This is a genomic window from Pseudogracilibacillus sp. SE30717A (assembly GCF_037071985.1).
GTDB lineage: Bacteria > Bacillota > Bacilli > Bacillales > Amphibacillaceae > Pseudogracilibacillus.
In genome coordinates, this window is sequence record NZ_JAXHDF010000007.1 from 173,015 (window position 1) to 255,009 (window position 81,995).

At 35.0% G+C, this 81,995-nt stretch carries 73 protein-coding genes and 1 pseudogene (1 of these 74 cut by a window edge); 16 read left to right on the plus strand and 58 right to left on the minus strand.

Going from position 1 to position 81,995, the window contains the following annotated elements:
• The 10 genes from SPD48_RS12795 to SPD48_RS12840 all read right to left on the minus strand — a co-directional run.
• A protein-coding gene (locus SPD48_RS12795; protein ID WP_336258515.1) for an N-acyl-D-amino-acid deacylase family protein crosses the window boundary here: on the minus strand, window positions 1–1,459 show its 5' portion. 113 nt of this gene lie to the left of the window's left edge; only the first 1,459 of its 1,572 coding nucleotides appear in the window; the start codon lies at window positions 1,457–1,459; its stop codon lies beyond the left edge, outside the window.
• A 33-nt stretch (window positions 1,460–1,492) separates the two neighbouring features.
• The gene (locus SPD48_RS12800) at window positions 1,493–2,593 is read right to left on the minus strand and encodes an alanine racemase (protein WP_336258516.1); all 1,101 of its coding nucleotides are present in this window, start codon (window positions 2,591–2,593) and stop codon (window positions 1,493–1,495) included.
• 119 nt (window positions 2,594–2,712) lie between these two features.
• Window positions 2,713–3,984 carry a TRAP transporter large permease gene (locus tag SPD48_RS12805; RefSeq protein ID WP_336258517.1) on the minus strand — a complete coding sequence of 424 codons (1,272 nt, stop codon included), beginning with the start codon at window positions 3,982–3,984 and terminating at the stop codon, window positions 2,713–2,715.
• A 14-nt stretch (window positions 3,985–3,998) separates the two neighbouring features.
• Window positions 3,999–4,493: a TRAP transporter small permease gene (locus tag SPD48_RS12810; protein ID WP_336258518.1), complete on the minus strand. Its 495-nt coding sequence runs from the start codon at window positions 4,491–4,493 to the stop codon at window positions 3,999–4,001.
• Window positions 4,494–4,552: 59 nt separating this feature from the next.
• A complete protein-coding gene (locus SPD48_RS12815; protein ID WP_336258519.1) occupies window positions 4,553–5,596 on the minus strand; it encodes a DctP family TRAP transporter solute-binding subunit in 1,044 nt (347 codons plus the stop codon).
• A 178-nt stretch (window positions 5,597–5,774) separates the two neighbouring features.
• Complete coding sequence (locus tag SPD48_RS12820; RefSeq protein ID WP_336258520.1) at window positions 5,775–6,980, minus strand: hydroxyacid-oxoacid transhydrogenase; 1,206 nt, start codon at window positions 6,978–6,980, stop codon at window positions 5,775–5,777.
• A gap of 16 nt (window positions 6,981–6,996) precedes the next feature.
• Window positions 6,997–8,415 (minus strand): aldehyde dehydrogenase family protein, encoded by a 1,419-nt coding sequence (locus tag SPD48_RS12825; RefSeq protein WP_336258521.1) that lies wholly within the window; start codon window positions 8,413–8,415, stop codon window positions 6,997–6,999.
• A 22-nt stretch (window positions 8,416–8,437) separates the two neighbouring features.
• Complete coding sequence (allD, locus tag SPD48_RS12830) at window positions 8,438–9,487, minus strand: ureidoglycolate dehydrogenase (protein WP_336258522.1); 1,050 nt, start codon at window positions 9,485–9,487, stop codon at window positions 8,438–8,440.
• Between the two features lie 25 nt (window positions 9,488–9,512).
• A complete protein-coding gene (locus tag SPD48_RS12835; RefSeq protein WP_336258523.1) occupies window positions 9,513–10,193 on the minus strand; it encodes a GntR family transcriptional regulator in 681 nt (226 codons plus the stop codon).
• 355 nt (window positions 10,194–10,548) lie between these two features.
• Window positions 10,549–10,746 carry a hypothetical protein gene (locus SPD48_RS12840; protein WP_336258524.1) on the minus strand — a complete coding sequence of 66 codons (198 nt, stop codon included), beginning with the start codon at window positions 10,744–10,746 and terminating at the stop codon, window positions 10,549–10,551.
• Window positions 10,747–10,766: 20 nt separating this feature from the next.
• Between SPD48_RS12840 and SPD48_RS19970 the strand changes: the two genes are divergently transcribed.
• Entirely contained in the window at window positions 10,767–10,880 is a 114-nt protein-coding gene (locus SPD48_RS19970; RefSeq protein WP_442962155.1) for a helix-turn-helix domain-containing protein, read from the plus strand.
• Window positions 10,881–11,564: 684 nt separating this feature from the next.
• Here the strand turns inward: SPD48_RS19970 and SPD48_RS12845 are convergent.
• Window positions 11,565–12,071: a sigma-70 family RNA polymerase sigma factor gene (locus SPD48_RS12845; protein ID WP_336258525.1), complete on the minus strand. Its 507-nt coding sequence runs from the start codon at window positions 12,069–12,071 to the stop codon at window positions 11,565–11,567.
• A gap of 400 nt (window positions 12,072–12,471) precedes the next feature.
• Here SPD48_RS12845 and SPD48_RS12850 point away from each other — a divergent pair, with 400 nt between their 5' ends.
• Window positions 12,472–12,744 (plus strand): helix-turn-helix domain-containing protein, encoded by a 273-nt coding sequence (locus SPD48_RS12850; RefSeq protein ID WP_336258526.1) that lies wholly within the window; start codon window positions 12,472–12,474, stop codon window positions 12,742–12,744.
• Between the two features lie 94 nt (window positions 12,745–12,838).
• Window positions 12,839–13,330 (plus strand): competence protein ComK, encoded by a 492-nt coding sequence (locus SPD48_RS12855; protein ID WP_336258527.1) that lies wholly within the window; start codon window positions 12,839–12,841, stop codon window positions 13,328–13,330.
• A gap of 443 nt (window positions 13,331–13,773) precedes the next feature.
• On the opposite strand, the gene SPD48_RS12860 is transcribed toward SPD48_RS12855, so the two are convergent.
• From SPD48_RS12860 to SPD48_RS12870, 3 genes are all read right to left on the minus strand, one after another.
• Complete coding sequence (locus tag SPD48_RS12860) at window positions 13,774–14,223, minus strand: GNAT family N-acetyltransferase (RefSeq protein WP_336258528.1); 450 nt, start codon at window positions 14,221–14,223, stop codon at window positions 13,774–13,776.
• Between the two features lie 283 nt (window positions 14,224–14,506).
• A complete protein-coding gene (locus SPD48_RS12865) occupies window positions 14,507–15,367 on the minus strand; it encodes a hypothetical protein (protein WP_336258529.1) in 861 nt (286 codons plus the stop codon).
• Window positions 15,354–16,283, minus strand: coding sequence for a WD40/YVTN/BNR-like repeat-containing protein (locus SPD48_RS12870; RefSeq protein ID WP_336258530.1), 930 nt, complete (start codon window positions 16,281–16,283; stop codon window positions 15,354–15,356). The genes SPD48_RS12865 and SPD48_RS12870 overlap by 14 nt, the downstream gene beginning before the upstream one ends.
• Before the next feature lie 526 nt (window positions 16,284–16,809).
• Here SPD48_RS12870 and SPD48_RS12875 point away from each other — a divergent pair.
• Window positions 16,810–17,970: an ROK family transcriptional regulator gene (locus SPD48_RS12875; protein ID WP_336258531.1), complete on the plus strand. Its 1,161-nt coding sequence runs from the start codon at window positions 16,810–16,812 to the stop codon at window positions 17,968–17,970.
• Between the two features lie 53 nt (window positions 17,971–18,023).
• On the opposite strand, the gene SPD48_RS12880 is transcribed toward SPD48_RS12875, so the two are convergent.
• The 4 genes from SPD48_RS12880 to SPD48_RS12895 are packed head-to-tail and all read right to left on the minus strand — an operon-like array spanning window position 18,024 to window position 22,742.
• Complete coding sequence (locus SPD48_RS12880; RefSeq protein ID WP_336258532.1) at window positions 18,024–19,070, minus strand: aldose epimerase family protein; 1,047 nt, start codon at window positions 19,068–19,070, stop codon at window positions 18,024–18,026.
• 17 nt (window positions 19,071–19,087) lie between these two features.
• Window positions 19,088–20,566 carry a UDP-glucose--hexose-1-phosphate uridylyltransferase gene (gene galT / locus SPD48_RS12885; RefSeq protein WP_336258533.1) on the minus strand — a complete coding sequence of 493 codons (1,479 nt, stop codon included), beginning with the start codon at window positions 20,564–20,566 and terminating at the stop codon, window positions 19,088–19,090.
• Window positions 20,563–21,564, minus strand: a complete 1,002-nt coding sequence (gene galE, locus SPD48_RS12890; RefSeq protein ID WP_336258534.1) for a UDP-glucose 4-epimerase GalE — start codon at window positions 21,562–21,564, stop codon at window positions 20,563–20,565. Before galE ends, galT begins: the two co-directional genes overlap by 4 nt.
• Window positions 21,561–22,742 carry a galactokinase gene (locus tag SPD48_RS12895; RefSeq protein WP_336258535.1) on the minus strand — a complete coding sequence of 394 codons (1,182 nt, stop codon included), beginning with the start codon at window positions 22,740–22,742 and terminating at the stop codon, window positions 21,561–21,563. The genes galE and SPD48_RS12895 overlap by 4 nt, the downstream gene beginning before the upstream one ends.
• A gap of 550 nt (window positions 22,743–23,292) precedes the next feature.
• Here SPD48_RS12895 and SPD48_RS12900 point away from each other — a divergent pair.
• From SPD48_RS12900 to SPD48_RS12920, 5 genes are all read left to right on the plus strand, one after another.
• Window positions 23,293–24,606, plus strand: coding sequence for an ABC transporter substrate-binding protein (locus tag SPD48_RS12900; protein ID WP_336258536.1), 1,314 nt, complete (start codon window positions 23,293–23,295; stop codon window positions 24,604–24,606).
• A gap of 72 nt (window positions 24,607–24,678) precedes the next feature.
• Window positions 24,679–25,569, plus strand: a complete 891-nt coding sequence (locus tag SPD48_RS12905) for a carbohydrate ABC transporter permease (protein ID WP_336258537.1) — start codon at window positions 24,679–24,681, stop codon at window positions 25,567–25,569.
• Entirely contained in the window at window positions 25,570–26,397 is an 828-nt protein-coding gene (locus SPD48_RS12910; RefSeq protein WP_336258538.1) for a carbohydrate ABC transporter permease, read from the plus strand.
• Window positions 26,398–26,450: 53 nt separating this feature from the next.
• On the plus strand, window positions 26,451–27,881 hold the full coding sequence (locus SPD48_RS12915; RefSeq protein WP_336258539.1) for a M81 family metallopeptidase: 1,431 nt from the start codon (window positions 26,451–26,453) through the stop codon (window positions 27,879–27,881).
• 30 nt (window positions 27,882–27,911) lie between these two features.
• Window positions 27,912–28,709, plus strand: a complete 798-nt coding sequence (locus SPD48_RS12920; RefSeq protein ID WP_336258540.1) for a carbohydrate-binding family 9-like protein — start codon at window positions 27,912–27,914, stop codon at window positions 28,707–28,709.
• A gap of 61 nt (window positions 28,710–28,770) precedes the next feature.
• Here the strand turns inward: SPD48_RS12920 and SPD48_RS12925 are convergent, their stop codons facing one another.
• The 17 genes and pseudogenes from SPD48_RS12925 to SPD48_RS13005 all read right to left on the minus strand — a co-directional run bounded on the left by SPD48_RS12925 (window position 28,771) and on the right by SPD48_RS13005 (window position 48,514).
• Window positions 28,771–30,498 carry a phospho-sugar mutase gene (locus SPD48_RS12925; protein ID WP_336258541.1) on the minus strand — a complete coding sequence of 576 codons (1,728 nt, stop codon included), beginning with the start codon at window positions 30,496–30,498 and terminating at the stop codon, window positions 28,771–28,773.
• A 71-nt stretch (window positions 30,499–30,569) separates the two neighbouring features.
• Window positions 30,570–31,439: pseudogene (locus SPD48_RS12930) on the minus strand (nucleotide sugar dehydrogenase); the annotation flags it as partial.
• A gap of 17 nt (window positions 31,440–31,456) precedes the next feature.
• A complete protein-coding gene (locus tag SPD48_RS12935) occupies window positions 31,457–32,614 on the minus strand; it encodes a DegT/DnrJ/EryC1/StrS family aminotransferase (RefSeq protein WP_442962154.1) in 1,158 nt (385 codons plus the stop codon).
• Between the two features lie 21 nt (window positions 32,615–32,635).
• The gene (locus tag SPD48_RS12940) at window positions 32,636–33,616 is read right to left on the minus strand and encodes an ATP-grasp domain-containing protein (RefSeq protein WP_336258543.1); all 981 of its coding nucleotides are present in this window, start codon (window positions 33,614–33,616) and stop codon (window positions 32,636–32,638) included.
• A gap of 4 nt (window positions 33,617–33,620) precedes the next feature.
• The gene (locus SPD48_RS12945; RefSeq protein WP_336258544.1) at window positions 33,621–34,574 is read right to left on the minus strand and encodes a 1-aminocyclopropane-1-carboxylate deaminase/D-cysteine desulfhydrase; all 954 of its coding nucleotides are present in this window, start codon (window positions 34,572–34,574) and stop codon (window positions 33,621–33,623) included.
• A 109-nt stretch (window positions 34,575–34,683) separates the two neighbouring features.
• Window positions 34,684–35,214, minus strand: coding sequence for a GNAT family N-acetyltransferase (locus SPD48_RS12950; protein ID WP_336258545.1), 531 nt, complete (start codon window positions 35,212–35,214; stop codon window positions 34,684–34,686).
• 318 nt (window positions 35,215–35,532) lie between these two features.
• Window positions 35,533–36,936, minus strand: a complete 1,404-nt coding sequence (locus SPD48_RS12955) for a Coenzyme F420 hydrogenase/dehydrogenase, beta subunit C-terminal domain (RefSeq protein WP_336258546.1) — start codon at window positions 36,934–36,936, stop codon at window positions 35,533–35,535.
• Window positions 36,937–36,984: 48 nt separating this feature from the next.
• On the minus strand, window positions 36,985–38,499 hold the full coding sequence (locus tag SPD48_RS12960; RefSeq protein ID WP_336258547.1) for an oligosaccharide flippase family protein: 1,515 nt from the start codon (window positions 38,497–38,499) through the stop codon (window positions 36,985–36,987).
• A 29-nt stretch (window positions 38,500–38,528) separates the two neighbouring features.
• Window positions 38,529–39,659 carry a polysaccharide pyruvyl transferase family protein gene (locus SPD48_RS12965; RefSeq protein ID WP_336258548.1) on the minus strand — a complete coding sequence of 377 codons (1,131 nt, stop codon included), beginning with the start codon at window positions 39,657–39,659 and terminating at the stop codon, window positions 38,529–38,531.
• 25 nt (window positions 39,660–39,684) lie between these two features.
• A complete protein-coding gene (locus tag SPD48_RS12970; RefSeq protein WP_336258549.1) occupies window positions 39,685–41,022 on the minus strand; it encodes an O-antigen ligase family protein in 1,338 nt (445 codons plus the stop codon).
• Between the two features lie 23 nt (window positions 41,023–41,045).
• The gene (locus tag SPD48_RS12975; protein WP_336258550.1) at window positions 41,046–42,044 is read right to left on the minus strand and encodes a stealth family protein; all 999 of its coding nucleotides are present in this window, start codon (window positions 42,042–42,044) and stop codon (window positions 41,046–41,048) included.
• A 7-nt stretch (window positions 42,045–42,051) separates the two neighbouring features.
• On the minus strand, window positions 42,052–43,359 hold the full coding sequence (locus SPD48_RS12980; RefSeq protein WP_336258551.1) for a hypothetical protein: 1,308 nt from the start codon (window positions 43,357–43,359) through the stop codon (window positions 42,052–42,054).
• A gap of 92 nt (window positions 43,360–43,451) precedes the next feature.
• On the minus strand, window positions 43,452–44,090 hold the full coding sequence (locus SPD48_RS12985) for a sugar transferase (RefSeq protein WP_336258552.1): 639 nt from the start codon (window positions 44,088–44,090) through the stop codon (window positions 43,452–43,454).
• A 49-nt stretch (window positions 44,091–44,139) separates the two neighbouring features.
• Window positions 44,140–45,972 carry a polysaccharide biosynthesis protein gene (locus tag SPD48_RS12990; RefSeq protein WP_336258553.1) on the minus strand — a complete coding sequence of 611 codons (1,833 nt, stop codon included), beginning with the start codon at window positions 45,970–45,972 and terminating at the stop codon, window positions 44,140–44,142.
• A 115-nt stretch (window positions 45,973–46,087) separates the two neighbouring features.
• Window positions 46,088–46,858 carry a tyrosine-protein phosphatase gene (locus tag SPD48_RS12995; RefSeq protein WP_336258554.1) on the minus strand — a complete coding sequence of 257 codons (771 nt, stop codon included), beginning with the start codon at window positions 46,856–46,858 and terminating at the stop codon, window positions 46,088–46,090.
• A gap of 212 nt (window positions 46,859–47,070) precedes the next feature.
• Window positions 47,071–47,766 (minus strand): CpsD/CapB family tyrosine-protein kinase, encoded by a 696-nt coding sequence (locus SPD48_RS13000; protein WP_336258555.1) that lies wholly within the window; start codon window positions 47,764–47,766, stop codon window positions 47,071–47,073.
• Entirely contained in the window at window positions 47,735–48,514 is a 780-nt protein-coding gene (locus tag SPD48_RS13005) for a YveK family protein (RefSeq protein WP_336258556.1), read from the minus strand. Before SPD48_RS13005 ends, SPD48_RS13000 begins: the two co-directional genes overlap by 32 nt.
• Window positions 48,515–49,024: 510 nt before the next feature.
• Between SPD48_RS13005 and SPD48_RS13010 the strand changes: the two genes are divergently transcribed.
• Window positions 49,025–50,281: a C40 family peptidase gene (locus SPD48_RS13010; protein WP_336258557.1), complete on the plus strand. Its 1,257-nt coding sequence runs from the start codon at window positions 49,025–49,027 to the stop codon at window positions 50,279–50,281.
• Between the two features lie 113 nt (window positions 50,282–50,394).
• On the opposite strand, the gene apgM is transcribed toward SPD48_RS13010, so the two are convergent.
• Both apgM and SPD48_RS13020 read right to left on the minus strand, forming a co-directional pair.
• Entirely contained in the window at window positions 50,395–51,636 is a 1,242-nt protein-coding gene (gene apgM, locus SPD48_RS13015) for a 2,3-bisphosphoglycerate-independent phosphoglycerate mutase (protein ID WP_336258558.1), read from the minus strand.
• A 23-nt stretch (window positions 51,637–51,659) separates the two neighbouring features.
• Window positions 51,660–53,156 (minus strand): SLC13 family permease, encoded by a 1,497-nt coding sequence (locus tag SPD48_RS13020; RefSeq protein ID WP_336258559.1) that lies wholly within the window; start codon window positions 53,154–53,156, stop codon window positions 51,660–51,662.
• Between the two features lie 132 nt (window positions 53,157–53,288).
• Between SPD48_RS13020 and SPD48_RS13025 the strand changes: the two genes are divergently transcribed.
• The 3 genes from SPD48_RS13025 (at window position 53,289) to SPD48_RS13035 (ending at window position 56,288) form a co-directional block, all read left to right on the plus strand.
• Window positions 53,289–54,185, plus strand: coding sequence for a LysR family transcriptional regulator (locus tag SPD48_RS13025; RefSeq protein WP_336258560.1), 897 nt, complete (start codon window positions 53,289–53,291; stop codon window positions 54,183–54,185).
• A 509-nt stretch (window positions 54,186–54,694) separates the two neighbouring features.
• The gene (locus tag SPD48_RS13030; RefSeq protein WP_336258561.1) at window positions 54,695–55,237 is read left to right on the plus strand and encodes a sigma-70 family RNA polymerase sigma factor; all 543 of its coding nucleotides are present in this window, start codon (window positions 54,695–54,697) and stop codon (window positions 55,235–55,237) included.
• On the plus strand, window positions 55,221–56,288 hold the full coding sequence (locus SPD48_RS13035) for a DUF4179 domain-containing protein (RefSeq protein WP_336258562.1): 1,068 nt from the start codon (window positions 55,221–55,223) through the stop codon (window positions 56,286–56,288). Before SPD48_RS13030 ends, SPD48_RS13035 begins: the two co-directional genes overlap by 17 nt.
• Window positions 56,289–56,435: 147 nt before the next feature.
• Here the strand turns inward: SPD48_RS13035 and SPD48_RS13040 are convergent, their stop codons facing one another.
• The 4 genes from SPD48_RS13040 to SPD48_RS13055 form a co-directional block, all read right to left on the minus strand.
• Window positions 56,436–57,023, minus strand: coding sequence for a CalY family protein (locus tag SPD48_RS13040; RefSeq protein ID WP_336258563.1), 588 nt, complete (start codon window positions 57,021–57,023; stop codon window positions 56,436–56,438).
• A 35-nt stretch (window positions 57,024–57,058) separates the two neighbouring features.
• Window positions 57,059–57,505 (minus strand): FIMAH domain-containing protein, encoded by a 447-nt coding sequence (locus SPD48_RS13045; protein WP_336258564.1) that lies wholly within the window; start codon window positions 57,503–57,505, stop codon window positions 57,059–57,061.
• Between the two features lie 293 nt (window positions 57,506–57,798).
• On the minus strand, window positions 57,799–58,359 hold the full coding sequence (gene sipW / locus SPD48_RS13050) for a signal peptidase I SipW (protein ID WP_336258565.1): 561 nt from the start codon (window positions 58,357–58,359) through the stop codon (window positions 57,799–57,801).
• 94 nt (window positions 58,360–58,453) lie between these two features.
• Window positions 58,454–58,933, minus strand: coding sequence for a hypothetical protein (locus tag SPD48_RS13055; RefSeq protein WP_336258566.1), 480 nt, complete (start codon window positions 58,931–58,933; stop codon window positions 58,454–58,456).
• A 344-nt stretch (window positions 58,934–59,277) separates the two neighbouring features.
• Here SPD48_RS13055 and SPD48_RS13060 point away from each other — a divergent pair, with 344 nt between their 5' ends.
• A complete protein-coding gene (locus SPD48_RS13060) occupies window positions 59,278–60,099 on the plus strand; it encodes a polysaccharide deacetylase family protein (protein ID WP_336258567.1) in 822 nt (273 codons plus the stop codon).
• 362 nt (window positions 60,100–60,461) lie between these two features.
• Here the strand turns inward: SPD48_RS13060 and SPD48_RS13065 are convergent, their stop codons facing one another.
• The 16 genes from SPD48_RS13065 to SPD48_RS13140 all read right to left on the minus strand — a co-directional run bounded on the left by SPD48_RS13065 (window position 60,462) and on the right by SPD48_RS13140 (window position 77,570).
• Entirely contained in the window at window positions 60,462–61,250 is a 789-nt protein-coding gene (locus SPD48_RS13065; RefSeq protein WP_336258568.1) for a creatininase family protein, read from the minus strand.
• 326 nt (window positions 61,251–61,576) lie between these two features.
• Window positions 61,577–62,815, minus strand: coding sequence for an N-acetylglucosaminidase (locus tag SPD48_RS13070; RefSeq protein WP_336258569.1), 1,239 nt, complete (start codon window positions 62,813–62,815; stop codon window positions 61,577–61,579).
• 277 nt (window positions 62,816–63,092) lie between these two features.
• A complete protein-coding gene (locus SPD48_RS13075) occupies window positions 63,093–64,832 on the minus strand; it encodes a thiamine pyrophosphate-binding protein (protein ID WP_336258570.1) in 1,740 nt (579 codons plus the stop codon).
• Window positions 64,833–64,947: 115 nt separating this feature from the next.
• Window positions 64,948–66,153: an L-2-hydroxyglutarate oxidase gene (gene lhgO, locus SPD48_RS13080; protein ID WP_336258571.1), complete on the minus strand. Its 1,206-nt coding sequence runs from the start codon at window positions 66,151–66,153 to the stop codon at window positions 64,948–64,950.
• 87 nt (window positions 66,154–66,240) lie between these two features.
• On the minus strand, window positions 66,241–67,656 hold the full coding sequence (locus SPD48_RS13085; RefSeq protein WP_336258589.1) for an NAD-dependent succinate-semialdehyde dehydrogenase: 1,416 nt from the start codon (window positions 67,654–67,656) through the stop codon (window positions 66,241–66,243).
• 64 nt (window positions 67,657–67,720) lie between these two features.
• Window positions 67,721–68,491 (minus strand): acetoin reductase, encoded by a 771-nt coding sequence (locus SPD48_RS13090; protein ID WP_336258572.1) that lies wholly within the window; start codon window positions 68,489–68,491, stop codon window positions 67,721–67,723.
• Window positions 68,492–68,513: 22 nt separating this feature from the next.
• On the minus strand, window positions 68,514–69,515 hold the full coding sequence (locus SPD48_RS13095; protein ID WP_336258573.1) for a zinc-dependent alcohol dehydrogenase: 1,002 nt from the start codon (window positions 69,513–69,515) through the stop codon (window positions 68,514–68,516).
• Window positions 69,516–69,528: 13 nt separating this feature from the next.
• Window positions 69,529–70,233, minus strand: coding sequence for an ABC transporter ATP-binding protein (locus SPD48_RS13100; RefSeq protein ID WP_336258574.1), 705 nt, complete (start codon window positions 70,231–70,233; stop codon window positions 69,529–69,531).
• The gene (locus SPD48_RS13105) at window positions 70,226–70,948 is read right to left on the minus strand and encodes an ABC transporter ATP-binding protein (RefSeq protein WP_336258575.1); all 723 of its coding nucleotides are present in this window, start codon (window positions 70,946–70,948) and stop codon (window positions 70,226–70,228) included. Before SPD48_RS13105 ends, SPD48_RS13100 begins: the two co-directional genes overlap by 8 nt.
• Before the next feature lie 18 nt (window positions 70,949–70,966).
• Window positions 70,967–71,962, minus strand: a complete 996-nt coding sequence (locus SPD48_RS13110; protein WP_336258576.1) for a branched-chain amino acid ABC transporter permease — start codon at window positions 71,960–71,962, stop codon at window positions 70,967–70,969.
• On the minus strand, window positions 71,959–72,843 hold the full coding sequence (locus SPD48_RS13115) for a branched-chain amino acid ABC transporter permease (RefSeq protein ID WP_336258577.1): 885 nt from the start codon (window positions 72,841–72,843) through the stop codon (window positions 71,959–71,961). The genes SPD48_RS13110 and SPD48_RS13115 overlap by 4 nt, the downstream gene beginning before the upstream one ends.
• 77 nt (window positions 72,844–72,920) lie before the next feature.
• On the minus strand, window positions 72,921–74,153 hold the full coding sequence (locus tag SPD48_RS13120; protein WP_336258578.1) for an ABC transporter substrate-binding protein: 1,233 nt from the start codon (window positions 74,151–74,153) through the stop codon (window positions 72,921–72,923).
• 27 nt (window positions 74,154–74,180) lie between these two features.
• The gene (locus SPD48_RS13125; RefSeq protein ID WP_336258579.1) at window positions 74,181–74,942 is read right to left on the minus strand and encodes an SDR family NAD(P)-dependent oxidoreductase; all 762 of its coding nucleotides are present in this window, start codon (window positions 74,940–74,942) and stop codon (window positions 74,181–74,183) included.
• Window positions 74,939–76,099, minus strand: a complete 1,161-nt coding sequence (locus tag SPD48_RS13130) for an iron-containing alcohol dehydrogenase (RefSeq protein ID WP_336258580.1) — start codon at window positions 76,097–76,099, stop codon at window positions 74,939–74,941. Before SPD48_RS13130 ends, SPD48_RS13125 begins: the two co-directional genes overlap by 4 nt.
• 11 nt (window positions 76,100–76,110) lie before the next feature.
• Window positions 76,111–76,854 (minus strand): oxygen-insensitive NADPH nitroreductase, encoded by a 744-nt coding sequence (gene nfsA / locus SPD48_RS13135; protein WP_336258590.1) that lies wholly within the window; start codon window positions 76,852–76,854, stop codon window positions 76,111–76,113.
• Window positions 76,855–76,886: 32 nt separating this feature from the next.
• Window positions 76,887–77,570 carry a GntR family transcriptional regulator gene (locus tag SPD48_RS13140; protein WP_336258581.1) on the minus strand — a complete coding sequence of 228 codons (684 nt, stop codon included), beginning with the start codon at window positions 77,568–77,570 and terminating at the stop codon, window positions 76,887–76,889.
• Window positions 77,571–78,287: 717 nt separating this feature from the next.
• On the opposite strand from SPD48_RS13140, the gene SPD48_RS13145 reads away from it, so the two are divergent.
• On the plus strand, window positions 78,288–79,355 hold the full coding sequence (locus SPD48_RS13145; protein WP_336258582.1) for a YeeE/YedE family protein: 1,068 nt from the start codon (window positions 78,288–78,290) through the stop codon (window positions 79,353–79,355).
• 118 nt (window positions 79,356–79,473) lie between these two features.
• Window positions 79,474–79,698, plus strand: a complete 225-nt coding sequence (locus SPD48_RS13150) for a sulfurtransferase TusA family protein (protein ID WP_336258583.1) — start codon at window positions 79,474–79,476, stop codon at window positions 79,696–79,698.
• A 1,024-nt stretch (window positions 79,699–80,722) separates the two neighbouring features.
• On the opposite strand, the gene SPD48_RS13155 is transcribed toward SPD48_RS13150, so the two are convergent.
• A complete protein-coding gene (locus SPD48_RS13155; RefSeq protein ID WP_336258584.1) occupies window positions 80,723–81,517 on the minus strand; it encodes a nuclease-related domain-containing protein in 795 nt (264 codons plus the stop codon).
• Between the last annotated feature and the right edge of the window lie 478 nt (window positions 81,518–81,995).

Consider the following 81,995-nt stretch of genomic DNA (forward strand, 5'->3'; position numbering starts at 1 on the left):
CAAAAGTAGCTTTGTCAATCACTGTGTCGGGATCAAAAACAACAATATCAGCACAATAATTTTCCTTTAAAAATCCTCTATCATTTAATCTAAGCAACTGAGCAGGATTACTAGTCATACTCTGTATAGCCTTTGATAAACTGATAACACTTTGTTCACGTACGTAGCGACCTAAAATACGTGGAAAAGTTCCATAAAGCCTTGGGTGGGGTTTTCCACCGAAAATTCCATCCGAACCTACAATATGCATTTCACTTTTCATAGGTTTTACTATATCTTCCTCTAACCCCCAATGAAGTGTCATTGTTACATTTCCCTCTTCTTGAATAAGCAGATCCAATGCAGCTTCTTCCGGGGTAGTATTCCACATTTGAGCAATTTCTGCTACACTTTTACCTTCTACTTCTCTATTATTCTCTGTGCTTGCTATAACGAGTCCATCCCAGCCACAATTCAAAACATGATTTTCATAATCCTCGTTTTTATCAAAGTCCTCTTTGATTTTTTCACGCAGCTCTGAGTTTTTTAAACGTTCAAGCATTTTTTCCGGCCCACCTGCATGTGTCCATGGTGGCAAAATAGAATGAAAAACAGTTGATCCCGCCGTATAAGGGTACTGATCCAATGTGACTTCGATGCCTTCTTTACGAGCCTTTTCCATTTTTTCTAAGGCTTCATGATATTTTTTTCGATTCTTAATCCCCATGACTTTAAAATGCGAAACATGCAACCTTACACCTGATTGCCTAGCAACATCTATAACTTCATCTAATGCCTCGAGGATTTTTGTGCTTTCATTTCGAACATGAACTACAAAACAACCATTGTATTTAGCTGCACCTTTACATATTTCAATAAGCTCCTCTTTATTTGAATACAAGTTTGGCGGATAAATAAGACCAGATGAAACACCATAAGCTCCTTCTCTCATCCCTTCCTCAACCAACTTACGCATTTCTTGCATCTCGGCTTTTGTACTTTCACGACCCTCAAATCCCATAACAAGTGTTCTAACAGCCCCATGAGGTACTAAATAGGTTACATTTCCCAACAAGCTCTGATTTTGTAGGAAATCTAAATATTCATCGATTGTGTTCCAATCCCATGAATCTATCTTCCCATCTAGCCCTTCCAACTGTTTTTTCCATAAAGGTTTTGTCTCTTCTGATACCGGTGCAACGGATATTCCATCTTGTCCAAACAATTCGGTAGTTACTCCTTGTAATACTTTGATTTTATGGATTTCTGGTTTTGTACATAGAAGGTCTGAATGTACATGTGTATCTATAAATCCCGGGACAACTGCCATACCTTCCGCATTAATTTCTGTATGTGCCGATTCATTATGAAGTTTTGCTATTTTTTTAATTTTTCCATCTTTAATACCAATATCTAGTTTTGTCCAAGGATTTCCGCTCCCATCGAATAATTTACCGTCTCTAATTATAATGTCATACATCTGAAAGACCTCCATAATCAAATTATTAGTGTATTATTTATTTTTCCCTCTCGCATCAATGGTGACTGTTTTTTCGAAAACTCCCCCTCTAAAGCCATATACCTCATCCGTTAAATTAATTACCGGACAAATATGATTGGGGATAATTTCGACAATATCACCAACGCGTAGATCACACTTTCCCTGTATTTCTACGATTGCGTGTTCTTCGGATAAGCGTTTGATAACTAAATTCTCTTGATTTTTAATTCTTCCAAAACCACCTTCAATATTAGGATCATGTGCCAATGTTTTACTGCCCGCATCAATGATCAAACGGTCTTTACTCGGACGAGACACAACAGTTGAATAAATAGTAACAGCACAATCATCTTCTGTCGCACCACCTGTTGCCATCACATTTCTATCATTAAACACATACATGCCTGCTCTTACTTCAGTGACATAAGGAATTTCACCAGTAAATCTAGCAATAGCAGTCGCTCCAACACTAATTTCAGGAATATGCAAATTTTCCTTTTCCAATAACATCTTCGTTTTATATAATTCCGTAGCATCATCGATAGCAATTCGCTTTAATTTTTCCACATCACTTTCGGCATAAGCGTGACCTGGATGACTTGTTAGTCCTTTTATATTTATAAAAGGCAAAGCCGCTATCTCTAAAATTTCGTTTATACTTTCTTGAGGTGACCTTCCCATTCGCTCATTTCCTGTATCAATATCTATATAAATATCGATTGTTTTACTGTTTGCTTTTCCTACCTCACTCAAACCTTTTGCAACTATAATATCATCCAATGCCACTGTTAAATCGGCATGTTTAAGGAGTTTACCAAATCTCTTCAATTTTTTTTCACCAATTATGGGGTAGGCAATCAAAATATCCCTGATGCCGGAATTTACCATGACTTCTGCTTCTCCCAGAGTAGCCGTTGTTATCCCAGTTGCTCCGGCTTTTATTTGCAAATCGGCGATATATGTACTTTTATGTGTCTTTACATGTGGACGTAGCTTAATATTCGATTTCTCAGCTAAATTATTTAACCATTCAATATTCTGTTCCAAAATATCAAAATCAAGAACAACAACCGGGGTATCATTTAAAATCTCTTCATTTTTAAAATGTACCATAACTTCCACTTCCCCTCACATAAAAACGGTTTTACCTAGCTAAAATTCATGCGCTTGCAAAATAATGATCGTTTCCTATCCACAATTTTAATTTTTCACCATGATATTCCACTCTTCTATTACTGGCGATGCGGGATAAGATAAAGTGATAGATCTTGCCATACAATTACTACTGCCAAAACAAATAGCATAATAAAAATAAATGGGATTACAGACTTGATTACCCTTTCTAGCGGTTCTTTGGCAATTCCACTAGTTACAAATAAATTTAAGCCGACCGGCGGAGTGATCATCGCTAATTCTAGGTTCACGACTAGAACTACTGCAAAGTAATATAGATTTATTCCCATTAAGTTTAAAATCGGTAACAAAATTGGAACGGTTATTAAAATAATGGATACTCCTTCCAAAAAAGCCCCCAATATAAACAAAAATAAATTCACTGTAAGCATAAATGTCCAGAAATTTGCATCGGAGTCAGAAATCCACATCGCTACATCTTGTGGCACCTGATTTATTGTTAAAAACATACCGAATATGGAAGCAGCCACAACAATCATATATACCATAGAAGTTGTTTGCACTGTTTCTCTTAAAATGGAACGTATATCTTTCCATTTAATTTCCCTGTAAACAAAAACGGAAATAAGTAAAGCATACAAACTCGCTATAACCGATGATTCTGTTGGAGTTGCAATTCCTCCATAAATCAAATAAAAAATGAGTACTGGTAGAAGCAAACCCCAAATTGCTTTATACCCTTCTTTGAACCTCTCATTCCATGGGGTAGATGGCAGTTTTCCATAGCCTTTTCTACGAGCGTAAACAACAGCAGTGACAATTAGAGTAAATCCAAAAAACAGACCTGGTAATACCCCGGCTATAAATAAGTCACCTACAGACGTATTCGTAACGGTTCCAAAAATAATGAACGAAATACTTGGTGGAATAAGAATTCCCAATGTACCTGCAGTTGCCACCAAACCCATCGCATAATTTTTATCATATCCAGATTCAACTAAAGCTGGGATCATAATTGCACCAATGGCCGCAACTGTCGCAACACTTGAACCAGAGATTGCTGCAAAAATCATACAAGCGACAATGGTTACTACTGCAATACCTCCCGTAAGATGCCCAATCCAAGCTTTTAAAAAATTTAATAAATACCTTGAAATACCACCTTTTATCATAATTACCCCTGTCAATACAAAGCCAGGGATGGCTATTAAAGATGAATTATTCATTCCTGAAAATACCGATTCAATTACTGTAACTAAATTAAAACCTTGTAAAGCTAATACAATTAGAGATGACATGGCCAAAGAAAATGCTATTGGCACACGTAATAAAAGAAATAAAATGAAAATTCCCATTAGTAACCAGACCATTGTTTAATCACCCCTTATATCAAAGTTTCTTGTTCCTTTTTACCGTCTTCTTTATAGTTGTATATTTTTATTAGGGTACGTAATGAAAGAATGACTCCCGAAAGAGGTAAAATAGAATAGGCTAGCCAAAGCGGGAAATTACTAGAAGATCTTTGTCCAGTCATCCATTTTTGCTCAACGATTTGGAAACCATAGATTACTAAAAAAATAAAAAATGAAAGTGCAACAATATTGGCAAATAAATTAATCCATTTTTGCTTATTTTCAGTAAAAAGTTGATAGAAAATTTCAACTCGTATATGAGTGTTGTCGCGTAAGGCAACTGAGGCTCCAATTAATACTCCCCAAATTATAAAGTAACGAGCAATTTCATCTTGCCAAGTCGTGGGGATTTCCAATATATACCGAAATACTACTTGTAAAATCAGAATGCCCAGTCCACTTATAATTAATAATCCTGATAACCAATCCTCGATAGCTTCAATAATGTTAACTATTTTTTTCATCATAAGTTCCCCTCCAATCAACTCCCCTCCTCAACACGTGAAGAGGGAATAGATTGTTTGTTTTATTGACTTTCGAGCGCTTTATTTATTAGATCTTCTCCAATAACTTCACTGTATTTTTCATAAAGTGGTTGCATTGCATCCCTAAAGGCTGCTAGCTCATCATCAGAAAGTTCATAAATTTCCATATCACCATCATTTTTAATGGTATCTAAAGCTTCTTGTTCTACTTCTTTTGCTTTTGCAGCTACCCCTTCATTAACTTCCTCTAAAATTGCTTCTAGCTCATTTCGGACATCTTCAGGTAGTTCGTTCTCCCAGAAATTTTTATTCGTTAGAATTGGATAGGTTGTAGGTGCATGATTTGTTATAGTCATATAATCTTGTACTTCGAAAATCTTGGCTGTTGCAATTTCTAAAAATGAATTTTCTTGTCCATCAATCATCCCTTGCTGTAAAGACATGTAAAGATCACTGAACGGAATAACTGTTGCACCCGCCCCTAATTGGGTGTATTGGTCTTCTAATAATCCACCTGCCATAACTCTAAGCTTTAATCCTTTCATGTCTTCAGGTTTGGTAATAGGATGTTTAGAATTTGTTATTTGCTTAAAGGACCCTGCCCAAGTTCCCAAGATTTTTAAATCAAAATTTTCAATTTTTCCTCTAAGGTTCTGACCGTCCTCACCATTATCAAAATTATAAAAACTCTCAATCGTGTTAAATAGGAATGGAACATCATATAATTGATAGGCAGGATCAAATCCTACCAATTTAGAACTAGCGCTAATTACCACATGGACGTTACCTGCTTGTAATGCTTCTGTGCCCTCTTCAACATCGAACAATGTGGAGTTTGGATATACTTCAACTTCTACCTTATCTCCTAAACGTTCCTCAACAAGCTCTTTAAAAAGATCAGCACCAACACCTTTTATATGATCTTCAGTCACATCATGTACTACCTTCAATAAAATCTTTCCGTCTTTACTACTAGATTCAGCTTGATCAGGCGTGCTGCTGGTTGTTTTATCATTTGAACACCCCATAATTAGTAACAATATTCCGATAACTGTTAAAATAGTGAAAATTTTAAACCTATTCATATTACAAACTCCCCCTCATTTTTTAGATCACTTGGTTAACAGGAAACAATTAATATTATATATTTTGGTTCAATATCATCCCCCCTTATAAAGGGCTAAGCAAATTATTTATTATATTAAAGAGCTTAGAATATACCGCATAAAGTCGTGAATTGCTTTACTGTATTTCTTAATTTATTTAAAGCGCTTTTGCCAATAGACTTTTAAAATCCTCAAGTTTTGGATCCCTAGGATTATTGCGAATAAGTCGGTCAATCTCTAACCCTTTTTGAGCTATTACAGAAATATCGCTTTCCTTAATTCCAATAGATGACAGCCGGGTAGGTAATCCAATATCATCAATAAGTTCTAATACAGATTTATGTGCAGCATTCGCTGCCTCTTTTGTTGTCAAATTGTTCACATTTACACCAAATGCACTTGCGATTTTAACCATTTTTTCGATTTCAACAGATGTATTGTACTGCATAACATAAGGTAACAATAATCCAGTAACTTCACCATGAGGGGAAGATGTTAATGCCCCAATAGGATATGCTAAAGCGTGTGCAGCTGCTGTACCTGCGTTCGAAAAAGCTAACCCGGCTAAAAGACTCCCGAGTAACATATTGGAGCGAGCATCTAAGTTATTCCCCTGTTGAACTGCAAGTCTTAAATTATTAGCGATTAATTCAATAGCTTGAAAAGCAAAAGTATCCCCCAATGGAAAAGATCCTTGAAATACAATTTTTTCACCAGCTTCAATATACTTAAAAGATTTTGCTGTATAAGCTTCTATAGCATGAGCTAGTGCGTCTATACCTGAACAAGCTGTAATATAAGGAGGCAGGCCAAGTGTCAATTCTGGATCTATTAACGCCACAGTAGCTCTCAATTGATTATCCGAAATACCAACCTTTAAATCATTATTCTCATCTGTAATTACTGCTACAGAAGTCACTTCAGACCCTGTACCGGCAGTTGTCGGGATAGCAATTAACGGAGAAATTGGACCTGGTACTTTATTTTCCCCCCCGTAATAATCTAGCGGATGGCCACCATGAGCAATTAATAAAGAAATTATTTTGGCGGTATCTATACTACTTCCTCCGCCTAGAGCTATCACTGCATCAGTGTCCATTTGTCCCTTGACATATTCATAACCTTGTAAAATAGATTTAGTAGAAGGCTCTGGTTCAACTTCATCATAAATTACTAATTTATAGCCCCTATCTAATAACATTTGTTCAACTTGTCCTGCAATACCAGCCTTTTTAATCCCTTCATCAGTAACTAACAATACATTTTTTGCATCGAGATCTTGCAAAATAGAATCAAGTTTATTTAAGGATCCATTCCCAAATACAATTCTTTGTGGAGTAATAAATTCCCATGTGCTTCTCATGTTTTCGACATCCTTTTTATAAATTAATTACAACTAACTTTTCATCGGTCATTTCTTTTAATGCAAAGTGTGGTCCTTCTTTACCAATCCCACTATCTTTTACACCACCATAAGGCATTACATCAGCTCTAAATGTAGATACGTCATTTATTATGACTCCACCAAAATGTAGTTTTTGAGTCGCTTGCATAGCCAAATTTATGTCAGAAGTAAATATTCCGACCTGTAAACCCATATTCGAATTATTTGCTAGATTAAAGGCTTCTTCAATATCATCAAAAGGAATAATGCTAATAACGGGTGCAAAAATTTCTTCACATACTACTTTCATGTCTTCTTTTACATCTACTAGAATAGTAGGTTCTAGAATTGCTTCGTCTCTTCTTCCACCAGTAATAATCTTAGCACCATTTTTTTCAGCATCTCGAATCCAAGTTTCAGCGCGTTCCGCTTCAGATATTGAAATCATTGGGCCAATATCAGTAGTCTCAGATTCTGGATTCCCTACTTTTAATGATTCCGTCACTTGTACAGCCTTTTCTAAAAATGTATCATATACCTCTTGGTGAACATATATTCTTTGTACAGCTATACATGCTTGACCAGCATTTGAAAAACCTCGAGTTATACAGAGTTCTACCGCTTTATCTAGATCTGGTGCATCTTTATATATAATGTTAGGTGAATTATTTCCAAGTTCTAAAGCAACCTTACGAATACCAGTTTTACTCTTAATTTGTCTACCAATCTGTGGACTACCTGTAAAGGTAAAGAGAGATATTCTTTCATCTTCCAATAAATATTCCCCTGTCTCACTTCCTTTTCCATTAACTAAGTTCAACCAGCCTGCGGGTAATCCTGCTTCCGTTAATATTTCTGTTAATTTACAAGCAATGATCGGCGTTTGTTGTGTTGGTTTCAATACAACTGCATTCCCAGCCGCAAGTGCAGGACCCAGCTTATGTGCCGTTAAATTCAATGGAAAATTAAATGGAGTTATTGCAACCACTACACCTACTGGTACACGGACTGTAAACGCCATTTTATTTTCATTTCCTGGTTGTCCCAAAGGTATTCCTGTACCAGCAATTCGTTTAGCCTCTTCGGCTGAAGCTATAAATGTTTGAACCGCACGATCTACTTCTGCATCAGCATCTTTTTTTACTTTACCGACTTCAGCAATTAATATATTTGATAACTCACTCTTTCGTTCTTTTATAATTTCGGCAGTCCGCATCAAGATATTGTAGCGCTCTGTTGTAGATAATTTTTTTGTATAAAAGGTCGTTGAAGCGCTTTCAATTGCTTGAGAAACTATTCGCCTTGATGCTCTACCAACTCGTCCAAGTTCGGCACCCGTATATTTATCGAAAACAGTTATTGTTGCTTCACTTTTAATCCATTCTCCATTAATAAAGTGACCATACTCTTCCATTTAAAATTCCTCCACTTTCTTTTTAATTGCCAAAAGGGTCTTGTTTACTGTACTTATTAGTGTGAATAATATCAGAGATTAAATAGTCATATACTCCATCATCAATTTCAATACCATCTACCATACTTATTTCCTCTTTTTGCGAACTTCTTTGACCAGGATAAAACACTTGTTCAAAACCGGGCGCGGGTTTGATACTATTTAAATCGTTCATCGTTTGAGTAATTCGATCTTTAAAATCTTCTAAATCCGTAAAGAATGAGGGGTTGATAACAATATGTAATTGACCTAAGTTTCTTCCCTCAGATAGATTACCATACAAGGCAGAAACACGATTTCCAAATGGTAATCCTAATAGAATTCCTGATAAAATATCTACCATCATTGCTAGCCCGTATCCTTTCGAACCTGATACAGATAATAAACCGCTTACATTAAAGGGGTCTGTTGTTGGTCTACCATCTTTATCAACTGCCCAAGTTCCAGGTATTGCCTCATTTTTAGCACGTGCCTCCAATATCTTCCCCCAAGCTTTTTCCGTTGTGGCCATATCGAAGATAATCATTTTCCCATCTTTACCTGGGGCTGCAAATGCGATTGGATTGGTGCCATAATAAGGTTCTGCACCTCCATAAGGTACTGCCATTGGATCTGCTTGACAAACTGATATAGCTAATAAATCTTCTTTCGCTGCTTGCTGAACATAGTAAGAAAGTGCACCACTATGTGATATTCCTTTTACCCCTATAACAGCAACACCTGTTTCCTTAGCAGTTTCACAAGCTATTTCCATAGATCTCTTTGCAGCTACATGTCCTGAACCATTGTTTCCATAAAACACACCTGTACTTTCGGATGATTTTTCATATAAAAACTCTGGATTGACATTTATTCCACCTTTAGCAATTCTCTCTGCATAATATTCAACTCTTATAGCTCCATGAGAGTGTATTCCTCTTGCATCCGCAAAAACTAAAACTTCGGCAACATCACTAGCATGTTCTGCACTAAGCCCCGCATTATTTAGTTTTACTTTTATTAATTGTTTTAATTTCTCATTAGTCACTTTCAACGTAAACACTCTCCAATTCCATTTCTTAAGAAAACGAGTAAATATTATCTCTTTTTTTCTCTAATAAGCGATTTTTTGCATCTTTAATATGATTCTTTACAGCCATCTCGGCACGATATATATCCCGAGTTTTAATGGCTTCTACTATTTCCATATGTTCTTCCGTAGCCTCTGTTTGATCAACACCACCTCGTACACGATAAAATCTTGCTATATGAAAATGACTATACATACCTTCATATGCTTCGAGCAAAAAAGTATTATTTGCTTCTTTTAATAATGCTGAATGAAATTGTTGATCCAAATGTACAAATTTTAATACCTCTTTATATGATTTACTTACGTCTAACCCCGTCATTTCTTTAGTTATCTCAATAAGTTCCTCGGTAATATGGGTTAATTTATTACGGATTATATTAACCACTGCATGTTTTTCTATCAAAATCCGCGCTTCTAAAAGTTGAAGCATCTCGTTATCGTCTAAAATTTCACTTACTCGATATCCTTTGTTCGGCTCAAAAATTACTAACTTCGTTGAATGAAGCCTAGACAACGCTTCCCTCAAAGGAATGGAGCTAATGTTCATTTCCTTTGACAAATTGCTAATATTAATCTTTTGTCCAGGTGTTAATCTCCAATCGAAAATCATTTCCTTAAGTAGATCATATACAGTGTCTGCCACCATCCCACGACCTTGCTCCTCCATATTCACCCTCCTTCAAATAATATATAAAAAATTTTAAATAATATATTATTTCTGTAAATAATATCAATGAGTATAGTGGTTGTCAATAGATTTTTGCTAAAAAATCAATAAAAAGGTGGTTTTTAATTATTTTTTATATAATTATTAGCATTCACCGTTATAAATCGTATATTATTTTGTCATTTTAAATATATTAATTTATCAAAAAATATATAATAGCACTATTTAGTTCCAAATCAAGACCCTATAAATATTATCACTAATAAAAAACTACAAGCTGTTGAATATACAGCTTGTAGAGATTTAACAATTTTTTTCAATCATTTTACTATCTTAATATTTTTATCAATTATTACTACCATTCCGCTATTGATCCATCTTCATGACGCAATACTAGATTTATCCACGAATGGCCTTCTTTCGCTTTTTCCTTAACAAACTCTTCATCAATTTCTATTCCAAGACCTGGCTTCTCAGGAATTTCAAGATAACCTTCTTCATATAGAAAATCCGCATCCCCATCAAGTCGGTAGGAACGTTTACTGGAGGGCAACCAGGCGCGGAGAACGGTACATTAACCATCATGGTGGGAGAGTTAATGTTTCTCAATCATATATTAGTAGATTTGAAAACGGTCGGGCAATGCCGGATATTAACATGCTAGAAAAAAAATTCTACAAGCTTTAGAATCCAATTTATTTACTCTTTTTTCCAAAGTTTTCCGGAATATGTCTGAAGACTTGCTTTAACCTTTTGATACTTTAAAAAATCTAAAGCCTGAAGCAAGAATTAAACTAAATGAGTTCCATAAACTGTTGAAAGATTAGAAAATATTATATAAAATTATAGTAATTCTCGTATTAAAACTCCCTCTGCAATATATGTAGTTTTATGCAGAAGGAGTTTAAACATTATTATAGATTTAGATTAATTTTGATTAAAAGGGGAAAATTCAACTGACTAAAAATGATTTCGATCGAATCAGATGTCCAAGATGTCAAAGGTATTTTTTGAATAGGGATCAAGTGTTTCTCGATGAAACAAATACTATTCTCCATCAACGTTGTTATACGTTAGAAACGTTGCCAATTAAGGATAGAGGAACCTATAGGGAGATCATCGAAAAGTATGATTTTTTTAATGATTTAGTTTGATATCAACATCCAATTGTACTAGCAAATTTCAAATTAGCTTTAATTGCACATAAGGAGAGTTGTACGATATCAATTCCTAGCCCTTACAATTCCTTTAACAAGCCATCTATTACAAAATGACAATTCCCTCTATGATAAAATTTAATTGCCATAGAGGGGTATTACCCTTGCCTTTTTATCCTAGCACATTCTTACATCATCTCCTCCAACCGTCGTCTCAGCTTATTCTCACTGCTTGCCCCCATCCCTTTACAGCGTCAGCTGTCACACTCTCCAGTTCCATAATCTCCTTTATTGTCAACTCTGCGATAATAAAATACTTAACCCACTTCCACTGATTGTTACTTAACTTACTGCGAATTTCTTCCCAAAACGCATGATCTTCTAATACGATTCCACTTACTTTTACTAGTGGCATACCAGAACCCTTATGTCTATTTCCATCAGATAATTGAATGGATTTTTCTTTTTTTAAATCTTCTAAAACCTCCTGTTCACGAGATTTTTTCCGAACCAAATCAATTAACCTAAACCGAATACGGTAATTCAAGAACGTTCCGATCTTCCCTTTCTCTTCATCAAATTCCTTATACGCCTGCCAAAGTGCGACGATACCCTCCGTATAAAATTCCTCATACCATTCTCCAGTAATTCCTAATCGATGTATTTGATAATGAACTCGTCGCTCATTTGCTTTAAAAAAAGCGTCAAAATCTTGTTTCATTCCTAATCCCCCGATAATGTATTACCGCTCGAGCCAGTAACATCATCATAAGAGGGTCTTGATAGTCTTGCACATTCACTATCTACACATAACTCGTTGCAACCTACCTGTTACTCTAGAGAAAAGATATGTTTTTAGTATAGAAACTTATTGGACTTCAAAGAGTATGGGAAATAAAGGCCTTTTTATTAAATATACCAACAACCTATTAAATGCTTCTATTTTTAAAAATCATTTTATTCCACTTTGAATAATTCTAATTACCCATTTCAAGACGGTATCTTTTGTAAAAATAGTTAAATATAACTATAAAATTGCATAAAATTACATAGAAGGGACCTCAAGGTTATTTTATATTAATTTAAATATTGCAATAATTAAGTTAAAAGGTGGGGTATACATGGATGAACGAAAAGAAGAATTTTTGAATGCAATGCTTGGTAATATTATTGGCAAACAAATTCGGAAAAGCAGAATTAAGTGGGACTTGACCCAAGAACAAGCAGCAGAACTTATTGGCTGTTCTACTGAACACTTAGGCAGAATGGAAAGGGGTGAGCAAGTACCAAAAGGTCTAATGTTGTCACTAATCCAACTTAAGCTACAAGTAAGTGCAGAAGATTACTTAAGAGAACTAAATGACGTTCTTATCAAGTATGAACAAAACAATTAATCTACGAAAGTCCCTTCATAACAAAACAAGATAGCGATCTCTCGCTATCTTGCCTCCAGATACGTATACCTTACCAAAATAGGAGGAAGAGTAAATGATTTTAAAAAAGTATCGTATCAATGAAAACACCATTGCATTGTTACCTGCTCAAGAAATCGACTTTGACACCATCGTTATCGAAAAAGAACGTAAAATAAAGGTTCGTAAAACTGCGCTCGAACTTATAAAGAAAGCTTGCTTTGATGACTGGACTACATACAACGGCAGGCGCAAAGCAGCTATTTATCATACAAACTTCAAGCGAAAAGTGCCAATTCTAGTCAACATGAAAACGGAAAGCTATTTCTTTCCTACACATTCACCCACAAGCATCTACAATAAATGGTTTGCGTACCAACATATCGCTAAAATTAAAGAATGTACCCAACATCCAACCAAGACAATTATCACTTTTTCTAACGGTATCGAACTTTGTGTTAACATTTCTCATCATATTTTAGATAAACAAATGCAGCGAACCTTTGAGTGCATATATAGGATGAGAAGGGGGCGGAATGAGGAAGAAAAATTAAGGAAAATATTCTAATTTACATAAACACAGATAAAAAATGCCATTAACGAAATTTGATCGTTAATGGCATTTTTACTACTATGATGCTGTTATTCCAACTCTCTCCATTCTCTTGCAACACATGTTCACTCAGCGCCTCTCACTACTTACTATACAGAAAAATTTAGTTCCACTTTCTCCATTAAAAGTTAAACTTTAATAGTTTTTCATTTTCAGATAATGTTACTCTCGTTTCATCATCAGCCAAGAGGGTTCGGGTATAGCGAAATTGTTAACTCCTTAAATTCCTTTCGCTATCACTCCAGTCAGACATTTACTGTTGACAATTGCCACGTTTTTTCTTCTGCAGCAAGTTTCACTTTTGGTCGAAGAAAAAATAAAAAGATTGGTGATCGCCACCCTTTAATAATCTAATTCCCGACCCCAAAGATAAACGCCATCCCTCTTCACTTCGGTAATCATTCAGTGACTTTTTTTACTAGGTACGCCGAGTCTTGCAAAACTGAAAATCCATTTTTTTGATAAAAATGATAAGCTGGGACAGTCTTTTCAGTAGCTAATGTTATATGCTTAATCTCTTTAGTCTTCAATATATTATTTGCTAGAGTAAGAAAAGTACTGCCTGCTCCTTGATTTTGCTTTTTTCTTGAAATAAAAAATTCCTTGATGAAATATTCCCGCCCTTCCCACCAGTTAAAAATATAACCTAATGAGCAACCAATGAGCTCACCTTTTTCATCATAGAGAGCTAATGAGAGCGAGTTATTATTTTCAGTCAAATCTTTCATATATAAATTTAACTGTTTTTCATTATTCCATTTATCAAACCAAGGTTCATTCGAAAATACATCTAGAAATAGTTTCTTCATTTCCTCGAAATCACATTTTTTTAAGATACTTACCTCCATCTAGTTAAACCTCCTTCATCATGATCCATAAAAAGTTAAAAATTTCGTGTCCTGAACTACGTTGAAATTTATTGATAGAAACAATCGCTTGTTTTTCTTGTATAACTACTATTTCAAAGGGTATCTACGGCAAAACTCCTTTACCCTTTAAACCTTATTCTTCATTCCCAATCCGTTCCAAGACACATGAGCGACCTTCAATAGAACTCAAACCTTTTAATACTATTTTATCTTCACTAATCTTTTTAATTCTCATAGCTATATGATAAATTATCAAAAAATGTTATTGGAGTGATTTATAATTTAATGTATCTACTTCTTTATTCTCAATACCAACCTTATATAAAATAATGCTCCCGGCCGGTGAATTTCCCGTCTCTACTGAACGCAATTTAAAATCCTTACCTAATGCAATTACCCAATCAGCTTCCTGCTCTTTTTCTAAAACGATAGCAAGCGTTCCAAACTGATGGATTTGATCCCAGTCATAGACGGTAGTGTTGCCGTTTTCTATTACTTGAATTTCGTCTGGGCTACTGACGACACTTACATCCTCATTTTCCCAAACCCCTTGAATTTCTGCACCGACATAATAGTAAGCAACACCCTCATTTCGATCTCCGTAAGTTCCGATAAATGCCTGCTTCTTGTCTCCGGTTGTCTCATACGTAAAAACTGCCACATCATTAGTAAGCCACCGAACATCATAATCACCGGTAATCGGAGATGGCAATCTCTCTTTGGGACGGGAAACAATTCGGTAATAAGACCTATAATACAATGCCTCGTCCAGTTGTTGATCCTCTTTAATCGAAAAAACATGGGTTAAATTCGGCGAGATGCTGACAATATTTTTAATTTCTTTATTGCTTTCAGTTAACAAGAAAACGTTCAAAATGATAAACAGACTAACAAGACTTGCTCCAATAATATGGAAGTTTCGTTTGAACGAAAATAACATAATAATTGCGACATATAAACAGACTACTATTAAAATATTTAGGATATAAAATAAACGGTTATCCACATACTCCATCTGCAATCGATCTTGAAGAAGCAAATAACCCATTTGAACAAAGAAAAGACCAATTGCAAATAAAAACAGCAGCCATTTTAGAATAAGGAGTATTTTATCCCTGTTCATCAGGTTGCACCTCCCTAAAAAACTCCCATGTTAATCCGTTATCTTCTGACCTAAACTCACCTTTCACTTTTCCGCCTTCATAATCACCATTAGGACCTTGATTAAGAAGAACAGTTAAATAGTCTTCGTGTTTTTCTGGATCTTCCGCTTGGACAAAAACCCGCACATATTCCGGAGGCATGTTAAACTGTGCTTGCTTCCAGCTTTTTCCTCCATCTTGCGTCACAAACACATCTGGTATTTCAGGATTAATCGTTCCATACGATAAAAACCCTGTCTGTTCATCGATAAAACTTCCAAAGGCGATTAGCCGAGTTGTCGGAGGTTCAGCGGTTGCCTCCCACGTCGCCCCACCGTCATGCGTCAGATAAACAATCGAAAATTCCTGTGACATTGTCCGGCCGCCTGACAGTACGACATATCCGAACGATTCATTTAAGAAATCGACCTTTCTGAAACGCACCCCTGACAAAGCCTCTGCAATGACCCCATCTTGCCACGTCTCCCCTCGATCATACGAATACTTTAACAACACTTTTTCAACATATTCTTGATTCGTTTCTTCACCGTAAATAAAAGCAGCAATATTTTCAGTTAATATATAACTGTCTTCAATCAATTCTGTCCCGTTCCCATGATATTCACCATGAAACAATAATTCCTTGTCAATCGGAACGTTGATCCAGTCAGCGCCGCCATTATAAGTGATGTTCAACTCATCATTTTGTAACGTATAACTAATCGCTTCATCAGTTAGTGGCTCGAATGATTCAGGTTCCTGTTCAGCAGGTTCAACCGTCTCAATTGGATTAGTTGGTTTTGGATAATAAATAGGATTCTGATTTTCATATAGATAGATGCCAATACTTAACGCTAAGATCATTAAAGTGGCAAGAAATACAGCAATGCGTTTCATAGAATAACTCCTTTTACTTCTCTCAATCTACTATTTAATAAAATTACCTATAAATGTAAATATGACAATTATAGGCTATCATACTTACTTTTTTAATCCTTGTCAATAAGGGGGTCCGTTCCTATTAATTCATGTGGGACAGAATAAAACATGCTATTAATGGTAATATGTAGTGTAATTCATTTCAAGATACTATATATAGTTTATACAATGTTTATTAAATAAAGATTATAAAACTATCATTGTTCAAAATAAAATATAAAAGGAGCAGAAAAAGCAATTGTCGGTTCCCTCTTTGAAATAACACTAATAGAAACATCTCTATCCTTAATGACGTTTAATAAATTCTTGTTTATATGTTACCTAACGAAAATATACAAGTAATGTTTTTTTGTTCTTTTTTGGATTATAATTACAGTTGAATCGCTATCTGAGCTGAGGCCTTTATCTCATAAATTAATTTAATTAATTAAGTTAATTGTTCTATGCTATAATAACAAAAGAATATTGTATTGGAGGCGGAGAGATGCAGCAGCGGGGTACATTTCAAATGATGAAATCAGTAAATAAATCATTAATTTTAAATAAAATCCGAACGAATCAACCAATTTCAAGAGCACAAATAGCAAAGGAAACAAAATTAACACCCCCAACGGTAAGTAATATTGTTAAAGAATTACTTGAGCAGGAAATCATTAAGGAAAGCGATCTTGGTGTATCAAAGGGTGGCAGAAAACCAACCATGTTACAAGTTAATAGTAATCGCTTTTATGTGATCGGCGTAGATGTTGGTCCTAACACAATTGACTGTTTAATAACTGATCTGTCTGGAAAAGTTTTAGAACGATCGTCCAGTAAATTAAACGGCGAATTAACGAATGAAAAATTTCTCACAAAATTAAAGGATATTATCCACCATATTATTCAATCCATTTCCGAACAAGAAAAAATTATTGGTATTGGGATAGCTATGCACGGTGTTGTTGATGTGGAAAACGGAATTTCTTTATTTGCGCCAAATTTAAAGCTAAGTAATATACCAATTAAAGAAGAATTGGAAAAAGAGTTTGACCTTGTAGTTAAAGTTGAAAACGATGCTAGGGCGATGGCTTTAGGAGAATCTTGGTTTGGACAACATGACAATCCCTTAAGCATGCTAGTGGTGAACATTGGAAGCGGTGTCGGAGCTGGGGTAGTAGTTAATGGGAAATTATACCACGGCGCCAATGACTTGGCAGGAGAAGTTGGTCACATGACCATTGATATCAATGGAGATATTTGTGATTGTGGGAATAAAGGATGTTTACAGACATTTGCTACAGGTTCAGCAATAGTTAAAAAAGCGAATCAAGTGTCAAATGAACCAATCCAGTCTGGAGAAGAAGTTTATAATTTAGCTAAAAGTGGGAAGCAAGATTATATTACTATACTAGAAGAGACCGGAAGAATAATCGGCATTGGTTTAACGAACTTAATACATATTATAAATCCAGAACTCATTGTTTTAGGTGGGGGAGTAACCAAATCAGAAAAGTTTTTGCTTAACCCGATAAAAGAAGAAATACGAAACCGTGGATTAACAGACAATGCTATGAAGACAAAAGTAGTCATTTCATCACACGGTGAAGATGCAACTCTTTTAGGTGCAATATCCTTAGTATTGATAGAACTATTTGAGCCAATTTAATTAATAAAATGCCCGAAATCAGAAAAAACATTTCTAATTTCGGGCATTTTAAATTATTTTTTCTTCTCTACCATATCAAATGAAAATATCGTTTGTTTTTTATATGTTTCATTTGGTAATAAAGTAATGGAAGGTAAATCATTTAACCATAATGATGCTGAAGGGGCTTGTGTCTCAAAACATACACCTAAATATTTCTTCGATTTTACTTCATTCAATCTGATACCTTCTTGCATCCCATTAGCTGTATACATTACCATTCCTGGTTGATTCGTTTTTATTTTCATTATTCTTCCACTATCATTATTGGCTACTATTACTTGATTTGCAGTTTGTTGATCAAATAAAAAATAATGGTCATACCCACATCCTACCAACTGGTTTTGTTCATTATGTGATACAAACCCCTCTTGTAATAATTTACCTCTTCTAAAATCGAATTCTGTTTCACTAACATCCTCTACTATATCAAAGGGAATTAAGTCTTTATCTAATTTGAGGATCCTGCTACTATCAATTGTAACTTCATGATCCGAAACCGTATTTTTTAAATCCCCACTTAGATTAAAATAAGAATGATTTGTAAGTGTTAAGACGGTCTCCTTGTCTGTTGTAGCCTCATAATCAATCAAAAATTCATTATTTATTGTTAATCGATATGTAACCTTTACGTTCACATTTCCTGGATAACCACTTTCTCCATCCGGACTCGTATACGTAAATGTTACACCAATTCCGTCTTCCTCTTGAAAAGTGTTAAAATCCCATAAAACATTATGGAACCCTTTTTTACCGCCATGTAAATGATGGCAACTTTCATTTTGATCTAATTTATATTCCGTGTTCTGAATTTGGATGGTAGCATTCTTAATTCTTCCAGCAACTCGTCCAATAATCGCCCCTAAATACAATGGGTTTGTTTCATAATGAGTATAGTCCTGGTAGCATAATACAATGTTCTCTTTGGTGCCATATTTATCGGGAACTAAAATTTTTGTAATGATACCACCAAAATTTAAAAAGCTAATGCTCATAAAATGATTCGATAAGGTAAATTCATACCAATCATCATTTATTTTCTCTTTTTTCAAATCTATCAATGTTCATCTTCTCACTTTTATATAGTACGAATAAATCGCTCAAAGGCTCTGATTCCTTTTTCATCTTGCTTAAATACTCCAGCATCTTCTAAGATTCTTATAAACTTGTACCCTAATTCTTCCTGGATCAGTTGAGTAACATCCATGTGTGCAACGTAATTATCCTTCAACTGTTCTGCCCATTTTTGATGATAAGCCGGTACTTCGCACGGTTTATTTAACACATATTTTTTAATTTCCTCTAATTCTTCTTTTAATCTAGCAGGCAATACTGCAAGCCCCATTACTTCAATTAAACCAATATTTTCTTTTTTAATATGTTGGACATCTTCATGAGGATGAAATACCCCAGAAGGAAATGCCTCTGTAGTCCGATTATTTCGTAATACAAGATCCATTTCAAATTCACTATCTCGCATTCTAGCAATCGGCGTTATTGTGTTATGAGGTATATCATTTGTAAAAGCAATAATCCCTGATTCTTCATCTGAATAATTTTGCCATGCGGTTAAAATCGCCTCACTCGCTTCCACAAGCTCATTTTTGTTTTTACCTTTTATTCGAATAACGGAAAGTGGCCACTTTAATATAGCCCCTTCAATACCTTCAAATTGTTCTAATCCAAACGTCAAAATGGTTTCCGCTTTCTCCATTGCAAATGAATGATGGCCAGCTTGGTAATGATCATGACTTAAAATTGATCCACCTACAATTGGTAAATCTGCATTAGACCCTATGAAATAATGAGGAAACTTTTCAACAAATAATAACAAGCGCTCAAAAGTGTCCCGATTAATTTTCATATCCCGATGCTCTTCACATAGTAGTATGCTATGTTCGTTGTAATAAATATAAGGCGAATATTGTAAATACCAATTTTCACCCAATAGTGGTACTTTAATTATCCGATGGTTCGCTCGTGCTGGATATCCTGTTCTTCCTTCATAACCTTCGTTTTCAATACAGAGCAAACACTTGGGATATTCAATTTGTAGACGCTTCATTTCACGTTCTCTTTTTATCTGTTCGGGATCTTTTTCGGGTTTTGACAGGTTAATAGTAATTTCAATGTCTCCATAACTGGTACTCGTCATAAAATGGATATTTTTCTTAATCTGTTCCATTTGTATATAGTTACTATTTTTACTTAGTTCATAAAAATAATTTGTTGCCTCCTTAGGTGAAATCTTATACTTTTGATAAAATTTACTATTAACTGTAGAAGGCAAATCAATAAAACAATTCATTATATTAGCCTTCAATACCTCCTTTTCATCAAAAACATTCTCTATAATATTATTTTCAATCGCATAATTAATTATCTTATCTAATTGATGAGGGATAGAATCGTTAGAAATATTACATATATCTGACGGCCATGTGTCCAATTTTAGTTGAGCTAAAATTTGGTTGCGGGTATACATTCGATCTGTTTCTTCTATGAGCTCTTGTTCAATCGCCTTTTCTACTAAACTAGCAATATGATTAAAGATCAATTAATACCTCTCCTTTTATAACCATTTGGGTTTTCATTATGCCAATTCCAAGCATCCTCTATCATTCTTTCTATAGAAGACCTGGTTGGATTCCAACCTAATACCTTTTTCGCTTTACTGGAATCGGCGATCAGAATACTTGGATCTCCTTTACGACGTTCCCCGATCTGCTCTTTAATTTCGTTACCTGTTACTAATCTTGCGGTAGAGATAATTTCTTTGACTGAAAATCCCGCATTACTCCCTAAGTTAAACACATTACTAACTCCATTATTCTGTAAATAATTTAAAGCTAATAAATGTGCGTCAATCAAATCTTCCACATGTATGTAATCCCGGATACAGGTACCATCTTCCGTATCATAATTATCACCAAATATCGTTATATATGGACGTTGGCCTAATGCCGTCTGTAAAACAATTGGTATTAGATGGGTTTCCGGTTCATGATCTTCTCCAATTTCTCCGGTGCCCCTTGCTCCAGCTACATTAAAGTATCGTAATGAAACATAGTTTATCCCATGAGCGATATTCATCCATTTCATCAATTTTTCCATCGTTAGTTTAGTTTCTCCATACGTGTTAGTAGGTGCAGGAATCAGCTCTTCAGTTATCGGTATCTGGCTTGGTTCCCCATATACAGCTGCTGTCGAAGAAAAAACAATTTGCTTCACATGATATTCTTTCATGACTTGCAGTAAAACTTGCGTTCCATAAACATTATTATCAAAATACTTTAACGGATTTTCCATCGATTCCCCGACAAGAGAATTGGCCGCAAAATGGATAACAGCATCAATTTTTTCTTGCATGAAAACATCGCGTAAAAAATCAATCTTTCGAATATCACCTTTATAAAACGTTGCTTCCGGGTGAACTGCCTCTATATGACCTGTTTCAAGATGGTCAATAATTACAACTTTCTTTCCTTCTTCGATTAATTGATACACAGCATGAGAACCTATGTACCCCGCACCTCCAACAACTAATATACTCATCCAATTTCCACTCCTTTCAATTCTCTAGCCCCATCGCCTATTGCTGCTTCGTAGAATGATGCTTCATATCCAACTTTCTCTAAATAAATCTTATTTACATTTTCTTTAAATTGTTCTGTTTGCGCTTTCTTTACAATCGCAATCGCACAGCCACCAAAGCCCGCTCCTGTCATGCGTGCACCTATTACACCTTTCTGACTTTGAGCTGCTTCCACAATGGTGTCAAGCTCAATTCCAGTTACTTCATAATAATGTTTAAGGGAGTAATGGGAATCATTCATTAACTTTCCAAATGCGTTTAAATCGCCGGCTTTCAATCGTTGAAAAGCTTTCTTTGTTCGAGCTTGCTCATACACTACATGATGGGCTCGAAGACGATTGGTTTCACACTTGATTAAATGTTTCGTTTCTTCAAATAGGTTAGGTGCAACCATGCATAAGTTATTAATCTCCAATTGTTCCTGGAGATCTATTAATGCATTCTCACATTGTTGTCTGCGTTCATTATATTTAGATTCTGATAAGGCTCGCTGCTTGTTTGTATGAATGATCATAATGACATGTTCATTTAAAATAATAGGAGCATACTCATGTTCTAAATTTTTACAATCTAATAATATAGCATGATCCTTTTTTCCAAACCCGACAGCAAACTGATCCATAATGCCGCTGTTTACACCTATATACTCATTTTCTACTACTTGCCCCAACTTAACCAATGTTTCTAAATCAATAGATAAATCAAGTGATTCTTTTAATAAAGCTCCCGTTACCATTTCAATCGATGCTGAAGAAGAAAGGCCAGCCGAATTAGGTATATTACCGTGATATAAAATATCTAGCCCCGTATCGATCATAAAACCTTGATCTTTTAGTATAGAAATCATACCTTTTGGAAAGTTTGCCCACGTATGTGCTGAATCGTACTTTACATCATTTAAGTCAACCTCAATTATTCCATCCTCTTTAAAGTTATTTGAGAAGAAACGAACTATTGAATCATTTCGCTTTTTAACTAAAGCATATGTTCCATAAGATATTGCAGCAGGAAGAACGAGGCCTCCATTGTAATCAATGTGTTCTCCAATTAGATTAATTCTTCCAGGAGCAAAAAAAACTCGAGGTTTACTTTCAGTAGAATATAAATTCATAAATTCTTGTTGTAGTCTTTCAATCATTATATGTATTACCTCCTACACTTAATTAATTAATTTAATTAAGTTAATGCAATCATATCTTAAAAAAATATAAAATTCAAGTTGGTTTTTTATCTTTTCACCAAATTATTAGCTCAATTCTGTATTTCAATAAATTTAGAAAACAGCTTGACTCATTTTATTAATGAGCATATAATCAAGTTAATTAATTTAATTAATAATCAAATTTTATAAAATTTAAGTAAGATTGCTAGTTTTACAAGTTTTACATATAACTTATTAGGTGGTGAGGATCAGCAAAATAGTAATTTTACAGTTATTCTTTTTAGAAAACTTGGCTTATCGTTATAGAAAACACACCGAATGGCGTAAGACAGAGGTGATGTTGCACTTATGCTCTTGAGTGCAAGCCTTACGGCGAAAGTCTTAGTTGCACTTATGCAGTAAGAAAGGATTTTCTTACTCTGCTAAAAATGTGATTCACAAGATTCTCATTGTACCTTCAATTATTTATTTAGCAATCTGAAAGCGTTTTATAATTTTACTAAAACAAAAAGGGTGATTATGTAAAATGAAAAAATCATTATTCCTCAAAATGATGGCTTTTGCTCTAGCTTGTCTATTACTTGTTGCTTGTTCCTCCAAGGATAGTAGTAAAACAACTGATGATTCCGAGAGTGCGGGTGATGGGACATCCGGCGAAATTACCGTTGCTTCCTGGGCTGCAGCAGCAGATGCGTTAGAAGAAGCGGCAGAAAATTATATGGAAGAAAACCCAGATGCAAAAATAACGATCCAACGTGTTGGACATGGGTATGAGAACATCATTCCTCCATTAACTGCAGGAATGGGAGCACCTGATATCGTTCACGTTGAGCAACGGGATTTCCAAACATTTTTAAGACAATTCGATGGTCAATTTATGGACTTAACAGACCAAATTGGTGAGAGAAAAGATGAATTTGCTGCAATTGCATGGGAAGCAGTTGAAAAAGACGATAAAGTTTTGGGTGTTCCATGGGATTTAGGTCCAGCAGCTGTATGGTACCGTGCAGATTACTATGAAGAAGCTGGAATTAATCCGGATGACATTGAAACATGGGATGATTTTATCGAAGCAGGAAAACAGCTACAAGAAAAAGTGGATGGAGTAAAAATGGTTACTTTTGACACAAGTGGTTCCGATGCCAACCCTAGTACTTGGATGATCCTTATGAATCAATTATCCGGACAATATAATGATGAAGAAGGAAACATTAATTTTGCAAATGAACCTAATATTAAGGCTATGGAAATGGTTAAAAAGTTCAAGGATGAAGGCATTGTGTATGATTCCGGGGACTGGAGTGCACTTGTTCGAACAATTACAAACGGAGATGCCGCTTCAGTTATTTTACCAGTTTGGTTAGCTGGAACAATCAGCGGACAAGCGAGTGACCAAGCAGGACAATGGAATGTGATGAAGTTACCTGCATTTGAAGAAGGTGGCCCACATCAAGCAAACTTAGGTGGCGGTGTCCTTGCGGTAACTGAAAACTCAGAAAGTAAAGACTTGGCAGTATCATTTATTGAATACGCATTATTAACAAATGAAGGTCAAGATGTCCAAATGAAATATGGCTTGTTCCCTTCTTGGCAGCCATACTACGAAAGTGAAGGGTTTTCAAAAGAAGACGAATTCTTCGGCTTTAAATTATCCGATTTCTTCGCTTCCGTTTCAACAGATATTCCAAAATTAGACTTTGGTCCTTATTATATGGATTTCCACAGCGAACTCCTTGATGCTTACGGTAATGTAATGAATGATGTCATGGATGCCGAAGAAGCATTAAAAAATGCCGAAGAAAGAAGTTCATCTTCTACTGGCTTGGATATAGCTGATTAATAACATTTTTATACAGGTCTCCCCAGGATAAATACCTGGGGAACAATTTTTCTATTAAAGAGGTGATCACCGGTGGAAGAAGCTAAACAACCTAGATTTAAGTTAAATAAACTTAAGCTCAGTCCCTATATATTTATTCTTCCTTTCTTTCTATTATTTGGCGTTTTTATGTTATATCCTATTATTTATTCGTTAGTTCTTAGCTTTAATAGTTGGACAGCTGGAGAAATGACTTTTGTAGGTTTGGACAATTACAAACAACTATTTACTGATTCTTTATTTTGGAAGTCATTAAAGAATACTGGAATCTATTTAATTATCCAAGTACCTTTTATGCTTCTGTTATCAACAGTTGTAGCAGTCATCATTAATTCTAACAAAGTTAAATTCAATTATTTGTTTCGTGTTGCGTTTTTTCTACCAGCATTAATTGACTTAGTTACATATTCCATTGTTTTCTCTTTATTATTTAATGAGAGCAACGGATTGATTAATCACCTGCTAGGATTCATTGGAATTGATGCAATCCCTTGGAAAACAGATGGATTTTGGGCAAAAATAATGATTATCAGTGTAATTACGTGGCGCTGGATGGGTTATAACTGTGTAATTATTCTGTCGGGGTTACAAAATATTTCGGAAGATATTTACGAGTCAGCTGATTTAGACGGTGCTGGAATAGTAAAAAAGTTCTTCCATATTACATTGCCAATGTTAAAACCAATCTTACTATTCTGTATGATTTTATCGACAATCGGCACATTACAATTATTCGCTGAACCTTTAATCCTCACTGGTGGAGGTCCAAGTAACGAAACAACTTCAGTTATGTTGTATTTATATGAAAAAGCCTTCGGATCATTTAATTTTGGCTTAGCTTCAGCTGGAGCATATATTGTTACAACTATCATTGCAGTTATTTCATTCTTACAAATTAAATTCACGGGTGGAGGGGAAATTTAAATGTCAAAAGGAATGAAAATTGAGTTTACCAAAATACTGATGTACATATTCCTGGGTTTGATATTTATTGCTTCAATTTACCCTATCTATTGGATGTTGTCTGCATCCACGTTAGATAACACGAATATTTTTAAAAAGCTAACACCAGGAACAAACCTTTTCGAAAACTTTCGAATATTACAAGAAGCAATGCCGATTTGGCGAATCCTATTTAATAGTGTATTCGTATCAGGGGTTGTTACTATTAGCACTGTTTTCTTTGGTGCTCTTGCAGGTTATGCATTTGCAAAGTTTAATTTCAAAGGACGTGAACCATTATTCTTTGTTGTTTTATTAACGATGATGTTACCTATCCAGATTACATTGGTACCATTATTTATTATCATGACGAACATAGGTTGGACTGACTCTTACCTAGCTTTAATTGTTCCATTTATGGTCACTCCTTTCAGTGTATTTCTAATGCGACAGCAAATGTTAAGTTTTCCAACTGAATTAATTGAGTCGGCTAGAATTGATGGCTCTTCTGAGATTAATACGTTTATCAAAATTGTTTTACCGACGATGAAATCTGCATGTGCTGCTGTTGCAATAATAACTTTCATGCAGCAATGGGGAAACTTCATTTACCACCTAGTCGTTATTAATTCTTCGGAAATGTATACCGTCCCTTTAATGCTTTCTATGATGGTACAACCAGGACATGTTATCCATTATGGAGCTGTCATGTTAGGTGCAATCATCGGTTTAATTCCAATGATCATTTTATTTTTATTCTTCCAGAAGCATTTTGTCTCTGGCGCACTTAGTGGATCAGTTAAAGGATAATTATATTAATAATTATTCCACGCACATTTATAATTTTAGTTTGAGGTGAAAATATGAAAGTAATTATAGGTGGACTATATCATGAATCAAATACATTTAACCCATTCCCTACACATGCAGATGACTTCGTACTAGCCGAAGGTGATGATGTATTTGAACGAGTGTGTAGTACAAACGTTTTTAAAGAAGCAGGAGTAACAGTTGTCCCAACAATATATGCTACTGCTTTATCTTCCGGGGTAGTGACGGAAAAAGCATATCGTTTTTTTGCGGATAAAATGCTTGATGTCATTAAAAATGAGGCAGATATTGACGGTATCTGGCTTCATCTCCATGGATCCATGACTGTTGAAAATGTGGGTTCTGGTGAATTACAACTTTTAAAAGAAATGAGAGAAATAGTAGGTTTTGACATTCCTATCTCATTAACATTAGATATTCATGGCAATAATTCAATAGAGTTAAATAAATATGCAAATATTATTCGTGCGTATCGTACCGTTCCTCATACAGATCAATGTGAAACGGAAGTTATTACTGCTGAACTTTTGGTAGATGTTATTCAAACAAAGCAAAATGTATCCCCTGCTTATGTTCAATTACCAATGATTATTAGTGGAGAACAAGCATTAGGAGATCAAGAACCATTGAAGTCTATTTTCAACAAGCTATATGAAATTGAACAAATAGATGGAATTGCTTCCGCTTCCTTCTTTATTGGATTTTCATGGGCAGATACAATTGACTCTGCCGCATCTGTTATTGTTGTTCCACAAACAGAAAAAGATGCTCCAATTGCTGAAGAACAAGCGAATAGTTTAGCAGAATATATTTATTCAAAAAGAAATGACTTCCAGTTTGACGCAATTGCATTACCACCAGCAGATGCGATTGAAAAAGCAATCTCACACCAAACAAGTCCTGTCTTTATTTCGGATTCAGGAGATAACACAACAGGTGGAGGCGTAGGAATTTATACTGGGCTTTTACGCTCTTTCTTAAATCTAAAAGATTTAAACAATAAAAAAGTTTGCATTTCGGCCATATTTGACCCGGATGCGTACGATACATGTAAAGAATACAATATCGGTGATAAAGTATCCATCGATGTAGGTACTAATTTTGATGAACATAGTAAAAGTGTAAAAGTTGAGGGAACTTTAAAAGCAAAAGGAGATTTACTAGGATACTTGGGTGGTACTTCCGATCGTGTTGGCAAAACTTGCACTATATCCGTTGGTGATATAGATGTTGTGATCGCAAACAAGGGGCACTCTTTTATTACGTTAAATCACTTTAAGTCAGCTGGATTAGATATTAATGACTATGATGTTATAGTTGTTAAACAAGGTTATTTATTCCCTGAACTTAGCAAGATCTCTAAATTAGATTTATTAGCTTTAACTCCAGGAGCAACCTATCAATTGTTGGAAAAGCTTGATTTTAAATCAATTCAGCGACCAATGTTCCCGCTAGATAAATAATGTTTACTTTATAGATTAGGAGAATGAATTGTGACTTATACTGCATACCGTACAAAAGAAAAAATTGTAGTTGATGGAAAATTAAACGAAAAGGCATGGGCTTTAGCCCCTAAATCCCCTCGCTTTGTTGATATTATCAACGGAGGGCCCGCATTATACGATACGAAAGTAGCTGTATTATGGGATGATGAGTATTTATACTTTGGATATTGGGTAGAAGAACCGTATGTATCAGCTACTTTCAAAAAACGAGATGAATTATTATTCAACGAAAACAATGTCGAGCTATTTATTGATGGTGGCGACACGTATTATGAATTTGAAATTAATGCATTAAACACTATATATGAAATATTCTTCATTTGGAAAGATGCCTACAAACAAGGTGGAAAATTTGATGTACCAGAATTTAATGTACATGAAAGAGATGCATATACATTTGGCGGAAACCACGACCGTATTTCTAAACATTTCTGGGATGGTACTCATCCAAGAGGATTAAGATGGGCATTTAGAGACTGGGACTTCCCAGGTTTAAAAACGGCAGTCCATGTAGATGGAAAAGTAAACGATAATACACATATTGATAAAGGATGGACAGTCGAATTAGCATTCCCTTGGGAAGGTATGAAGTGGTTAGCAAATGGACGTTCCTTACCTCCGCAAGAAGGAGACGAATGGAAATTCCAATTTGCACGATACGAAAAATTAATTTCATTAGAGAAAAATGTTGGATGGGCTTGGGATCCAACTGGTTCCGATGATAACCATAAGCCGGAAAAATTTACACCCGTGACATTCTCAAAAAAATTCATTGAAGATCTTTAATACTTACTTTAAAAAGCCAGAATTGGAATTAACATTCTTCCAATTCTGGTTCTTTATTAAATTAAGATTTTATTTTTATCATCACTGCATCTTTCAACTCTTTCAACACATGTTCACTTTTTTCTATCGTCTCTTCCTTTACTCCAAAATAAAACTTAATCTTCGGCTCTGTCCCTGAAGGTCTGATACAGAACCATGCTCCGTTTTCCAGCTTATATTTCAGCACATTGGATTTTGGTAATTCAATCGTTTCTTGCGCATTTCCTTCTACAACTGTTCTCTCACTGCTTAAATAGTCTTCTCTCACAAGCACTTTCCTACCTGCAATTATGGCTGGCGGATTTTTGCGAAAGTCCTTGAGAATGGAAGCTATTCTCTCAACACCTTCTATACCTTCTAATGTGAGCGATTCTAATCCTTCTTGATAATAGCCGTATTCTTCAAAAATTTCTTCTAACGCATCAAGTAAACTTTTATTTTGCGTCTTATAGTAAGCTGCAGTTTCTGCAATTAGTAAGCATGCTTGTACGGCATCTTTATCACGAACGAAGTCACCAATCAAATAACCGTAACTCTCTTCATACCCTAATAAAAATTTTCTGTCTCCTGTTTCTTCAAATTCTTTTATCTTTTCACTAATGTATTTAAATCCTGTCAAAACATCAATGGTTTCGAGTCCATGTGTCTCTGCAATGTCTCGTCCCAGTTCAGACGTTACGATTGTTTTTAGAACCGCACTATTTTTAGGAAGCTCATTTTTTCCTTGTTTTTGTGTTATTAGATAATGAAGTAAAAGTGCACCGATTTGGTTTCCAGTTAATAATTCGTACCCTGTTTCACTTCTAACAGCAATTCCCATTCTGTCTGTGTCCGGATCTGTTGCAAGCAAAAGATCTGCATCATGTTTCTTACCGTAGTCAATTGCTAGAGTAAAAGCTGCAGGTTCTTCTGGGTTTGGAAAAGCGACCGTAGGAAAATTCGGATCTGGAAATTCCTGTTCTTCTACTATATGTACATGTTTAAAACCGATCGCTTGGAGTCCTTCTCTAACTGGTCGATTCCCTGTTCCGTGAAGAGGTGTATAAACGATTGAAAAATCATCAGCTACTTGGTGGATTACGTCTGGCTGAACAACTAAATTCTTTATTTGATGTAAATACGCTTGATCCACTGTTTGTCCAATAAAAGTTAATAATCCTGCTTCTTTCAAGGCTTCTTCGTCTGCTACTTGTACATCTAATTCGTTCTCCACTTCATTCACTTTCGCGACGATCACATCTGCATCAGCTGAAGCAAATTGTGCCCCGTCTGAACCATATACTTTAAAACCATTATATTCCGGCGGATTATGACTTGCAGTAATTACGATTCCACTATATGCATGTAAATACCTAACAGCAAAAGAAAGCTCAGGGGTGGTACGTAAGCTTTCAAAAATATAAACTTGAATACCATGATGTCCTAATGTTTTGGCAGCTTCTAGTGCAAACTCATACGATTTATGTCGTGAATCATATGCGATAACGACCCCACGCTTCTTCGCTTCCTCACCATTTAAATCAATATAACTTGCCAAACCTTCTGACGCTTTACGTATCGTATATGTATTCATCCGGTTTGTACCCGGTCCGATAATTCCACGCATTCCACCAGTACCGAAATCTAAATGTTTGTAAAAACAATCTTCTAATTGAGCCGTGTCTGCTACAAGTTCCTGTAACTGAAGCTTAAGTTCCTCTTCTAGTCCAGTAAAATTACTCCATCTTTTGTACTCCTTTTCCCAATTCACAATAAAACCCTCCTAAACTTCATATAGATATATGAAAAAGACCTGTATTTAAACAGGCCTTCCTAACAATCTTAATCTCTACTAAACAAATCTCTCGTATACACTTTCTCTTTTATGTCTTTTAGTTCATCTGATAAACGATTAGCTACAATTACGTCTGCAACGTCCTTAAATTCATTAAAGTCTTTTATAACTTTTAATCCATCGAATTCATCGTCTTCAAGGACCGGCTCATAAACAACTACTTCAACACCATTTTCCTTCACACGATCAATGACACCTTGAATTGCAGACTGTCTAAAGTTATCAGATCCTGTTTTCATCGTTAAACGATAAATTCCAACTACTCGTGGTTTTCTCTCTAAAATCATATCAGCTATATGTGACTTTCTAGTATCATTCGCATCGACAATTGCTGTAATAATATTGTTAGGCACTTCTTTAAAATTTGCTAATAATTGCTTTGTGTCTTTTGGTAAACAATATCCACCATAACCGAATGAAGGGTTATTATAATGGTCCCCTATACGAGGGTCAAATCCAATTCCTTCTACAATTTGTTTCGTATCCAATCCTTTTACCTCTGCATACGTATCTAACTCGTTAAAGAAAGAAACTCGCATTGCAAGATATGTATTAGCAAATAATTTAATTGCTTCCGCTTCTGTGGAGTCTGTAAACAACATAGGAATGTCTTCTTTAATTGCTCCTTGTGCTAATAAATTGGCGAACATTCTAGCACGTTCCGACTGTTCACCCACAATAATTCGAGATGGATGCAAGTTATCATAAAGTGCTTGTCCTTCACGCAAAAATTCAGGTGAGAAAATAATGTTACTTGTATTAAATCTCTCACTAATTGCTTTCGTATACCCCACCGGAATAGTAGATTTTATGACCATCGTAGCTTTGGGGTTGATTGAAAGAACATTCCCCAATATTACATTGGAGTGGAAATCTATTTACTATTACTATTTAATAAATTCTCAATAATAGATATGACTCTTTGTTGCTGATCTTCTTCCATGTTCGACCCACTTGGTAAACATATTCCATACTCAAACAAATAATCAGAAACACCATTTTTTTCTTCATGCGAATAATATTTTACATTTTCAAACAACGGCTGTAAATGCATTGGCTTCCATACAGGGCGTGCCTCTATATCTTCCTCTGCTAATCGTTCAATTATATCATTTCGTGTGATACCTGTTATATTAGGATTAATTGTCAAAGCTGTAAGCCAACGATTAGATTTAGTTCCTTCCAACTCTGGTTGAAATGTAATACCTTCAATTTTACCGAATGCTTCGTAATAACGCTCAAAAATTGCCCTACGTTGCTCTACTCGTTCATCCAAAACTTCTAACTGCCCTCGTCCAATCCCGGCAACAATATTACTCATTCGATAGTTATATCCGATCTCACTATGCTGATAGTGTACAGCTGGATCACGGGCTTGAGTAGCTAAAAACCTAGCTCTTTGAAGTGCTTCTTTATCATTTGAAACGAGAGCTCCTCCACCAGACGTTGTGATTATTTTATTCCCATTAAATGAATATATTCCATAATCGCCAATCGTACCACTTTTACGGCCTTTATATTCACTACCTAATGACTCAGCAGCATCTTCAATTACAGGCACATTATATGACGAGCAAATTGACATAATCTCATCCATTTTCGCACTTTGTCCATAAAGATGAACAACTATTACGGCTTTTGGTAATTTTCCATTCTCTTTAGCTTCCCATAGCGCCCTCTTCAATGCTTCAGGAGACATGTTCCAAGTATCTGTTTCTGAATCTATTAAAACTGGTGTAGCGCCTTGATATAAAACAGGATTTACACTTGCAACAAATGTTAAAGTCGAGCAAAATACAACGTCTCCAGCATTAACATTTAACAATTTCAGCGCCAAATGAATAGCTGCTGTTCCAGATATGACAACAGCAGCATTACTAATAGAGTTATATTCTGCTAATTCCTCTTCAAATCCATCTACATTGTTTCCTAATGGAGCTATCCAGTTTAAATCAAAAGCTTCTTGTATATATTTCTGTTCTCTCCCACTCATATGAGGAGAAGAAAGAAAAATTCTATCTTTACTTTGCATTGCTGTCAACTCCCTCGATCTTTAGAATTCTAGAGGTTTCTTAATTATTTTTACGTCATCATACTTCATCATTATGTAACCAGAGTTATATTTAAAACCATCATAAGGTGAATTTTCAATTTCGTTTAAATTATTCACAATATACTCCATAAAATTACATCCCATTTCACAAGCATGTGGGTATCCACCACCAAATCTAGGATTAATTTCGGAGATATAATATCCTCCATCGTATTCAAAACAGTCTATATCTATAGGTCCCGTAAAATTAGTCTTTGAAATTAAATCTTTTACAAGACTTTCAATCTCTATATTTTTTACTGAAACTGACTTATCCGTTTCTCCGGCTCTCATATTAATCTTTTCTTTAATAAAAAGATCAACTAAATCTCCACTTAACATATCGATATATACGTCTATCCCAAATTCTTTATCCTTAAAAAAGGGTTGAACAATTAAATCATCTTCACGATTAAAAATGTTCAGTAACTCCACCTCATCATTCACAATATTTAATCCGATACTTGCACTACCTTTACCAGGTTTTATAACGAGTGGATAGTTCAATTTTCCTTCATTTAATAAAGAAAGCACTAAGTTTATATCACTATAAGTAGGAACACCCGGTATTCCTAGTTCACATAAGTAGTCATATGTTTGCTGTTTATCAAAGCTAAACTTTACCATTTCTAGAGGAGATAAAATTAATACAATTCCTTGTTCTTCAAATTTACTTCTATTTTCAGCAAGTAATTCTAATTCAGGATCGATTAATGAAACAATTCCTTTTATGTTATGTTTTTTACATAAATTTAGCAATATTGAAATGTAGTTATTTTCATTTATACGTGGTACTATTTCAAATTTATCTGCAAAATATAATGCAGGTGCATTAATATCACAATCTGTAGCAATAACATTTCCTTTAATCTTGCTTAAAGATTGTTTAAAATATTGTATAACTTTAACCCTTCTTCCAGCACTCGTTACTAATAAGTTCATCTAATTACTCCTCTTCAAACTTGTCTGCATAATTAAATAGTAAGGGCGTCCCACCTGTATGAATAAATAAAATATCTTTATTCATTATTTCATGCTTTTTAATATATTCAAGCATGCCATAAAATGCTTTCCCTGTATATACTGGATCTAGTAATATACCTGATTTTTTAGCAACTTTTTTTATAATTTCTACAATTTCGGGATAAATATGAGCATAGCCTTTTCCAACATAGGAATCTTCGAAAATAATCTCATTTAATTTTGGTGGTATCGTTATACCATTTTCATCAAAATAATCTATTAAACTCTCATAAATTACTTCTTTTCCTCTTTTATTATTTCTTGCAACACTGATTCCAACTATATTTGTTGAAAAATCATTAATCAATTTACCGGCAATTAAACCTGCCTGTGTAGTACCTGTTCCTGAAGCATGGAAGATGTACTCAAAATTTGTCTGTATATCTTTTTGTTGCTCTAATATTTCATCAAAAGTTTTTTTATAAGCATGGGTTCCAAGATTTCCATGCCCTCCACCTTGAATAAAATAAGGGTTATATCCTTTTTCTCCCAAATTCTTAAGAGTATGTTCTATCGTTTCTGAAACTTTTTCTACATCTGTCCAAATTATCTCGACATCAAATAATTTATATAAAAAATAATTACCATCAAAAGTTGGATTGGCTGTTTTAGATAGTATTAATAAAGTTTTTAACCCTAATTTACTAGCAGCAGCAGCCGTTAATCTACAATGATTAGATTGAGGGGCACCATAAGTAACAATACAATTCGCTTTTTTTTCTATTGCATCAGCAAGAAAATATTCAAGTTTTCTTGCTTTATTACCACCTAATGCAAGATCTGTACAATCATCTCGCTTAATATAAATATGATTAGAATAAAATTTATTAAAAAAATGTATAGGAGTTGGTGTTTCCGTGAAGCTTAATTTATCCATATCTACACCTTCTTGAATAATTTTATAATACCTATAATAATAAATAGTTTCACATCTTATCAAATATCTTTTAAGTAATATAAAATTATTATTTTTAAACTTATCTTTATTATTTTTCGTTTAGAAATTCACTTTTTAATATACTCATGATATATCTATTTCGCAATTCACCGTGCGATAAAATATCTTCACGTAATAATCCCTCAACTTGGAATCCTACTTTTTTATTTAGATTCAACATTGGAGCATTTTTCTCCCAAACATAAGAATATACTTTATTTAGACTTAATTCATTGAATGCATAGTTTAAAATAAGCTTTCTAATGTCATAACCGTAACCTTTTCCATGAAATTTTTCTTCGCCTATCCCCATATACGATTCAGCCTTTGAATTTTTATAATCTATATTTAATAGTCCACCAAAACCAATAGGCTCATGTGTTTCCTTTACACATACAAAAAAATCTTTTCTGTTTGGATTTCCTGATGCATTATTCAACCATTTTTTTGTCCCTATCTCCGAAATTGGGTACTCGAAATTCAGGGTGCTCCGGATATTTGAGTTATTTATCCATCTTACTTTATAGGGAACATCCTTTTCCTCCATTAAACGTAAATAAACATTCTCACCTAAAATCACTTTACATTCTTTCCTTTCTTTTCTTAAATAACACCTTAAGTATTCAATATCATTTTTTGCAAACTAAGTATATAACCAATTTTAATCTCTTGTAAGTAATCTTTTTCTAAAAAGAAGACCTATATATGATAAATACAATGTATTTTGAGGTAGTATGTCTTTTTTTATATTTGGATCTCAAGGAAGAAGGTATGTTATCGATATTTTAGATATATTAGTCTTATTAGAAATAAAATAATTAATATCTTTACCATATTAACTGCGTACCCCGCAACATTAATACTTGTGAGTTATTAAATATATTTATAAATAAATTGATTAGATCACTTTCTTTATTTCTCTTTTTATTTTGTTTACAATTCTTTTTATTAATGGGGGATTTATAGTTTTATTATAAGCCTCTACATTTGGATTCATATAATCAATAAATGAATCAAAATGTTGATTCTCTTCTGCAATCTTAAAGGCATTAAAACTCTCTTGAGAAAGTTGCATTCTCTTCTTATAAACTTGCTTTCTATTTGAATCAATTTTATCTGATGCCCTTACTCTTTTATTTGGTCGCCATTCATTATTCTCGTCTTTTAAGTGTAATCTGTATGAAAGTCCATCTCTTCTATGTCGGAATCCTCCTGCTTGTGATTTATATACTCTTTCCGCGGTTAGTTCATCAAGGTATACTTTACCAGCACTAATACCCTCTTCCAGTATTTGCAATATATCAGGATTTCGAACTGTAATAACATTTGTACCGTCACTATCATTTGCGTATTCGGGCAACCATGCGTCTCCAACAGTAACATCGGCAGTTTCCGCCAATACATCATCACAAAATTCACAAGCATTATATTTAAATAATCCTTGTCCCCAATTTGTAGTATATAACTCCTTTCGAGGTGCACTTAATTTTACTTTTTCTCCATTTATTGTTCCCTCTACTTCTACACCATAATCATTTGCTGCTTTATCTTCTAACTTAACTCTAAAATCAATCCAAGATAAATTATCAGGCTCTATTCCTAATTGCCAACCCATTGATTTTGCAAACATATCACTTTTCAAATGTCCACAGACTAAACCAATGCAATACTTAATTCTTTCCTTAATAACTTTATCATTTTCAGCCAAAAGTCGTACCGATTTGATAAAACATGGAATACCTATTATAGCGTATCTTCCTTTTTTCTCTTTAACAAATTTCATTACCTTTGATAATTCAATAGGATAATATTTTGACTTTGCACCCGAAGATAATTCATCTAAAGTAGAAGATACTTGGTATTCGAATAATAAATTACTGTTATCATTTTTTTCTTTTACATGGATAATTCCATCTACTAAATCTAACTTCAATAATTGTGAAGCAATCCAGCTACCCATACCACCAGAGGAGCCTTTGTCCCTGTATTTTCCTTCTTTTACATATCCCGCAAAATTTTTTAAATAATAACCAGTATTTTCATTAAATGTTGGATGATGTGTTTTGAATAATTCTTTTCCTAACTCAGTTTCATTTTTACTCTCATTAGAAAATGGACAAACAGAATTAACATCTGGTTCAGTTCGACAATCTAATTCATATTTAATAACAGGCCGAAACTTACCATTTTTATCTAACCTCATTTCAAATGGTGAATCATCTACACTGGCGCAAGCTCCGCATCCTATACAGTAATCATTTTCTATGACAGTATCCATTAAATATTTGATATTCTTATTCATTATATACACATCCATTCATTCACGTTAAAAGGTTTCAAAATCCAATTATTATGTAAGTTTTCCCTTTATCTTTTTAAACATCGATAAGGTTAACTCTTTTTCGTAAGAATTAAATCCAAATTTAAATATCAGAAAACTATGCACTACTATATATAAACAAATCTTAATAGCAATAAATAGTAAAGTTTCTTGTGGTATCAAAATATTTAACAAAAACCCAATAACTAAAGAAATCGTAATTGGTACAGTTATATTTACTATGTTTTTCCAAAAAGCAATCATATTGATACCAAGCTTTTTTTGATAATAAATATTCATTAATATTACATTCCCAAAAAATAACGTTGCGCCAGTGATATAGGCAACACCAATTCCACCATAATTTCTTGCAATTGGGATTGAAAGAATTACATTAAGAACTGCAATGATTATTAACATAACAGATCTAAATCCTTGTAAATTTTTTGCATACAAGATTGAAATTCCAATATTTTGTATTAGAGGGATTGTTAATGGCAGCATAATAATTAATACAATATTATATGCATCACTGTAATTTGCCCCAGCCCATATATTAATAAATGGTTGGCCAAATAATATAAATCCACTCAATATCAGGGTCAGTATAATATACTGCAATCTTCCATATCTGATCATCATTTCTGTTAATTCATTACTGCTTGCTTTTCTCGCTACCATCATAGATGCTTTCGGTAAAAACAAGCCACTAATTGAAGTTGAGAACTGAATATATAGTTTAACAAACTGCATAGCAATCGCATAAATTGCAACTGAAACTGTCCCTTTAACTGCGCCCAATATAATTTGATCTGTTTGCCAATATATCTGATCAACTATTACTGCTAAAAACACAAAAAAAGAATACGCTAATATTTCTTTTAATAAGGTAGTATCAAGCTTTCCAAAACTAAACGTTATACTTATTTTTTTAAAACAATAAAAAGCATTAAATAGCAAACACCCTAAATTTACTACGGTTGTAATGATCACCATCGATATTGCTCCATAGCCAATATAAATGATTGGTAGGATTAATAATGGAGCCATAACTATTCTTACGATAGAAACAACTTTATCAATTACAAAACGTTCATATGCGCGTATAATTGAACTAAATATGGACAATGGAAAAGACAATGCAAAGTTTATTATAAGGATTATTATCATTATTTTTGCACTTTGTAATTGTGTTCCCGATAATTTATCACCAAATAAAGCATCAACACTTTGGTAAACAGCAATTCCAACAACAACGGTTAATAAACCTATAAAAGTATATAGGATTAAAAATAGTCCATTTAACTTAGATTCTTTATTTTCATCCCCTACTACTCTGTTTCTTGCTGTATATCTGACCATCGCATTCCCAAGTCCCATATCCATAACACTAAAATATGCTGCTAACGATCCAATTAGAGAATAAAGTCCAAATTCCGATTGCCCCAATATTCTTATCATAATGGGTGTATACACTAAAGCAACTGCAATTGAAATAAAAATAGACAGATATGATAATAATGCTCCTGCTTTGAGTTGACTCAAATTACTCAACTTCTTTCAATGATTAAATCCTACTTTAAATTTAATGCGTCTTCCAAGTACTCAAATGCCTTCTGACGTTGTAATTTCAATATGGGATGTACATGTGAAAAATCCATCTTAAGTAAGTCACTATTAATATTGATTTTATCAACATGTCTTGTTTCAAACTTGAAAGTCGATAATAATGTGTCAATTCTAGAGTTCATAGATGGGAATTTCCCTTCCCTATCAAATACTACAAAAGGCGTCTCTAATAATATTGAAAATACAGCTCCATGAAATGAATCTGTAATAAAAATACTTGATGAATTTATATAATCTATAAATTCACTTGGTCCAGATAAATATGGTAATTTATCGTTCGGTTGTGCTAAATTAATAATTTTCAAATGATTGTTTTTGGCTATTTTATTAATTATTTTTCTTTTGGCTCTTGAAATTCTACCTAAAAAATAGGTTAATAAATAACCTGTTTTTGGTTTATTAGAAGGTACATTTGCAATTGATAGCCACTTTTCTTTTGATAACATAAGAGTCGGATCAATTAATACAGGGGCATCTCTCCCAGTTAACTCTTTAATGATTTTTGCTCCTGCTTCTTCCCTAACAGACAATCTATGCATTTCAGATATCCATTTTTTATATCTATCTATATAATCTTCGGGAATTTGATCCGTACCAAAGCTTGGTGAGTAAGCTATTCTTTTCTCTTTAGGTGCAAATGTTAGAAAGTAAGCCGGGTCACCCTTTCGAAAAAAAGGATTCCAAACTTGATCACTTCCTGTTATAAAGTATTCATATTCATCCAAAAGACCCTTATTTATATTGTTCTCATCTAATTTAAACGTTGTTTCATGTATATGTTTTCTCGAGAAATTTCTAAAGATCCGTTCCCTCTTATTATTTAGTTTCTTTTTATATAAAATTCCTGTAACTTTATTATGCAATCTCTCATAGTTATCTTTCGGAGAAGATTTTAATATATTTTTAGCCTTTATTAACAAAGGAATATCTTTAGGGTTATTCTTTTTAATGTCAACCCAAATGGTTTCTACATCAAATCCATAAGATTTAACGACTTCTTGTAATGCATAGTTTTGTAATCTATTACCATAATTAACATAACCGTTTAAAGTAATTATTCCAATTTTCTTTTGCATATTCACACCTCGGATTTATAAAAAACTATACTTTTGCAGAGTTACTTATTTTATCGATGATAACACTATTCACTATTGATAAACTAAAGAAATACATAAACAAATAAACAATATTATAAAATGGATTTTCTGTTAAACAATAAAGTATAAAAAATGTTTGGTAATAAAAGGAAAAGGTTAAAGCGATTTTCCACTTGTTACTATAAATACTACTAGATAAGATTAATTTTAAAATTCTAAAAGTATTTATATAGGTATAAACCATTGCCAGCATTACAATTAAAAACCCAACTAACCCAGTTTCAGCCAACAGTTGTAAATATACATTATGAACTGTTAAATCTCTTGAAAGAAGCTGGCCAGAAGTGACAACTATAAACTGTTCCCATCCTATTCCAAATATAGGATTATCCTTAAAGATATCCCATGCTCTTTCATACAAAATTGTTCTTCCACTTGTAATATCTTGACCTGCTAAAATGTTGTTAATTGTAACTATCATCCTTCTAAATATGTCTATAAAGTCCATATAACTAGTCACAATATACAATATTAAGGAACTAAATATGAGGCCAAAAATTACTTTTACAAACCTGGTAGATTTATTTTTTGAAGTTGCAAAGTAGTAAGTCAATATAAATGAAAAGATTCCCCATAACATTATTGAGCGCTTTCCTGTCATAATTAATCCTATAATCAATATTAATATAAGGAAGGTGTCAAAAAGCATACTCTTTTTTTCTCTAAATCTGTTAGCTAAAATTATCCCAATCCCCATTATCATTGGACCTGCCGCCATTGCAGGTTGTCCAAAACCTAGACCAGGATAATAACCAAGTATAACTAATTCTAAAGTTCTCTCTTTTACTGAAAGTGGCACGAAAGAAAATGTTAAAGAATGAAATAAATCAGTGAAAAAATAATGGAAAAAAGTACCAAAAGCATAAATAATAGATGAAACTTTTATTAACTTAAATGAAACATCAAATCTATCAATATCTGCCTTTGCAAACAACAAAAAGAATAATCCTGATATGTACATAAAGTATTGAACATCAACATCTATAGTAGCAGTAAATATGATATATAATAATATAGTTACGATTGCTATGCTCCAAAATAAGTCTATTTTGGTATAGTTTATCGTAAACATCCCATTTTTTTTCGGTTTAAATACTAGTAAAATAATAGCTATAGCAATTATTCCAATTTGCAAAACACTTTCTTCAATGATAAATCCATACCAACGCTGAGTAAATATATAGAAGACATATATAAATAATGCAATACTAGATATATAAATCCCTTTATTATTTGATCTTGTTTTTTTATTTAACTCTATTTTATTTTTAGTTTTTTGCATAATTTCGAGCCCCATATACATCTTTATATTTCAAATTTTGATTTTTTTGGTAAGATATCCTTAAAAGCATCGATTATTGCTTGTTTTTCTTGTTCAAAATTTCTAACAGGATCCTTGTCATTATCATTGATACAAACCATATGATATTTTTGTTCACAAATAGCTTCTACTATATCAGCATTATCGTTAGTGATATCGTATGTTCGACCAATACTTGAACGTCTTGGTGAAAAGCGTCCCTCTACAAGTTGTTTATATCTAAATAACCACTGATTAACATCCCGACCATTCCGAAATTTGTTCTGACAAGTATTATCTAAAATCTGATATTCATCTTCCCATAATTCATCAAACGTTTCCTTAAGGTAGGAATTTGGTAAATGTGGATTTAAAAAACCTGCAAAATGACTAAACGGTAACATCAATAATGTACTAATAATATGCTTTCTATAAGAAAAGTTAAACCATTTTGAGAAGTTTTCTTTTAAAACTTTATTTTTATTATAGGCTGTATTTATTATTTCCATATTATTAGATACTATTGCTCCAGTAGACATTCGAAAATTATTAATCAATGGTCTAATAACTGCAATATCACATGGAAGATTATTAATGAAAAAATCACTTGCTTTCATCTCTTTTGTTATAAATGTATCATCATTAAAATACACAAACTTCTCCGACAAATCTTTAATTCTATGAAAATTCAATTCTATAACATGAGAACTAAAAGTTGGTAGGTATTTTGCCGGGATATAATCTTGATGATAGACAATATTCAGCTTAGGATGATTTATATTTAACCATTTTGGAAGGTGACCCCATGTAATAAAATGAATTTTATTTACCCAAGGAGTAAATTTTTCTATCCCACGGAACCAATAATGTAAGTTATCCCAATCCCGATATCGGATTTCCCTTCTGTCCGACGGGCCTTTTTCAGTATACTTTTCTTTTTCTTTTATCCATTCGGGATCACTACCATCTACCCATGTTAATATAAAATCTATTTTATCTGTCATAAAAATGTCACTCTCTCGTAAGCCACTTTGTTTTTCCCGCGATTGTTTGTCGCAATTCATTTACTCGTTTAATTTCTAATTCAGCTAATCTCTTATCAATTTTAAGTAACCTATGTTTTATTTCTCTTATATCATTTTCAGTTATTTCAACATCAGACTTTAAATAAATAGTATATTTTAAATCTTTAGTGTATCTAATTTGATAAGCAGTAACTTTCTTTGAAAATTTGATGGCATGTGTAATACCTTCTGAATGTATTGGTGTATTTTCATCTAGCATTAAAAAGTCGTTATCTCTGCCTTTTACCGCTTCAAACCTATATACGCTTTCTAAATTCTTTTCAGTTCCTGTAATAATATCTCCGATTTCATACCTTATCAAAGGGAATGCTCTAGGATACAACGATGTAACTAATATTCTACCACTTTGGGAGGGGTTGCCCTCGTTATCGACACATTCAATTAAATTATTTCTCCAAAGCACTTTATATCCTCCGTCTGGATGAGTATGAGCTAAATATTTAGTTTCCATTGTGGCATATTGAAGACCAACTGGACAACCAAAGATTTCACTAATAAAATTCTTATCTTCGTTTTTATCAAAGCCCTCAGCTGCCCCCATAACAACCTTTAAATTCAATTTATGGAATTCAGTTTTTCGGTCTGCATTTACTTTGGCAAGCATATATAAAGCTTTACTATAACCTACAATGTATTTAGGTTTAAAATTAATAATTTGTTCACCAGCATCTCTTAATTTTTCGTTGGATAGATCATATGCTGAAAAGCGCTTATACCCTATTAAAGGAAGACCAATTTTAAATTTAAGCATATTTTTATACTTTGTGAGCCCGGAGCCTAATGTGTGTGAATGTCCCCAAATTCTAAACATGCGATCAGACCTTTTAATATTATAAAAATCTCTTACATACCATACCGCTGGTTCACATTCTTGCGTTTCCGTTTTCCAACTAGGATACTGCAATGGATTCCCAGTTGAGCCTCCAGTAGTCCCCCATGAATCAGGTTTCTTTGATCTATCTATTAATTCTTTTATATGCTGATTAGCAAAAGAACGATCGATGGTAGGTAACTTTTTAAATTCTTCAAAGTTTGTAATAATTTTAGGTACTTTCCTTTTATTAACCAAGTCATTATAATATGGTACATGCGTTTGAATAGTCTCCCAAATTTGGTTGAACACATTGATTTGATAGTTTGTTATCTTTCCGACTTCCATATTATTATAAAACTCTTGTTCTTTTCTAACTTTTGGTCTAATATTTTTTTCTCTTAAATAAGGCAATAAAGACATCTAGACACTCCCTGTACATACAAGCCTTAATAGTCAAATAATATTCAAATAAAATGAATTATTATAATTCTAATTCTTATATTAAGTAACATTTAATTATTACTGACCTTTTTCTTTACTTTTCTCTCCACATCACTCTTACTTTTATTTCCATGAATTCCATCTCTTTTAAAAACCTTAACAACAGTCAACAATATTATTGTAAAATCTAATAAAATATTTTGTTTTTTTATATATTCCAAATCCAGTTTTATTCTTTCATCCCAAGATAATGAATTTCTACCTTTTACCTGAGCAAAGCCAGTAATACCCGGACGAACTATGAATCTTTTTTTCTGAACTTTAGTATATTCATGATACTCTCTAGGGTGATAAGGAACCGGTGGGCGCGGTCCTACTAGGCTCATATCCCCTTTAAGAACGTTTAATATTTGAGGTAGCTCATCTAAACTAGTTTTTCTTAAAATGGAACCAACCTTGGTTATTCTATTATCTCCTTCAAAGGTAATTAATCCAGAGCCAACCTTTTCAGCGTTATCTATCATAGTTCTATATTTAAAAATATTAAATTCTTTGCCATTTTTACCTAACCTTTTTTGTTTAAAAATTATTGGTCCCTTACTATCTATTTTAATTGCAATTGCTATAAATACACTGATAACTAACAATGGGAACAGTAATATTAATACAAAAATAATATCAATAACTCTTTTTAAAAATTTGTCGTACATTAATATTGCCCCTTTTTAAAGCCAGATACTTTATTTACAAATATACTTCTTACGAGCCCTCAGCTGTTACTAATTCTTGATCCATATACACTACATTCATTAATGCATCCTTTAGTTCTTCTTGTTTAAATGTGTTAAAGTTCATAATTAAATCTTCAATTAGAACTGGATCTACTTCCACCGTTCGTCCAATATAAATTTTCTCATATACTTGTCCTGGTAAAATTTCATCTTCACCAAGTAATTCTTCATACATTTTTTCTCCAGGTCGAATACCTGTATATTCAATACCAATCTCTTCTTCTGAATAACCAGATAAACGAATTAAGTTCTTAGCAAGATCAACAATTTTTACAGGTTCACCCATGTCAAGAACAAAGATTTCTCCACCCTTCGCTAACGTTCCAGCTTGAATAACCAAACGTGATGCTTCAGGGATTGTCATAAAGTATCTAGTCATCTCTGGATCTGTTACTGTAACTGGACCACCTTCATTGATTTGCTTTTTAAATAACGGGATAACACTGCCACGGCTTCCAAGCACATTTCCAAATCTCACCGCAACAAACTTCGTTTTGCTCTTCGAATGCATTCCTTGAACGACCATTTCTGCAACTCGTTTAGTTGCTCCCATCACATTTGTCGGGTTTACAGCTTTATCTGTTGACACTAACACAAATGTTTCAACGTGATAAGCATCAGCCGCTTCGGCTACATTTTTCGTACCGATCACATTGTTCTTCACCGCTTCATGTGGATTATATTCCATTAACGGAACATGTTTATGAGCTGCAGCATGAAAGATTTTTTTCGGGCGGTACTTATCTACAATCTCAAACATGCGAACACGATCTTTTACATCCCCAATAATCGGGATGATTTCAACATCTGTTTGTCCATGTTTTTTCTTTAGTTCCATATCAATTGAGTAAATGCTGTATTCCCCGTGGCCGATAAGAAGTAGTCTCGCAGGTGAAAAGCGCATTAACTGTCTACAAATTTCGGATCCTATTGATCCACCTGCGCCTGTAACCATTATCGTATGACCTGTTACTTTATCTTGTATTGAATCAATATCAAGTTCAACCGGCTCACGACCAAGTAAATCCTCTACTTCAACATTTTTTAAATTACTGACAGATACTCGTCCGGTCATTAAATCTTCTAGTTTCGGAATCATCTGTACTTTGGCAGACGTTTTACCACAATAATCAATAATATTTTTTAACTCTCCATTTTTCAAGGAAGGAATAGCAATGACAATATGATCTATCGCTTGATTTGTAACTATAACAGGAATATCCTTCACCATCCCGACAACAGAAAGGTTGTAGACTTGCATCCGTTGTTTCGCTAAATCGTCATCTACGAAAGCGACTGGCCATAATTCCGAATCATTATGTTCATTATTTAATTGCCTTGCGATCATCGCTCCGGCATCTCCTGCACCGACGATTAGTGTACGTTTTTTCGTATCAGACTTTTTTATGTATCGACCCCGTATGACACGCCAGAAAAAACGTGATCCTCCGATTAAGATAATATGTAGCATCCATGTCACTAACAATGCCCGGCGATACATCGTAAAATCATTTATTAATAATTGGACAATTGCTGCCGATATTATAGTAAAAGTGACTGCTTTTACTATTGCGACCAGCTCACCAACACTCGCATAGGCCCACATTTTATTGTATAAATTATAAATGAGTGCATAAATATGGTGAAATAGGAGCAGCGCAATCGCTGTTACAATGACGACCATATTATCAAAAGGTTGTGCAGTATAAGGATAAGCGATCCAAAACGCAATAAAAATTGCGATACTTACAATCACTGAATCTAGTAATATAAGCAGCGCAAGTCGACTTTTATATGTCACAATCTAACCTTCTTTCCTTCCGAATATATATCTAAAGTACTTCCTAATCTATCTGTATATATTTTACCAAATTAGGTATACATAATTCTGTAATTCTATATTTTGTAATCAAATCTTAAAATAACCCAAACAATTTCCGGCGTTTTGTCTGAATTTGAGTCGGTTCCACTCTATTCACGTTCATATTTTCAACGAGTAGATGCCCATTTTCTACAAACATATAGTACGTTTCGACACCATATTGTTTTTTTACAAATTCAAACGCTTCTTGCATGCAAAATCCTCTTGTCGTTGTATTATGTGCATCCGATGCAATGAAGTGAGCTAAATTCGCTTCTATTAACTGATGCGTAAATTCTTCAATTTGTTTACCAAATTTACCAACAACACTTGCTGCTGTAACTTGAGTTAATGCCCCATTTCGTACTAACTCATACATTCTCCGATGATTTTGCAGCAATTCCCTGTTTCGTTCTGGATGAACAATAACTGGCTTAATGCCTGCCAATTGTATATCATACAATAGCTGTTCCGTATAATGTGGAACTGAATCAGAAGGAAACTCAATTAACAGGTATTTTGAGTCATTTACTGGAAGAATCTCTCCACGTTCAAGATCTTCCATTACTTCTCCGTAAATTCGTACTTCTTGTCCAGCGATCACTTCGAGTGGTACGCCGTTCGCTTGAAATAAATCGTTTAACACGGAAACATGTGTAAGGATATCGTCTTTATAATTATCATACGTTCTATTTTTATGATGCGGACTTGCGACAATTTTCGTAACCCCTTGTTCGATTGCAGCTTTTGCCATGTCCAAACTGTCTTGTTCCGTTTTTGCTCCATCATCAATCCCTGGAAGGATATGACTATGTATATCAATCAATTAAGCTCCCCCTTTCTTTTTCCTCAAAACTTTTTCATGTATAGGTATATAGTAAGTGTTTTACCTAAATCATCCAATGAATTCTAATGAAATTGTAACAGAATTCGAGTCATTATTCTAGCCGTTGCATATTAATGGAAATATATTAAGTTATTTTACATTTTATTCCTTCATATATAAAAAAAAGAAAACCTTCCATCTAGCTAGGAAGGTTACGACCCATAATAGTAATAATAATTTGAATTACTTTTTGACCGATCGTTTAAGATAGCACCTAGTAATCTTGCTTTTGAATCTTTCATCAATTCTGCGGTTCTTTCTGCTTCTTCATACTCCGTTGTTCCACTTCGGTAAACTAGTAAAGATCCGTCAACAATATTCGCTAATATCTTCGCATCTGTAACAGCAAGAGCTGGTGGCGTATCGAAAATAACGAAATCGTATAATTGCTTGGTAAGTTTCAAAATCTCTTCCATCCGTTTTGATGCTAATAGTTCGGAAGGATTCGGTGGAATTGGTCCACAGGATAAGATATCTAAATTATCAACATCTGATCTCTCTACCGCTTCTTCAAGTGTGCTATCTCCAATTAACACATTACTTAAGCCTCGTAAATTATCGAGCCGGAATGTATAGTGTACCGTCGGTTTACGTAAGTCCGCATCGATTAATAATGTTCGTTTACCTTGCTGGGCGTACACAACAGCTAAATTCGCTGCCGTAATCGACTTTCCAGCTGCAGGACCTGCCGACGTAATTAATATCGCTTGTAACGGTTTGTCCACAGATGAAAATTGTAAGTTCGTTCGGATCGTCCTGTATTGTTCTGAGATCGGGGATCTCGGATTCAAATTCGTAATCAAATGACGTATTTTACTAGTTGGTGCCGGTTTTTTTCGGTTGAACATGATTGAATCCTCCTCCCTTAACTCGTTGTTGACTAATCGATGACGGGTCACGACGTAAATCTTCTATATCAATCGTAGAGATAATCCCTAATAATGGAAGTCCAATTTTTTCCTCAACATCTTGTTCGGTTCTTACTTTCGTATCTAAGTACTCTAGTAAGAAAGCAACTCCAACCCCAGCCATCACACCTAAGACAATTCCAATTGCAATATTAAGCATCGGTCTTGGTTCCACTGGTGAAGGGTCAACTTTCGTTTCCGCTTCAGATAAAATATTGACATTATCGACATTCATAATTTCAGGGATTTTATCCTGAAATACAGTTACTGTTGTATTTGCAATTTCTGTTGCCATTTCTGGATCTGGATCCCTCACCGTGACCGTTACGACTTGTGAATTTTGCTCACTTGACACGCTAATATTATTTTTAAGTTCTTCTGATGAATACGTTAAGTTCAATTCCTCAATAACATCATTTAAAATTGCGGCACTCGTAATAATAACATTATATGTGTTAATTAATTCAACGTTTGTCCGAATGGCGTTCTGGTCAATTTGCATATTACTAGATTGTTCTTGCTGACTCTGGTTCACAATAAACTGTGTAGTAGATTGATAGATTGGTGTTAACACAAAAAAACTGACAATCGCTGCAATAAGTGCTGCCCCGATTGTAAACGATAAAATAAGGAGAAGGCGTTTTTTTACAACCTCGAAAATCTCCTGTAAGGATATGGTTTCTTCCATTATTGTACCTCCACATTCTTTTACATATGTTTTACATGTTTTCGATAACAATTCCAATTAATTACACAATACTCACATATAGTACCAAATATCGATAAAAAATAAAAGCATTTCTTTTTTAGTATATCACAGAAAAATTAGGAATGACGGAATCTTTTTAAACATATTTTTCGACAATCTTACCGTTCGCTAGGTCGTTCGCTTTATTTTTTTATTTTAAAAAAGGTTTAGCTAGGTAAATAAGTGGGTATTACCTTTTATAATCATGATATTTTTTCCATATTTTAATAGCCTTACTGAATATAAAGTGCTATAATAAAAGCACTATGTTTTAATGTACTTTTACATAAAAAGACATAATATAACTCAATTATTGGATTTTCCATGCTGTTTGTTAGGGTTTTCATCCTAGGATATAGGGTCTAATTGGGCTATAAGCTATGAAAACCTATTCTTACGTAAATCTTTTATCCACTTTACATAATAAAAAAAGGAAAGGGGACTATTTAATTGGGTAAAAAGAAGGTGTTTATGTCTGTTACAGCATCGGCAGTAATCGCTTCTACTTTTATGGCAGCAGAAACTGCAGATGCAGCGTCACATAAGGTTAAGTCGGGCGATACATTATGGAGTATCTCTCAAAAATATGGGACGAGTGTCGGTCAGCTGAAGTCATGGAATAATTTAAATAACGAAATTATTTTTCCAAATCAAGTACTTGAGGTAGGTGGAAATACTGCTCCTCCGAAGGGCAACTCATCATCAAAGAATAATAGTTCCACTTCTAAAACTGCAAGTACATATACAGTAAAAAGCGGGGACTCATTAAGCCGAATTGCTGCTGCACACGGTATTTCCTTAAAAAATCTGATGGATTGGAACAATTTAACGACAACATTGATTTATCCAGGAGATAAATTAGCAGTCAGTAAAGGAGCTACTCCGTCAAACGGTTCATCAACGTCAAAACCTCCTACAAATAGCAACTCAGGGTCATCAGGAGGAAGTACATACACAGTTAAGAGTGGAGACACATTAAGTGGAATTGCTGCTTCTTACGGCGTTTCGGTGAAAAACTTAAAGGATTGGAACAAGTTAAATTCCGATCTTATTTACCCGGGTAATAAACTTGTAGTAAATAAAAATGGTGCTCCTTCTCAAGACTCAAAACCGAATCAGGGTGGAGGAAACAACTCTACACCAAGCAATTCTTCTAGTACATACACAGTAAAAAGTGGGGACACGCTTAGTAAGATCGCTTCCGTTCATGGTGTATCACTCTCTAATTTAATGGCTTGGAATAATTTAACGACCCATTTGATTTATGTGGGAGACAAGCTAGTGATTAACGGCAATGCTACCCCACCTAAGAATAATAATGGATCTTCTAGTGGTTCACCGGTTGCTGGTGATTTAATTGCTACAGCAAAATCCGTCATGGGTGCACCTTATGTGTGGGCTGGTAATACACCAAGTGGCTTCGATTGCAGCGGGTTCATTTACTGGGCGTTTAACAACTCAGGAACGAGTAATATTGGACGTCTTTCTACGGAAGGGTATTACAACCGTTCTTATATCGTTAACACTCCTCAAGTCGGGGATCTCGTATTTTTTGAAGGAACATATAAATCAGGAATCTCTCATATGGGAATCTATGTAGGTAATAATTCGTTTATCCATGCAGGCTCATCAACAGGTGTTACCATTACTAGTTTAAGTAACTCTTATTGGAGCAAACATTTCCATAGTTATAAGAGATTTTATTAATTATATCTATCTATGAATGGAACCCTAGCAAATATATTGCTAGGGTTCCATTTTTATTTGGACGTATTGCTAGCCCTTCTTAAACTTGAAGGCCTATCATACTCCCGCATGTATTAATTTCCTTGCTTTATCGAATAACCCATCAAGTCATGTAATGTTGCAATGAATTGTTGACCATTCATTCTTCCTAGTCCGCCTTGTGCACAGTCAATTTCACTGTATGTAGTGACTTGATCTCTCCTGATGTTCGGTCCATAAATAACCACTGGTACAGGTTCACCACTATGTTCACCAAATTCGCATGGGGTCGAGTGGTCTGCACCTAATGCAAGATATACATCATTTGGAAGATTGTCTGCTATTCGTTCTACCAGTTGGTCAAATAACTCGATAGCTTCTGCCTTTTCAAATGGTTCATTATCATGTCCTTTTATATCAGGTGCTTTCAGATGGACATAAACGATATCACTTACCTTGATTAGTTCTAAGGCTTTATCAGCTTTTAATGCAATATTTGTATCCATATTACCTGTCATGCTATCATCCGTAAATAGTTGATAACCGGCGAGATTTGCAACACCAAGTACTGTTCTTTCTCCAGCAATACAACTGCCTGTAAAGCCTGCTTTAAGCCCTGGCGGAGCTAATTCGATATTCTTTCCTGCTCCACGTGTGAGTGTAAAGTTAGCAGGTAATTTACCTTCTCGGATACGCTCTTCGTTTATCGGATGATTGCTTAATATTTCATGTGCTTTCTCTAAAAAGACATTTAATGCCTTTGCTGTTTTCTTTGCTTCTAAACTATCATCTAGTGGTTCGGCTAGAGCATAAGGTTTACCATCATTTGGTGCATGCGGGTCTGTGTCACTTACTTGATCACTTAACCCCTCCCCTCGCAAGATGAGGACAGCTCGGTGTTCTGTTGCTGTTTGAAAAAGAGCCTGAACACCATTCCCTAGATTTATACCGTTAAGTGCTTCACTTAATTCTTGAGCACCTTCGCGAATTCTTCCTGCACGACGATCGACAATAAACCCGTTTTCATCAACCGTTGCAAAGTTACAGCGAATAACAATATCACTATCTTTTACATTCATCCCAATACCACGCGCTTCAATTGGGCCTCTTCCTGGGTAATTTTCAGGCTTGTAACCGAAAAGAATCAGATGACCCATATCCGTCCCAACAGGAATACCGGGGCTGATTAAATCCATCATCCCTGTAATTCCTTGCTCTGCTAAACGATCCAATGTTGGTGTTTTGGCATATTCTAGTGGTGTTTTGTTATCAAGTATGTCAGAGGGACGGTCACCCAAGCCATCCGCAATTGCCATAATTACTTTTCGTTTTAGCATGATCTCATCTTCCTTCCTTGTTTTTATGGTGTGTAACCTAATAATCTAAACCAGGTAAATACAGCGATTGTAATAACACTAGCCCCAATAAAACAAGTGATAATTCCATATTTCAATTGATCAAGTACACTGAAGTACCCTGTTGAAAAATAGATAGCATTTACTTTTGAATGTGGTGGCAGTGTGATTGTATATGTAATCGTAAACGATGCTGCAAGTGCAAGAGTAACGGGATTCATTCCCAGAGTTTTAGCAAGTGCAATAACAGCCGGAACAATAATCATTACTTTTACCGTTTTACTTGTAAAAATCATATGACTGTACATTGTCAGGAAAATAACGATCGCGTATACCCAGAAATGATTCATATGTTCTAAGCCTAAAGAATCGATTAAATTACCGATAACCCATTCCGCTGAACCATTTTTTTCGACAGCCAATCCTGCAGCATAAGCTCCAGCAGCAAATAACATAAGATCCCATTTAATATTTGCTTCTTTCCATTCCAACAATCCAACTCTTGGTAATAGGCAAAGTAATGCAGCAATGACAGCTACCATGTATACACTGATTTCAAAGCCGAACATGGCCATATGCCATTTTTCTGTAAACCATAATACAACTGCCAATAAGAAGATAATTCCTGCTTTCTTTTCGTCCAGAGTCATAGGGCCGAGTTCATTTCGCTCTTTTTTCAATTGATTCATTACAGCCTCAAATTTATCGGTTTCGCTTTTAAATGAAAATAGTCTCAAGCCAACAAAGAAAGTAATCAGCATAGTCAACATAGCCAAGGGCATGGATGCGACAAGCCAGTCCATGTAACCAATATTACCACCAGCAATATCATTTATAAGACCAACGGCAATCACGTTTCCAGCGGTTGCTGTCATTATTCCTGATGTTGCCAGTGCATCTGATTGAACACCTTGAAGCATCATAATTCGTCCAAGATTGCTTTTACCAGGTACTGCTCGATAAACTTCAAGTAAAATCATACAAATTGGTACAAGTAAAGTAGCTCTTGCTGTTGTAGACGGAATAAGGAATGCAATAGCAAAGTTAATCACTACGAGTACAAACAATGTTTTCTTCGGAGTTTTTCCAAAAGATGTGATCATCCATAATGCGAATCGTCTAGCTAAATTCGATTTAATCATGGCAGAAGTTAACACAAATGCTGCTACCATTAACCAAATAACTTGGAATCCTAGTGTTCCCATCGCATCTTTTTCCGGAAATGTGTTGGTAAATGTCAGTAACATAATCACAATAATAGATGTTAAATAAATCGGAATTGTGTTTGCTACCCACATAATTAATGCAAATAGGAATATACCGAGTGCCTTTTTCCCTTCTAAGCTAAGCCCTTCTGGTGTTGGTAGTAGAAAAATAACGACCAAAGCAATGATAGCAATCGGTATTCCCCATTTGTGTAAAAACGCTTCAACACCACTTTTCTTTTTTGTGATTTCTTTTGGATCAGGTGTATTATTATTTTTTGTTGAATTACTACTCAAATATTTCCCCTCCTTAGGAAATGATGATTGTATTTTCATTATAATCAGATAGATATCCATAAAACAATTTGATTATTTTATCAAAATGATAACAAAGTGTTATAATAAGGTTTGTTAGGAGGAGAATGTGCAGTGAATATTTCGAAGTTAGAGACATTTTTGGTCTTAGCTGAATGTTTAAGTTTTTCCGATGCAGCTGAAAAGTTATTCTGTTCTCAGCCTTCTGTCAGTATGCAAATTCAGCGTTTGGAAGAGGAATTAAAAACAAAACTTTTTGACCGTCTCGGTAAAAAAGTTTATCTGACGAAACAGGGTGAAGATTTTAAACCTTATGCGGAAAGAATAGTGAATCTTACAAAGGCTGCAAAAGAGCACCTTCAACAGACGGATGATCTGATGCATGGAACTTTATCATTTGGCGCTAGCCATTTTGTAGGGGTTTATTTACTTCCTATTATTTTAAAACAGTTTCATGAACGATTCCCAAATGTAAAGATAGATATGGCTGTAAAATCTTCCAAGGAGTTAATTCACCAGCTGGGAGTGAATGAATTGGAATTGCTTATTCTATCCGATCAAATAGTATTTGATCGTAATATTTATTCATCAAATACATTTTATAAGGATGAATTAATATTGGTTGTCCCACCTGAACATTCTCTTGCCACGAAGAAAGCTGTGCAATTTTCAGATTTACAGAATGAGTTATTTTTATTGAAACCTGATAAATCCGCTACACGTATTTTTTTAGATAGTAAATTGGGAGCACTTAACTTTTCAATTTCAGATTATATGGAAATTAGCAGTCTAGAAGGGATTAAACAGGGTGTTATCCATGGACTTGGCATCTCATTTATTTCCAAATTTGCGATCAAAGAAGAAATAAAAAATGGATTATTAGTGGAAGTTCCACTAGAGGAAATACGATTGGAACGGGGCGTTAATTATATTCATCATAAAACAAAACACCTTTCGCCTGCCATAAGTGAATTTATTTCATTGCTTAAAAATGCTTCAGAAAGTATCTAGATATTATCAAACAATGACAAATTATTAGAAATTGTATAAAAGGTGATCTATGCGGGTCTGCTGGTTCAGGAGTTTTTTAACATGTTGTGCAGAGTTGATCGTGACCCGCTTATTGCATGGATCTAATTGTAAGTTATCCAAGCTGTGGGAAAATAATGAAGAAAGCGTACTTAAATTAAACTCTTAAGAAATATTAATCAAATGTAAAAAGCTTTATCTTACTTTTTAATCCCCCTACACAATACCCTTCTTTGTCCCCCCCTTTTCTCCGCAGGATTTTTTCTTCTCAGATTTCTCTAAAATGATGCTTCACCTGGCTCCTACATCTACTAGGCAACTAGGCAAATATTAACTACACTTATGTAAAGAAACAAGCGTTATATTTTAGAAATGATACACATTAAAAATAATGTGTTTTTGATAATCTTTTTTTTAAAAAGATAAAGGAAGTTGAAACTTTTCGTGTGGTGAGATTGCTCTAATTAGTGAAGGGAGGGAAGGATGTTACGATGAAACATGATCTAAAAATCGTTAAAAAGGCAATAAAGGGAGACGCAGAAGCGTTTGAGGAATTGCTTGTCAAAGAAGAGAAAATGCTCTATTTTAAGGCCCTTTCCTATGTCGGTAACAAGGAAGATGCGTTAGATGTCATTCAGGAAACAGCATGCAAAGCATTCCTTGCGATTAGGCAATTGCGACAGCCGGAATATTTTTCAACTTGGTTATTTAGAATTTTGATTCGGGAATGTTACAGACAGTTAAAACAACGGGATCAAATGATTCCGTATGAAGAAAATGAATTATTAAGGAAATTAGATCACAAGCAGGATGAAGAATTAGAGTGTTTTCATTTAAATGAAGCTTTATCACGGCTTAATTCTTCTTATCAAACATCGATCATCTTATTTTACTATCATGACCTGTCCATTAATGATATTTCTGAGGTTATGGAAAAACCTGTTGGTACAGTGAAAACATATTTACGGAGAGCACGGAAAAAATTAAAATTTGAGCTAGAAAGGAGTTATACATTAAATGAAAAAACCACATGATCAATTAGATGGTTTTCCTAAGGAAGAAGTACGGTCGGCAATTCGGACGGGAATTATGCAAGCGGAAGAACATATGGATATGCCTCGATCTGGAAGAAGCAAGGGAAGAAGAAAAATAATGTATGCGTTCGGAAGTGTGGCAGCCGCTTTTGCAATTTTAGTCGGTTCCTCTTATTTTTCCCCTGCTTTAGCGAGCAGCTTATCACAAATACCAATTATCGGTTCCGTTTTCGGAAATTCAGATCTACTTATTTTAAAAGAGGCACAAAAAAATGGATTGACGACTGCAATCGGAGAGACACAGACGGTAGACGGAATATCCGTTACGCTCGATGAAATATTATATGACCAAAACAATATTACGATCGGACTTTATATTGAATCGGAAGAGGCGCTCGATGAGCACTATTTTGGAGCAGGAATGGATTTTACGATTGATGGAAAACATCCTATGATGGCATCTGGAAGCTATGGAGAAGATATTCTTTCTACGACAATTCGAACTGCGATTCAAGAAATAAATGTCACTAAGGAATTGCCGGACGCTTTTGAACTTGGATTAATTTTATATGGAGAAAACGGCGAAACATGGTATTTCTCCACACCTATCGAAAAAATAAGTGATATTCGTACGATTCCTATAAACCATTCCCAAACGGTAGATGGATTAGAACTGACTGTCACGGAGTTAAAGATCAGTCAAACAGGTGCAAGTCTTTCCATGGAAGTTTCGGATGAGGAAACAGACTTTGATCTAAGTCGAGGTTTATATATGGAGTTTTTAATGGTCGATCAGAACGGAAATGAAATTGAAGGTCTGTCAGGCGGAGTAACAGGTGAATTAGTAAAAGACAAGATCATGTATACGAGTAACAAGCATTTCGATCCGATTGATGAACATGTTACGGAATTAACAATCACACCTCATTTAGAGTTCCCATTAAGTGGTGGAGGGGTAGAAAGTGCAAATGGTAAAGAGAAAGTATTAGAGTTAAAGCTAGATTCTCTCAAGCCAGTTGAATTTAAGTCGTTTAAAGTGGAAATTCCGTAATTTTTCGAACGGCACTTAAAATAGAAGAGGATTAGAGAATTGAGTCTCTAATCCTTTTTTTCTGTGCGTTTTTGCGGGCAGAATGGGCTAATTTGATATGACCTAACTAGCTCGTCTTCGCTTTTGGTGTTGTTTTAATGGTAGCAGTTATTTTGGCTCCCCATCCTTTTGATACGCAGTAAATGTCCATTCAAGTTCAAGTGCATCTCCTTGGAATTGATTCTGATCTTTGCCATTTTCGATGAAGACGAACTTTACGATAAAGTCGTGCGTTTCCCCTGCAGGCAACCCTTCATCCCCTAATTCCGGATAAAAAATATTTTTGTTAATCGCTTCTGGGGACATATTTTTTAATTCAGCTAATGTCGTTTTAAAAATTACTTCATCAAAATTATTTACATTGTATAAAAATTCTACGAGGATATGATCACCAAAGTCTTCCGTATTATTTCCGTTTGCGTCAATCACTTTGTAATCCGTTTCTAGCACAACTTTTTGAATGTCTAATGTACCATTATTTTGGAGTTCAAAATCACGGATCATCGAATCTCCTGGTTTTATGTTTTTAATATTAATTAATTGTGGTTTATCTATCCCCAGTTCGAGTGTACCTGCCGCAAATGTATTATTGCTTGTCACACTATCACTGAAAAAGGCGAAAGTTCCGCCGACAATTAACATGATGCCTAATGCTGCAGACATGATTCCCATTGTAACTTGCTTTTTAATATTCATTCATATCCCCCTCATATTATTTACTTACGTGCATGTTACTTTTCACCCAACAATTCGCTTATAGACACTCCGTCATCCGTCTGGGACCAGAGATTACTGATAAGTACTGTTGACTTACGTATAAAAATGGCCATTGATCGTTCAATTGTTCCGATATTTTGATGTTGGGCGACAAGTGTATCAAATCTACGCAGCTGTTCTAACGCCTTATCGTTATTACCTTGATCGACATAGTATTCAACTGCAGTAAGATGAACGAGTAAACTGCGTGTCGTAGCAGCATTCGTAATTGCCCCATGTTCTGCAGCAGTTTCTACCATTCCTCTTAATCTTTCAATATCATTTTTCCGATCATCGGAAGATAGCATTGGTTTAACAGAATTCATTTGATCGCTGCTATTTTCTACATGAGAAAATCCGCTGAGCACTCCCATTGCTAGAATAACTGTTAGTAGAAGAAACAAGCGTTGAGACATTTTCATTTATTCGCTCCTCCTTATCATTTTTTAAAAGAAGTTTTCTTTTTCACCTCCTGCGGACGTAATGAATGCATTTTATAAAAAAGATGGATCAATTTCTCGTTACCCCTTCATAATTGAGGCACGGGTTTTTTGAAATTGATGCATGCGTGTGACTACATAGGATCGGATGGATGCTTGCGCGTACTGCATAAGGTTGGCACGGGCGGAAAGCGATGGATGTCGCATTCAGCCTAGCGATGGACCTGCATACATTTATCCTAGCTACTTGCAACGCCCGAATCTCATTAAAATTATTAATCTGACGGAACTTCATTTTTAATTCGAGCAATATGCTGGGCAACTCCCCACATAATATAAAAACTTCGAATAACGAAAAACAAACCTGGAACAATTAATAAAATGGCTGCTCCTTTCGGGGAAGTGGCAAAGTTCAACACATATCCCACGTACGGAACAGTAAAACCAGTATGTTTTCCAATCACATCTTGTGACAGAACAGGATGTATATCAGCGCGGTCATTCGCATCTCCTTTAGTTACATATTGCTCTCCTCCGTTTTCCACTTCTATTATTCGGTGTGTCACTGGGATTTGTTCTTCCGTCCAAAACGTGATGATATCATTTTGTTGAAATTCTGTCGGATCGTCACTAGTTTTTACAAAAATGATAGATCCAACTGGTATACCCGGCTCCATCGAACCAGAAAGAACTGTTTTAATTTGATAACCAAAAACGTCTGCCTCATTACCTGTTATTTTTGAGAAAACAACTAGAAATGATGTAAATAATAATAGGATAAATAACATCGCTGTTATGAGATTACTAGCCATTTTTAATAGTTTTTTACCTATCAATTTGATCACTCTCCGAGAATAGTAAAATAATTATGTTATTAAGCTTTCGATTCGGACGATTGAAATTCTGAACTATTTTTATCCGATTCTGTTGTTATTTTGAGTTTTCTAATAATTTGTCATCTGGGCTAGCACTGTTGGGATCGTCTTTTTGCTTGGACGTTTGTGGATCAGTGTTGGGATCATCTTCTTGCTTGGTTTGTGGTTGAGTGTCAGGATTGTCTACTTGCTTAATTTGTGGGTCAGTTTTCGAATTGTCCTTTTGTTCAGTGTCTAGGTCATCTTTAGACGATTCATCATTTTGTTGCTTATCGTTATGTTCTTCCTCTGATTGCTTGTCTTTTACATTATCTGCTTCGTTTGAAGTCCCCTCCGTCTTTTCCTGTACCGACTGCGACTTCTCTTCTTCCTTAAAAGTTTCCAAGGCAGATAATGAATCCTTATATGTAACGGTAGCAGTAAATACTGCATTTGTTGGAGAACTCAATTGAATGGTGATCAATAGTAGCAAATAGATTATTGTAGTTATTTTTACTAGCGTTTGAATAAAAACTTTTCCTGACGATTTGCGCACTCTTTGCTCACCTACTCTTGATAGATTTAATTCTAATAAGGCTTTTGGCTTGGAAGCTCGAATATATGCCGCTAATAAACTATCAAATTATTACTAGAGTTGTTGTTGAAGTTTGTCGGAATAATCACAGTTTCTTAAAGTTGATTGGAAAGAACTAGAGTGGGGTATAAGTGAGATAGGCAAAAGGAGTTGGATTGAATGAATTAGCGGGTATTATGAAGGGGGAATCGAGGCCTACATTGGAGCAGGTAACTTCGACATAAATTTTTTATATTAAAGTCTTTCATTCTAAGACTACGTTATAATAGAATTATCTTTCTAGCGCGAGGAAATGAGGTATATGAATGAAACGATTGTTACTAATCAGTAGTCTTCTGATTGTTGTAGGTTGCAGTGAGCAAGTTTCTCATGAACCTGCCGATGTTCAGGAGATTAAAACACAGCTTCAGCTAAAAGAAACACCAGAGCGTGACATTACGATCGCTGATTTTGAACGGGAACCGTCTGAGTGGGGAGAAAATGTGACAGGTGTAAAAACAAAATTTCGAACGGATAAACAGGAAATTGCCTTAACATTTGATGCATGTGGCGGACCTCATGGCAGTGGCTATGATGAAGAACTCATCTCTTTTTTACGAGCGGAGCATGTGTCTGCAACGCTTTTCGTCAATGAACGGTGGATTTTAGAAAATGAAGAATTATTTTTAGAGTTGGCGGCTGACCCACTCTTTGACATCGAAAACCACGGTACTGAGCATGCTCCATTATCGGTTGCTGGAGGAGAAGCATGGGGCATCACAGCAACAGCTTCTGCCGAAGAAGCTTATCGTGAAATTATGCAAAATCATCTACGAGTGAAGGAATTAACTGGACATGAAATGACAATGTTTCGCTCCGGTACGGCATACTATGATGAGGTCGCAGTCGAACTCGCGAATGCACTCGGTTATGAAGTTGTCAATTTCAATATTTTAGGAGATGCAGGAGCTACTTTTTCAAGCGAAAAAGTGAGGGAGGCATTACTCTCGAGCGGAGCAGGCTCCATCGCACTTTTACATATGAACCAGCCAACAAGCGGAACAGCAGATGGCGTACGGGAAGCGGTCCCTTTGTTGCAGGAGCAAGGTTATGAATTTATTTTACTTAGGGATAGAGAGTTAGAGTGAGGGAGATTGTTGTTCGGCAAGGAACGCGCGAAACTTTATTTAGTTTTTATTATAACTCTAATATCCTTCCATATTTTATTAACTAAAAATAGTTAAGCACACTTACCTGCTTAACTATTTTTCATTTCGATATTTGTTATTTCAATTCTAAACAATGTTTTTCCAAATCTACTTATATTAGATTCATATAAAATTTGAAAAATATTTGATGCATCACTTAGTGAAATTCCCCAATCTCATCAATTACAATTCCTGTAATTCCTTTATTAGTTTAATTTTCACATTAACACAGTCAGCTTTTTTTCTAGTTCCATAAGCAGCTTTAAAAGGCTGAATTCAGTTTTACCTGGGTAGCTATTATTCTAGTTATTTTTTTCATTGACATCCTCGTCTACCCACTCCAATTTAATTAATTCGGTAAATTGTTCGATTATATTTTCTAAAATTTTTTCGCCTGTCTCCACGGAAGCTAATGTTGGCGCTCCAATTTGACCAGATTCAGACCAGTTTTTAAAAGGTTGGTAAATACCGATTTTATTTTTAGCAAACATATCTACACTAAAAAACTCATTTTCCGGTATCATAACATCTTCCATCAAGTCTTCTTGAACATCCTGGGGAGAGAACACCATCTTGAGCGATGTTTCGAGTTCACATGCGTGGCCCATTCCTCCCATTTCTGATTTTCTAATAGCATTGATCTGACTAGATATTAAATGCCAATAAGTTACTAAAATAGGTGATATATTATGATTTATCCCTACTTCATCAACAACTGTTTTTAATAAAGACATATTTCCACCATGACTATTTAAGATAATAATCTTACTTATACCATGTTGAATAATACTTTCAATAATGTCATAAACAACATTGAACAGTGTTTTTTGCTTCAGTGTTATAGTACCTGAAAAATCCATATGATGCGGTGAAAACCCCGCCCATACAGGTGGCAGTATTAGAGTTTTAACAGGAGAATTCTTGGCAATTCTTTGTGCAATATTAAACCCTAGATCTGTATCTGTATTAAGTGGTAAATGTGTACCATGTTGTTCGGTTGCTCCTACCGTAATAATGACGAGAGGATCTTCTTCACTAATAATGTTTTTAATTTCGTTTGTTGTATAGTCACTCCAAAATATCTTTTCCACATCTCTCACCTCTACTTTTAATTTTAAAGGAAAATAATTTTCTTATCCATCCAAACTATTTATACAATCATTTTCTGAGAAAGCTAAAATTATTTTGAATCTGTAACTATAACTAATGAAAAACCCTAATTACATATTTTCTAGCCAATATTGTAAATATAGTTAGAATTAAACTGACAATTGTTGATGCAGCTGCTAGTTGACCCTATACATTCTTCTCGATCCAAAGTAAGGGGTTAAATGGAAGGCAATTCCAATCAGCAAAGAACACTTGGAATCAACAAAAAAAGGAAGTATTTTTTAACTTCCCTTTTTAATGCAATATATTATTTAGTTTGATCTTTAAAGGTTGGTATGTCGTAATGATATTCCGGATCGGGAAGCTGGTCATAGATTTCTTTCATTCTCTTCGTTTGCTTTTCGGCCCATCCAATATCTGTTGCATACTGCTTCCAATGGTACCCTTTCCCCATTTTCGGATTCCATTTCATTTTGTATAATGTATTTTGCTCAAATTCATTATAAATATAGTCTTCCCCGATCCAGCCAGCTCCCTCTTTGATTGCTTTTTCTGGTGTAAACCATTTGTTCTCGTAAGCGGTTTTTGCACCACATTCTAGTGGACATGTGTCTGCTGCACCAATTCCAAACATATTGTACGCTGTTTTTATTTTGGTGAGTTTTTCCCGATTATCTTCCGTGACGAGGGTCGGTTTTTTCTTTTTGTTCAGTCCTACCTCAATTCCATTAGCAAGTTCAGATGCCCCAAGCCCTGTTTCAAGAAATGCGTGTGCAATGAGATACGCTTCGTTTATACCGTATTTTTTACCGCCATCGACAAAAGCTTGACCGCGGCCTTCAAGGATTCCCTTCCCTTCAAGAATAGCATTGATTTCCTCAGCGGATACACCGATTGTTTGGTCAAGACGAATATGCTGGAATGAATTTTCATCCTCATCTGGATCAAGCATTAGTTTCACATCTTCTGGCTTCGGTTTGCGCCAACTTTTGTAGTAAACTTGTATCCAACTGTCATCAAGTTGGGCAACCGTGAACGCTTCACCTTCTTTTATATCCGCAAATGAATGATACTGTTTACCCGGTCCTGAATATATTTTCGTTTTCGCTGTCGTTTTTACTTGGAACACTTGAACAAGACTAGAATGGATATAATACGTCTGTGTGTCATACGCGATTTTGTACCAGAGTGGATTTTCTTCATAAGGTTCGCCTTCTACAATACCAACTATATTGACCGTTACTGACTGAGGAAAATGGTATGCGATTGGCGCTTTCGGCGAGGGTTCCGTTCGAATATTTGCTATCGTTGCAGTGATTTTATTCGGTCCAATTATTTTTAAATTTTTAGTATTTAAATATGCCGGCTCGTCCTTATACATATCTGTAATCGGATTTGTTGCCACATTCATTTGAATGTCGACAGCTTCATCTAATGTGATCGAATAATCGGTAAAAACTGTCTCCGCCTTCTTTGCTAATGCCTGCGCTGGTGTTAGCACCAGAAGGTAAAACATTATTGCTAAAATTATATAAAATTTCCTCACGCTGTCATCCCCTGCTATGAAACTACTTCTAAAATTATCATACTGGAATTCTAGCTGAATGAAAAGGGATAAAAAATAATGAAGGTGATGGTTTTGAGAAGTTTGCAGAATTAATATGTGTGCAACTAAGTAAATGCTTTTTATTTTAAAAATTATTCACGCTTATGTAGTGAAATCCATTTCTGTAATTAATTCATTTATCGAATTACAACTTAATAATAAAAGGAAGCATTGATAATATAAGAATAGAGTGAGTAATATATACCCACTCTATTCTTCATCCTTCTAATGATGTAGCCAAATCAAACATGACTTTTTTATAGGATTCTTCGTCTGTAGTTTTAATATCTATTACAACAGGTTTTTCACTTTTTAACGCTTTTTTAATAGTAGGTATCAATTCTTTAGGATCGTTTATTGTATAACCTAAACAGCCCATTGATTTTCCAATATCGGCAAAATTTATATTATGAAACTCGGAAGCAACTTTTTGTTCCCCTTGTGCATTTTTTACCCAACCTAAAGAGGAATTGTTAAACACAATTGTAACAATTGGTTGTCCTAATTCTACTGCTGTGATTAATCCGTTCATTGTCATGGAAAATCCGCCATCTCCCGCTATAGCAATTACTTTTTTATCTGGATAGACTAATTTAGTTGCCAATGCTGCCGGAATTGCATATCCCATTCCACCAGCAGAACCTGGAAGTATGACGCTTCCTGGAGACTTTGTTTTAAAATGATGTACTGTAAATACTCTGTTCTCACCAGCATCTAAAGTTATCATCGTATTCTCATCAATGGATTCATATAATGCCTGCAGTACCCTTTGTGGTTTTATAGGAATACTGTCTGATTCCATTTCTTCACACCACATATAATTTATTTTTTCTTTAAGAACCGTAATTTGTTGGAGCCTTGTTCTTACTTTTTCGGTATCCATTTGTTTTTTCTCTGTCAATAAATTGGCCATATCTTTAAGTACTAATTTGGCATCACCAATAATCGGCATATCAACAGGAAATGTCCAGCTTGCATTTTTAGGTTCAATATCAATTTGGATAATCGTTTGACGTTCTGGATCAATCAATTGTTTATGGTGATTACATGTATCAGTTGGTGCTAGTTTAGAACCGATAACTAAAATGACATCTGCTTCCGATAATAACTTATTACTAATTTCTTGACCCCAATTGCCTATCACTCCCACCGCATTTGGATGTGTTTCATGGATTGCACTCTTTCCTTGAGCTGTGGTTCCTACGGGTGCACCTATTAATTCTGCCACCGTCTGTAATTCTTCGTATGCCTGTGCTACTTTAATACCATTTCCTGCAATAATAAAAGGATTTTTGGCGTCTCTTAAGGTATTTACTACTTTAGTTAATTGCTCTTTATCATGTTGGAGATTCTGTCGAACTATATAATTTTTAGTATGATAAATAGCAGGTGCCCCTTCTGTTGGAACTTTTCCATTAATAGCTGAACTATGAAACACCACAGCAGTTGGTCCCGCATTACCGGTTGTTGCATGTTTAATAGCAAGTTGAACACTCTGCACTGCTTGTGTTGGATGATGAACAACTGTCGAATACTTTGTAGCAGCTTCCACTACTTTTTTAACGTCATACCCTCCATATTCGCCAGTTCCTACTTGATAAGAACCATGGTGAGAATATGGGGAGTTATCTGTCATATCTGTTAAAATAAGCATTGGCGAACTTCCTTGGAGTCCTTCTAGGGCGCCCATCATACCATTCGTTACCGTCCAAGCACCTTGTGCAGTAAAAACTCCTGGTTTTCCTGTTAACCTTCCATATACCTCTGCCATAATACTAGCTATTTGTTCATGACGTGTTAAGATCGGTTTAATTGTTGAATTAGTAAGGGAGTCATACAATTTCATCATATAGCCACCAGGTACTCCAAATAAATATTCTAACTCCGCTTCTTCTAATACTTGTATCACAGCATCCATCGTATCCATTTCATTTTGAATTGTCGGTTCCTTATTCAACCTATACACTCCCTTTTTAAATGAGTATGTTTGGTAAATGATTTTAATCTTTATAAAAAAGAGATGTTGTATATTGACTAAGAATTTATTAGCCGAACACATCTCTTTTTCAATATTAAACTCCTACACTAGCTCTAATTTCTTCTATTTTATTTACAATCTCTTTTCCTATTTCAAGAGAGGCAGTAGCTGCTGGTGATGGAGCATTGCATACGTGCACACTGTTCTTACCTCTTACCATGAAAAAATCATCCATTAAACTACCATCTTTTTTTAATGCCTGTGCTCTTACTCCGGCAGGGGCAGAAATCAAATCTTCCTCATTAATTTCCGGGATTAATTGGCGAGCATTTTTCACAAATAATTTTTTACTAAATGAACGTACTATTTCTTCCATGCCTTCCTTATAGTATTCTAATCCCATTTTCCAAAAACCAGGATAGGTTACTATTTCAAAGAAATCTTTCATATCAAAAGAAGTTTTTTTATATGCTTCTCTTTTGAATCCGGGAACAGCATTTGGACCTACATCTACGTTTCCATTTATCATCCTAGTAAAGTGCACCCCTAAAAATGGAAAGTCTGGATTTGGAACTGGATAAATAAGATTATTAACTAAGTAGCGTTTGTCTTCATTTAAATAAAAGTACTCACCCCGAAATGGGAATATTTTCATATCAATTTTATATCCAGCCAATTTTGCTATTCGATCACTTTGAAGTCCCGCACAATTAATAAGAAATTTTCCCTTATACGTGCGGTGACTTGTCTCAACAACTACCTCATCTGACTTCTCAGATATTGCTTTAACTTCTGAATCAGTATGAATAATTCCACCCTGAGAAGTAATCAATTCTGCTATTTTAAATGAAACTTCTTTATAATCTACTATGCCTGCCGCTGGGACATAAATTCCCTTAATAGCATTAACATGTGGTTCTTTCTGTAACACTTCATCTTTATTTAATAATTGAACATTTAATCCGTTTTTTAATCCTCTTTCATATAACTTTTTAAGGTTTGGTAATTCATTTTCATTTGTAGCCACTATTAATTTTCCACAAATATCATGTTGTAACCCATATTCGGAGCAGAATTGTTTCATGCTATCACTACCTGCTTTTGCGAACTTTGCTTTATAGCTCCCTGGTGTGTAATAGATCCCTGAATGAATAACTCCACTATTATTTCCTGTTTGGTGAGATGCTAAATCATTTTCCTTTTCGAGGATTGTAATACTGGCATTCGGCTCTAGTTCTAATAATGCTTTTCCTACAGATAACCCGACAATTCCTCCACCAATTATAATATAATCTGTCATCTTAATTTCCCCTCATAACGACCAACAACTCCGTATGCTTGTATAAAGTTGGGTTATATGTTTTTATATTGAGTCACCACTTAGATTCTATAGTCCAAGTGAAATATATTTTTCTTCTAGGTAATCTCTAATTCCTTGATGTCCTCCTTCCCGTCCATAACCACTTTCTTTCATTCCACCGAATGGAGCTTGCGCTACTCCTGGCATTGCATCGTTGAGACCAACTATCCCAAAGTTCAACGCCTCTGATGCTTTAACAGCACGAGAAATATCTTTTGTATAAATATATGAGGCTAAACCATATTCAGTATTATTCGCGGCATCTATAGCCTTATCATCTGTTTCAAAAATTGTAATCGGAGCAACAGGTCCAAATGTCTCTTCCTGCATAATTTTCATTTCCTCTGTTACATTATCTAAAATAGTTGGTATATAAAAGTAGCCGGAAGCATCTTTCACTTCAGCTCCACCATATAAAACCTTGGCTCCTTTTTCCACAGCATCTTCAACATGCTCTTTCACTTTTTCAAGACCTGATTCATTTACTAATGGACCGATATCTACCCCTTCAGCTAAGCTGTTCCCTACTTTTAATTCTTTCACTTTTTCAACAAATAATTTCGCAAATTCCTCTTTAATATTTTTATGAACATAAATTCTATTTGCACAAACACAAGTTTGGCCAGCATTTCTAAACTTACTAGCTACTACGCCTTCAACAGCTTTTTCTATATCTGCATCTTCAAAAACGATATATGGAGCATGACCACCTAACTCTAGAGAGAGCTTCTTTAACTGGTTTGCTGATTGTCTTACTAATTCTTTTCCTACATTTGTAGAACCTGTGAAAGAAATTTTCTTTATAGCCGAATTATTAAACAATTCATCTGATATAGCTTTAGTTGATCCTGCAACTATATTAATGACCCCTTTTGGAATTTCGGCCATATCTGCCAACTTAGCGAACGCTAATGCAGTTAAAGGTGTCTGACTAGCAGGTTTTACAATCCCTGTACAACCGGCAGCCATTGCAGGGCCTAATTTCCTTGTCATCATCGCTAAAGGAAAGTTCCATGGTGTAATTGCTGCAACAACACCTACCGGCTGTTTTATTACAAATAAACGTTTGTTTTCAGCCGAGGCAGGTATTGTTTCCCCGTAGATACGTTTTCCCTCTTCCGCATACCACGTTAAAAAGCTAGCTGCATATACTACTTCTCCTTTTGCCTCATTATATGCTTTTCCCATTTCCATGCTCATTATTGTCGCTAATTCTTCTGTGTATTCAAGCATTAAATCTCTTAATTTAAGCATATATTTTGCCCTTTGTTCAGCCGTCAATAGTGACCATTTTTTGAGTGCATCACTTGCTCCTGTTATTGCAGCCTTTGTTTCTTCTGCATTTGCTTTTGGAACCTTTGCTACGACTTCTTTTGTTGAGGGATTATTAACTGTGAAATACTCTCCACTATTAGATAAAATCCATTCTCCATTTACATACAGCTTTACGTTATTTATATCGATTAAGTTAAATTCTTTTTTTGACATTATTAATCCTCCTTCTTTTTTAAGAAAAGACATTTCCACCATCAATTACTAGTGCTTGTCCAGTCATATAATCTGACTTATCTGATGCAAGATAAGAAACTAATCCAGCTACATCTTCAGGTTCTTCTACCCTTCCTATTGGTATATTGTTTATCTTCTGCTGAAAAGTTTCCCCTTCTTTAACTTTTAATCTTTTAGACATTTGCTTATCGATTTCTTCCCACATCGATGTTCCTACGATCCCTGGACAGTATGCATTGACTGTAATTCCATGAGGTGCCAATTCTTTAGCGGCTGCTTGTGTTAACCCAATAACAGCGAATTTAGTAGCGGCATAATGACCTAATAATTCAACAGCTCTTTTGCCAGAAGTACTGCTAGCGTTTATGATTTTTCCTCTTTTCTGTTTAATCATGTACTTTGATGCAGCTTGAATACAATACAGCATACCAAAGACATTTACGTTAAATATTTTCCTCATATCTGCTTCTGTTATTTCTATGAGTGGTTTCACTTGGACTATACCTGCGTTTGCGACCATGACATCAATTTGCTTATATTCTTTTACCACCCGTTCTACAACATGAAAAACTTCTTGTCGATCTTCAACGTTCATCTTGTAGGATGCACAATGATAACCAGCCTTTTTCAATTCTAATTCTGTGGCCAGTAGCTTTTCTTCATTAATATCACATAAGATTGGTATGAACCCATCTTTTGCTAATTGATATGCGATTGCCTTACCAATTCCTTGAGCGGCCCCTGTTATAATAGCAATTTTGTTAGACATTTTAACACCCTTTTTATGATTACTATTTTTTCATAGAAATAACTGGCTTTAGTACTCTCTGATTTAACCCATCATTAATTGCTTCATTAATCGAATCAAAAGAGTAATAGGTTACTAACTCCTTAAGAGTCGATGAATACTTTTTTAAGACGGATAAAGCCAATTCGTAATCGACTGGATTACATCCATAACTCGTAATTATGGACCACTCATTTCGAACTAACTCTGTAAAAAAAATATTAGTTTTTTGTTCATAGAGAGCAACAAAGACAGCTATTCCGCCTTTTTTTAGTTGTTGAAATGAATTCAAGACTGCTAAATTTGATCCAGAACATTCAAAAATAAAATCTACTTTTTTGGAAACTAGCCCGTCTTCTACAATATGAGGAATCATTCCAAATGAATTAAATTTGGAAAGTCTATTTTCATAATCTTTTTCCAGCCCAGATATGTATACTGTTGCTCCTTTTTCAACACATAACAGAGCAACGAAAAATCCTATTATCCCTGCTCCTTGAACTAATATAACGTCATCTTCCATTATGTTTCCTGCTCGCTCTATAGCATGAACTGCAATTGCCATCGGTTCGCTTAATACAGCAACTTCTTCTTCTAAATCGTTTATTTTCTTAAGGTATTTTACTTTTGTTTTTACATATTCAGCCATACCACCATCAAAATGTAGACCTATCACTTTATTATCTATGCAAATTGAAAATCTATTTTTTTGACAGTTATAACATTTTCCACAATAATGCATCGATTCAATAATGACATGTTGACCAAGCATATCAGAATTACTTTTATCCTTTACTTGCACTACTTCTCCTACAATCTCATGACCTAATATTCTTGGTCTTTGGACAAATTCATAACCTTGAGCATGGTTAAGAGCATGAAGATCGCTTCCACATACTCCACAGTAAGAAACTTTAATCAATACCTCATCTACTTTAAGGTTTGGCAAGGCTTTCTTGTGAAAAATTATTTCTCGTGGTGTATTTGTTGAAATTGCTGCTAACATAACAAACACTCCTCTAGATTCCTAGGTATGCCTTTTTTAAATAAGGATTATCCAAAAGTTCTTCCGCTGTTCCGTCTAAAGTTACGGTTCCATTTTCCAGTACAAATGCGTAATCAGCTATTTGTAATGATAAGTTAACATTTTGTTCAACGAGGAATATGGTAATTCCTGAGTTTTTAATATCAACTAATGAGCTCATAAGATCTTGAACCAAAATGGGAGCTAATCCTAATGATAGTTCATCAATAATTAGTAATTTAGGTTGAGACATTAACCCCCGACCAATCGCACACATTTGTTGTTGCCCACCACTCATCTCCCCCGCGAGATGATTTTTTCTTTCTTCTAATATAGGGAACATTTCATAAACCATTTTAAGATTTTTATTCAAGTTTTTTCGAGAACGTTTATTATAAGCTCCTAATTCGAGATTTTCTTGAATAGTCATAAAGTCAAATAGCTTTCTTCCTTCAGGTACTTGGATCACACCTTCTTCTACTATTTCATTAGGGCTAAGTGAAGTAATATCTTTCCCTTGGAATGAAATTTTTCCACTTGAAGGTTTAAACAATCCTGATATTGCATTAATGGTACTTGACTTTCCTGCAGCATTTGCGCCTAATAATGCTACAATGCTTCCTTCTTTTACTTCTAGTGAAACATCCCAGAGTGCCTGAACTTCTCCATATGAAAGATTAATTTGATCTAACTTAAGCATTCGTAGCTTCACCTCCCAAATAGGCTTCAATTACTTTGTCATTATTTGCAATTTCCTCTGCAGTCCCTTCTGCAATTTTTTCACCGTGATTAATAACAATAATACGATCGCAAATAGTCATGACCACTTCCATGATATGCTCTATCAGAATAATGGTAATTCCATCATCATTTAATGATTGAATCATTGGTAAAACGTCTTTTATTTCGGTTGGATTTAATCCGGCCATTACTTCATCTAATAACAGTAATTCCGGTTGAGTAGCAAGAGCTTTTGCTACTTCTAATCTCTTTTTATTAGCTAAAGTTAAACTTTTCCCTATTTGGTTTCTTTGCTCGTATAAGCCTACTTTTTTTAAAATTTCTAAACTATATTCTTTAGCCTCATCTTTACTATTAATCTTATTAAAAGCACCAACAATAACATTCTCCAAAACTGTAATATTTCCAAAAGGTTTTACAACTTGATATGTTCGGCCGATACCTTTTTTGCATAAAATATATGGTTTTTGATTCGTAATATTTTCGCCTTTAAAATTTATATTTCCATTGGTTACAGGGAAATTCCCAGAGATCAAATTAAATAAAGTTGTTTTTCCTGCACCGTTAGGACCTATAATTCCAACGATTTCATTTTTTCCAACAGTAAAACTGGAGTTGTTAACTGCTTTAACGCCTCCAAAATGTTTAGAGACATTGTTTACTTCTAATAACATTCTTTCCACCCCCTCTTTTTAATCCTCTACAATTTTTGATTTAACACGTTTCCGATTTAGTAATTTTCCTTTAAGTAAATCTTTTAAAAATGGGAGTAATCCATTGGGTAAAAAGGCTACAATTAAGATGAGTACAATTCCATAGATAAAAAAGTTCATTCCATTCAACATTGGAAATGAAGATCTTAATATCTCATTTAATGGGATAACAATTGCTGCACCAAGTAATGGTCCATAAATTGTTCCAATGCCTCCAACAATTACAATAAGCACAAACTCAATTGACAAATTCAAATTAAATATGTTTTCAGGCTCAAAATAGAGCATATATTGTCCATATAAAACTCCAGCAGCACCTGCCAAACCTGCACTTAAAATCATTGCAATCATTTTATATTTTGTTGTATTAATTCCTAAAGTTTGAGCACTGTCTTGATCTTCACGAATTGCTCGCAAATAATAACCAACTTTTGTCCGATCAACCCAATACATAAAGGAGAGACTTATTAAAAACAGAATTAATGCAAGCCAATAATATGTTTCATACTCTTTAAAAATCATATTTGTAAAGGAAGGTTCAAATGGGATGTTTACTCCCATCGATCCATTCGTTAAACTCCTCCAAAATAAGGCTATATGTCTGATTACTTCTCCAAATGCTATAGTCGCTAATGTAAAATAAGGACCCTTTAACCTAAATGTTGGAAATCCAATTACAATCCCAGCAATAATGGAAACTAAAACAGCTGCTAATAAACCAAGCCATGGAGATAGCCCTGATTTTAGAAATAGAAGAGACGATGTGTAAGCTCCTAGACCGAAAAAGATTGCATGACCTAAAGATAATTGTCCACCATAACCTCCTAATACATTCCAAGCGTTAGCCACTGTAGCAAACAACAAGATTAAGATAAAAATATTTAAATAAAATCGATTATCAAATATGAGCGGTACTAATGCTGCCAAGATTATCCCTATCAGTAAAAACTTTTGTGAGAGTATTTTATTCATCATTCTAATCCGACCTCCTCTGAACCTTTTCCTCTACTGAATATGCCAGCAGGACGAACTAGTAAAACTAGAATAAATATTATGAAATAAATCGCTTCTTTTAAGCCTGGGGAAATCAAAAGTCCGGATAGTGCTTCAACAACACCAATAAATAATCCTCCATAAAACGCTCCGAACATACTACCCATTCCCCCTAATACCACCACGACAAAAGCTATTAATACAAAGGTCGTTCCGATTGTTGGATATACTGAATAAATTGGCATTAACATCGATCCCGCTAAACCTACTAAGGCTGTACCAATTCCAAAGGCAAGAATATAGATTCGCTTTACATTTATCCCTACCAGATATGCAGCATCACGTTGCATAGCTACTGCTCGTATCGCTTTACCTACCATCGTCTTTTGCAAGAAAAAATACAATGCGATTGCAATTACAATAGCTGATATAAACGCAACAATATTTGGAAGACTCATCGTTATTCCGCCAATATTAATTAATTTGCTTTGATATGCAGTATGAACTGTTCGATGGTTAGCATTAAACAGCATTAAAGCTAAGTTTTGAAGGGCAATTGATAGTCCTAGTGTTACGAAAATTTTTGTTGATGCAGGTGTATCTAAAATTGGTTCTATTACTAGCTTTTGTGTTGCTAAGCCAATCAAAAATAACAAAATAATTACGATAATTGCTGACGAATAAGGATCGAGCCCTAGTGTTGAATAAAGAAGAAAACTTGCATACATTGCAATCATTAAGTATTCACCATGAGCAAAGTTTATAATTCTTACTACTCCGAGAATCAAGTTCAGCCCCATGCTAATTAGAGCGTATATCCCTCCTATCATCAGACCAGAAATAATTGTTTGAGTTAATAACATTCCTTTCACCTCAATTTATGAATAGTAACAGCTACTCCAAGGCAGTTTTCTTGAAATAGCTGCTTTGCTTAAATGGTCTATTTAGTTATTTTCGGTTTTTCTATCGCAACCTCTTCTGGATATACAGTAATTAGTTCTCCATCAATCCACTGGGTGATATATGGTTCACTTAACTTGTTTTGACCAGATACCTCATCAAATTCAACACCCCAGCCTGTTGCAGTTGTATTTTTTTCAACCTTGTAATTCATCGCAACTTCGCGTAGTTTTTCAGGATCCAGCTCTCCATCAGCTTCTTCAATGATTTCTAAAACTACTTTCATTCCCATATAATTTGCTAAAGAATGACCAGAGCGTGGTTCGGAACCAAATTTTTCTTCATAAGCAGCTAAGAACTCTTCCATTCCAGGAGTAGCATCTTTATTAATTTCATATTGTGGAAAGTCCACATTCAAAATATGCTCGGAATTTTCGCCAACCGCATCCGCAAAGTCTGTCATCGTATGTCCTCCACCTGAACCAATAAAGACAGGGACTTCTACGTTAAGTTCTTTCATTTGACGCGAGATTAATATAGCATCATTAATATAAGAGACAACAATTAATACATCAGGATCTGCCTTTTTAATATTTAAAATAACAGATGTTAAATCATTTGATGTCGAGCTATATGGTTGGATAGAAACAACATTAATTCCTTCTGCTTCAGCTAATTTTTCTGCTTCATCCGCAATAGTTGTTCCGTATGAAGAGTCTTCATGGGCAATAGCAACCTTTATATCGCTTAAATCTTTTCCTAATTCAGCTGCAACTACATCTTTTATAAAATTAATATGAACAACAGAAAACATAGAAGCTGGTGGATTTGTACGAAGGATAGACTGGTACTCTCGGTCTGTCACATTATCTGCAACCGCTCCCAATTCCCAGTATAAAGCTCCATTTCTTTCCGCTACTTCACTAGCTGCAAAAGCAATTCCACTTGAATAAGAACCTACTATGGACTGAATGTTTTCTTGATTAATCAATCGATTTGCTTCAGCTTGTGCTGCATCCGGATCTACCGCATCACCTTTAACAAGTTCAACCTCTCTTCCATTTATTCCACCATTTGCATTAATTTCTTCCACAGCTAATTCTGCACCTCGATAACTTTCCTCACCCAACAAAGCTAAATCACCTGTTAATGGAAATAAAGCACCAAGTTTGATCGGTCCATCATCGCTCCCCGAACTACCTTTTGAACCTCCTCCACACGCTGTTAAAAACAACATGACTACAATAAGTAACATACTAGATATTTTTTTCATATCTCGTTTCCTCCTCTATGTAAGTTTTTAGCTGATTAACCAGCCTCCATCTACGTAAATGGTTTGTCCAGTAATATAATTAGAAGCACTTGATGCTAAGAATATTGCAGTTCCTTGTAAATCTTCTTCTTCGCCTATTCTTTTCAGAGGGATTCTTGATTTCATCCACTCTACTTTTTCTTTATCCTCAAACAATACTTTTGTCATTTCTGTTTTGAAATAGCCAGGGCCGATTGCATTGGTGTATATTCCATCTTCTGCATATTCTACTGCCATTGCCTTTGTTAATTGAGAAACTCCACCTTTACTCGCTGCATAGACCGGCATATTTGGAAATCCAATTTCGCTCGTCAAGGAAGCAATATTGATAATTTTCCCAAATTTCTGTCTTTTCATGTGAGGAATGACCGCTTTTGATACTAAATAAACACTTTTCAAGTTTACATCCATAACTAAATCCCAATCTTTTTCTTCAAGATTAACCAATTTATCTCTCGCATTCGTTCCAGCGGCATTTACTAATATATCAATTTTTCCCTCCTTTTCTATCACGTCATCTATAAACGTATTAATGGATTCTTTATTTTGAATATCTACTGTATTATAGTGCGCTTTCCTCTCATATTTTTCTTTAATTTCATTACACACTTTTTGCAATTCTTCCTCAGTTCTACTAGCCAGTACAACATCTGCACCAGCCTGTGCAAGTGCTAATGCAATTGATTTTCCAAGCCCCCTTCCTCCACCTGTAACAACTGCTGTTTGCCCTTCTAAATTGAATAATTTCATTTCTCTCCTCCTATTGATTGTTTATATAACCTAATAACATCGTCATAACGGGTAATTCTTGGATTTACGGCTATATTTCCACTTAGCATAGCATCTTCAGCCATTTTTTCTATTTTGCTAGAATCTATTCCAAATGATTCGAAACTTTCTGGTATTCCTATATCTTTAGCTAGTTTTCTTACTGATTCAACCGCTTTATATGCTTTTTCCATAACTGTTGAATTATCAAGAACTTCTCCCATGTCTTCAGCAATATCTGCATATAGTTCTGGGACTGCTAGTATATTAAATGCCATAACATGAGGGATTAATATTGCGTTAGCAACCCCATGAGGAACACCATATATAGCGCTTACAGGATGGCTTAAAGCATGACAGTTTCCAAGTCTTGTATTATTAAATGCCAAGCCTGCTAGCAAACTGCCCATCAACATTTCATCGCGGTATTTTAAAGTATCACCATTATAAACAGCTTGCCTTAGGTTTCTACTTATCTTTCTTATTGCTTCCCTCGCTAATGTTTTCGTAATAGGATTCGCCATTTTAGAGGTATATGATTCTATTGCATGGACTAGAGCATCTAAACCTGTTGCAGCTGTAATGTGCGATGGTAATGTTAATGTAACCATTGGATCCAAGATTGCCCATTTAGGTGCTAATCTCACTCCACCCACTGTAAACTTGTATTCTCTTTCTTCATCTGTAATTACTGTAAAGTTAGTAACTTCACTAGCAGTACCAGCAGTCGTTGGAATCGCTATCAAAGGTAGTAAATCTTTGTTAAACGTATCAATTCCTTCATACTCTTTGATTTCCCCTCCGTTTGTAGCAAGCAGTGAAACTGCTTTCGCTACATCCATCGAACTGCCCCCACCTATCGCTATTACGAGGTCGGCTTTTACTTCTCTTAACATATCCAATGCGTTATTACAGTTTGAAACAGTAGGATTTGGCTGACATTCACTAAAAATTTTATAGTTAACATGGTTGACATATTGCAATAAATCATCAATCAATCCCGTTTTCATCAAGCCCGGATCCGTTACAATGAGCACATTTTTAATACCTTGTCCATCGATGATTTTTTTCACTTCTTTTAAAGCATTAACTCCGTATGTAATTTGTGTAGGATTTTTATAGTATCCTAAATTGTCCATCATTATCACCCTTATTTTTCTTCTTGTAGATATCCTTTTGATAATACAAAATCTTTTAAAAATGGTCTTCGTTTGTCAGATAGAAAATCCGTCATAACCTGACTCCAAGTTGTTTCCTTACTATTTGTAGTTCTCTTTTTATAATAATTTGAAATTACCTCATCGTATTCTGTTAATATTTGTTCGTATTTAGTTTCATCATAATCATCCGTATGTACAATGGCTTTCACCGGTAGTCTTGGTTTTACTTCATTTTGCTCATCTGGAACTCCTACAGTTAAGCCAAAAAGAGGGATAACATGATCAGGAAGAGAGAGCAGATCGCTTATCTCTCGAGGATTATTTCTAACTCCTCCTATAAAACAGATTCCATATCCTTTAGACTCAGCAGCAATCACAAAATTTTGTGCTAGTAAAGCCGTATCAATAGCGGCAACTAAAAAGTTTTCTAATGTACCACCTTTTATTTCTTCGCCATGTCTTAAGACTGCATGTCTTGCTCGATTTAAATCAGCGCAAAACACTAATGATAACGCAGCCGTTTTAAATTGTTGTTGATTACTGGAAAGTTCCCCCAACTTATTAATTTTTTCTCTGTCTTTAATTTGAATAACCGAATAAGCTTGGACGAAGTTGGAACTTGCCGCATATTGTGCAGCATTCAAAAGTTCATAAAATTCTTGATCGCTGATAGGTGTAGACTTATAGTTTCGAACAGATCGATGTGATTTTAGTATATTTAAAACCAAATCTATAACCTCCTCTTCGGTGAAAGCTAATATTCTAATTAGATAGATTCATTTTTATTTTTTTCATCATTCATTTGTTGAATTACTTTTAATAAGTTATTTTTGGTTCTTGTTAAATGATATTCCATAGCTAGTCTTAATTCCTGAGGGTCTCTACGTAAAACAGCCTCATAAATGCGTCGATGGTCTTGCTGAGTCTTTTCATAGTAGGGTTCTAATAGTTTAGGCGCAATAGGAGAAATCCCCAGATTATCAACAAACTTTTTAGCTCTAGGCCAAGGACAATCCTTATGCAGAATAGCATGGAATTTAGCATTCAATTTGCTATATTTATCATTCGTTTCATCCGTTAGTTTAAGCGTTTCCATTTCTATTAATACTTCCCCTAATAATGTTACATCTTCTTCAGTTAGGTACGGCAAAGACTTTTCAACTACTGTTGCTTCAAGCATACATCGGAGGTTAAAAATCTCTTCAATATCTTCTTGTGTAATCGGGGTTACTATCGCACCTTTATGAGGTTTAATCTCTACAAGTCCTTCCATTTCTAAATGAGTCAGCGCTTCTCGAATAGGCATTCTACTTACATTTAACCTCTGAGCCCACTCATCTTGTATAAGTCTTTCCCCTTCTTTTAACGTACCATTTAATATTTCTTTTCTTATTTCCTTTATAACTTCATGGACTGTTGTCGAATGACTTTTATTATTTTGTTTAACCATAATAATACTCCTTCTAACCTTCATATTGGATACAATATATACAATAACATAATTGTTAGAAAATTGTCAATAGACTTTTGTATACAAAATTATAGGTATTTGACGTATTTATACGTTTATTTAAGAGTTTATTCGTAAAATTGTATCCAATCTTAAATTTAAAGCTAATATAATTGTATCCAATTTGTATTTTAAAACTTTAAAAGTACACAGTTTAAGCTCCTACCGAGTTAATAAATTTTTAACTTTCTATGATCCAATATGAACGTTTTTATCAAAGTGTTTTCAATTTCTTTCTTTGTCCTATAAGAATTTTCCACAGATTCACTAATTAGACTTCATTATTCAATTTGAGCTTCATGATAATTTTGAGGAGGCAATCTAATTACTCATCACATCAACCCTCCTTTAATACTACCTTAGAGCGTCTGTTTTCATTTTTTCTTGAAGATGCAATTCGTAAAGTGACTCCAAAGCAAAGCGTAGTGGATTTTTCCTTAGCCCAGCAGATGATCATATTGGCAACATGAGACCTTAAGTTGAAGTTTGATAGTGAGAAGTTTTTCGCGGGGAATTGTCTTTTCATAATTTTACTGCTTTATACGGGTGCTTCTATTTAAAGTATCTACTTCAATTGCGTCACCTTGACAATTTTCTACACTTAACTTATAATTCTTATAGAGTTACTACGATTAATAATTTGAGGTGAGAACGAGAATGTTTTATATGATTTTAACGGGACTCATTTGTGGAGCATTACTTGGCTTTGTTATGCAAAGGGGCCGTTTCTGTTTAACTGGTGGATTTCGCGATATGTATATCGCTAAAGATAATCGGATGTTTTATGCACTATTAATCGCAATCGCGGTACAGAGTGTAGGTGTTTATTCATTAATTCATTTTGGTGTGATTGAATTTTCAGCGGGAAGTTTTTCTTGGCTAGCTACGATAGTTGGATCATTCCTTTTCGGAATTGGCATCATATTTGCCGGAGGATGTGCAACTGGAACGTGGTACCGTGCTGGTGAAGGATTGCTCGGCAGTTGGATTGCGCTTTTTGGGTATATGTTTATGAGTGCAGTTATGAGAACTGGCGTTTTAGCACCTGTTAATACATCTTTAACTTCAATTGAGTTGCCGACAAATTCGATCGCAGATAGTTCTGGAATTCCAGTTGGAGTATTAATCATTTTCTTTGTTGCAATTGTAGGTTTTATCGTTTATAAAGAACTCAAAAAACCGAAGATCGTGATACCAACGATGAAGCCACGACATACAGGAATTATGCATATTTTATTCGAGAAAAGATGGCATCCATTCGTTACTGCAATGTTAGTTGGTCTTATCGCAATTTTAGCATGGCCGCTAAGTGCCGCGACTGGCAGAATGTTCGGACTCGGGATTACCGCTCCATCAGCAAATATTTTACAGTTTGCGATTAGCGGAGATATGTCCTATATCAATTGGGGCGTCTTTTTAGTTCTTGGAATATTACTCGGTTCATTTTTAGCTGCAAGTGGAAGCCGTGAATTTCGATTCAGAATGCCAGATGCAAAAACAGGAATAACGAGCTTTTTAGGTGGTAATTTAATGGGATTCGGTGCAAGTCTTGCTGGTGGATGTTCGATCGGAAATGGACTTGTCATGACAGCAATGATGACTTGGCAAGGTTGGATTTCCTTATTATTCATTATGCTTGGCACATGGACTGCTTCGTATTTTGTATTCATCCGTCCTCAAGCGAAGAAAAAAGTTAGTGTAGATGGTAAAGCAGTTACTGCTTAAATTGTGAAGTTTACACTTAAAATTGAGAGCACAGGAACTTAGAGGCAAATTAACTAGAAAAATAGATTTTTATAATGAAGGTTTAGGAAAATTTAATTAATTCAGGAGGTTTTACACCATGCAAAAAAAATTAGAAGTGATGGGTCAAGTTTGCCCATTTCCATTAGTTGAAGCAAAAAAAGCTATCGAAGAAATTAATAGCGGAGATGAGTTAGTTATCGAATTTGACTGCACGCAGGCAACTGAAAGCATTCCTCGCTGGGCTGCTGAAGCTGGACATAGCATTACTAATTTTGAACAAACTGATGTTGCAGCTTGGACCATTACTGTGCAAAAACATTAATATTTTATTAGGAAAGACTTCTTCGAGTGAAGAAGTCTTTTTTTATTATATTAAAATCTATCGGCTATGGATTGCGCAACTTCTGATGCGATCGCGCGACTTTAAACCTGAATGGCGCAACTTCCGATGTGATCGCGCGACTTTCAACTTGCATTGCGCAACTTCCGACGCGATCGCGCGACTTTTAACTTGAATTGCGCAACTTCTGATGCGATCGAGCGACTTTACACTTGAATTGCGCAACTTCTGACGCGATCGAGCGACTTCACCCTTGCATCGCGCAACTTCCGATGTGATCGCGCGACTTCACCTTGAATGGCGCAACTTCTCATGTGATAGCGCGACTTCACCCTGAATGGCGCAACTTCTCACGCGAGCGCGCGACTTTAAACCTGAATGGCGCAACTTCTTATGCGATCGTGCGACTTCACCTTGCATTGCGCAACTTCTGACGCGATCGAGCGACTTTAAACTTGCATTGCGCGACTTCACACTTGAATGGCGCAACTTCCGATGTGATCGCGCGACTTTACACTTGAATGGCGCAACTTCCGATGCGATCGCGCAACTTTCAACCTGAATGGCGCAACTTCAGGACGATCGCGCGACTTTAAACTTGCATTGCGCAACTTTCAACCTGAATGGCGCAACTTCTCATGCGATCGAGCGACTTTACACTTGCATCGCGCAACTTTTGACGTGATCGAGCGACTTTCAACCTGAATGGCGCAACTTCTAAAGCAATCGCGCGACTTTACACTTTAATCGCGCAACTTCCAACGCGATCGCGCGACTTTACACTTGAATGGCGCAACTCCTGACGCGATCGAGCGACTTCACCCTTGAATGGCGCAACTTCAGCACGATCGCGCGACTTTAAACTTGCATTGCGCAACTTCCGATGCGATCGCGCAACTTTCAACCTGAATGGCGCAACTTCTGACGCGATCGAGCGACTTCACCCTTGCATCGCGCAACTTTTAAACAAAAATCCAATTTTGTGTACTTTTTTGTGTAATAAAGTTTAATTTTGCAGGATCCTTGTCGCAAGATATCTTGAGTTTACTCCCAAAAACTCTCTGCATTGTTTGTTCGTTATGGTATCTCCAAATAATAAGAAATAATCCTGCAATGCGCGATTATGTGCATCTTTTGAATTAGTATTACAGCTCGGACATTGCCACCTCCCGTATGCTCGCTTCATCCCAAGCTTCCTACACTGAGGACAATGGATACCCGGCTGGATCTGTTGCTTATTAATATTGAATTCCTCTAATACATCATATGTAAAATCCTCGCATTCACTTAGAATGGCGTTTACAATTCTATTTTTTAATTGTTGATTTACTGTTTTTTGTTTACTGTGGCTCGCATCCATTTTCATGACTCTAAGCGGAATTTCTTCCACATAAGCCATTACCTTTTTGATGCTCTCTTCCTCCCCTTTTACATGAATGATCGTACTCTGCTCCGCAAAGGCGATGAAATAATAGATTGGAATTCCCGCTAGTCCACGATTTTGCAGCCATCTCATCAGATGATAGACGTTCATCTCAACTTGCGTTATAGGGTATTTATATCCTAGCAATTTTTCACCGGTATGTTGCAAACATTGTTTAAGAGAAGTATCAAATGTGACCGTTCCTTCATAGCTTTTCACCTCAATAATATAAATAGCTAGAGCAGAAAGTATGACCGTATCCATTTGAAATTTTTTATCAAAAAGACGAAGTGTGATGTCATTTAAAACAGTGAAATTGTCCGGCAAACTTCGTACATGGTAATCCAATTTACGTTCGCCGTTATACCCCTTTTGCATCTGTGCAGCCTTCACTCTCATTCGGGGCAGTGCCTCTGTTCGATAATCGAGACGAGGAATTACCGCATCTAATATTTTTAATGGAACTGGTGGTTTACGCTGTTTGATATGTTTTCTCTCCTTTTTACCTAATCATAAATTTTGGTTAACAAAACGTCAAAGCGCTAAAACTTGATAATCCGTCCTTTAAACAGTTATAAAAATCAATTTTCTTTCAGAGTAAAATTCAATTTTGCAAGGTGATGATTGATAAGTTATAGAAGTTCAGACAAAATTGGGGGTGAGTTTGAACATAGTATCTTTGGAGAAACGAAGGGGGAGCTACTTTTCGAAGATGGGAGCTAACTTCCGTAAATGTGAGCAACTTTTCGAAATTGAGAGCTAATTTTCTGAGATATGAGCCACTTTTCGAAAAAGCTAATTGCGGCGTTCTGAGCTGATTTACAAAGAAAAGAAGTTAGGTGATTCACCTAACTTC

What these genes read in the sequence shown, in the direction of transcription:
- SPD48_RS12845 (WP_336258525.1), bottom strand. Translation starts at nt 12,071, where the DNA reads ATGAAACAAGATTTTGACGCTTTTTTTAAAGCAAATGAGCGACGAGTT.
- SPD48_RS13115 (WP_336258577.1), bottom strand. Translation starts at nt 72,843, where the DNA reads ATGTTATTAACTCAAACAATTATTTCTGGTCTGATGATAGGAGGGATA.
- SPD48_RS13125 (WP_336258579.1), bottom strand. Translation starts at nt 74,942, where the DNA reads ATGAAATTATTCAATTTAGAAGGGCAAACAGCAGTTGTTACAGGTGGA.
- SPD48_RS13045 (WP_336258564.1), bottom strand. Translation starts at nt 57,505, where the DNA reads ATGAAAATGTCTCAACGCTTGTTTCTTCTACTAACAGTTATTCTAGCA.
- SPD48_RS13145 (WP_336258582.1), top strand. Translation starts at nt 78,288, where the DNA reads ATGTTTTATATGATTTTAACGGGACTCATTTGTGGAGCATTACTTGGC.
- SPD48_RS12945 (WP_336258544.1), bottom strand. Translation starts at nt 34,574, where the DNA reads ATGGATAAATTAAGCTTCACGGAAACACCAACTCCTATACATTTTTTT.
- SPD48_RS12800 (WP_336258516.1), bottom strand. Translation starts at nt 2,593, where the DNA reads ATGGTACATTTTAAAAATGAAGAGATTTTAAATGATACCCCGGTTGTT.
- SPD48_RS13110 (WP_336258576.1), bottom strand. Translation starts at nt 71,962, where the DNA reads ATGATGAATAAAATACTCTCACAAAAGTTTTTACTGATAGGGATAATC.
- SPD48_RS12900 (WP_336258536.1), top strand. Translation starts at nt 23,293, where the DNA reads ATGAAAAAATCATTATTCCTCAAAATGATGGCTTTTGCTCTAGCTTGT.
- SPD48_RS13150 (WP_336258583.1), top strand. Translation starts at nt 79,474, where the DNA reads ATGCAAAAAAAATTAGAAGTGATGGGTCAAGTTTGCCCATTTCCATTA.
- SPD48_RS12980 (WP_336258551.1), bottom strand. Translation starts at nt 43,359, where the DNA reads ATGTCTTTATTGCCTTATTTAAGAGAAAAAAATATTAGACCAAAAGTT.
- lhgO (WP_336258571.1), bottom strand. Translation starts at nt 66,153, where the DNA reads ATGACAGATTATATTATAATTGGTGGAGGAATTGTCGGGTTATCTGTA.
- SPD48_RS12860 (WP_336258528.1), bottom strand. Translation starts at nt 14,223, where the DNA reads ATGGAGGTAAGTATCTTAAAAAAATGTGATTTCGAGGAAATGAAGAAA.
- SPD48_RS12915 (WP_336258539.1), top strand. Translation starts at nt 26,451, where the DNA reads ATGAAAGTAATTATAGGTGGACTATATCATGAATCAAATACATTTAAC.
- SPD48_RS12820 (WP_336258520.1), bottom strand. Translation starts at nt 6,980, where the DNA reads ATGAGAAGCACATGGGAATTTATTACTCCACAAAGAATTGTATTTGGG.
- SPD48_RS12910 (WP_336258538.1), top strand. Translation starts at nt 25,570, where the DNA reads ATGTCAAAAGGAATGAAAATTGAGTTTACCAAAATACTGATGTACATA.
- SPD48_RS13005 (WP_336258556.1), bottom strand. Translation starts at nt 48,514, where the DNA reads ATGGAAGAAACCATATCCTTACAGGAGATTTTCGAGGTTGTAAAAAAA.
- SPD48_RS13105 (WP_336258575.1), bottom strand. Translation starts at nt 70,948, where the DNA reads ATGTTATTAGAAGTAAACAATGTCTCTAAACATTTTGGAGGCGTTAAA.
- SPD48_RS12940 (WP_336258543.1), bottom strand. Translation starts at nt 33,616, where the DNA reads ATGAACTTATTAGTAACGAGTGCTGGAAGAAGGGTTAAAGTTATACAA.
- SPD48_RS12855 (WP_336258527.1), top strand. Translation starts at nt 12,839, where the DNA reads ATGATTTTAAAAAAGTATCGTATCAATGAAAACACCATTGCATTGTTA.
- SPD48_RS12815 (WP_336258519.1), bottom strand. Translation starts at nt 5,596, where the DNA reads ATGAATAGGTTTAAAATTTTCACTATTTTAACAGTTATCGGAATATTG.
- SPD48_RS13155 (WP_336258584.1), bottom strand. Translation starts at nt 81,517, where the DNA reads ATGCAAAAGGGGTATAACGGCGAACGTAAATTGGATTACCATGTACGA.
- SPD48_RS12870 (WP_336258530.1), bottom strand. Translation starts at nt 16,283, where the DNA reads ATGAAACGCATTGCTGTATTTCTTGCCACTTTAATGATCTTAGCGTTA.
- SPD48_RS12875 (WP_336258531.1), top strand. Translation starts at nt 16,810, where the DNA reads ATGCAGCAGCGGGGTACATTTCAAATGATGAAATCAGTAAATAAATCA.
- SPD48_RS12805 (WP_336258517.1), bottom strand. Translation starts at nt 3,984, where the DNA reads ATGGTCTGGTTACTAATGGGAATTTTCATTTTATTTCTTTTATTACGT.
- SPD48_RS12850 (WP_336258526.1), top strand. Translation starts at nt 12,472, where the DNA reads ATGGATGAACGAAAAGAAGAATTTTTGAATGCAATGCTTGGTAATATT.
- apgM (WP_336258558.1), bottom strand. Translation starts at nt 51,636, where the DNA reads ATGCTAAAACGAAAAGTAATTATGGCAATTGCGGATGGCTTGGGTGAC.
- SPD48_RS13130 (WP_336258580.1), bottom strand. Translation starts at nt 76,099, where the DNA reads ATGGACAATTTAGGATACTATAAAAATCCTACACAAATTACATACGGA.
- SPD48_RS12865 (WP_336258529.1), bottom strand. Translation starts at nt 15,367, where the DNA reads ATGAACAGGGATAAAATACTCCTTATTCTAAAATGGCTGCTGTTTTTA.
- SPD48_RS12970 (WP_336258549.1), bottom strand. Translation starts at nt 41,022, where the DNA reads ATGCAAAAAACTAAAAATAAAATAGAGTTAAATAAAAAAACAAGATCA.
- SPD48_RS13095 (WP_336258573.1), bottom strand. Translation starts at nt 69,515, where the DNA reads ATGTTAGCAGCAATTTCAACAAATACACCACGAGAAATAATTTTTCAC.
- SPD48_RS12895 (WP_336258535.1), bottom strand. Translation starts at nt 22,742, where the DNA reads ATGATTGAAAGACTACAACAAGAATTTATGAATTTATATTCTACTGAA.
- SPD48_RS12825 (WP_336258521.1), bottom strand. Translation starts at nt 8,415, where the DNA reads ATGGAAGAGTATGGTCACTTTATTAATGGAGAATGGATTAAAAGTGAA.
- SPD48_RS13090 (WP_336258572.1), bottom strand. Translation starts at nt 68,491, where the DNA reads ATGTCTAACAAAATTGCTATTATAACAGGGGCCGCTCAAGGAATTGGT.
- SPD48_RS12810 (WP_336258518.1), bottom strand. Translation starts at nt 4,493, where the DNA reads ATGATGAAAAAAATAGTTAACATTATTGAAGCTATCGAGGATTGGTTA.
- SPD48_RS13120 (WP_336258578.1), bottom strand. Translation starts at nt 74,153, where the DNA reads ATGAAAAAAATATCTAGTATGTTACTTATTGTAGTCATGTTGTTTTTA.
- SPD48_RS12975 (WP_336258550.1), bottom strand. Translation starts at nt 42,044, where the DNA reads ATGACAGATAAAATAGATTTTATATTAACATGGGTAGATGGTAGTGAT.
- SPD48_RS13140 (WP_336258581.1), bottom strand. Translation starts at nt 77,570, where the DNA reads ATGGTTAAACAAAATAATAAAAGTCATTCGACAACAGTCCATGAAGTT.
- SPD48_RS12835 (WP_336258523.1), bottom strand. Translation starts at nt 10,193, where the DNA reads ATGGAGGAGCAAGGTCGTGGGATGGTGGCAGACACTGTATATGATCTA.
- SPD48_RS12965 (WP_336258548.1), bottom strand. Translation starts at nt 39,659, where the DNA reads ATGCAAAAGAAAATTGGAATAATTACTTTAAACGGTTATGTTAATTAT.
- SPD48_RS13100 (WP_336258574.1), bottom strand. Translation starts at nt 70,233, where the DNA reads ATGCTTAAGTTAGATCAAATTAATCTTTCATATGGAGAAGTTCAGGCA.
- SPD48_RS12955 (WP_336258546.1), bottom strand. Translation starts at nt 36,936, where the DNA reads ATGAATAAGAATATCAAATATTTAATGGATACTGTCATAGAAAATGAT.
- SPD48_RS13030 (WP_336258561.1), top strand. Translation starts at nt 54,695, where the DNA reads ATGAAACATGATCTAAAAATCGTTAAAAAGGCAATAAAGGGAGACGCA.
- SPD48_RS13035 (WP_336258562.1), top strand. Translation starts at nt 55,221, where the DNA reads ATGAAAAAACCACATGATCAATTAGATGGTTTTCCTAAGGAAGAAGTA.
- SPD48_RS12935 (WP_442962154.1), bottom strand. Translation starts at nt 32,614, where the DNA reads ATGCAAAGTAAAGATAGAATTTTTCTTTCTTCTCCTCATATGAGTGGG.
- SPD48_RS13040 (WP_336258563.1), bottom strand. Translation starts at nt 57,023, where the DNA reads ATGAATATTAAAAAGCAAGTTACAATGGGAATCATGTCTGCAGCATTA.
- galE (WP_336258534.1), bottom strand. Translation starts at nt 21,564, where the DNA reads ATGAGTATATTAGTTGTTGGAGGTGCGGGGTACATAGGTTCTCATGCT.
- SPD48_RS13000 (WP_336258555.1), bottom strand. Translation starts at nt 47,766, where the DNA reads ATGTTCAACCGAAAAAAACCGGCACCAACTAGTAAAATACGTCATTTG.
- SPD48_RS13060 (WP_336258567.1), top strand. Translation starts at nt 59,278, where the DNA reads ATGAAACGATTGTTACTAATCAGTAGTCTTCTGATTGTTGTAGGTTGC.
- SPD48_RS12985 (WP_336258552.1), bottom strand. Translation starts at nt 44,090, where the DNA reads ATGTACGACAAATTTTTAAAAAGAGTTATTGATATTATTTTTGTATTA.